Consider the following 115,343-nt stretch of genomic DNA (forward strand, 5'->3'; position numbering starts at 1 on the left):
CCGCTCTTCCGGGTGGTTCAGCAAGGCGAGCACGCCCAACGTGATCATCATGGACGTCGAGTTGTGAATGCCCTGGGCGTTCGACAGCATCAGGGGCGCCATCTTGAACCAGTCGACCTCGCCACGCTCGTCGAGTTCTTCCTGGATCATGCGGCTCATCAGGTCGTCGCCGAGGTTTTTCGCCTTTTCCTTCAGGACGTCCTCTGCGTGCTGGTTCAGGCGCGCGGCTGATGCCTTCTCCTCTTCCTCGGTGGAGGTCTGCATCAGCAGATGCCAGACGTTGTCCCGCATCTTCCGCATCTCGGCCATGGGGATGCCGAGGAATATCTCCTGCAGCCGCCAGGCGATCGGGTACGCCAGCTCCATCACCAGGTCGACGGGCTTGTCCTGCCGGCCCAGCATCGCGTCGACCTTCTCTTCCACGGCAACCCGCAGGCGCGGCAGCAGCCGGGCGAGCCCTGCCGGGGAGAATTCCTGGATGACCGGCTTCTTCAGCTCCAGGTGTTCTGGGCCATCCAGATTGATCATGAATGGTGCGCAGTACTTCAACTTGTTCAACGACTTCGGCGTCATCTTCGGAAAGTCGTCGCTCATCTTGTCCGAGCTGAACCGCGGGTCGGAGAGTACGAATCGCGCGTACTCGGGCCTCACCACCATCCACGCCAACTTGCCGGTGGGCAGGGTCACCCGGCCGATGCCTCGTTTCCGCAGCGTTTCGTACTCGGCCGGGAGCACGCCAGGCAGCTTTCGGCGAATGGGGTGGGTCGGAAGTTTGGTCATTCTGACACCTCTGCAGCCCAGTGGTAGAAGCGAGTGGCCAACGAGTTGCCTTCTGGGTCATACGGCGGAATGACCCGCGTCAGGTCGTCGACGAGCTGGAGGAAGCGGGGATCGCCTTCTGTCCACACAGCGCTGATCACCTTGATGGCATCGGGTTCCGCGAAGTCCTGGATGTGCAGGTAGATGCCACGCCACAGATAGATCTGACGGCGCAGCGTCCCCATGTTCTGCGGAATGTCGGTCGCATCCGATTCCGAGAAGAGCCGCGACACCTCCGGGATGTGCTCCTGCCGCTGGGTGTTCACGATCACCGCGCTGTACGTCTGCTCCAGGTTCTCCAGTTGCTCGGCCGGCCACACGTAGAAGCGCTCGGCGGTCGGCTGGTCGACCGGGCCGTCCCAGTCCTCCGTCGCGGTGTGGTCGCCGAAGTAGGTCGACAGGCGGTCGTTCAGCCGTGTGCACCGGGGATCGGTGGTTGTCATCCGGTACGCCTCGGCTGCGTCCGCGACGTCCCAGTCCTGCATGTGCACGTAGAGGTCGCCGTAGTGGAAGACCTGCCTGCGGCGCAGCTGGGGAAGTTCGGATGCAACCTCGCCGTCGAACTCCCGAAGGATCTTGGTGACGTCGGTGGCGTGATCACTGTCGAACGTGCCGACAGTGACGATGCTCGGCATATACCTCTCCTCACGGTTGGCGGGTTGGAACCGGTGCCGCGTCACGGACCCTTGCGGGCTCGTTTCGAGGTCGTGCCAAGCCTGTGCCGTTGCCTTCGACGCCGAATCGACGCCGGATCAACTCGAAGGGTCCTCGAAGCGTGGTCGAACGCCGACGGACATCGTCAGGCGCGACGGTTCCAGACCTACGACGCTTGTGAGGTGGCTTGTTGTGTCGAGCACGCAGCAGCATGTCGACCACGGCGTGACCATCGACGCCGACTACCAGATGGTGTTCGAGCTGGTCGCGGATGTCGCGCGGTGGCCGCAGTTCCATCTGTCCGCCGTGCACGCGGAAATAGTCCACAGCAACGAGAAGGGTGATCTGGTCCAGCACTGGTCGCTGGTCAGTGACTCCGCCGTCCGCACATGGCGGACCGTGCGCCGTACCGACCGGACGGGACGCCGCATCACGTTCACGTACGTGGAGGCCGATCCGCCCGCCACAGAGATACGCGGCGAGTGGGTGTTCACTGAGTTGGCGCAGGACCGTACCCGGGTCGAGCTGCGCCACCATGTCAGCGCGCCAGCCGGCGCCGATCTCGGCCCCCTGCTGGACAGGATCAACCAGGAGGGCAAGGAGCACCTCGACACGCTGCGTGACACGGCGCAGCGGCGTGCCGAACTGGACGAGCTCGTCCTGTCCTTCACCGACCCGCTGTTCATCGCCGGTTCCATCGAGGATGCCTACGACTACCTCTACCGTGCGGACCTGTGGCCCGAGCGCATTCCTCACGTGGTCGGGCTCGCCATGACCGAGGACGTGCAGAACGTCCAGTTCTTCGACATGGACACCAAAGGTCCGGACGGCGGCACGCACACCGTCCGTTCCGTGCGGATCTGCCTGCCGCCCAACCTGATCGTGTACAAGCAGATCTCGTTGCCCGCGATGCTGGACGCGCACACCGGCCACTGGCGGTTCACCGAGACGCGGGAAGGCGTCATCGGCGAAGCCCGGCACACCAGCACGATCAAGCCCTCGGCACTGTCACTGCTCGGCAGCGGGACGACGATCGGTGAGGCGCGCCGGTTCCTGCGGCGTCTGCTGAGCGGCAACAGCATGAGCAACCTGAGCCTTGCCAAGGCATTCGCGGAGGAGCGCGCCGGGTTCTGAGCCGGGCACGCCGTGTTCATCGGACAGACAATCGTTGATCCAGGAGGGCCAATGGCCGAGAAGACGACCGCCAGAGGCGGGGGAGTGTGGGCAGCGGCCGATCTGTTGACCCCGCTGGCGATCCGGGTGGCGGCGACGTTGCGGTTGGCCGACCACATCGTCGCGGGCACCCGGACGACGGAGGCGCTCGCTGAGGCTGTGCGGGCCGACCCGGACGTGCTGGGGCGACTGCTGGACCACTTGGTCTCCGCCGGAGTGCTGTCGAGTACGGGGACCGCTGCCTACGACCTGACGGACATGGGCCGGTACCTGTGTGACGGCGAGCCCGAGGGAATGCGGTCGGTGCTCGACATCGAGGGTGCGATCGGCCACGCCGAGTTGAGTCTTGTCCAGCTGCTGCACACGGTCCGCACCGGTGAGCCCGCGTTCCAGCAGCAGTACGGTCTGGCGTTCTGGGAAGACCTGTCGGCCAACGACGAGCGTGCCGAGTCGTTCGACGCGCAGATGGGAGCACGGCTGGCGGTGCACGCGCCCGCCGTGGCCGCGGGATATCCGTGGGGAAGGCTTCGTCATCTCGTTGATGTCGGCGGTGGCGACGGCAGCATGTTGATCACCATCCTGCAGGCCCATCCCGACCTGCGGGGGACAGTCGTCGACCTGCCTGGACCCGCGCGTCGTGCCGGCAAGGCCATCGCGGCCGCCGGTTTCGAGCATCGTGCCGATGCCGTGCCAGGCAGCTTCTTCGACGAGCTTCCCGCCGGAGCGGACGGCTATTTGCTGTCGAGCATCCTGCACAACTGGAACGACGAGGCGGCCGCCCGCATCATGCGACGTTGCGCCGAGGCGGCGTCGACGACGGGAAGCGTATTCGTCGTTGACTATTTCAACGACCAGAGGCAGACGGAAGGCGACCTTCGCATGCTCTGCTACTTCGGGGGAAGGCAGCACACCCCCGAGCAGCTGGGCGAACTGGCCGGATCCGTCGGCCTCGAGATCGTGTCCATCGTGCCTGCCGGTCGTATGTCCATCGTGGAACTGCAAGCGTCTCGCTGACTACGGATGCTCAGTGAACGCGAGCCGGTGCCGGTGCGGCTATTCAGCGGTGCGCGGCCTGTTTTCCTCAGTGGCCGTCGAGTACCGGGCTTCGATTCCCTCAAGGATGATGGCCAGTCCGGTGTCGAACTGTTCGTCGGCCTCGGCGATCTCTGCCGCCTCGGTCATCCTGCTCAGATAAGGGAACTCGCCGGTCGCGAGCAGGGTCACCAGATACGGCTTCATGCGCATCCGCCAGCTGTGACGATCGACGCCGGACTGGTTCACGTTCGTCCGCTCGGTCAGCTCGGCCTGGACGGCACCGCTGACCCAGGAGTAGATCAGGTTCATCACGTCGATCGAGTCGTCGATGTCGAGACCGCAGCCGCCGAGCACGGCGAGATCGCGTTCCATGCTGCGCAAGTAGCTGGGGCCGATGATCGGGCGGGTGGAGAGGAGCGGAGCCAGCCAGGGATGGCGCAGAAAGTTCTGGCGTCTGCGGTGCGCCAGGACGATCAAGTCCGCGCGGAGGTCACCGGTCGGCTCCTGCGGCTCGAAGACGGTCGCCTCATCGATCATCACCGCCCACAGGTCTTCCTTGGTGGGCAGGTATCGGTAGAGGGTCATCGCGCCCGCGCCGAGGTTCCTGGCGATGTTTCGTACCGAGGCGGCTTCCAGCCCCTCGGCGTCCGCGATCTTGATCGCCACCGTGGCGATCTCTCTGCGACTGTGCGTCGGCACCGGGCCGCGCGTGGGCTTCTCCGGTCGCATCCAGATGATGGGTTTGGGGTCCGACACGGCGACCAGCATACGCGTGCAAATCATCTGCGTACACCGCACCCGGTGCACTTGCCTACACCGCACGCGGTTCCCTATCGTGGAACCGCGTACACTGCACCCAGTCGGGAGAGGGCCGTGGAAAAATCGATCGTGTATACGAAAGACCTGCGAAAGCAGTACGGGGACGTCGAAGCGCTGACCGGCTTGGATCTGGCCATTCCGCCGGGGCTGGTCTACGGCCTGCTCGGCCCCAACGGTGCGGGTAAGAGCACCACCCTGCGCATCCTGAGCACGCTGACCCGGCCCACCAGTGGACAGGCCGTCGTCGCCGGGTTCGACGTGGCCCGGGAGTCGGGGGAAGTCCGCAAGGCGATCGGGCTGGCCGGTCAGGACGCCACTCTCGACGACAAACTGACGGCCAGGGAGAACCTGCGGATCTTCGGCCGCCTGTCGCGCCTCGGTGCGCGTGGGTCCCGGCGGCGCGCGGAGGAACTCCTTGAACGGTTCGACCTCGCCCACGCCGGCAATCGGCTGGTCGGCACCTATTCCGGCGGCATGCGCCGTCGGCTCGACCTGATCGCCAGCCTGTTGCGTGCTCCCGCGGTGCTCTTTCTCGACGAGCCCACGACGGGGCTCGACGTCCGCAGCCGGATGGAGATCTGGGACACCGTCCGTGAACTGGTCAGCGACGGCACGACGGTTCTGCTCACCAGTCAGTATCTGGAGGAGGTGGACCAACTCGCCTCCGCCGTCGGTGTGATCGACCACGGACATCTCATCGCCGAAGGCAGCCCGGCCCAGCTCAAGTCTCAGATCGGCAGCCACATCGACGTCGTGGTGGAATCCACGGACCATGTGGAGAAGGCCATGTCGGTCCTCGAAAGGATCACCGGCCGGCGACCGGAGGCGGACGGACTGCACATCGTCGCCGCCGCGGTGGATGCGGTGCCGACCCTGCCGCAGATCGTGCGTGAACTCGACGCGTCCGGTGCCGTGATCCGTGACGTCGGGATTCGTGAGCCGAGCCTCGACGACGTCTTCCTGTCTCTGACCGGCAAGACGGCTGAGTCGGCGAAGCCGGCCGACGTGCAGGAGGTGGCGGCATGAACGTCCTCATCGACGGCTGGACCCTGACCCAGCGAAACCTCCTACGGCTGCGTCACGAACCCGGAACCCTGCTCACCATCCTGCTGATGCCGACGGTGTTCGTGGTGCTTTTCGGATATGTGTTCGGCAGTGCGATCGGCATTGACGGCTCCTCGAACTACCGCGAGTACATGATGCCGGGGATGTTCGTGCTGGGCAGCGGCACCGCGCTGTCCTCGGCGATGGTGGACGTCTCGATGGACAATGCGCGTGGGGTGATGGACCGCCTCCGCTCCATGCCGACCAACCGCGTGTCCGTGCCGCTCGGCCAGAGCAGTGCGGAGGGAGTCATCGGAGCGTACGGCCTGGTCGTCATGATGCTGTGCGGTCTCGTCGTCGGCTGGCGGGCACACAACGGCGTCTGGCAGACCTTGGCCGCCATCGGCCTGCTTCTGCTCTTCCGATACACGCTGGCCTGGGTGGGGACCTACCTCGGATTGGCGATCCCTTCGGCGTCCACCGCGGCTGCCCTGGCGCCGTTGACGCTGCCGCTCACCATGGTGTCCAACGCGTTTGTGCCCACCGACGGGATGCCGAGCTGGCTGCAGGTGATCTGCGAGTGGAACCCGCTCAGCGCGTTGGCGACGGCGGCCCGGGAGTTGTTCGGCAATCCCGGTGTCCCTGGGCCGGACGCCGCATGGCCGCTCGCGCATCCGGTGGCCGCGAGCCTGCTGTGGGCCGGGCTGCTGTTGGTGATCTTCGTACCGCTCTCGGCGCGCAAGTTCGCCCGAGCGGGACTGTAACTCCTTCGACGGCTGCTCTTCACGCGAACCTGCCCTCGGAGCTGGGGTGACCGGACTTGTCGAAGGTCCGGCCACCCCGGCCTCCGCAGGGGGCGCCCGTCCCCGGTCAGGCCGGCGGACAGGTCACCAAGCTCACTACTGAGAACAACGCTGAATCACGTTCAAGAATGAATGACATGAATGGGGAGTCATGCGCGTAGTGATTGTCGGCGGCGGCACCGTCGGGCTGTGCACCGCGGTTTTCCTTGCCCGCCAAGGGGTGTCGGTTCACGTTCTGGAGCGCCGGGCCAAGGTCAACGACCATCCGAGGGCGTTCGGCCTCAGCGACCGGTCGGCGGAGATCCTGCGCGAGGCCGGCATTGAGGTGGAGACGGCGAGCTTTGGCCGTGGCCTGATGACCGGACCGAGCCTGGGCGAGCTGACCGCCGTCACCTCCAAGTTCGAGCGACCGGAGATCGGCTCGGCGAAACTGGGCAGTTGCCCGCAGGACCGGATCGACCGTGCCGCCGTGGCCCTGCTGCGCGACATGGGAAGCCGGGTCGACTTCGACAGTGAGGTGGTCGCTGTCGGGGACGACAGCGTCACCACCAAGGACGGCCGGGTCGTCACGGGGGACTATCTGATCGGCGCCGACGGAATCCGCAGCAGGACCCGGGAGTTGCTCGGCATCGGCGTGACCGGCCCGGGGCCGTTGGGCGACTCACACATGCTCAACGTCCTGTTCCGCGCCGAACTGCCGGCCCCGCCGCTCTCCATGACCTTCCTGCGCAACGAGCGGGCGTCCGGAATCCTGTACCGGGTCGACGAAGCCGGCCGCTGGATCTTCCACATCCACAACGGCGATCCGAACACGCCCGCCGAGCAAATCCAGCAGCGGATCAGGGACGCGACCGGCGTCACAGAGGCCCAGCCGCAGATCATCAGCCAGATACCGTGGGCGCCGATTGCACATGTGGCCGACGCGTTCAGGCGGGGCAGGTTCTTCCTTGTCGGCGACGCGGCACACGCGTTGCCGCCGGTCGGCGGTTTCGGACTCAACACGGGTATCGCTGACGGTCACAACCTGGCGTGGAAACTGGCCGCCGGGGGCGAGGCCCTGCTCGACACCTATGAAGCCGAGCGCCGTCCGGTCGCGTTGTTCACCATGGAACAGAGCGTGATCCGCGCGCAGAACCACGACCTGCACTGGAACAACGATCCGAGTCTGGCCGCCGACCGGGCCGCCGTCGGCATGACGGGTGTCATGATCCCCGTCGTCGGCTACCGGTACGACTCAGCCGCGGTGATCGATCCGGAACCACTGTCGGACATGGAGAATCTCGTACTCGACGGCGCCCCGGGCAGCCGCCTGCCGCACCGGTGGCTTCCGGACGGACGGTCCACCGTCGACCTTGTGAGCGGCTTCACGCTGCTCACCGGGACCGCGGCCGGCCACTGGCTGGATGCCGCACGGGCACTGGGCATCACGGCTCGTGCGGTCGAAGGCTGGGCCGAGGCCGCCAACATCAAGGAGGACGGCGCTGTGCTGATCCGTCCCGACGGCTTTGTCGGCTGGCGTACGGCGACCACGCGAGCGGCCGACTCCAGCGAGCAGCAGCTGCGGGACGCTCTTGACCGGATCCTGTGCCGGAAGAGCCCGGACGCTGTCACGCAGGAGGCCTGACACCGGATCCCCGACACGGTCATGCGGCCGACATCGGCTATGCCGGTGTCGGCCGCATGCTGTTCGGCGGTCCTGTTGATCCGAAGACTCGATCAGTTCCGTTCGAGGACGTACCGGACGCGTGGGCCGCCGAAGTAGCCGCGGATGACGTGATCCGGCACGACCTGCCGGATCGCCCGCTGCTCGGCCTCCCGAGAGCTGAAGCAGAGTCCGTCCGTTTAACCGACCACGAGTTCCTCTCGAACCGATGCGGCGAAGCTTGGCGTACTACGTCGCCTTCCAGGCTGTCCGCGAATGAACGCCGCCATAACGCACCTTCGGCACAGCACGGTGGGCCGAATCACCTCGGTTACCAACTGAGTACCAAAGCAGAGGAGGCGGACGATGGATTTCGGCGCGGATCCCTATCCCAAGTACGCGTGGCTGCGCGAGCAAGAGCCCGTCGTGCAGGTCATGGAAGGCCAGGGCCTTTACGGATTGCTGGTGACCCGCTACGAGGACGTACGGATGTTGCTGTCCGATACCCGGATGAGCAAGGACCCGCGCAACGCGCCGCTCGACTGGCAGGAGGCGGGCAAGGGGCGGCCGCTGGAGGACCGGACCGGGCTCGGGACACACCTGCTCACCACGGACGGGCTCGAACACACGCGGCTGCGCCGGCTGGTCTCGACCGCCTTCACCGCCCGCCGTGTCGAGAGTCTGCGCGGCCAGGTACAGCAGATCACGGACGGGCTTCTCGACGAGATCGTGCCGAGAGGACGCGTCGACCTGGTCACCGAGTTCGCGTTCCCGCTGGCGATCACGGTGATCTGTGAGCTGCTGGGAGTTCCCTCGGCGGACCAGGAGATGTTCCGCCGGTGGACGAAGGACTTCCGCCGGTGGACGAACAAGACCGGCTCCGACCAGGCCGAGAGCGAGAACGCGCGGCCGGTCGGACTGCGTGACCTCCTCGGATACCTCACCGAACTGGTCGACAAGCGCCGAGAGGTGCCGGCCGACGGGCTGGTCGACGCGTTGATCGCGGCCAGGGACGACGACGACCGGCTGAACGAGACCGAGTTGCTGTCGATGATGTCCCTTCTGCTGATCGGAGGCTTCGAAACGACCGTGAATCTGATCGGGAACGGCACGCTCGCCTTGCTGCGCCATCCCGACCAACTCGCGCTGCTGCGCGAGCAACCGCACCTGGTGGAACCGGCCCTGGAGGAGATGCTCCGCTACGACGGGTCGTTCGAGACGGCGACGTGGCGGTTCCCGCTGGAGCCCATAGAGATCGCGGGTACCCGCATCGAGAAGGGCCACCCGGTGCTCCTGTCACTGGCCTCGGCCGACCGGGATCAGGCGAAGTTCAAGGAACCGGACCGTTTCGACGTCATGCGTTCCGACAACGGGCACGTGGCATTCGGACGTGGTGCGCACTTCTGCCTCGGCGCTCCGCTGGCCAGGCTGGAGGGCCGGATCGCCTTCGACGGGCTGCTGCGCAGGCTGCCCGGCCTCACATTGGCCGTACCGCCCGAGGAACTGCGCTGGCAGCGAAGCCTTACGATCCGCGGGCTGGAATCGCTGCCCGTCACATTCGATGCCTGACCTCCGCTAGCAGGAATGAGATTCCCATGCCACATGCTGAATCGAGCGCGCGAACGGTGAGCACGCGATGAATCGACGGGTCGCCATCACCGGCATTGGCGTGCGTGCCCCAGGTGGTGGAAACGCCAAGGAGTTTTGGGAGCTGATTTCGTCCGGCACCGCGGCCATTCGCACCATCTCGCTGTTCGCCCCGTCCGGGTTCCGCTCGCGGGTCGCGGGCGAGTGCGACTTCGATCCGGTGGCGGAGGGCTTCACCGCGCAGGAGATCCGGCGGATGGACCGGAGCGCACAGCTCGCCGTCGCCGCGACCAGGGAAGCGGTCGCGGACGCCGACCTCGACATCGACACGGTCGACCCGCATCGCACCGGGACCAGCGTCGGCAGCGCCATCGGCGGCACGATGAGCCTGGACCGGGAATACAACGTGCTCTCCGACGGCGGCCGCAAGTGGCTTCTCGACCACGAATACGCGATGCCGCATCTGTCCAAGTATCTCGTCCCGACGTCGATCGCCGCCGATGTGGCCTGGGAGGTCGGTGCGGAAGGTCCCGTGGCGCTGGTGTCCACGGGCTGCACCGCGGGCATCGAATCGGTGTCCCATGCGGCGCGGCTGATTCGCGAAGGCTCCGCCGACGTGATGCTGGCCGGCGGCACGGACGCGCCCATCTCACCGGTCTGCGTCGCCTCCTTCGACGCGATCAAGGCGACGACCCCTCGCAACGACGACCCGCACACCGCGTCCCGTCCGTTCGACCGCACCCGGAACGGGTTCGTGCTTGCCGAAGGCAGCGCGATGCTGGTGCTGGAGGAGTGGAACCACGCCAGGGCCCGTGGCGCGCACATCTACGCGGAGATCGGCGGCTGGGACGTGCGCGCGAACGCGTTCCACATGACCGGTCTCCGCACCGAGGGCACCGAAATGGCCAAGGCCATTGAGGTGGCGCTGCGGATGGCCGGGCGCACTCCCGAGCAGGTGGACTACGTGAACGCGCACGGCTCCAGCACGGTACAGAACGACAGGCACGAGACGGACGCGTTCAAGCGCAGCCTTGGCGATCACGCGTTCCGGACGCCGGTGAGTTCCATCAAGTCCATGATCGGCCACTCATTGGGCGCGATCGGCTCTATCGAGATCGCGGCATGCGCGATGGCCATGGAAGCCGGGCTGATTCCGCCGACGGCCAACCTGCACGAGCCCGACCCGGAGCTGGGGCTCGACTATGTCCCGCTGGAAGCGCGGCCGGCGGATCTGCGCACGGTGCTCAAAGTGGGCAGTGGGTTCGGTGGTTTCCAGAGCGCCATGGTGCTGACCAGGGGGGATTCCGATGAGTGACACCATCCCGGCGCCGACGCGCCCTCGCGCGGTGATCACCGGCCTCGGAGTGGTCGCTCCGAACGGGTTCGACGCCGATACGTACTGGGACGCAGTTCTGCACGGGCGCAGTGGGATCGAACGGATCACTCGATTCGAACCGGATCAGTACCCGGCCAAGCTGGCGGGCGAGGTGGCCGGCTACGACGTCCGCGAGCACGTCCCCGGCCGGCTGGTGCCGCAGACCGATCAGGCCACCCGGCTGGCGCTGATCGCGACGGACGCCGCGGTCAGCGACTCCGGCCTCGAACTGGCCGCTGTCCCGGACGATCAGGTCGGTATCGTCACCGGCATCTCCGCGGGCGGGCTCGAGTACAGCCAGCGCGAGTTGGAGAAACTGTGGAGCCTCGGCGGCGACCACGTCAGCGCCTATCTCTCGTTCTCCTGGTTCTACGCGGTGAACACGGGGCAGATCTCGATCCGGCATGGACTGCACGGTCCCGGCGGGGTCTTGACCGGACTGACGAGCGGGATGGACTCCATCGCCCAGGCCCGCCGACACGTGGCCGACGGTCTGCCGGTGGTGGTGTGCGGCGCGACGGACAGCACGTTGTGTCCGCTCGGGTGGGTGATCGAGCTGACCACCGGCCGGATGAGCTCGGTGACCGACCCGGAGCGGGCCTACCTGCCCTTCGACGCTGCCGCGTCCGGCCATCTGCCTGGTGAGGGTGGCGCCATCCTCATCGTCGAGGAGGCCGGGTACGCACGCGCTCGAGGGGTTCAGCCGTACGGCGAGATCGCCGGGTACGCCTCCACCTTCGACCCGCGGCCCGGTTCGGCTCGGGAGCCCGGGCTGCGCCGGGCCATCGAGTCAGCGCTCGCGGACGCCGGTGTGACGCCCGCCGAGGTCGACGTGGTGTTCGCGGACGCGGCCGGCGTCGCCGAACTCGACCGCGCCGAAGCCGCTGCCGTGACCGCCGTGTTCGGTCCACGGGCGGTTCCGGTGACAGCGCCGAAGACGATGACCGGCCGACTGTATTCCGGTGGCCCGGCGCTCGATGTGGCCACCGCGTCGTTGAGCATGCGGCACGGCGTCATACCGCCCATGATCAATGTGGCCGAACCGGTCGGGTCCGATCAGCTCGACCTGGTACTCGGCCGGCCGAGGGAGACGACCGTCTCCACGGCTTTGGTACTGGCCCGCGGCGACGGCATCAACTCCGCGATGGTGCTCACGGCGGCGTAGCCGACGTCGGTACCGCGACCGACGCGTCATCATCCGGGCACGACACCGTAGGGGCAGCCATCAGCGATGGCTGCCCCTACGGCGTCGGGCCGGAGGAGTCCACCCGGGCACGACGTGCAGACGTCTGCTCCCGAGCGCCTGGTTCATGGCTTGGCGATGATCTCCAGGATGCCGGCAGTCCAGGTGAAGCCGGCGCCGACGCCGGACAGCAGGCAGGTCTGACCGGGCTCGAGGGCGCCCTCGGAGACGAGGTGGGCCAGCCCGGCGAACTGGTCGCCCGCGCCGAGATGCCCGACCTGTCGCCCCCAGGACCAGGTGGATCGCTGCGGGTCGATGCCGAACGGGTCGAAGTACTGGGCCCGCATCCGGGTCCGGCCCAGGTTCGGCAGCACATACCAGTCGATGTCGCTGAACTTCACGTCCGCTTGGACGCAGGCCCGATCGAACGCCTCCCGTTGACCCGCCTGGATGCGGTTGAGCAAGGCCTCCACCCCGAGCTCGCGCACCAGGGCGTCGCTGTTCAGGTCGACCGGCGATCCGGAGGCCATTGGCGCGTCGCTGAACCGCTCACCCCGGCTACCGCGCTCCAGTCCGGAGTCGGACACCGAGACAAGGCCGCGGATCCTGGCGAATCCGGTGCGGGTGGACAACACCACGGCGGTGCCGCCATCGCCGAAGGGGGAACTGGGGTCGCTACGCCACCGATCGAAGCCGGGTGGGCAGAATCTGTCGGCCGTGGTGACCAACGCGGTCGGCCGATCGTTGGCAATCAGGTAGCTTGCCGCAAGCTCCAAAGCAAACATGCCCCCGTTGGACATCTGGCGGACCTCGATGGCCGGACATGAGCCACCGCCGGAGAACTGTTGGATGTACGACGCCGGTGGCCATACGTCGTGACCTTGGTGGTACGTGCAGGCGTGCAGCAGCAGGTGGAGGTCCTCCGGCTCGGACTTGGCGCGTTCGAGGGCGGCCCGTGCGGCCAGCACAGCCATCTCCGGTGCCGACTTGTCCGCCGAGACGCATACCGACTCGATGCCGGTGTTCCAGACCCGCGCCCGTTCGGCAAGGCCGGCTCGTTCCGCCTCGTCAAGTGTCATGCGCTCGGGCAGCCACGAACTCGCGGCGGCTATGTAGAGTTCATCGCTCATTGGCGTCCTCCCACGGATTGAATCAGGTACCCGCATTGGTCAGGTTCGTCTTGTACGGCGGAGGCTCGTTCGAGGCCCAGGCGAGGCCTTGCCGAATTGCTGCCCACCGACGGTCTTCGTCGAAATCGGCTCGCCCGGGAAGATCATTTTCGTCCTTGCTGGAATGATCGCGTGTCGCCGTCGATCGGAACTCGATCGGGTGTCGAAGCGTCCCCGCAATCTTGGTTCCGACGTCACGAGACGAAGGGGGCAACAATGGCGACGTTCACTCAGGCGGAGCTGGTGGACTACGTACGCCGGGCGGCGGGCGAGGACGACGGGGGCGGCCTGGACGGCGACATCGCCGAGATCACGTTTGTCGATCTGGGCTATGACTCGGTCGCGATGGTGGAGGTGACGCTCTTGGTCGAGCGAGAGCTCGGGATAAGCCTGCCGGAGGAGAAGACGGGCAAGGACGCGACGCCGAAGGAGTTCGTGGATCTGGTCAACGAGTTGCTGCCCGCGTCGAAGTAGCTGCGGACCCCGGTGCGTGGACGACTCAATGAGGGGATGTCATGTACAGCGCAGAACACGAGCAACGCTTCGACAACGACGCGCCGGCGGCAACCGAGCAACTGGGCCTGCTCTCCGAGATCCTCAACCGGGAGACGTTCAGCATCCTGGGCGAGGATGTACGTGTCGGTCACGGCTGGCGCTGCTGGGACGTGGGCGCCGGGGAGGGCTCCGTGTCCCGCTGGCTGGCCGCCAGAGTGGGAACGTCCGGACGTGTGGTGGCCAGCGACCTCAAGCCGCAGCACGTGCCCAGCCATCCACGCATCGAGGCGATCCGTCATGACCTCACCAGTGACCCGTGGCCGGAGCCGGAGTTCGATCTGATCCACGCCCGGTTGCTGTTGATGCATCTGGCAGACAAGGAGGCCATCGCGGTGAAGCTGGCCGCGCGCCTGCGGCCGGGCGGTACGCTGGTGCTCACCGACTGGTACTCCGGTCACGCCGACGAGGGCCTGATCAAGTCCCCGGTTGACGACTACACCGCGCGAATCTTCCAGGAATACCACGACGGCGTGCTGAAACTCGCCGGGCAGACCGGTATGGACTTCGGCTGGGCGGCGCGTACGCCGGACGTGCTCTCCGCCGCCAGCTATCAGGATCTCACGGTGCGGGACTATCAGGCACCGGGAGAAGGCGGAACGCCGACCGCGCGGCTTGCTCGGCTGCACAGCTACATGCTGGAGCCCTTCCTGCTGAGCCAGACCAATTTGACCGCCGCCGATCTTGACGTGATCCGCCAGACGCTTTTGGACCCGAAATTCGAGATGGTGACAAACCACACGCGCACAACCGTCGTCAGGGTGCCGAAGTGAGGATGGGTGAGAGGAGGCAGGTCACGTCGGGAAAGGAGGTGCGCAAGGGGCCTGGCTGAAACTGGCCGCCATGGCGGTTGCCGCTGCGGCTGACCGAGACGCCACAGCAGGTCAGACTGGAGCAAAGGCCATCGTGCACCTCGGGGTTGAACTTCACCGTCCTCCCCGAGCGTTGCACGGTGGCCCCTGTCTGTTCCGGGGCTGCACATCGGATCAGTGGAAGCACATGCAGGGCTACCCACAGGCTTGCCGACCTTCTCTCCCTTTGCGCTAGGAATCAGTCAACGACTTGACGTGTTCTTGCCGGGAAGCGGGGCACGGGTTACGGTGTGCCACGCGCCGGTAAACATGGGGGAGTTATGAAGGCTGCTGCGGCACGGGTCCTGACGGAAAGGCGACGCACCAACTTCGCGGTCGATAATGTCATGCTGGCACCGGAGCTCTGCAGCCAACTGGAACCCCGAAGACGTGCCGTGCGCAGTACCCCCAGGATTCCGGTGCCGTCGTGGAAATTACCGTTCCGCTCGGGGGCATGCCATGCCGCGTGACCGCGACGGCCGCATTCGGATCGTGCTTGTCAACGACCATACGCTGCTGCGCGAGGCGGTGTGCGAGGCGCTCGACGCGGAACCGGACATGGCCGTGGTCGGCGACGTCGCCAGCGGCGCGGCTGGCGTCCTGCACTGCAAGATCGAACAACCCGACGTCGTGCTGCTCGACGTGAACATTCCGGGCGAGTCGGCGACCGAAACGGTGCAGGCCATCCGCGCCGCATCGCCGAACGCCAGGATCCTGATCCTCGGCATGCTCGACGAGCCGGCGCTGGTAAGCCAGTTGCTTGACTGCGGCGTTCGTGGCTACCTGACAAAGTCGGTGAACCGGACCGACCTGGTGTCCAGTGTCCGCGCGGTGTGCGCCGACGACCTCCGCATCGTCCTTCACGTATCCGCCGAGGCGCTGACCTATATCGCCTCGGCGGCGAACTACCCGGACATGCTCACCAAGCGCGAGCTGGAGATTCTTACCCTGGTGGGCAAGGCTATGAGTAACCGGCAGATATCGCGGCGGCTGACGATCGCCGAGGGCACGGTGAAGCGCCATCTGGGAACCATCTTCACGAAGTTGGGCGCTCATTCCCGGCTCGATGCGGTCAACAAAGCGACATCCATAGGGATCATCACCCGCGTCGAGTAGGACCTTTCAAGAGTTCCCCGCCGGATGGCGAAACCGTTATGTCGGCGTGCTCCTTTGAGGCTTACTCGTAGCGCATTCGCGGCGTATTCGTGGCTGGCAAGAGCAGTGCACCACTTGGCGCTTCACCGGGTTGTTGCCGCCGTCTGGAGCTGATCTAATCCTTGGCCGGAGAGCCTTCGTTCCCTGTTTCCAGAGGGCCGTCAATCCGAAAAAGGCCGTAGGGCACGTGAATTCGTTCTCGCCCGACGTCCGGCAGGTAGTCGACACTGAATCCGGTTACTGGGTGGAACCATCAAAGAGAGGTTCGCAGACTGTGACAAGCTTAAAGGGCAAGACCGCGCTGGTGACCGGCGGTCGGACGGGTATCGGCTTCGGTATAGCCACCGCGTTGGTCGAGCGAGGCGCGAACGTCGTGATCACCTCGCGCCGTGAGGACAAGCTGCGTGAGGCAGCCGCCGAACTCGGTGATGAACGGGCTGTCGGCGTCGCGGGCGAGGCAAACGATCCCGAGCATCAGCGGATCGCGGTGGCGACCGCCGTCGAACGGTTCGGATCGCTCGATCTGCTGGTGAACAACGTCGGCGGTACGGAGAGGAACGCCCGCCGGCTGGTCGAGACCGATGTGGCGGCCTACCGGAACACCATCGAGATGAACCTGGTGACCGCGCTGACCTGGGTGCAGGCGGCCTGGCGCGGCTGGCTCGGCGAGCACGGCGGCGCCATTGTCAACATATCCTCCATCGCCAGTAAGCTCGCCGTCCCCGACGGCACCTCCTACGGGACGGCCAAGGCGGCGCTGAACCACTTCACCAAGCAGATGGCGAACGAGCTCGCGCCCGGGGTCCGGGTGAACGCCGTCGCGTCCGGCACGGTACTCACCGATTTCACCAGGGTGACCGTCGAGGGCAGGGAAGAGAAGGTGGTCGGCTCCGTCCCGCTGAAGCGACTCGGTACACCCGCTGATGTCGGCGCGGCTGTGGCCTTCCTGCTCTCGGACGACGCGGCCTGGATCACCGGCCACACCCTTGTCGTCGACGGCGGCAGGCTGCTCCACAACAGGTAACAGGGCAGCGCGATCGAGGATCGCCTCCCGGCGATCCTCGATCCGTCACCATGGCCTCCCCGCAGAGCGGGGAACTACCAAGTGGCCTGCTCCGAACGGAGCTTCTCCGGCACCTCCCGGTCCGACCAGGAGTCGCGTCCGGCCAGAACCTCCTGGTGCAGCTTCTGCAGCATCTCCGACGGTTCGAGCCCGAGTTCGGTCGACAGCGTCTTGCGTAAGTGCTGGTAGGCGACCAGTGCTTCGTTTCGTCGGCCGCTGGAGGCCAGCGCCTTGATCAGCTGTGCGTGATACCACTCGTTGAGCGGGTCGGCCAGCAGCGTGGCCTTCAGCTCGCCGACGAGTTCCCGGTGCTGGCCCAGCATCGCGTCTGCCTGGATGCGCAGTTCGACGGCATGCGCCCGCTGCTCCGTGAGATGGACGACGTGCGCTTGGATCGACGGGCCGGCCGTCACGTCGGCGAGCGCCGGTCCCGACCAGAGGTCGAGCGCCTGCCGCAGCAGCCGCCCCGCCGCGGCCGGATCACTGGCGGCCAGCGCGGTGCGCCCCTGCTTGGTCAGCCGGAGAAACGCTTTCAGGTCGAGCTGGTCCGGGTCCACCCGGAGCATGTAGCCGGTGCCGCATGTGGCGAGCACCTGTTCGACCGTGTGCTCCGGCACCCACGGCTCGAACTGACGCCGCAGCTGGTAGATGTACGTCTGCGCGGTGGGGACGGCGCTCTTCGGCGGCTTGTCGCCCCACAGTTCGTCAATGATCGCGTCGAGCATGACGATGTTGTTCGCGCGCAGGAGCAGCTGTGCCAGCACACGCCGCGCCATCGGCGCGGTCGGCGTGCAGTCGCCCAGATCGTTGGTGACGGTTAGGCGGCCGAGTACCTGGAATCGCAACACTGACGAATGCCTCCACATGATTGATCGTAGGGACGGGCCTCGATCCAGACTCTGCCGGTTGCTTTACTCGGCAAGCAATGCTTCGGGGCGAAGGTCGCACACCGGTGATCGTGTCGGGGCGCGTCGACTACAACCTTCGTCGCATTCCCGTGGACGAGAGGTTTGCATGCGGCGGTACCGGCCGAGCCCGCATTCCCCGAGAGCAGAGTGAGAATCCGCTGTCATGACAGAGAACTTCGTGAAAACGAGTGGTCAGGACGTCGTCGCGGTGGTCGGTCTGTCGTGCCGCCTTCCAGGCGCGAGCTCCTCCGAGGCGTACTGGGACCTGCTTGCCGCCGGCGGTGAGGCCGTCGGCGAGGTTCCTGCCGACCGCGCCGTACACGTCGGCGCGCGGGTGGGCAGGGCCGGACTGATCGATGGGGTCACGGACTTCGACGCGGCCTTCTTCGGGGTGTCGCCACGCGAAGCCGCGGCGATGGATCCCCGGCAGCGACTGATGCTGGAACTGGCGTGGGAAGCCCTCGAGCATGCGGGAATCGACCCGTCGGTGGTGCGTGGCGACCGGGCGGGCGTCTTCCTCGGGGCGATGGGGGACGACTATGCCGGGCTGGTGCGCGACCAGGGCGTGGGAGCGATCGACGGCTTCACCCTGTCCGCGGTCCAGCGCGGCATTCTCGCGAACCGGATCTCGTACTTTCTAGGACTGTCCGGCCCGAGTGTGGTCATGGATTCGGCGCAGTCCTCGGCTTTGGTCGCCGTCCACCAGGCGTACGAGAGCGTCCGCCGCGGGGAGTCGGCGTGGGCGCTGGCGGGTGGCGTGAACCTGATCCTTTCGCCGGAGTCGACGATGACCGCGAGCGAGTTCGGTGCGCTGTCGCCGGACGGCCGGTGCTACACCTTCGACGCGCGCGCCAACGGCTACGTGCGCGGCGAGGGCGCCGGCATGGTGGTGCTCATGCGACTGGCGGACGCCCTCGCGTACGGCCACGAGGTGGTGTGCGTGATCCGCGGCGGCGCGGTGAACAACGACGGCGGCGGCGAGCAGCTGACCACGCCGAGCCGGTCGGGGCAGGAGGAGATGCTGCGGGCGGCCCTCTCCGCGGCCGGGCTGAACCCCACCGAGGTGGGATATGTGGAGCTGCACGGCACCGGCACACCGGTGGGGGACCGAGTGGAGTCGGCGGCGCTGGCCGCAGTCTTCGCCGACCGGGACCGGCCGCTGGTGGTGGGTTCGGCGAAGACCAACGTGGGGCATCTGGAGGGCGCGGCGGGGATCGCCGGCTTCCTCAAAGCGGCGCTGTCGGTCCAGCATGGGCAGGTGCCGGCGAGCCTGAACTTCACCGCTCCTCCGGACGACATCCCGCTCACCGAGCTGGGCATCGAGGTCGCTGCCGAGTTGCGTGAGTGGCCGGGCGAGGGACCGCGGGTGGCCGGCGTGTCGTCGTTCGGGATGGGCGGGACGAACTGCCATCTCCTGCTCGCGCAGGCACCGGATGCCTCGTCGGCCGAGGAGCGCCGCCCCGCGAAGGCGGGCACGATCCCGTGGCTGGTGTCCGGCGGCACCGTGCAGGCCTTGCACGCCCAGGCCGAGCGGCTGGCCGGTCATGTCGCCGCACAGGACGATCCGGACCCCCTCGACATCGGGTTCTCGCTGGCGACCAGCCGCGCCGCGCTCGCGCACCGGGCCGTCGTGATCGGCACCGATGCGGCCGAGTTGAGCGACGGCCTGACCGCGCTGGCAGCGAACGAGCCGGCGCCGAATGTCGTGTCCGGTGTGGTCTCCGAGGGCGGCACGGCCTTCATGTTCACCGGACAGGGCGCGCAACGAACCGGCATGGGACGGGATCTGTACGCGCGGTTCCCGGTGTTCGCCGAGTCCTTCGACGCGGTGTGCGCGCAACTGGATCCGTTGCTGGGCAGAGGGCTGCGGGAGATCGTGTGGTCCGACGCGGACCTGCTGGGCCAGACCCAGTACACGCAGGCGGCGCTGTTCGCACTGGGGACGGCGTTGTTCAGGCTGGGGGAGTCGTTCGGAGTACGTCCGACGCACCTGATCGGCCATTCGATCGGTGAGGTCACCGCCGCGCACGTCGCGGGGGTGCTCTCGCTGTCCGACGCCTGCACGCTCGTCGCGGCACGCGGACGGTTGATGCAGACGGCGCCGTCCGGTGGGGCGATGGTGGCCATCAACGTCGGTGAGGGTGACGTGCGGGAGCTGCTGCCCGAGTCAGGGGTGAGCATCGCCGCCGTCAACGGGCCCCACTCGGTGGTGATCTCCGGCGACAGCGACCTGGTACTCGCGATGGCTGAATCCTTCCGCGCCAAGGGAGTGAAGACCAAGCAGCTGAACGTCAGCCACGCATTCCACTCCCACCATCTCGACGGAATCCTGGGCGAGTTCGCCGACACCATCCGCGGGCTGACCTTCCACGCCCCCCAGATCCCCGTCATCTCGAACCTCACCGGGCGCCCCGCCACCACGGACGAGCTGACCGACCCGGGCTACTGGGCACGCCAGATCCGCGGCACCGTCCGCTTCGCCGACGGCATCCGCACCCTGCACGACGCGGGCGTCTCCCGATGCCTCGAGCTCGGTCCCGACCCCGTACTCGCCGGCATGGCCCGGGAGACTCTCGCCGGGCAGGCACCGGCGGCGGTGTCCATGATGCGCACCGGGCAGGCGGAAGTCCTTACGCTGCTCAGGGCGCTCGGCACCCTGCATGCCACGGGGGCAGCAGTGGACTGGACGCCGCTGCTGAGCGGCGGCCGCAGGGTCGTGCTGCCCACCTACGCCTTTCAGCGCCGCCGGCACTGGATCGGCGAAGCGCGCGAGGGCGCACCCGCCGCGGAGCCGGCACCCGTCCGCGACCGTGAGGGCCTGCTCGGTCTGGTGCGCACGCACCTCGCTGCTGTCCTGGCGTACGACGCGGTCGACATGACGCCGCTGACGTCGTTCAAGGACCTCGGGCTGACGTCGCTCACCGCGGTCGAGCTGTGCGCCGGGCTCTCCACGGAGCTGGGACTGGTCCTGGCCGGATCGCTGGTGTTCGACCATCCCACCCCTGACCGGTTCGCGGCGTACCTGTATGCGCAGCTCACAGGGCACAGCGGTGCGGATGACGCGGTGAGTGTCCCGGCAGCCGGCGACAGCAGCGCCGATGATCTGATCGCCGTCGTCGGGATGGGGTGCCGGTTTCCCGGTGGCGCATCGTCGCCGGACGATCTGTGGGAGCTGGTGCGGTCGGGCCGGGACGCTGTGTCCGGGCTGCCGCGAGACCGTGACTGGGACTTGGACAACCTGTTCGACCCGGACCCGGAGACCTCTGGGCGTACCTACGTTCGGCATGGCGGTTTCCTCGACGACATCGCCGGTTTTGACGCCGGGTTCTTCGGGGTTTCGCCGCGCGAGGCGCTGGCGATGGATCCGCAGCAGCGGTTGCTGCTGGAGACCGCGTGGGAGACGTTGGAGGACGCCGGGATCGAGCCCGGTTCGCTGCGCGGCAGCGACACGGGCGTGTTCATCGGTGCCATGGCGGGCGACTACGGCCCGCGGCTCGACACTCCGCACGGCGGGGTCGACGGATACGTGCTCACTGGAAACACCGGCAGTGTCACGTCCGGCCGGTTGGCGTATTTCCTCGGTCTGGAGGGGCCGGCGGTGACGGTGGACACGGCGTGTTCGTCGTCGCTGGTCGCGATGCACCAGGCCGCTCAGGCGGTGCGGAGCGGTGAGTGCACTCTGGCGGTGGCCGGTGGCGTGAGCGTGATGTCCTCACCGGGAATGCTGGTGGAGTTCTCCCGGCAGCGTGGGCTGTCCGCTGACGGGCGGTGCAAGGCGTTCGCGGAGTCGGCTGATGGCACTGGTTGGGGTGAGGGTGCGGGGCTGGTGGTGCTGGAGCGGCTGTCTGACGCGCGTGCCCGTGGGCATCGGGTGTTGGCGTTGTTGCGGGGGTCGGCGGTGAATCAGGACGGGGCTTCGAACGGGTTGACCGCGCCGAACGGTCCGTCGCAGCAGCGGGTGATTCGCCGGGCGTTGGCGGATGCGGGGCTTGGTGCGGCGGATGTGGACGTGGTCGAGGCGCATGGGACGGGTACGAAGCTCGGGGATCCGATCGAGGCGCAGGCATTGCTGGCCACATATGGAAAGGAACACTCCGAGGATCGGCCGTTGTGGCTGGGTTCGTTGAAGTCGAATATCGGTCACACCATGGCGGCGGCTGGGGTCGGTGGTGTGATTAAGATGGTGGAGGCGTTACGTCGTGGTGTGCTGCCTCCTACGTTGCATGTGGATGAGCCGACGTCGCATGTGGACTGGGGCGCCGGCGGGGTTCGGCTGTTGACGGAGTTGCGTGAGTGGCCTTCGGCGGGGCGGCCGCGGCGTGCGGGGGTGTCGTCGTTCGGGATCAGTGGCACCAACGCCCATGTGATCTTGGAGCAGGCGCCACAGACGGAGGAAGTGCTGCAGACGGACCAGGCCTGGGTTCCGGAGCCGCCCGCGGAGCCGTCGGCGAAGGGGCCGGTGGGGTGGGTGTTGTCAGCGCGGAGTGGGGAGGCGTTGCGGGCGTATGCGGGGCGGATCGCTGCGGCTGCTGGTTCTGGGCTGTCGGTGGTGGATGTCGCGGCGACGTTGGCTGGGCGTTCTGCGTTCGAGCATCGTGGTGTGGTGGTCGGCGCCACCCGTGAGCAGTTGCTGGCGGGGTTGAAGTCCCTCACGGAGGGGACTCCCTCGGATGGTGTGGTGTCGGGGGTTGCTGGGGTCGGTAAGTCGGTGTTGGTGTTTCCGGGGCAGGGTTCGCAGTGGGATGCGATGGCCCGTGAGTTGTATGTGACGGCTCCGGTGTTCAGGGCGCGTCTGGAGGAATGCGCGCACGCTCTGTCCGCGTATGTGGATTGGGACCTGTTGGAGGTCTTGCTGAGCGATGACGGTGCTGGGTTGTTGTCGCGGGTGGATGTGGTGCAACCGGCGTTGTTCGCGGTGATGGTGTCGCTGGCGGCGTTGTGGCGGTCGTATGGGCTTGAGCCGGATGCGGTGGTGGGGCATTCGCAGGGGGAGATCGCTGCGGCGTGTGTGGCGGGTGCGTTGTCGCTGGAGGACGCGGCGCGTGTGGTGGCGTTGCGCAGTCAGGCGATTCGGGCGCTGGCGGGGCGGGGTGGCATGGTGTCCGTCGCGCTGCCGGTCGACCAGGTGCGGTCCCGTTTGATGCGGTGGGACGGTGATATCGGGATCGCCGCGATCAACGGCCCGGCTTCCACCGTTGTTTCCGGCGGTGCGCAGGCGCTCGATGAGTTGCAGGCCGAGTTTGAGGCCGACAACGTGCGCACCTGGCGCATCCCCGTCGATTACGCCTCCCATTCCCCGCACGTGGACGAGATTCGTGATCAGGTGCTGGACCTGCTGGCGCCGATCCGGCCTCAGCCCAGTGATGTTCACTTCTATTCCACTGTGACCGGGCAGCGGGTCGACACCACCGGGCTCGACGCGGAGTACTGGTTCCGTAATCTTCGCAGCACTGTCGAGTTCGAGGCGGCGACCCGGCTGCTTCTGGAGGACGGCTATGACGTGTTCATCGAGTCCAGTCCTCATCCGGTTCTGGCTCCGGGTGTTCAGGAGACCATCGACAGTACCGACACTGCCGCCAGCAGTATCGGGACGTTGCGTCGCCACAACGGTGACCTGACCAGCTTCCTGCGCTCCGCCGGCGATGCTTTCACCGCTGGCGCCACCACCCACTGCACCCCTGCAGAGCAGAGCGACGGCCGTCATGTCACCCTGCCCACCTATCCCTTCCAGCGAGCGCACTACTGGCTCAAGCCCGACACCGGCCGACGCGACATCGGCGCTGTCGGACTGACGGCGGCCGGTCATCCGCTGCTCGGTGCGGTCACCGAGGGTGCGGCCAGTCTGGTTTTCACGGGGCGGATCTCTCTGGCCACGCATCCGTGGCTGGCCGACCATCAGGTGGCCGGCACCATCGTGCTGCCCGGTGCTGCCTTCGTGGAGCTGGCGGTGCATGCCGCGGACCGGGTCGGCTGTGGCAGCATCCGTGAGCTGAGCGTGCAGACTCCGCTCGTCCTGCCCGAACACGGTGCCGTTCGTCTCCGGGTCGAGGTGGGTGAGCCCGCCGCCGGTGACGGCGCGCGCGGGATTCGTATCGACGCGCGACCGGACGCGGGCACCGGTGCTTCCTGGACGTGTCATGCCACGGGTGTCCTGGATGTCGAGGCGCCGTTCCCGGACTGGGACCTGACGTCCTGGCCCCCGGCCGGCGCGCAGCCCGTCGAGATCTCCTACGACACGCTCGCCGCCTACGGATACGACTACGGCGAGACCTTCCAAGGGCTGCACCAGATGTGGCGCCACAACGACCACATCTACGCCGAGATCACCCTCCCCACCGACCCGGACGCCTACAACATCCACCCCGCCCTGCTCGACGCCACACTCCACGCGGCGCTGGTGGGTCAGGTCCTGCCGAACGACGGCCGGGTGCGACTGCCGTACGCCTGGGAAGGTGTGACGCTGCACGCTTCCGACGCCTCCGCGCTGCGGGTGTCGGTGACGACCGTGGGGGACAACGCGCTACGGTTGCGTGCGGCGGACGGTGCCGGCATGCCGGTGGCCGAGGTGACGTCGTTGGTCATGCTCCCGGCCGACGTGGCCAACCTCGGCTCCGCGGCCGTGAACTGGGACTCCCCGCTGCGTCTGGAATGGATCCCCGCGCCGTCGGCGGACACGGCACCGCCCAGCGAGCTCACGCTGCTCGGCGACGACCCGTTCGGCCTGCGCTCGTCGACGGCAGGCGGCGTCGACTGGCAAGAGTTCACCGAACTGTCCGCGATACCCGGCGACTCGCCGGACGTGGTCGTGTGCATCGAACGCGACGATACGACAGACGTCCCGGGAGCCGCCCGCACGGTGCTGTACGGCGCGCTCGATCTGGTCCAGGCGTGGGTGTCCGACGATCGGTTCACCGACGCACGGCTGGTCGTGGTGACCCGGCGCGCGGTGACAACCGGATACGGCGAACCCGTACCGGACCTTTCCACCGCGCCCGTCTGGGGGCTGCTCCGCTCCGCGCAGAACGAGAATCCCGGCCGACTGGTCCTGGTCGATGTGGACGACGACGACCGTTCGCTCGCCGCGTTGCCGTCCGCGCTGGCCGGTGACGCCACCCAGTTCGCGCTGCGTGACGGACATGCCGTGGTGCCGAGACTGGTCAGGGCCGGTTCCAAGCACCGACGACGGGAACCGGAGGGTACGCCGAGGCGGCCGGACGCCGAGGGCCAGAGCGGGCCGGAGTCGCCGTCACAGTGGGACACCGACGGCACCGTGCTGATCACCGGCGGTACCGGCACACTCGGCAAGCTGTTCGCCCGGCATCTGGCCACGAAGCACGGGGTGCGGAACCTGTTGCTGGTCTCCCGGCGCGGGCCGGACACTCCTGGAGCCGCCGACCTGGTCGCCGAGCTGTCCGGGCTCGGCGTCGAGGTGACCGTCGCCGCGTGCGATGTTGCCGACCGGGCCGCGCTCTCCGCCCTGCTTGCGGACATCCCGGAGGACCACCCGCTCACCGGCGTGGTTCACGCCGCAGGGACCCTCGACGACGGGCTGATCTCCGGGATGACGCCGGAACAGGTAGACGCCGTGCTGACGCCGAAGCTGGACGCGGCGTGGAATCTGCACGACCTGACCCAGGACGTCGGGCTGTCGGCGTTCGTGCTGTTCTCCTCGATCATGGGCACGATCGGCAACGCGGGCCAGGGCAACTACGCCGCCGCGAACGTGTTCCTCGACGCGCTTGCCCAGTACCGCCATGCCACCGGACTGCCCGCGACCTCGCTCGCATGGGGGTTCTGGAGTGAGCGCAGCGACCTGACCCGCGACCTGGACGACGCGGACCTCGCTCGCATGGCACGCACCGGACTGAAACCGCTCCCTTCGGACGAAGGCGTCGCGCTGTTCGACGCGGCGTTGGCCGGCGGTGAGGTCGCCGCGACACTGGCCTCGCTCGACCTCGACCGGCTGCGCGCGCAGGCCACGCAGGCAAGCCTGCCGGAGGTGCTGCGTGGGCTGGTCCGGGCGCGGCGCGCGGCGACCGCTGTGACGGCGACCGGCTCGACGCTCGCCGACCGGCTGGCCGGCCGCCCGGCCGAGGACGTCGACCGCGAGCTGCTCGACCTGGTGTGCTCCCACACCGCCACCGTGCTGGGCCATGTCGGCGCCGGCTCCGTACAGCCGTCCGTCGCGTTCCGAGAACTCGGTCTCGACTCGCTGGCCGCGGTGGAGCTCCGTAAGCGGCTCAACGAAGTCACCGGACAGCGGCTGTCGGCCACCGTGGTCTTCGACCACCCGACCCCGTCCGCACTGGCTGCTTTCCTGCGCGAGGAGTTCCTGGGCGCGAGCGCCCAGGTCGTCACTCCGGCGGCCGTGGCCGCCTCGGCAGGGGACGACGAGCCGATCGCTGTCGTCGGCATGGGTTGCCGGTATCCCGGTGGTGTTCATTCGCCGACGGGTTTGTGGGACCTCGTGCGGTCGGGGCGGGATGTCGTCGGCGGACTGCCGCGAGACCGTGGCTGGGACCTGGAGAACCTCTTCGACTCCGACCCAGGACGGACAGGCAAGAGCTACGTCGACAAGGGCTACTTCCTCGACGACGCGGGGGAGTTCGACGCCGGGTTCTTCGGGATCTCGCCGCGCGAGGCGCTCGCGATGCATCCGCAGCAGCGGTTGCTGCTGGAGACCATGTGGGAGACGTTGGAGGACGCCGGCATCGAGCCCGGTTCGCTGCGCGGCAGCGACACGGGCGTTTTCATCGGTGCGATGTCCCAGGACTACGGGCCACCGATGCACGAGGGTTCGGCGGAGGCCGACGGGCTGCTGCTCACCGGTACCAGTGGGAGCGTCACGTCCGGCCGGCTGGCGTATTTCCTCGGTCTGGAGGGGCCGGCGGTGACGGTGGACACGGCGTGTTCGTCGTCGCTGGTCGCGATGCACCAGGCCGCTCAGGCGGTGCGGAGCGGTGAATGCTCTCTGGCGGTGGCCGGTGGCGTGAGCGTGATGTCCTTACCCGGGGTGTTGGTGGAGTTCTCCCGGCAGCGTGGGCTGTCCGCTGACGGGCGGTGCAAGGCGTTCGCGGAGTCGGCTGATGGCACTGGTTGGGGTGAGGGTGCGGGGCTGGTGGTGCTGGAGCGGCTGTCTGACGCGCGTGCCCGTGGGCATCGGGTGTTGGCGTTGTTGCGGGGGTCGGCGGTGAATCAGGACGGGGCTTCGAACGGTCTGACGGCGCCGAACGGTCCGTCGCAGCAGCGGGTGATCCGTCGGGCGTTGGCGGATGCGGGGCTTGGTGCGGCGGATGTGGATGTGGTGGAGGCGCATGGGACGGGGACCAGGCTCGGGGATCCGATCGAGGCGCAGGCGTTGCTGGCCACGTACGGGAGGGAGCGTTCGGGGGGTCGGCCGTTGTGGCTGGGTTCGTTGAAGTCGAACATTGGTCACACCATGGCGGCGGCGGGGGTGGGTGGTGTGATCAAGATGGTGGAGGCGTTACGTCGTGGTGTGCTGCCTCCTACGTTGCATGTGGATGAGCCGACGTCGCATGTGGACTGGGGCGCCGGCGGGGTTCGGCTGTTGACGGAGTTGCGTGAGTGGCCTTCGGCGGGGCGGCCGCGGCGTGCGGGGGTGTCGTCGTTCGGGATCAGTGGCACCAACGCCCATGTGATCTTGGAGCAGGCGCCACAGACGGACCAGGACCCGCAGACGGAACAGCCGCCGCAGACGGACCAGGCGCTGGGGACGGAACAGCCGCCGCAGACGGACCAGGCCTCCGTTCCGGAGCCGCTTGCGGATGATGCGGTGGAGGGTCCTGTCGGTTGGATGTTGTCGGCGCGGTCGGAGGAGGCGTTGCGGGCGTATGCGGGGTGGATCGCTGCGGCTGCTGGTTCTGGGCTGTCGGTGGTGGATGTCGCGGCGACGTTGGCTGGGCGTTCTGCGTTCGAGCATCGTGGTGTGGTGGTCGGCGCCACCCGTGAGCAGTTGCTGGCGGGGTTGAAGTCCCTCACGGAGGGGACTCCCTCGGATGGTGTGGTGTCGGGGGTTGCTGGGGTCGGTAAGTCGGTGTTGGTGTTTCCGGGGCAGGGTTCGCAGTGGGATGCGATGGCCCGTGAGTTGTATGTGACGGCTCCGGTGTTCAGGGCGCGTCTGGAGGAATGCGCGCACGCTCTGTCCGCGTATGTGGATTGGGACCTGTTGGAGGTCTTGCTGAGCGATGACGGTGCTGGGTTGTTGTCGCGGGTGGATGTGGTGCAACCGGCGTTGTTCGCGGTGATGGTGTCGCTGGCGGCGTTGTGGCGGTCGTATGGGCTTGAGCCGGATGCGGTGGTGGGGCATTCGCAGGGGGAGATCGCTGCGGCGTGTGTGGCGGGTGCGTTGTCGCTGGAGGACGCGGCGCGTGTGGTGGCGTTGCGCAGTCAGGCGATTCGGGCGCTGGCGGGGCGGGGTGGCATGGTGTCCGTCGCGCTGCCGGTCGACCAGGTGCGGTCCCGTTTGATGCGGTGGGACGGTGATATCGGGATCGCCGCGATCAACGGCCCGGCTTCCACCGTTGTTTCCGGCGGTGCGCAGGCGCTCGATGAGTTGCAGGCCGAGTTTGAGGCCGACAACGTGCGCACCTGGCGCATCCCCGTCGATTACGCCTCCCATTCCCCGCACGTGGACGAGATTCGTGATCAGGTGCTGGACCTGCTGGCGCCGATCCGGCCTCAGCCCAGTGATGTTCACTTCTATTCCACTGTGACCGGGCAGCGGGTCGACACCACCGGGCTCGACGCGGAGTACTGGTTCCGTAATCTTCGCAGCACTGTCGAGTTCGAGGCGGCGACCCGGCTGCTTCTGGAGGACGGCTATGACGTGTTCATCGAGTCCAGTCCTCATCCGGTTCTGGCTCCGGGTGTTCAGGAGACCATCGACAGTACCGACACTGCCGCCAGCAGTATCGGGACGTTGCGTCGCCACAACGGTGACCTGACCAGCTTCCTGCGCTCCGCCGGCGATGCTTTCACCGCTGGCGCCACCACCCACTGCACCCCTGCAGAGCAGAGCGACGGCCGTCATGTCACCCTGCCCACCTATCCCTTCCAGCGAGCGCACTACTGGCTCAAGCCCGACACCGGCCGACGCGACATCGGCGCTGTCGGACTGACGGCGGCCGGTCATCCGCTGCTCGGTGCGGTCACCGAGGGTGCGGCCAGTCTGGTTTTCACGGGGCGGATCTCTCTGGCCACGCATCCGTGGCTGGCCGACCATCAGGTGGCCGGCACCATCGTGCTGCCCGGTGCTGCCTTCGTGGAGCTGGCGGTGCATGCCGCGGACCGGGTCGGCTGTGGCAGCATCCGTGAGCTGAGCGTGCAGACTCCGCTCGTCCTGCCCGAACACGGTGCCGTTCGTCTCCGGGTCGAGGTGGGTGAGCCCGCCGCCGGTGACGGCGCGCGCGGGATTCGTATCGACGCGCGACCGGACGCGGGCACCGGTGCTTCCTGGACGTGTCATGCCACGGGTGTCCTGGATGTCGAGGCGCCGTTCCCGGACTGGGACCTGACGTCCTGGCCCCCGGCCGGCGCGCAGCCCGTCGAGATCTCCTACGACACGCTCGCCGCCTACGGATACGACTACGGCGAGACCTTCCAAGGGCTGCACCAGATGTGGCGCCACAACGACCACATCTACGCCGAGATCACCCTCCCCACCGACCCGGACGCCTACAACATCCACCCCGCCCTGCTCGACGCCACACTCCACGCCGTATGCACCGAGGGCCCTCGGCTGGCGACGTCGTGGCGGGGAGTCTGCGTGCACGCGGTCGGCGCGTCCGCCCTGCGGGTGCGGATCGGCCCGAGCCGTACCGGCTCGGTGTCGATGCTGCTGGCGGACGCCGTGGGTGATCCGGTCGCCGAGCTCGGAGTCGGCACCACCCCCATCGATCCGAGGGAGCTGCAGGCTGTCAGAGTCGCGCAACTCGACGCGCTGTACCGGGAGACGTGGGTCGACTACGTCGCGAAGTCGTTGCCCCGGAAGGGGAACTGGGCAGTCGTGGGCGCGGATCCGCTCCGCGCCGAGGCGGGATTGACGGCTGCGGGCGTGGACGCCCAGGCGTACCCGGGACTCGACGCCCTGGCCGAAGCCGGCGGGCGTGTGCCGGACTACCTGGTGCTCACCGTGCCGGCGGGCGCCGGCGTCGCCGCCACCGCTCGGGAGGCACTGCGTCAGCTGGACGTCCTGCGGGCGGCCGAAGCGCTCGCCGCAGTGACCGTGGTGTTCCTGACCACCTCCGCGGTGCCGGCATTCGACCGAGCCGGCGCCGACCTCGCCGGCGCCGCGGTGTGGGGGCTGATCCGGTCCGCGCAGGCGGAGAACCCGGGACGGTTCGTACTCGCCGACGTGGACGCCGACGAAGCGTCGTGGCGTGCGCTGCCGAGGGCCGTCATCTCTGGCGAGTCACAGATAGCTCTGCGCGAGGGCCAGGTCAGGGTGCCGCGGCTCGCACAGGGCAAGTCGGCGGGCGGCACGGAGCAGTTCGCCGGAGACAAGGGCACAACGCTGATCACCGGCGGGGCCACGCCCATGGGCGAACGACTGGCGCGGCACCTGGTCGCCGTGCAGGGAGTGCGGCACCTGATGCTCACCGGCGCCGAGGCCCCCGTGCTGACCGAGGAGCTCGCCGCGCTGGGCGCCACCGTCACCACCGCGGCGTGTGATCCAAGGGACCGCACAGCGCTCCGCGAGCTGATCAGTCGTCTGCCCGCGGAGCATCCGCTGACCATGGTCGTACACATACCGCAGGCGCTGCCGAGCGACGAGACAGCTTCTCTGACACCGGATTCGCTCGCTGAGGTGTTGCGCGCGACGGTCGGTGCCGCGGAGATTCTCGACCAGGAGGCCGGGGCCGCCACCCTCGTCCTGTTCTCGTCGTTGGCTGGGACGGTGGGCGGCAACGGAACCGCCGCCGCAGCGGCGGCCGCACTTGACGCGCTCGCCCGAAGGCGCTGGGCGAGCGGCGCCCCCGCGGTGTCGCTGGCCTGGGGGCCCTGGGCTCTGGGCGACGCACCGTCCCGTACCGGGATCGCAGGAGTGGGCGTGCTCGGGGTGCGGGAGGCCGTCGCCCTGTTCGATACCGCCTGTCGCGCAAGCGAGCCCGTGTTGATTCCGGCCAGGCTGGATCTGGCCGAGCTGGCCAGGCAGGCCAGAACCGGGAAGGCACTGTCGCCGACGTTCAGGTCGCTGGTCAGGACCACTGGCAAACGCACGGCGGGCGGAGGCGTGGTCTCGGCGACGTCGCTTCGGCAACGGCTCGCGTCGATGGCGGAAGCCGACCGGCACCAAGCGCTGTCCGACCTGATCTCCACGCAGATTTCGGCGGTACTCGGGCTCGGGTCGGCTGATGTGGTGCAGCTGAACCAGATCTTCCGCGAGCTCGGGTTCGACTCGCTGTCCATTCTGACCCTGCGAAACCGTCTGAACTCGGCGACCGGCCTGCGTCTGGACACCTCGCTGATGTTCCACCAGTCGACACCGGACGACCTGATCCAGCACCTCAAGCAGGCACTGCTCGAGAAGTGATGCGGCAGAGGAGACGAGGAGACGAGGATGCACCCACCGCTTACGCAGTCCAAGCGCGTCGTTGACCCGACGGGACGTGGTTATCTGCTGCTCGAGTCGCATTCGGCCGGATGCTTTCGCAGCGTCGAGCTGATGCGGGCCGAGGTGTCGGCCCCTGAGAAGCCACCGGCGCGGCGGCCGACGGTGCTGGTGATCGGGTCGAGCGCCGGCTATGGCCTGGCGAGCACGATCGCCGGGCTGGTGCGGTACGGCATCGACGGCGTGGGCATCGGCTTCGAACGACCGGCCGGGCATCGCAGTGCGACTGCCGGGTGGTACCGCACCATCGCCACCGACGCGATCGCCCAGGAGCTCGGGTCGGACTTCTCGTTCCTCAACGCCGACGCGTTCGCCGACACCACCAAGACCGAGACGCTGGATCTGCTGGCCAAGCGGTTCGGTGGCGTGGACCACCTGATCTACAGCGTGGCGGCGCCCCGGCGCACCGATCCACGGAGCGGCAGCACCTACCAGTCGGTGCTCAAGCCGCTCGGCACGCCGTACAGCACCCGGAACCTGGAGTTCGCCGACGACGGTGCCGCGTACTTGCGCGAGGTCACTGTTGGCCCGGCGAACGAAGCCGAGACCGCCGCGACAGTGCGTGTCATGGGCGGCGAGGACTGGTCCCGCTGGGTCACCGCGCTGGCGGAGCGAGGGCTGCTGCGCGAAGGGTTTCGCACGGTCGCCCTCACCTATATCGGCTCGCCGCTGACCTCGGCCATCTACCGCGAGGGCACGATCGGCGCGGCCAAGGCCGATCTGGAGTCCACCGCGGGCGCCCTGACCGAGCAGCTGGCCGCAGTGGGCGGCCGCGCCTACACCTCGGTGAACGGAGCTGCGATCACTCAGGCGTTGACCGCCATCCCGGGCATCCCGCTGTATGTCAGTCTGCTCCGCAGCGTCCTGGGCGACCGTTTCCCGTCCCCCGTCGAGCAGTCGCTCCAGCTGTGGAACCAGCTCACCGCACACCGGCCCGACGTGGACGAGTCAGGCCGCATCCGCCTCGATCGCTGGGAGCTGTCCGAGCCGGTCCAGGCCGCCGTGGCCGAACGCTGGCAGTCGATCACCTCCGAGACCCTCACCGAGCTGGCCGACATTTCGTGGTTCCGTGCCCAGTTCCGTTCCCTGTACGGCTTCGGCGTTCCCGGCGTCGACTACGCCACCCCGGTCGAGACCGACCTGTCCTGGCCGAACCCGTCGCCTCCTTGAACTCGCCGTTGAGGGCGTGACCGTCTCCCTCAACAACTGACGTCATCACTCGACCCGGCGCGGTGGGCGATCCTCCTCTCCCGCGCCGGCACCATCTATGGGCGGCTCGTACGAGATCCAGCGTGGCATCATCGCCGGTCGCGTGCTCGGCCTGCCGAAGGGAGCCTGAATCATGACCGATTCCCCCAAGAAGTACGGCCAGTGGCTGGCCGGCGCCTGGCGCGAGCCCGAGCAGGGTCATTACCAGGTCACCAACCCGGCCACCGAGGAAGCCGTCGGCTACGCCCCCGAGGGCCACGCCGCCGAGGTCTGGTCCGCCGCTGAGGCCGCCAGGGACGCCTTCGACGACTGGTCCCGCACCGAGCCGCGCGAGCGCGCCGTCATCCTGGAGCGCATCGGATCCTTGATCTCCGAACGGGCCGACGAACTGGTGCCCTTGGTGCAGGCCGAGACCGGCGCGACCAGGCGGGTGGCGAAGTCCACGGTGCTCGCCGCAGCCGACCGCTTCCGCCGCTGCGCGCGCGGCGCGCTGGAGCCCGACGCCGTACCCTTCGCGCCGCACCCCGTCACCGCGAGCCCGCTCGCACCCGGCGGGCTCATCGGCGCGACGGCCGTGCGCCGTCCCGTCGGCGTCGTCGCATGCATCACCTCCTATACCTTCTCCATCGCCAACCTCGCGGGCAAGGTCGCCCCGGCGCTCGCCATGGGCAACACCGTGATTGCCAAGCCCGCAGCGCAGGACCCACTCAGCTGTCTGGAGCTGGGCCCGATCATGAAGGAGGCCGGTCTGCCGGACGGTGTCTACAACGTGGTCGCGGGATCAGGACCCATCACGGGCGAGGCGCTGGTCGCCCATTACGACACCGACATGGTCAGCTTCACCGGCTCCACCGCCGAGGGAAAGAGGATCGCCGAAGCCGCGGGCGGGCAGATGAAGCGCACCCTCATGGAGTTCGGCGGCAAGGGCGCGGCCATCCTTCTGGAGGACGCCGACGACAACACCTTCAAGTCGGCGGTCATGGCGGTCAGCTCGGCCTTCGCCGTCCACAGCGGTCAGATCCGCACGGCGCCGACCCTGATGCTCGTACACCGATCGCTGTACGAGAAGGCCGTCGCCGCACTCACACGGTACGCACGGGACGCGACAGTCGGTGACCCCGCGGATGACTCCACCATGGTCGGCCCGGTCATCTCCGCCGCCCAGCGCGACCGGGTCGAGGCGTACGTCGAAGGCGCCAGGCAGGAGGGCGCCCGGGTCACCGTCGGCGGCGAACGTCCGGAGCTCAAGCCCGGGTTCTACGTCACCCCCACTGTCCTCGCCGATGTCACCCAGGACATGACCGTCGCACAGGAGGAGGTCTTCGGTCCGGTGGTCGTCGTGATCCCCTTCGACGAGGAGGACGAGGCGGTACGGATCGCCACCGGCACCCCGTACGGCCCCTACGACTACGTCTTCTCGGGCGACACCGCCCGCGCCTGGCACCTCGCGGCCCGGCTGCGCGGCGGCAACGTCGGCATCAACACCGCACAGCGCCACCCCGCAACGCCCTTCGGCAACTCCTCCGGGCTGCACGCGTACAGCGAACTCCAGTCGGTCGTCTGGCCGTCCTGAGCCGAGAGGTGACGAACCCGTGCGAGGCGTCATCTTCGACGGCGAGCAGCCGCACATCGTGGACGACCTGGAAGCCGCGCCCCGGGCCCAGGCGAGGTCCTCGTCGGCAACCGGGCGGCCGGACTCCGGCACAGTGACCTGCCAGTGATCGACGGCACCATCCTGTTCCCGCCGCCGGTCGCCCTCGGCCACAAGGGCGACCGGCGGCGGCGAGCCGTGACCCGTGTCGAGCCCGGCGACCACGTGGCCTCTCCACCATCGCCAACTGCGGCAGCCGCGCCGAGTGCCACCGCGGCCGTCCACCATGTGCCGCGGCTCCTTCGGCAATCCGGAGCAGCCCTTCAGCTGCGGCGGCGAAAAGCTCTGGAAGTTCGCCGCCAACTCCGCCTTCGCCGAACGCACGCGGTCAAGGCCCGCCGGGCGATGCCCGGCGCAGGAAGAGCGAGGAGCATGTGAGAGAAGAGCGTGAGGTGCGTTGGCATGCTGCCATGGAGGAAGCGAAGGAGCATGCCGTCCGGGAGCAGTTCGAGGTCCACTTCGCCGCTCCAGCAGATGATGCTGCATCCCATCCGGTGTGGCCTCACCGGCCCACTCTGCGATCGTCCATCAGTTCTTCCGCGGCAGGTCCGCCAGCAGCCCTCGGACGAACTTCCCCACCCGACGGCGGGGTTCGGCATGCGCGAAGCGTCCGGCTACGCGTCGCATCAGCCCTGCGAAGTCATCCCGTCCGTCCCAAGGCCCGGGTCTACGCTGTGACCCCATCGGCCACCGTCTGATCCTCAGTCTTCACACATCGATGATCACCGGTGGCCCCATCTGTCCCCGACGCCACCCCAGACCTCCCCCGCCCCGCCCATGGCTACGATATCGCCAGCACCGGCCTGACCAATTGACGTGTGCAGGGACAACTGGCCGCCACCGGGGATTAAAAATGGCCGTTGAGAACCATCCCGGCGGTGGTCATCACAGCGATCTGGCACGAGGGTCTGCTCCTGCTGGCCTCGGCCCGACTCACGAGGTACCGCTCTTCATCTCGATCGTGGTGGGCACTCTGACGGTTATCCCTGGCCGCGCGACTGTCTGGCGGGGCTCCCTCCATCCGATGCTTGAGGTGTCGCCGCGGCGGCGTCCTTCGTGCGCAGGCCCGGGATCAGCACCGCCGCCACCGCCAGGTGAATTAGGGCCAGCGCGGCCCGGGTGGCGCCGTCCATGCCGTCGCCGGTCAACGGTAGGAAGGAGATGGCCAGTACAGCGACGGCCACCCCGGTCCAGACGGCGCGGGCGCGCCGCACCCAGAACCGCTCCAGGGCGGCCAATAGCCCCCAGCCGGCGAGGGCCGCCAGCAGCGCGACCAACACCACCGGCACCGCGCCGATATCGAGCGGCTGCTCGTCGGCGATGATCCGCAGCCGGTGCCCCAACACCGGGTCTGCGACCAGCCACACCAGGACAGGCGCCAGGACCGCGAGGCCCGTAACCGCCAAGCGTCGTCTGCGCGCGCTCACTTGGCACCGCCCAAGAGTGCGCCGTGCAAGAAGACCTCCACGAGCTCCTGCGTGGTCAGCTCCGGTTCGTCCTCCATATACGGCTGGGTGAAGAGCAGTCCGAAAAAGAGGGCCGCGATCTGCTCCGGCGGCTGGCGCAGCGCGGCCTTGTCGGGCTCCAGCAGATCCGCTAGGGCCGCGCGGATGCGGGTCGTCGACTCGTCCTGGCCCGCGCCGCGCACCGTGCCGGGGTGCTTGCCACTGCGGTGCCCGGAGGCGTGCAGAGAGCCGGCGATCTCGCCCATTCGGGACAGGTGCGCCTGCAGCGATTGGGCCGCCTCTGCGAGCCGGTCGGGCAGCGGCTGGGATACCTCGATCGCACCGAGTTCGCGGACCGCGTGCTCGGGGGAAAGAGCCTCCGCCAGGCAGGCTTGCAGCAACTCGTCCTTGTCGGCGAAGACCCGGAAGATCGTGCCCTCGCCGATGCCCGCGGCGCGGGCGACCTTCGCGGTGGTCACCGCGGCGCCGTACTCGGCGATCAGCGGGATCGCGGTCTGGATGATCATCGCGCGCCGCTGCTCTGGCGACATGCCTGGGGCGCGGCGGCGGGTGGTCTGGTTCTGCCCGGGGGCTGTCATGACCGCGAGAGTACGGAGTGAGGGCTCACCCTGTCAATGAGTGAGCCCTCACTCCGTTAGCCCTTTCCCGTACTCGGCTACTTGCCGGTGACAGCCCACCAAGATCGGCGGACGTTGCTGGCGGTCGGCCGGGACGTACCGCTGCTCGGTAAACTGTTCACGCGTCGGCGGCCGGCCTGCTGGGCATGCTGGCTGAGGCCCCCGACGACGCAGGGGTCATGGCTTTCCGCACGCGTGCGTAGGCGATGCTCGAGGTGCTGCTGGCGGCGTTGCCGGACGGCGAGGGCCGGTGCGCTGACGTGGGCGGTGCGGACTTCGTAGGATGAGCTGGCTTTTAGTTTGCCTGCGGGGTGCTTGTCGGGAAGCAATAAAGTCCTGGGAATTGTCATCCGGTCCCTGCGGAAGCCGGTTCGGTGGCCGCTCGGTGGCCGGACGCCTTTGGACAGTGCAGCACGTGGAATCACGGCCCAACCGGCTGCGTGTGCTCTGATCAGGCACAACGTCATCCGGCAGCACGACGCGTCACCCGGCGGCATGATTGCTCACGGTCTCGTAATGCGTAGGTCTCGCTATCTGGCCTCAGTACCGACTGCACTCAAGCCCTGAGACGGCCCCGAGAGCACCGGGTTGGTCCTGAAGTCAGCCCATGCGCACCACACAGGGCGGCGCGCCTCGGGGATAATCCGGGGACTTTTCGGGGACTTTCAAGCCTGTCCCAGGGACTTTTCGGGGACTTTCTGCCGCGTAAGCAGGGAAGGCCCTGACAGCGCTGAAAGACAGAAACGCGCTGGTCAGGGCCTTCGGCCTCAGCACTCGATGATGTTCACCGCGAGCCCGCCCCGCGCCGTCTCCTTGTACTTCACGCTCATGTCCGCGCCCGTCTCCTTCATGGTCTTGATGACCTTGTCCAGGGAGACCTTGTGGCTGCCGTCGCCGCGCAGCGCCATCTTCGCCGCGGTGACGGCCTTGACCGCGGCCATGCCGTTGCGCTCGATGCACGGGATCTGGACGAGACCGCCGACCGGGTCGCAGGTCAGGCCGAGGTTGTGCTCCATGCCGATCTCGGCGGCGTTCTCGACCTGCTCGGGGGTGCCGCCGAGGACCTCGGCGAGGGCGCCCGCGGCCATCGAGCAGGCGGAGCCGACCTCGCCCTGGCAGCCGACCTCGGCGCCGGAGATGGAGGCGTTCTCCTTGAAGAGCATGCCGATGGCTCCGGCGGCGAGGAGGAAGCGGACCACGCTGTCCTCCTTCTCCGCCTCGGTGGCGCCGCCGGCCGCGAAGTTCATGTAGTAGTGCAGCACGGCCGGGATGATGCCCGCGGCGCCGTTGGTGGGGGCGGTGACGACCCGGCCGCCCGCCGCGTTCTCCTCGTTGACCGCCATCGCGTAGAGGGTGATCCACTCCATCGCGTGGGTCTGCGGGTCGCCCTCGGCGCGCAGCTGACGGGCGGTGTTCGCGGCGCGACGGCGGACCTTGAGGCCGCCGGGCAGGATGCCCTCGCGGGACATGCCGCGCGAGACGCAGGCCTGCATGACGCGCCAGATGTCCAGCAGACCTGAGCGGATCTCGTCCTCGGTGCGCCAGGCGCGCTCGTTCTCGAGCATCAGCGAGGAGATCGACAGTCCGGTGTCCTGCGCGAGCCGCAGCAGTTCGTCGCCGGTGCGGAAGGGGTGCTTGAGGACGGTGTCGTCGAGAACGATCCGGTCCTCGCCGACCGCGTCCTCGTCCACGACGAAGCCGCCGCCGACGGAGTAGTACGTCTTCTCCAGGAGAGGGGCGCCCTCGTGGTCGTACGCGAAGATCGTCATGCCGTTGGCGTGGTACGGGAGGGCCTTGCGGCGGTGCAGGACCAGCTGCTCGTCGGCGTCGAAGTCGATCTCGTGCATGCCGAGCAGATTGATCCGGCCGGTGGTACGGATGCGTTCCACCCGGTCGTCGGCGGACTCCACGTCGACCGTACGGGGCGACTCGCCCTCCAGGCCGAGCAGGACCGCCTTGGGGGTGCCGTGGCCGTGACCGGTCGCACCGAGGGAGCCGTACAGCTCCGCGCGTATGGAGACGGTGTGGGCGATCAGGCCCTCGTTCTTGAGCCGGCGCGCGAACATGCGGGCGGCGCGCATCGGGCCGACCGTATGGGAGCTGGACGGGCCGATGCCGATCGAGAACAGGTCGAAGACCGAGATGGCCACGGGTGACTCCTCATAAGGGTTGGTAGACGTCGTTGTCTGCCGGGTGGTGCGGTACGGACCGGTCGGCCCGAAGAACAGCGGGGCAAGGGATGGGGCACCGCGCTCACTGCCCAGTGTGCGTGGTGCCCCGCCCGAAAGATGACGAAGTGTGTCCCGTATTACTCCGGGGACGACCCTCGTTCCGGACTACTACAGGCCGGGGTACAGCGGGAACTTCTCGGCCAGCGCGACGACACGGGCCTTCAGGGCGTCCGCGTCGTAGGACGGCTTGAGGGCCGACGCGATGACGTCCGCGACCTCGGTGAAGTCCTCGGCCTGGAAACCGCGGGTGGCCAGGGCCGGCGTACCGATCCGCAGACCCGAGGTGACCATCGGCGGTCGCGGGTCGTTCGGGATGGCGTTCCGGTTGACCGTGATGCCCAGCTCGTGCAGCCGGTCCTCGGCCTGCTGGCCGTCCAGCTCGGAGTTGCGCAGGTCGACGAGGACCAGGTGGACGTCCGTACCGCCGGACAGTACGGAGACACCGACCTCGGTGACGTCCGGCTGGACCAGGCGCTCGGCGAGGATGCGGGCGCCGTCCAGGGTGCGCTGCTGGCGCTCCTTGAACTCCTCGCTCGCCGCGATCTTGAACGAGACCGCCTTGGCCGCGATCACGTGCTCCAGCGGACCACCCTGCTGGCCCGGGAAGACCGCCGAGTTGATCTTCTTGGCCAGCTCCTGGGTCGACAGGATGACGCCACCGCGCGGACCGCCGAGGGTCTTGTGCGTGGTGGTCGTGACGACATGGGCGTGCGGCACCGGGTTGGGGTGCAGACCCGCGGCCACCAGGCCCGCGAAGTGCGCCATGTCGACCATCAGGTACGCGCCGACCTCGTCCGCGATGCGGCGGAAGGCGGCGAAGTCCAGCTGACGGGGGTACGCGGACCAGCCGGCGACGATCAGCTTCGGCTTGGACTCCTTGGCCAGGCGCTCGACCTCGGCCATGTCCACGACGCCGGTCTCGTCGACGTGGTACGGGACCACGTTGTAGAGCTTGCCGGAGAAGTTGATCTTCATGCCGTGGGTCAGGTGACCGCCGTGGGCGAGGTTCAGGCCCATGATCGTGTCGCCGGGCTTCAGCAGCGCGAACATCGTGGCGGCGTTGGCCTGCGCACCGGAGTGCGGCTGGACGTTCGCGGCCTCGGCGCCGAACAGCGCCTTGATGCGGTCGATGGCGATCTGCTCGACGACGTCGACGTGCTCGCAGCCACCGTAGTAGCGGCGGCCGGGGTAGCCCTCCGCGTACTTGTTGGTGAGGACGGAGCCCTGGGCCTCCATGACCGCGACCGGAGCGAAGTTCTCCGAGGCGATCATTTCGAGGGTGGACTGCTGACGGTGGAGCTCGGCGTCGACCGCGGCGGCGACGTCCGGGTCCAGCTCGTGGAGGGAGGAGTTGAGAAGCGACATCAGGTGGTCCCTTGGGTCTCAGTTGCCGGAGAACTCGGTGTACTCGTCGGCGGAGAGCAGGTCCTTCGGCTCCTCCGCGACGCGTACCTTGAACAGCCAGCCGCCTTCGAACGGAGCGGAGTTCACCAGCGACGGGTCGTCCACGACGTCCTGGTTCGCGGCGGTGATCTCACCGGTCACCGGCGAGTACAGGTCGCTCACCGACTTGGTCGACTCCAGCTCGCCGCAGGTCTCGCCCGCGGTCACCGTGTCACCGACCTCGGGGAGCTGGGCGTAGACGACATCGCCGAGCGCGTTGGCGGCGAATTCGGTGATACCGATCGTGGCCACACCGTCCTCGACGGCCGACAGCCACTCGTGTTCCTTGCTGTACCGCAGCTGCTGGGGGTTGCTCATGACCTGAATTCTCCTGTACGCGAGGGAGTGCTGATGAACGGTGGTCTTACGGTGTGAGACGGGACTACGTCACTTCCGAGGTGCGCGGACGTCACTTCTGACGCTTGTAGAACGGCAGCGCCACGACCTCGTACGGCTCGTGGCTGCCCCGGATGTCCACTCCGACGCCCGCGGTGCCGGGCGTGGCGTGCGTGACGTCCACGTACGCCATGGCGATCGGCTTGCCCAGGGTGGGCGACGGGGCGCCCGAGGTGACCTCGCCGACGACCTCGCCCCCGGCGACCACGGAAAAACCGGCGCGCGGTACGCGGCGGCCCTCGGCGATCAGGCCGACCAGCTTGCGGGGCGGGGCGGCCTCGGCGCGCTCGGCGGCGGCCCGGAGGGCTTCGCGGCCGACGAAGTCGCCGTCCTTCTCGAACTTCACGACCCGGCCGAGACCGGCGTCGAACGGGGTCAGCCCGGTGGTCAGCTCGTGCCCGTAGAGCGGCATGCCCGCCTCCAGGCGCAGCGTGTCGCGGCAGGACAGCCCGCACGGGATCAGGCCGCGGGAGGCGCCCGCCTCGGTGAGGGCCTTCCACAGCTGCTCGGCGTGCTCGGGGGCGACGAACAGCTCGAAGCCGTCCTCGCCGGTGTAGCCGGTACGGGCGATCAGCGCGGGGACACCGGCGACGGTGCCGGGCAGGCCGGCGTAGTACTTCAGGCCGTCCAGGTCGGCGTCGGTGACGGCGGCCAGGATGGCGGGGGACTCGGGGCCCTGGATGGCGAGCAGCGCGTACGCGTCGCGGTCGTCGCGCACCTCGGTGTCGAAACCGCCGGCCCGCGCGGTCAGCGCGTCCAGCACGATCTGGGCGTTGCCGGCGTTGGCGACCACCAGATATTCGGGGGCCTCGGTCTCGCCCAGCCGGTAGACGATCAGGTCGTCCAGGATGCCGCCGTCCTCGGCGCAGATCATCGTGTAGCGGGCGCGGCCCGCGGCGACGGTGGCGATGTTGCCGACCAGCGCGAAGTTCAGGAAGGCCGCGGCCTCGGGGCCGGTGACGGTGATCTCGCCCATGTGCGACAGGTCGAAGAGACCGGCCCTGGTGCGGACCGCGTTGTGCTCGTCACGCTCGCTGCCGTACCGCAGGGGCATGTCCCAGCCCGCGAAGTCGGTCATGGTCGCGCCCAGCGAACGGTGCAGGGCATCGAGGGCGGTGAGACGGGGGGCGGTGCTCATGGATGTGGCTCCCAGGGCATGACGACAGGACGATCCCTCCCCATCTGTCATCGGAACCTGAGAGGTTCGCCGAGAGCCCCATGAGGGGTTCGGCTTGCACCTTGGGTGGAGCCGCGGAGCGGCCCGCTTTTCAGATCTGCCTCATCCACGCGGTACGGGGCCTGAGAGATTCAAGGGAGGAACTTGCTCCTTCGGCGCCCGGCACATGCAGTGACCGGAACTCTCCCGCGCGGATTCAAGCGGCCTTTATGCAGTTGGCCCGGTCATCATTGCACGCGTCGCGCCGGAGCGGATCCCCGGTACCTCGCGGGAATCAACGGCGTGGACGGTTGTGCCGCATTACCTTTTCTTTACACTTCAGGGGCATGCGTGGGGTGACCCGACAGGGGAGGGGCGATGACGTTGCAGCGGTACGCGACGACCGCGGGGGTCGCGCACGGAGCGATGTCCGCACAGCCAGGGGCGGCACCGGTCACGGAAGCGTGCGGTCCGCACGCGCCCGTCGTGCGGGACCTGCGGGAGCGGGGCGGGCGCGGCCCGCGCAGCCTGCACTTCGCGGCGGGCGACGTGGTGGTGGTGTCCGGGCTGCCCGGCAGCGGCAAATCCACGCTCATCCGGCGGACGGTGACGACGGCCCACGCCATCGACTCCCAGGACACCCGGGACCGCTGGGCGGAACTCGTGCCCGGGTTATTGCCGTACGCCCTGTACCGGCCCCTCGTCCGCGCCGCCCACTACTGGGGGCTGTGGCGGGTGCTGCGCTCCGGGGAGTCCGTCGTCGTCCACGACTGCGGAACCCAGGCGTGGGTACGTGGCTGGCTGGCCCGTGCCGCGCGGCGCCGGGGCCGCGTCCTGCACCTCGTCCTGCTCGACGTGGCACCGCAGACGGCGAGGGACGGCCAGCGCGAACGCGGCCGCGGCGTCTCCGGATACGCCTTCGCCCGGCACCGCAGGGCGGTGGGGAGGCTGTTGCGGGGCACCGAGGCCGGCCTGCTGCCGCCCGGGTGCGCCTCGGCGGTGCTGCTGGACCGGGAGGCGGCCGGGCTGCTGGCCCGGATCGCGTTCGCGGACATACGGGGCCCGGGAGCCGGACGTTAACCTTCTGCCGGAAGGCTCGGGGAAGAAGGGGAAGCAGTGGACATTCCGGCACAGGGCCAGTCCCATCCGCAGAGCGGATGGCCCGCCAATGAGCTCGAAGAGGTGCTGATGGCCTCGGTGGGCAGCCCGGAGGCGGGCGGACGGCTCGTCGAGGTGCTCGGGCGCAGCCAGGTCTGGGTGCCGTTGCCGGGCGGCGGCGGACCCGACTCCGCCGACCTGGACCTGCCGACGCTGGAGATCGAGGGTGCCGCGTACGTCCCCGTATTCAGCTCCGAACAACAGTTCCTCAGCTGTGTCGGCACCGCCATGTCCTTCGCCGTCGCGCCCGCCCGCGATTTCGCCCGCGGACTGCCCCCGCAGCTCGGCATCGCGGTGAACCCGGGCGGTGCCGTCGGGATGCCGTTGCCGCCGCCCGCCGTGGCCGAGCTCTGCCGCGCCGGACGCAGCCTGCTGGACGGACCGGCCGGCGGCGGCCGGGTCCGGCTCTACGAGCCGGACTGGAAGGAGGAGCCCGTCGACTTCCTCGCCGCGGCGGCCGGTGAATTCGAGGAGAGCGGTGTCGTGCTCACCGCGCGCCGGACACTGGCCAGCATCGAGGGGGGCGAGCCCGTCCTCTTCATAGGCGTGGAGTTCTCCACCTGGGAGGGCGCCGGGCGCAATGCCCCCATGGACGCCCTCGGCCGTGCGCTCGGCCGCGTCGAGGTGCCCTGGCCGGTCAATCTGGTCCTGCTCGATGTGGCGCAGGACCCGGTCGGGGACTGGATGCGGGAGAAGGTCCGGCCGTTCTACCGGCGCGAGACCCAGTAGCGCGCCTACGGCTGCGGAGCCGATTGCCGCGTCGGCCCATGGCGTCAAGTCGGTGTCAGGACCGGCGCATAAGCTGGTTTGATGGCTGGTGCCACGGCATCATGCCGCACCCGTGTGCCCCGGGAGCGGCGGGCCGACACAGTGGCACAGAGGATCGAAGAGGGGGGCGGACCAGGTGAGTGCGTCAGGCACCGCGGCGGCCGGGCAGGTCGAGCACATGCTGCGCCAAGTGACGCCCGGGCGCTACGACGCGTACGAGGCACTGTTGCAGGCCCTCGCGAACGACCGGGTCTGGATGCTCCTCTGGCACGGTCAGGCGGGCTCGCCCGACGCCCAGTACGGGAACATGGAGGTCGACGGCCTCGGCTACGCCCCCTGTGTGACCTCCGCCCAGGAGCTCTCCGTCAGCGGCTGGAACCGGGCCCACGAGCTCGTCACCGGCCGCGACATCGCCCGCGCCCTCTTCCCCGACCGCTGGGGCATCTGGCTCAACCCGCACGCCCCGGGCGGCGGCGTCGGCATCCCCTGGCTGGACCTGCGCCGGATCGCCACCGGCCTCGACCGGATGCCCGCGGGCCCGCTCCGGCTCACCGAGCCGGCCATCGAGATCCCGCAGTTCTACGCCCTGCTCACGCAGAACGCCCACCACACCCCCGCGATCCGCTCGCTGCGCCGCGCCTGGGTGCAGCCCGCGCTCGGGGTCCCGTATCTCGCCATCGGCCTCGATCTCTACGACACGGGCCAGTCCTCGGTCGATACCGTGCGCGCGATGATGCAGCAGTCGATCGGCGCGGTCCCGGACGGGCTGCCCGTCTCCACGGTCGCGATGTCCGACGAGTACGACCCGGTCGCGATGTGGCTGCGCGCCAACACCCGCCCGCTCTACGACCGCGAGGCGCACGCCCCGGCGGCCGACTATGGCTACCCGCCGCCGCAGGGCGCGTACTGAGCCTGCCGGCAGTCCTGTACGTACCGGGGCACCCCGGCGCACCCGGAACGGCAGGTGTAGGTGCCGGGCGCGCCGGGAATGCATGCGTATGGTCCCGGATGGCTGGAACGTAACGTACGCATACGGCACCAACTCCCCGAATCCCGGCTCGCGTTCCCGGCCCTTCCGTACGTCCTCGTCCCGCGTGTGCCTCGCGGACCGTCCGCGAGGTTTCCCGCCCCCCATGTCCGAGATCTCCGTGCTGGGGATGTCTGATGATGAAAGCGGCGTGAATCTACGCGCGTGCCCCCCTTACGCCTCAACTGACCTGTGTTCGACGGGCGTTCACATCCGTCCGGATAACGGAACACTCCTGACCGCATCACGGTTAGGCATCCATTCGCCTGACGGTATGGCTACCGCGCGCAACAGCAATGAAGACTCCCGCAGCAAGGGCGTCCTGCCGCCTCTGTGTACGACTGACTGATCCGTGCCGCCACAGCGGCCAGTTCGGCCCGGCCACCGCCGGTTGAGAGGGGTCCTTGCCACGATGACGGCACCACTGCATGAGCCGACCACGGAAGCGGACCCGATCGCGACCGGTGGTCCCGCAGCCGACTCCGGGGTGAAGAAGGTCGAGGGACGGTCTCTCAAGCAGATCGCCTGGAACCGACTGAAGCAGGACAAGGTCGCGCTGACGGGTGGCATCGTTGTCCTCGTCCTGATCGTGGTGGCGATCTTCGCGCCCTTCATCGTGGGGCTGTTGGGGCACCCGCCGAACGAATTCCACCAGGACAAGCTCGACCCGCTGACCAATCTCCCCACCGGTTCCCTCGGTGGTGTGAGCGGCGACTTCCTCTTCGGCGTCGAGCCCAACAAGGGGCGCGACGTCTTCAGCCGGATCGTCTACGGCGCCCGGATCTCGCTGCTCGTGGCGTTCCTCGCGGCCTTGGTCGCGGTGGCGCTCGGCACGCTCTTCGGGATCATCGCCGGTTACTTCGGCGGCTGGGTCGACGCGGTGATCAGCCGGGTCATGGACGTGCTGCTGTCGTTCCCGCAGCTCCTGTTCATCATCTCCCTCGTCTCCGTCCTCCCCGACGATCTGCTCGGCCTCACCGGCAGCGGGGTGCGCATCGCCGTACTCGTGGCCGTCATCGGCTTCTTCGGCTGGCCGTACGTGGGACGCATCGTCCGGGGCCAGACGCTCTCGCTGCGCGAGCGCGAGTACGTGGAGGCGGCGCGCAGCCTCGGCGGCGGGCGCGGGTACATCCTCTTCCGCGAGCTGCTGCCGAACCTGGTGGCGCCGATCACCGTCTACGCGACGCTCATGATCCCCACCAACATCCTCACCGAAGCGGCCCTCAGCTTCCTCGGCGCCGGCGTCCGGCCGCCCACGGCCTCCTGGGGCGGCATGCTGCGGGATGCCCTGGAGACGTACGAGCACGACCCGATGTTCATGGTCTTCCCCGGCGTGACGATCTTCATCACCGTACTGGCCTTCAACCTCTTCGGGGACGGGCTGCGCGACGCCCTGGACCCCAAGGGGACCCGATAGCCCACGACTTGCCCCTGCTGCACTGTCAGGTGGCTCTTCCCATGGTTCTCCGGCAAGCAATGGCCTGGGACCGCGATCTCGGAGGTTACGAGAAAATGTCCACAGTTACCTCGAAACGACGGCTCACCGCTGGTGCGGCCCTCGTGGTCGCGGCGCTGATGACCACCACGGCGTGCGGCGGCGGCGGCGGCGACGACGGCGGCAGCGGCAGCGACAGCAAGGCGAAGGGCGCCGGCTTCAACGCGGCGTTCAACAAGGTCGCCAACGCGTCCACCAAAACGGGTGGAACCCTGAAGATGGTCGGCAAGCAGGACCTCGACTCCGCCGACCCCCAGCGTGCCTACTACGGCATGGCCTGGGACTTCATGCGCTTCTACACCCGCCAGCTGGTCACGTACGACACCAAGCCGGGCGCCGCCTCCACCAAGCTGGTCGGCGACCTCGCCACCGGCCCCGGTGAGATCACGGACGGCGGCAAGACGTACACGTACAAGCTGCGGTCCGGCCTCACCTGGGAGGACGGCTCCAAGCTGACCTCCAAGGACGTCAAGTACGGCATCGAGCGCATCTGGGCGACGGACACCATCACCGGTGGCCCGCAGTACCTGATGCAGACGCTGGACCCCAAGCACGAGTACAAGGGCCCGTACAAGGACACGTCCGCGGACAAGCTCGGTCTGAAGGCGATCGAGACGCCCGACGACAACACCATCGTCTTCAAGCTGCCCAAGCCCAACGGTGACTTCGAGCAGTTCCTCGCCATGCCGTCCGGCTCGCCCGTGAAGGCGTCGGAGGACACCAAGGCGAAGTACACCCAGCGGCCGTTCTCCGCGGGCCCGTACAAGTTCGAGACGTACAAGCCGGGCAAGAGCATCGTGCTCGTCCGCAACGACAAGTGGCAGAAGTCCTCGGACCCGCTGCGTCCCGCGCTGCCGGACAAGATCACCGTGACGATCTCCGCCAACCTGGAGGAGAACGACAAGAAGCTGATGGAGGGCGACTACGACGTCGACCTCAACGGCACCGGCATGACCCAGTCCGGCCGTGTCACCGCTGTCCAGGACCACAAGGACAGCGTCGACAACATGCAGACGTCCTTCGTCCGCTACGTCGCACTCGTCCACACGGCGAAGCCGCTGGACGACGTCCACTGCCGCAAGGCCGTCTTCTACGCCACGGACTTCGCGGCCCTGCAGCAGACCCGCGGTGGCGAGATCGCCGGTGGCGCGATCGCCAACAGCACCCTGCCGGCCTCCATCAAGGGCCACAGCGACTACGACCCGTACGGTGTCCTCGCCCGCAAGGGCAAGCCGGACGCCGCCAAGGCCAAGGAAGAGCTGAAGGCATGCGGTAAGCCCACCGGCTTCACCACCAAGCTCAGCGCCCGCAACAACAACCCGGGCGAGGTCGACGTCGCCGAGGCGCTCCAGGAGCAGCTCGGCAAGGTCGGCATCAAGATCGAGGTCGACCCGATCGACGGCGCCGAGGCCTCCAGCATCACCGGTTCGCCGTCCGTCGTGAAGAAGCGCGGCTACGGCATGACGATGAGCGGCTGGGGCCCGGACTTCCCGTCCGGCCAGGGCTTCGGCCAGCCGCTGTGGGACAGCCGGTTCCTCTCCGAGACCGGTAACTACAACGAGTCGCAGCTCAAGGACCCGCAGATCGACAAGCTCTTCGACGACGCGATCGCGGAGACCGACCCGGTCAAGGCCGGCGAGATCTACAAGAGCCTCGACAAGCGGATCCTGGACCAGGCCGACTGGATGCCCTTCATCTACGAGAAGAACATCACCTGGCGCGGTAAGCGACTGACGAACGCCTACATGTCCGACGCCTACAACGGCCGTTACGACTACGTCTCGCTCGGCGTCGTCAAGTAATCGCTGTAGTCAACAGCATGTGCAGTCAACCCGGTTGACTGCTCCACCGCCGCCGAAACCCGCCAGTCCGAAGGGCAGGTGATGGCCCGGGGCGGTGGCCGGGAGCCCCCACGAGGGGTTCCCGGCCACCGGCGGGCCGCGCACAGTGCTTGCTTATCTCATCCGGCGCCTGTTCGCCGTAGTCATCATGGTGCTCGTCGTACTGCTCGCGACCTTCACCATCTTCTTCATGCTGCCCAAGTGGGCGGGTCAGGACGTCGCAGTCCTCTTCGCCGGCAAGGCTTCCGGTGCCGAGCAGCTCCAGGGCATCCGGATAAAACTGGGTCTCGACGACCCTCTCCTCGTCCAGTTCTGGGACTTCGTCAAGGGCATCCCGATGGGGCGTGACTACGCGAACGGTGACGACATCACCCACTGCGCCGCACCCTGCTTCGGCTACTCCTTCCGCACGGAGGTACCGGTCTGGACCACCCTCAAGGACGCCCTGCCCGTCACCGGTGCGCTTGCCGCCGGTGCCTGCGTCCTGTGGCTCATCGGCGGCGTCGCCACCGGGGTCGTGTCCGCGCTCAGGCGCGGCACCATCTGGGACCGTGCCGCGATGACCACCGCCCTCGGCGGTGTCTCCCTGCCGATCTTCTTCACCGGCATGGTCGCGATGGGCGTCTTCGTGCACAACCTCGGCTGGGTGCACATCGCCGACAACCTCTCCACGGACGACGGCATCGGCACCTGGTTCCAGACCTTGATCCTGCCGTGGATCGTGCTCGCCTTCCTGAACGCCGCGATGTACGCCCGCCTCACCCGAGCCACCATGCTCGACGTGCTCGGTGAGGACTACATCCGCACCGCGCGTGCCAAGGGCCTGGGCGAGGGGACCGTCATCACCCGGCACGCCCTGCGCTCCGCGATGACGCCGATCCTCACCGTCTTCGGCCTCGACATCGGTGTGCTCCTCGGTGGCGCCGTCCTCACCGAGTCCACGTTCAACCTGCCGGGGCTCGGGCTCGCGGCGGTCCAGGCCATCAGCAACAAGGACCTGCCTGTGATCCTCGGCGTCACACTGTTCGCGGCTCTCGCGATCGCCGTCGCCAACCTCGTCGTCGACATTCTGTACGCCGTCATCGACCCGCGAGTGAGGCTGGGATGACCGAACTGCACAAGAGCGGTGCCGCGCTGGGCGAACCCGCCCCGGCGGGCTCGCCCGCTCCCTCCGCCTTCCTCGAAGTGCGCGACCTCAAGGTGCACTTCCCGACCGACGACGGTCTGGTCAAGTCCGTCGACGGGCTCAGTTTCACGTTGGAGAAGGGCAAGACCCTCGGTATCGTCGGGGAGTCCGGCTCCGGCAAGTCCGTCACGTCGCTGGCCATCATGGGTCTGCACACCGCGGGCCAGTACGGAAAGCGCAAGGCACAGCTCTCCGGCGAGATCTGGCTGGACGGCAAGGAACTGCTGTCCGCGGACCCCGACGAGGTGCGCAAGCTGCGCGGCCGCGACATGGCCATGATCTTCCAGGACCCGCTGTCCGCGCTGCACCCGTACTACACGATCGGCAAGCAGATCGTGGAGGCGTACCGCGTCCATCACGCCGTCGACAAGAAGACCGCCCGCAAGCGGGCGATCGAGATGCTCGACCGGGTCGGCATCCCGCAGCCCGACAAGCGCGTCGACAGCTACCCGCACGAGTTCTCCGGCGGGATGCGCCAGCGCGCGATGATCGCCATGTCGCTGGTCAACAACCCCGAGCTGCTGATCGCCGACGAGCCGACGACCGCGCTGGACGTCACCGTCCAGGCGCAGATCCTCGACCTGGTCCGGGACCTGCAGAAGGAGTTCGGCTCCGCGGTCATCGTCATCACCCACGACCTGGGCGTCGTGGCCGAGCTCGCCGACGACATCCTGGTGATGTACGGCGGCCGCTGCATCGAGCGCGGACCGGCCGAGCAGGTGTTCTACGAGCCCCGGCACCCCTACACCTGGGGACTGCTGGGCTCGATGCCGCGCCTCGACCGCGACCAGACCGACCGGCTCATCCCGGTCAAGGGTTCCCCGCCGTCGCTCATCAACATCCCGTCGGGCTGCGCCTTCAACCCGCGCTGCCCGTACGCGGACGTGCCCAAGGACGACGTGACCCGCACCGTACGGCCCGAGCTGCAGGAGGTCGGCAGCCGGCACTGGGCGGCCTGCCACATGTCGCAGGAGCAGCGGGAGCGTATCTGGACCGAAGAGATTGCGCCCAAGCTGTGAGCGAGGACAAGGCCGTGACGAGCGAGGACAAGGGCGTGGACGTTCCGGCGCAGAGGTCTGCCGGGGGCGGCGGGACGGTCAAGGACGCAGCTTCCCGCGAGGTGCTGCTCAAGGTGACCGGGCTGCAGAAGCACTTCCCCCTCAAGAAGGGGCTGCTGCAGCGCAGCGCCGGTGCCGTGAAGGCCGTCGACGGGATCGACTTCGAGGTGCACTCGGGTGAGACCCTGGGCGTCGTCGGGGAGTCCGGCTGCGGAAAGTCGACGATGGGCCGGCTGATCACCCGGCTGCTCGAACCCACCGCGGGGAAGATCGAGTTCGAGGGGAAGGACATCACGCACCTCGGCGTCGGCGCCATGCGCCCGATGCGCCGCGACATGCAGATGATCTTCCAGGACCCGTTCTCCTCGCTGAACCCCCGGCACACGATCGGCACGATCGTGTCGGCCCCCTTCAAGCTGCAGGGCGTCACGCCCGAGGGCGGCGTCAAGAAGGAGGTGCAGCGGCTGCTGGAGGTCGTGGGTCTCAACCCCGAGCACTACAACCGCTATCCGCACGAGTTCTCCGGCGGCCAGCGCCAGCGCATCGGGATCGCCCGCGCGCTCGCGCTCAACCCCAGGCTGGTCGTGGCGGACGAGCCGGTGTCGGCGCTGGACGTCTCCATCCAGGCGCAGGTGGTGAACCTGCTCGACGACCTCCAGGCCGAGCTGGGCCTGACGTACGTGATCATCGCCCATGACCTCTCGGTCGTCCGGCACGTCTCGGACCGGATCGCGGTGATGTACCTCGGCAAGATCGTGGAGCTGGCCGACCGCGAGTCGCTCTACAAGGCGCCGATGCACCCGTACACCAAGGCGCTGCTTTCGGCGGTGCCGATCCCGGACCCGAAGCGTCGCTCGGCCAAGAGCGAGCGCATCCTGCTGAAGGGCGACGTGCCGTCGCCGATCTCGCCGCCCAGCGGCTGCCGCTTCCACACCCGGTGCTGGAAGGCGACGCAGGTCTGCAAGACGCAGGAGCCGCCGCTGGTCGCGCTGAAGACCGGGCACCAGGTGGCCTGCCACCACCCGGAGAACGCGCCGGACCAGGTGCCCGGCGAGACGGTGACGGCGGCCGCGCGCGAGGCGATCGAGGTCGTCGAGGTGGGGAAGCCGGAGGCCGACACCGTACGGGAGCCGGAGGCCGACGTCGTACGGGAGCCGGAGGCCGAGGAGAACGCGCCGGACGAGAACGCGGCCGAGGAGAGCGGGGCCCAGAGCAACGCGGCCGACAAGAACGCGGCCGGCGACGGCGCCGCATCGCCCGGAACGCCGGAGGACAGCCCGAAGGAGTAGTACCGGCACAATTGCCCGGTGCTCAACGAACTGTTCACGTCCTCCGTCCAGCATGCGCTCGACATCGCCGGAATCTTCGTCTTCGCGATCTCCGGCGCACTGCTAGCCGTACGCAAGAACTTCGATGTCTTCGGCATCGCGGTACTCGCCGAGGTGACCGCGCTGGGCGGGGGGCTGTTCCGTGACATCATCATCGGGGCGGTCCCGCCTGCGGCCTTCACGGACCTCGGCTACTTCACCACCCCGCTCTTGGCCGCCGTCCTGGTGTTCTTCCTGCACCCGCAGGTCGAACGGATCCAGGTGGGCGTCAACGTCTTCGACGCGGCCGGCCTCGGGCTGTTCTGCGTCACGGGCACGGTCAAGGCGTACGGCTACGGCCTCGGACTCACCGCGTCGGCGGCCCTGGGCCTGGCCACCGCGGTCGGCGGCGGTGTGCTGCGTGACGTCCTGGCCAACGAGGTGCCCTCGCTGCTGCGCTGGGACCGCGACCTGTACGCGGTGCCCGCGGTCGTCGGCGCCACGGTGATCGTGCTGTGCATCCGCTTCGACGTGCTCAACGCGTTCACCAGCGGTGCCGCGGTGATCACGGCCTTCGCGCTGCGACTGCTCTCGATGCGCTACCACTGGCGGGCCCCGCGCGCCTACAACCGGCGGTCGGCGACGGCCGAAGAGGGGGCCGAGGCCTCCTGACACGTCCCGCGCCTGACGAGTCGCGCGGCCGACGAGACCTGCGCCTGACGAGTCCTGCGCCCGACAAGCCCCGCGCCTGACGCCGAATGCCAGCATCTTTCGGCCATTAAAAAGCTACCGCTCAGTAATACAATCGGTGTACGGTGCGTGGCATGGCACAGGCAGCAGAGCAGGTGGCGCGGACCGCGCAGGCAACCATCGGGGACAGCGAGTTCGACCGCGACACCGCCGTCACCCTTCGCGAAGAAGGCGTCTACGACGCGGAGCTCTCCGCCGGATGGACGATCATCCGCGCGGTCAACGGCGGCTATCTGCTGGCCATGCTCGGCCGTGCGCTCGGCGAGGCCCTGCCGCATCCGGACCCCTTCTCGGTCTCCGCGCACTACCTCACCGCGTCCGTCCCGGGCCCCGCGGTGATCCGCACCCAGACGGTCCGCACCGGCCGCACCCTCTCCACCGGCCAGGCATCCCTCTTCCAGTACGCGGAGGACGGCACCGAGGTGGAGCGCATCCGGGTCCTCGCCACCTACGGCGATCTGGACGCGCTGTCCGACGAGGTACGCACATCGGCGAAGCCGCCGGCCATCCCGCCGCCGGCGCACTGCCTCGGCCCGAGCGACGGCCCGGCCCCGATCCCCGGCAGCTCCGCCATCACCGAGCGGCTGGACATCAAGCTCGACCCGTCGACGATCGGCTGGGCCGTCGGCGCCCCCTCCGGCAAGGGTGAGATGCGCGGCTGGTTCGGTCTCGCGGACGGCCGCGACGCCGACCCGCTCTCGCTGCTGCTCGCCGTCGACGCGCTGCCGCCCACCTCGTTCGAGCTGGGCCTCAAGGGCTGGACGCCGACCATCGAACTCACCACCCACATCCGCTGCCGCCCCGCCCCCGGCCCCCTGCGCGTCTCCATCACCACCCGCAACCTCGCGGGCGGCTTCCTGGAGGAGGACGCGGACGTCTGGGACAGCGCGGACCGACTGGTGGCCCAGTCCCGCCAACTGGCCAGGGCGCCGCGCGCATAGCCGCACGGGGGAGCGAGGCGCGGTGCCCGGCCCGGTACGGCTACCGGGTCGCGATCCGCCCGGCACACACCCCGTCCCCGGGCGCCGGGCGGCGATCCGCCCGGCATACACACCCCGCCCCCGGGCTCGTAGAATCGAGCCCACCATGGCTTACCTCGACCACGCCGCGACCACGCCGATGCTTCCGGAGGCGATCGCGGCGATGACCGCCCAGCTCGCCGTCACCGGTAACGCGTCCTCACTGCACGCCGCCGGGCGCCGGGCCCGCCGTACCGTCGAGGAGTCGAGAGAGACCCTCGCCGACGCCCTCGGCGCACGCCCGAGCGAGGTGGTCTTCACCTCCGGGGGCACCGAGGCGGACAACCTCGCGGTGAAGGGCCTGTACTGGGCCCGCCGCGACGCCGACCCCCACCGCACCCGGGTGCTGGCCAGTCCGGTCGAGCACCACGCGGTGCTGGACGCCGTCGACTGGCTCGCCGAACACGAGGGCGCGAACGTCGAATACCTCCCCGTCGATCGGCACGGACGCGTCCACCCGGACGTCCTGCGCGAGGCGATCCTCCGTAACCCCGATGATGTCGCGCTGATCACCGTGATGTGGGCCAACAACGAGATCGGCACGATCATGCCGGTACGTGAACTGGCCGCCGTGGCCCGCGAGTTCGACGTGCCGATGCATGCGGACGCGGTGCAGGCCTTCGGGCAGCTGGAAGTCGACTTCGCCCGGTCCGGGCTGGCCGCGATGACGGTCAGCGCGCACAAGATCGGCGGACCGTTCGGCGTCGGCGCGCTGCTGCTCGGCCGTGAGTACACCCCCGTACCCGTGCTCCACGGCGGCGGCCAGGAGCGGCACGTCCGCTCGGGCACCCTCGACGTGCCCGCCATCGCCGCCTTCGCCGTCGCGGGACGGCTGGCCTCCGACGGGCGCGAGGAGTTCGCCCGCGAGATCGGCGCACTCCGCGACGACCTCGTCGCGGCGGTGCTGGCGGCCGCGCCGGATGCCGTCCTCGGCGGTGACCCGGCCCCGGGCGGCCGGCTCCCCGCCAACGCCCACTTCACCTTCCCCGGCTGCGAGGGCGACTCCCTGCTCCTGCTGCTCGACGCCCAGGGCATCGAATGCTCCACGGGCTCCGCCTGCACCGCCGGGATCGCCCAGCCCAGCCACGTCCTCCTGGCCACCGGCACCGACCCGGACCTGGCCCGCGGCACCCTGCGTTTCTCGCTCGGCCACACGTCCACCAAGCAGGACATCGACGAGGTGGCCCGCGCGATCGGACCGGCGGTACAGCGGGCACGGACAGCGGGACTCAGCTAAGGCCTCTCGGCCCCGTCCAGTCACCGGCCCCGTCCAGTCACCGGCCCCGTCCTGTGATCGGCCCTGTCCGGGATCGGGCGGGGCCGCGTGGTCACCGGTGGGGCCAAGCGGTCACCGCGTGGTCGCCGCCCGGACCAGCTTCAGATACCGGTCCCAGTCCCAGTGCTTCCCCGGATCGGTGTGGTCCGTGCCCGGCACTTCCACATGCCCGACGATGTGCTCGCGGTCGACCGGCATCCCGTACCGCCCGCATATCGCCGCCGTCAGCCGCGCCGAAGCCCCGTACATCGCCGCCGTGAAGTCCTGCGGGCGGTCCACGAACCCCTCGTGCTCGATGCCGACACTGCGCTCGTTGTACGACCTGTTCCCCGCGTGGAACGCCACATCCAGCTCACGGATCATCTGCGTCACATGGCCGTCCTTGCGCACCACATAGTGCGCCGCCGCCCCGTGCCCCGGGTTCTGGAAGACCTTCACCGCGCTTTGGTAGCTGCCCTGGGTGACATGGATGACGACCCGGTCGATCGGATAGTCGGCGGGACGGTCGGCCCGCCGCCAGTTCGCTGCGGACGCCGATATCCACTCGGCCCGTGCGAAGTCCACCTCGCCCGGCGTGCGGGGCTTGTCCACCCCGGGCAATCGCCACCAGGCGCGCTCCAGCTTCTCCCGCGCCAGCGCGGCCGCGCCCACCGCCGTGACGGCAGTGCCGATCAGCAGCCCGCGCCGGCTGATGCCGTGCCCGGACTTCGCCCCCGCGGAGCCCTTGGCGCCAGCCGTCCCCTTGGTCCCCATGTGGTCCACAACGCATATCCGTGAGCGTTCGGTTCCCGGCGCCCCGTACTCTGGTGGAGCTATGACTGAGACTTCCCAGCGTCCCCTCCGCGTTCTCGCCGCCATGTCGGGCGGTGTCGACTCCGCCGTCGCCGCGGCCCGCGCCGCCGAGGCGGGGCACGACGTGACCGGTGTGCACCTCGCCCTGTCCGCGAACCCGCAGTCCTTCCGTACCGGAGCGCGCGGCTGTTGCACGATCGAGGACTCCCGCGACGCGCGCCGCGCCGCGGACGTCATCGGCATCCCGTTCTACGTGTGGGACCTGGCGGAACGCTTCCGCGAGGATGTCGTGGACGACTTCATCGCCGAGTACGAGGCCGGGCGCACCCCCAACCCGTGCCTGCGCTGCAACGAGAAGATCAAGTTCGCCGCGCTGCTCGACAAGGCCCTCGCGCTCGGCTTCGACGCCGTGTGCACCGGCCACTACGCCACCGTCGTACTGCGGGAGGACGGCAGCCGCGAGCTGCACCGCGCCTCCGACATGGCCAAGGACCAGTCGTACGTCCTCGGCGTCCTGGACGACAAGCAGCTCGCCCACGCGATGTTCCCGCTCGGCGACACCCTCACCACCAAGGACGAGATCCGCGCCGAGGCCGAGCGCCGGGGCCTCGCCGTCGCCAAGAAGCCCGACAGCCATGACATCTGCTTCATCGCCGACGGCGACACCCAGGGCTTCCTGGCGAGCCGGCTCGGCACGGCCGAGGGTGACATCGTCGACGAGTCGGGTACGAAGGTCGGCACCCACGAGGGCGCCTTCGGCTTCACCATCGGCCAGCGCAAGGGCCTGCGCATCGGCCACCCCGCCCCCGACGGCAAGCCGCGCTACGTCCTGGACATCTCCCCGGTGAACAACACAGTGACGGTCGGCCCGGTCGAGTCCCTGGACGTCACCGCCCTCACCGCCATCAGGCCCCGCTGGTGCGGCACCGCCCCGTCCGGTCCCGGCACGTACACCGCCCAGCTCCGCGCCCACGGCGGCGAGACGGAAGTGACGGCCGAACTGGTCGACGGAACGCTGAACGTCACCTTCACCGAGCCGGTACGCGGCGTGGCCCCCGGCCAGGCGGTCGTCCTGTACGACGGCTCCCGAGTGGTCGGCTCGGCGACGATCGCGAGGACGGTACGGCGGGAGACCGCGGCGGCGTCCGGCTGAGATCGGCCCGGTTGCCTGGCTTCGGCTGAACGCCGGGGCCGACACTGCCAGGACGGCCGTCACAGGCCGCTGGCTCGAACGGCAGGCCCCAGGGCCGGTCCCGGCGGATCTCATCGGCGCCCTCGCGCCGCAGTGCCGTCACCAGCTTCCGGAACTGGCGCGCGCTCAGCCCGCTGAACGGGGCTACCCAGGTCGGCTCCGACGCCGTGATCAGACCAGCCACCGCAAGATCATTCCATTGCGGCAGGGCGTCAGGTCGACTCTTGCGCGACCGCCTTGCGTACGTGCTCAAGCCGCAGCCGGTTCTCCTCCAGCCACCCGGACACCACGTCCACGGGCACCTGCACCGCGATCTGCGTCGAGGGCGAGTCGTGCACGGTCACCTCCATCGGATCCTCGGGAACCACCGCCAGCCACGCACCCCGACCGCCGGGAGGCCACTCGGCCCCCTCCTGGGCCTCAAGGGCATCGAGGCAACGACCCCATTCATCCAGATCACTGTCTGAAACGTGCAGTCGAACGCTGCCGTTGACGAAGCCGCTCTCCAGCACGATCTCGGCCGCGTAGTACCTCTCTTCCCCCATCACCATCGGGGCATCGCATGCGACCCTGACGGTCACGCCCTGCACGCGATCAGCGAGCCGGAAGAGTTCCAGGGCCTGTGCATCGTCAATCATGGCTACCTTGTGGACGAGTGAGTGGGCAGGATGCTCTGATCCTCTCGCACCCCGATTCACAACGATGGTGACCACGCAAGACTGCAACAACAAGGGCCTCCCAGTCGCGCTGGCTTCAACAACCGTGAAATCAACGCAAGTCGGTGGACCCATGCCGGAGGCCTCCGCGTTGCCTGCACAGAAGGACGAGGCTGCGGTCAGCTTGTGTGACTTCGAGCGATAGGTGGCCAGGGGCGCTCGGATCCGCCCTGGTCAGCCCTCCGTGACGATTCGTAGTTGGCCACTGTGTCGACCGATAGTTGGCCATCGGGGATCCGAACTGCATGGCCGAGTCTGATTCGGGAGACCGACGTGCTTCGGCCCCCGTGCTGCTGTGCAGCGCGGGGGCCGAAGGGGTGCCGTCCTCGCTCCGACTCAGGTCACTGGATTTCGGTGGCTCTGGTCACCATGCGTTGATGACCGGCGCGTCGGGTTCGTGCTGCCGCCAGGCCTCGTTGAGGCGCGCGAGCCGGTCCGCGGCGGCGATGCCGCGCAGGGACGCGACCTTGCCGTCGCTGACTTCGAACGCCACGGCGCCCACGACCCGATCGTCGACCACGGCGAGGACGGCCGGGGAGCCGTTGACCAGCGCGATATGCATCGCGGGCGAGCCGCCGGCCAGCCGCCGCTTCGCCGGCGTGGGCTTGAAGCCGGCCCGCACGTAGGAGGCGACCCGCTCGCGCGTCTTGTACCGCAACAGCCGCTTGGCCAGTCCGGCGCCGTCCGAGACCGCCGTCACGTCGTCGGTGAGCAGCGCCACCAGCCGTTCGGTGCGCCCCGACGTGGCGGCGGCGAGGAACTCCTCGACGACCCGGCGCGCGGACGCGGGGTCGGCCTCGCCGCCGCGGCGGCGCTCGGCGGCGACCCGGATCCGGGCCCGGTGGACATGCTGCTGGCTCGCGGGCTCGGTGATGTCGAGGATCCCGGCAATCTCGGCGTGGCTGTACGAGAAGGCCTCACGCAGGACGTAGACGGCCCGCTCGACCGGCGAGAGGCGCTCCAAGAGGGTCAGTACGGCCAAGGACACCGATTCGCGCTGCTCGAAGGTGTCGGCCGGGCCGAGCATCGGGTCGCCCTCGAGGAGCGGCTCGGGCAGCCAGGCACCGGCCGCTCGCTCGTGGCGCGCCTGCGCCGAGCGGAGCCGGTCGAGGCAGAGGTTGGTGACGACCTTGGTCAGCCACGCTTCCGGCACCTCGACCCGTTCTCGGTCTGCGGCCTGCCAGCGCAGGAACGTGTCCTGCACGGCGTCCTCGGCGTCGGCGGCCGAGCCGAGCAGACGGTACGCGAGCGAGGCCAGCCGGCCCCGGCTGGCCTCGAACCGATCGATGGCTGCGCTGTCCATTCGGAACAGCCTATGCGGCGCCCCTCACACCGGCCTGGTCAGGCGCGGTGGCCAGGCGACGCTTGCGCTTCGGCATGCCGAAGGTCGGGTGGGCGATGCCCCACCCGGCCCCCTTGAGCACGCCCGACTTGAGCCGCGCGGCGGTCCGGCCGCCCAGGTACCAGGACTTCGACCGGACGTCACCGTCCACCATCTGGAAGATCGCGTCCCGCCGCCCGAGGCTGATGTGGTTGCCGTGGTACTTCAGCCCGGTGGTCGGGACCTCGCTGCCCGTCAGGCGCGCGATGATCGCGGCGGTCGCCTGCATGTTGGTGAAGCCGGCCGAGGCGCAGGACATCGGCAGCGGCCGGCCGTTCTCGCCGATCGCGTAGACGCAGTCACCGGCCGCGTAGACGTCCGGGTGCGAGACCGAGCGCATGGTGCGGTCGACGACGATCTGGCCGGTCTCGGCGACCTCCAGGCCGCTGGCGGCCGCGATGGGGTGCACGGCGAACCCGGCCGACCACACCGTCACGTCGGCCGGGATGGACGTACCGTCGGCGGCGATCGCCTGTGTCGGCTCGACGGCTTCGATGCCGGTGTGCTCGTGGACGGTGATGCCGAGCCGGTCGAAGGCAAGGCGCAGGTGACGGCGGGCCTTCGGGGAGAGCCAGGCGCCCAGCTCGCCGCGGGCGGCGAGCGCGACCGAGAGGTCGGGCCGGGACTCGGCGAACTCGGTGGCGGTCTCGATGCCGGTCAGCCCCTCACCGACGACCAGCACGGTGCCGCCCTCGCCCAGGCCGGCCAGGCGCTCGCGCAGACGCAGCGCCGAGGACCGGCCGGTCACATCGAAGGCGTACTCGGCCACGCCGGGGACGCCATGGTGGGCTACGGAGCTGCCGAGCGCGTAGAGAAGCGTGTCGTACGCGAGCTCGCCGTCGCCGTCGCCGTCCTCGCCGGTCACGGCGACGGTCCTGCGCTCGGGGTCGACGCCGGTGACGCGCGCCAGGCGCAGCCGCACCCCGGTGCCCGCGAATACGTCGGCGAGCTTGCGGAACGCGAGGTCCTGGCCGATCGCGAGCTGGTGGAGCCGCATCCGCTCAACGAAGTCGGGCACGGCGTTGACGACGGTGATCTCGGTGTCGGCGGGGGAGAGTCGGCGGGCCAGGTTTCCGGCGGCGAAGGCCCCGGCGTATCCGGCGCCGAGTACGACGATGCGGTGCTTCATGGCGTTGCTCCTGTCTCGTTCGCGTGCCCTTTGGACGAGACGGCGCCCCGATTGCTGACAGGAGCCGGGTGTGACGTAGGTCACCGAGCTAAGGCGAGCGGCTGAGCCTCCGGCAGACGCTTGGGCCTGTCTTGGGCAGTCGAAACGGGGCGATGGCCAACTATCGGTCGGCGTCACAGCTTGGTGTTTAACCTCGCCGGGTCAGGCGACCCGGCGAGGTTAAACACCAAACTAAGTTGATCAGCATGAACACGCAGGGGCGGAGCTATCGCTACGTGGGGCCTGCCGACTTGAAGGCGCTGGTCCAGCCGGGAGGCGAGGGCCGGAGCATGCACTCGTCGGCGGACTTCAACGAGTGGGCCTCGAAGCGGGCGATAGAGGAGCTCGCCGAGCCGTTCACCTTCGTCGTCGATGCCGCCGGGGTCTTGCGGCTGGCGCCGCGCCGGAGTGAGCACGTGGCGTGTGCCGGTGGAGGAGCGGTACTGAGTGCCGGTGAAGTGAGCTTCCGCGAGGAGTCGGGGCGGTGGGCGGTCGACGAGGTCAGCAACCAGTCGACCGGGTATTGCCCGGACGCCAGTTCGTGGCCGGCCGTCGCGGACGCTCTGGACCGCGCTGGGATCGTTCGTCCACTGGGCTTCACCCACGAGGTGGTGTTCCGGCGCTGTCCGTCGTGCCAGCAGCTGAACATCGTTCGAGAGGAGGACTTCGTATGTGTCTTCTGCGATGAGGCCCTGCCGCTGGAGTGGAACGTGGACGGCGCGGGCGCCAAGTGATCGGCGGTTCCCGCCGGGAACGCCCCGCAAGGAGGCGAGAACTGCCCAGCCTCGGTGGGACTGTCGTCCGGAGCCCCATAGATCTGTACGTACTCGGCCTGCAAACGCCGGATCGATCGAGGCGCAGATTGCGAAGCTGCGCGCGGTGCAGCAGGGAGCCGTCGAGGATCTGCTCAGTAGTGAGGAGAAGGCTTTGGCCCGATGACTGGTTTCCAGGTCAGCCGATTTCGCTGTGGCCGGTCTTCACGCCCAGGACAAGTGCACGCAGCGCACCCCGGCTTGTCACCAGAACGGCATCCGGGCTCTCGCTCTCGCGCAGCGCAACGCCGTCGGCTCCCGACGCAGCGACCTCGACGCAGTTGTTGCCGCCGCCTGCGCAGAACGATGAGCGCTGCCAGTCACGTTCGGGCATATCTTGACCTCTCACAGCTCGCGGGCAATGGACCGGATGAGCCCTCGTGACTCTTCAGGAGGGAGCGCGGAGCGTTCCATCAGGTCCAGAAGGGAACGATAGTTCCCCAGCGGCGTCGGGGCATCAATGAATTGGCCGCCGAACGATGTGTCGAGCTGGACCGTGTCAAGCTGTGGGACGGAGCCCTCGGCGTAGAGGACCGACTGCCCGGCGCCGTGGAAGGGGCCCGCACTGAACGGGATGACCAGCAGAGTGACGTGATCCAGCTCGGATGCGTCCGCGAGATAGTGGAGCTGTCGGCGAGAGACATCCCGACCGCCGAACTCCAGCCGCAGTGCTGCCTCATGGATGATGCCGAGGTATGGGGTCAGGTTCTCTCCGGTGATGACGGCCTGGCGACCCATGCGGTGGGCTACCCGGAGTTCCACCTCCAGCCGGGGCAGCTGCGGCACTGCGAAGTCGAAGATCGCCCGCGCGTGCTCCTCGATTTGAAAGAGGCCTGGCAAGTGGACGGTTTGTGCCGTGCGGATGCGCGTAGCGAAGTGCTCGATCTCGGAGACGTCGAGATGCCCGTCGGGGAGTTTGCCTCGGTACTCGTCCCACCAGTGCCGCGCCCGTCGACCGCCTGCCATCGAGGCGAGTGCATCGATCAGCGCTGAGTCCGGGCACCCGTAATGGCAGGCGATCTGGCGGACGCGTTCCTCGCTGAGCCCGGTGCGGCCGGCCTCGACGTTGGAGATCATCGTGCGGTCCGCGCCGAGCATTGCGGCCGCCTCCAGGATCGAGATGCCAGCCTGCTCGCGCATGCGCCGGACTTCAACGGCCAGGCGACGCTGGCGGCCTGTGGGTGCATTTCGTGGAGCCATGGGTCCTCTCTCGTGCGTGCACAGTCTTGCAGGGGCCTGTGAAGCGGTCCAGCGAGTCAAATAACGACTCACTCATTCGTGGAAAAGTGCTCACACGTGAGTCGCAGTGCCTTAGTTTGTGACCTGCGCCGCCGACGTGACCGTGTGTTAAGGAAGTGCACCGATCCACCCCGCCCACCCGGGAAGGCGGGCCCCGGATCGGCATTGCCACCGCCACCACGGCAGCAACCGCCCGTGGCGCACGTCCACTTGTCACCACTCGCACGCACCCAGGAGGTGCCCGTGAGGGCTGAATCCACCCCCTGCACCCCGTACGCCCACCACCCCGCCCCCATCCCGTTCGCTGAACCCTGGCAGTACGAGCTCGCCTTCCCCTGCGACCCGCGCAGCCCCCGCATCGCCCGTACGACCCTCCGCGCCATCCTCGGTGCCCACGAACTGACCGAACTCAGTTATCGCGCCGAGCTGTTGACGTCCGAGCTGACCACCAATTCCGTGCAGCACACCAAAGGGCCTGCCGCCGTCCGGCTTCAGTGGCGGCACCCCGTGCTCCGGATCAGCGTCTGGGACATGAGCCCGGACCTGCCCAAGCCGTACGCCCCGCCCGCCGACCCCCACGCCGAAGCCGGGCGTGGCATGGCCATCCTCGAACTCGTCGCCGACCGCTGGGGCGGGTGTGCCATAGGGGAGGGGGCGTACGGGCCGGGCGGCAAGACCGTCTGGTTCGAGCTCGGGCTCGGAGCCTGAGCGCGGCGACGGCGATGCCCCGCTCGGCCACGTCCGCCCCCTGTACGGGCGTGGCCGAGCGGGGCGGACCGTGGGTTCAGGAGGCCTGGCGTACGTACACGTCCCTGGCGAAGAAATCCGCCAGGACTGGGGTCATCGCCTGGGGCGCCGGATCGCGCGTCTGGCCCGTCAGGGTGTGGCGGCGGGCGCGCGGGAGAGCCTCCGCCAGGGCGCGGGGCGCGAGCCGGGCCGGGGTGGGGCTGAGGCCGCCGCAGACCACCAGCGTGCGCGCTGTGACAGACGCGAACCGCTCGGCCGGGATTGCGCCGTTGCCGAGAATCGCATCGTCGTACCCGAGCGTGTGCGCCATCGACACCAGGCCGCGCCACAGCGGTGCGCGCCGCATCCGGGCGATCATGTCGGCCGGTACACCCGTCACGGACAAGAACAACGAGCGGTGACTGACGATCAGTCGGAGATGGTCTCGGTGTCGTAGAAGCAGAAGTGGTCCTTGATCGCGGCGACTTCGGGCTTGGGTTCCGGATACGCCCAGACGAGATCGGCCGCGTCCGGCAGAGACCAGTAGGAGGCATCGCCCTTGAATGGGCAGTGGGTGTGGGTGTCCGAAACCGTCAGGAGTTCTGTACGGACGTCCTCGGGCGGCAGGTAGTAGCGGACCGGACAGCCCGTCTCGCGCAGGACGAGCGGGCGCCGGCTCTCGGCGAGCACGCGCCCGTCGCGCACCACACGTACATGCTCGGTGCCGGGTTCGACGGTGATGATGTGTCCTCGTGTGGAAGTCATGTCTGGTTCAGCAGCGTCGCGGGCCGGTTTCTTCCCCGGGCGGACGGCCGGATTTCCACCCGCCTGCCCGGGAGTGTCAGAGGTGGCCTTTACGGTGTCCGCATGAACATCTGCGTTTTCCTCTCCGCCGCCGACCTCGACGACCGCTACACCCAGCCCGCCCGCGAATTCGCCGAAATGCTCGGCCGGGGCGGACACACACTGGTCTGGGGAGGGTCGGAGAGCGGGCTGATGAAGGTCGTCGCCGACGGGGTGCAGGAAGCGGGCGGACGGCTGGTCGGGGTGTCGGTCGACTTCCTGGCCGCGAAGGCGCGTACCAATGCGGACGAGATGGTGATCGCGCGCGATCTCGCCGAGCGCAAGGCGCTGCTCCTGGAGAAGGCCGACGCGGTCGTGATCATGGTGGGGGGCACCGGGACGCTCGACGAGGCGACCGAGATCCTGGAGCTGAAGAAGCACGGCAAGCACGACAAGCCGGTGGTCCTGCTCAACACGGCGGGCTTCTACGACGGGCTGCGCCAGCAGTTCCAGCGCATGGAGGATGAGGGCTTCTTGCCCCTCCCGCTGACCGACCTGGTGTTCTTCGCGAAGGACGGCGTGGGCGCCCTGGCCTACCTGGAGGAGGGTTCCGGCTTGCGGTGAAGCGGCGGCGGGGAGTGAGGGGAGTGCGGGCGTGAGGGTAGCTTGATCGGGCGGGATGTGAGTCGGCCGGGCGAGATCGGACGGGGCCCGATCTGGCCGGATGCGATCGGGTGGGATGCGATCATGGGGGCATGCCCACTCATGTCATCACCGGCGCCGGTTCCGGCATCGGTGCAGCCGTCACCCGTCGTCTCCTGGAGCGCGGTGACGAGACCGTGCTGCTGGCTCGCGACGCCGGCCGAGCGAAGGAGCTGGCCGCGCTCCACCCCGGCGCTCGCACGCTCGTCGGTGACCTCTCCAACCCGGACCGGCTCTCCTGGGCGCTCGCCCAGCAGGCGATGCCGGAGCGGGTCGACTCGCTGCTGCACATCGCGGGCGTCGTCGAGCTCGGCAAGGTCGGTGACCTCACGCCCAAGGCGTGGCACTTCCAGCTCAACGCCAACCTGGTCGCGCCCGCCGAGCTGACCCGGCTCTTCCTGCCGCAACTGCGGGTCGCCCAGGGCCATGTGCTCTTCGTCAACTCGGGCGCCGGCCTCTCCGCGAGCGCCGAGTGGAGCGCGTACGCCGCGAGCAAGCACGGCCTGAAGGCGCTTGCCGACGCGCTGCGCCAGGAGGAGCACGGGAATGGGGTTCGTGTGACCTCCGTCTATCCGGGGCGCACCGCCAGTCCCATGCAGGCCAAGGTCCACCAGCAGGAGGGCAAGGAGTGCGACGCCTCCCGCTGGATCGACCCGGAGTCGGTGGCCACCACGATCGTGATGGCCATCGACCTGCCGCGCGACGCCGAGGTCAACGACCTCACGGTGCGACCCGGGCGCTGAGCAGCCCCGGCCCCCGACCGCCGCCGGTGGACGGGGCCGGGCACGGCCGTAGGCTTCCCGTGTGAGCGAGAAGAGCAAGTTCAGGGTTCGCCCGGCCACCGGAATCGGTTCCATGCCCGGGTCAGACGCACGGGAGGCGGCGAAGACCGTCACCGGTTCCTTCGGGGACGGCCAGGGCCTGCCGTACCTGGCCGAACTGCCGGCCCGCGGGCCCGGTGCGGACATGATCGGGCGGACCATCGGGCTGCTCGTCGACCTGTACGGCCATGTCGAGCCCAGCGGCTGGCGGATCAGCGACCGGCCCGGACGGGACACCCGCCGGGCCAGGTCCTGGCTCGGCGAGGACCTCGACGCGCTGGAGGAGTTCACCCAGGGGTACGAAGGGCCGCTCAAGGTCCAGGCGGTCGGTCCCTGGACGCTGGCCGCCGCGCTGGAACGGCGGGGCGGCGAGGCCGCGCTCGGCGACCCGGGGGCCTGCCGCGACCTGGCGGGCTCACTGGCGGAGGGGCTCCGCGCCCACCTCGCGGAGGTACGGCGCAGGATGCCCGGCGCCGAAGTGATCCTCCAACTCGACGAACCGTCGCTGACCGGCGTACTGCACGGCCGGATCCGGACGGCCAGCGGCTACCGCACCTACCGGGCCGTCGATCGCCAGGTCGTCGAGGGCACCCTGCGCGATGTGCTGGCGGCAGGCGGCGACGGCGCGACGGTCGTTCACACCTGTGCGCCCGAGGTGCCGTTCGCGCTGCTGCGCCGGGCCGGGGCCGACGGAATCTCGTTCGACTTCTCGTTGCTCACCGAGCGTGAGGAGGAGGCGATCGGGGAAGCGGTCGAGGGCGGCACGCAGCTCTTCCTCGGGGTGGTGCCGGGCACCGACCCGGCCTCGGGTGATTTGTCAGACCCGGGCGGTAGCGTCATGGGTGTCAGGACGCTGTGGCGCAGGCTGGGGCTGAATCCGGGGACTCTGACGGAGTCCGTGGTGATCACCCCGTCGTGCGGGCTCGCGGGTGCCTCGCCCGCGTATGCGCGCGCCGCGCTCGCCCACTGCGCCCGGGCCGCGAGATCGCTCGCAGACAACCCTGAGTAACGGGGCAACGGGTAACGGGAGGACGAGACGATGGCCGGCGAACAGCAGATGTCAGTGCCCGCACAGGCTCGGGAGCAGCACGCACTCCTTGCCGAGCAGATCGAGGAGCACCGCTTCCGGTACTACGTGAACGACCAGCCGGTCGTGAGCGATGCCGAGTTCGACCGGCTGATGCGCGCGCTGGAGGCCCTGGAGGAGACGTATCCGCAGCTGCGCACGCCGGATTCGCCGACACAGAAGGTCGCGGGGCCGTACCAGACGGAATTCACCTCCGTCGAGCACCGCGAGCGGATGCTCTCGCTGGACAATGCCTTCGACGACCTGGAGTTGGCGGCCTGGGGCGAGCGGATCGCCAAGGACGTCGGCACCACCGACTACCACTTCCTGTGCGAGCTGAAGGTCGACGGACTCGCGGTCAACCTCACCTATGAGTACGGGCGGCTGACCCGGGCCGCGACCCGCGGCGACGGCCGCACCGGCGAGGACATCACCCCCAATGTCCGTACGATCGCCGAGATCCCGCACCGGCTGAGGGGTGAGCGGATTCCGGCGCTGGTCGAGATCCGCGGCGAGGTCTTCTTCCCGATGGAAGCCTTCGAGGAGCTCAACGCCCGGCTCGTCGAGGCCGACGACAAACCGTTCGCCAACCCGCGCAACGCGGCGGCGGGTTCACTGCGCCAGAAGGACCCGAAGGTCACCGCCACCCGCCCGCTGCACATGGTGGTGCACGGCATCGGCGCCCGTGAGGGCTTCGACATCGACTGCCTCTCGCACGCCTATGAGCTGCTGCACGCATGGGGTCTGCCCACCGCCAAGCACAACAAGGTGGTGGACTCCCTCGACGGGGTAAGGGAGTTCATCGCGTACTTCGGCGAGAACCGGCACTCCGTGGAGCACGAGATCGACGGCGTCGTCGTCAAGCTCGACGAGATCCCGCTCCAGGGCCGGCTCGGCTCCACCTCGCGCGCCCCGCGCTGGGCGATCGCCTGGAAGTACCCGCCGGAGGAGGTCAACACCAAGCTGGTGAACATCCGGGTCGGCGTCGGACGCACCGGCCGGGTCACCCCGTACGCCCAGGTCGAGCCGGTCGAGGTGGCGGGCTCCGAGGTCGAGTTCGCCACCCTGCACAACCAGAACGTGGTGAAGGCGAAGGGCGTCCTCATCGGGGACACGGTGGTGCTCCGCAAGGCGGGCGACGTGATCCCGGAGATCCTCGGCCCGGTCGTCGATCTGCGCGACGGTACCGAGCGGGCGTTCGTGATGCCGACGCACTGCCCCGAGTGCGGTACGGAACTGAAGCCCATGAAGGAGGCCGACGTCGATGTCCGCTGTCCCAACGCGCGTTCCTGCCCCGCGCAGTTGAGGGAGCGACTCGCCTACCTCGCGGGCCGCAAATGCCTCGACATCGACCACTTCGGCTATGTCGCGGCCGCGGCCCTGACCAAGCCGCTGGAGCCCGCCGAGCCGCCGTTGCGCGACGAGGGCGATCTCTTCGGGCTGACCGTCGAGCAGCTGCTGCCGATCCGGGCGTATGTCCTGGACCCGGACAGCGGACTGCCCAAGCGCGATCCGAAGACCGGTGAGGAGAAGACGGCCTGGGTCTTCGCCAACCAGCAGGGCGAGCCGAAGAAGAACGCCCTCGCCATGCTCGACGCGGTCGCCGCGGCCAAGGAGGCCCCGCTCGCCCGGATCCTGACCGGGCTCTCGATCCGTCACGTGGGCCCGATCGCGGCCCAGGAACTGGCCCGTCAGTTCCGCTCCATCGACCGGATCGACGAGGCGACCGAACAGGAGCTGGCCGAGGCCGACGGGGTCGGTCCCATCATCGCCGCGTCGGTGAAGCAATGGTTCGCCGAGGACTGGCACCGGGAGATCCTGCGTAAGTGGCGGGAGGCCGGGGTCCGGATGGAGGACCAGGGAGCGGGGGAAGAAGTCGGGCCGCGCCCGCTCGAAGGACTCACCGTCGTCGTCACCGGCACGCTGTCCGGCCACACCAGGGATGGCGCGAAAGAGGCGCTGCAGAGCCGGGGGGCCAAGGTGACGGGTTCCGTCTCGAAGAAGACCTCCTTCGTGGTCGTGGGCGACAACCCGGGCTCGAAGTACGACAAGGCGATGCAGCTGAAGGTGCCCGTGCTGGACGAGGACGGCTTCACCGTGCTGCTCGAACAGGGTCCGGACGCCGCACGCGAGGCGGCCGTCCCCGTCGGGGAACCGGCGGAATAGGACAGATCTGCTCCGGAATGGACAGACCCCTTTCGAAGAACGGGCGGAACGGGCAGAAAGGGATAGCTCAACAGGTGGAACAGGACAGAATATTGACCGGGATTCGATGGGACGGGACCGGTCGATGGATGGGCGACGAGTGACCGGTGAACGGGGAGGCGCAGAAAGGGTGTAGGGGGACGGACAGGGTCAAGAGGTGTTGCCGAGAGGTCGAATTCACCCGATCGGCGCATACCAGATGCTGACGGCCGGTCGGTTCGCATTCGGGCAAGAGCTGTAGAGCGCTGCCCGTAGAGGCCCTCTGCGGCCTACTGTTGAGATGTGCACCTGCCGTGCCGGCCACGGGGTGGGAAACGGGTCGTGGTGGCATGGAGCCGAACCATCGGGTGACATCGGCACCGCCGGCTGTGAGAGGGACGGAATGAAACCGACCGAGAGCGCCGCACCGGTGTCGCGGCTGCAAGGTTTCGTCGGCCTCACGCCCGGAGTGGGTGCCGTCGTCGTGGTGATCGCCGTTGTTCAGCTCGCGATCGGTTTCTACCGGACCGTGAGCGAAGGACACGCACTCTTCCCCGACGGCAGGGCCGGCTGGTCCCTCGCCATCCTCACCGGCATCGTCGTCGGCCATCTCGTCGCCCTCGGACGCGACCGGTGGTGGGGCGGCACCGGTTCCGGGGCCGCCCTGACCCTTGCCGTGCTGCTGCTCTACGGCTGGGTCCCCGCGGGCCTGGTCAGTCTGGTCGTCGTCGTCCTCGTCGGCACCGCCCGCAGACATCGCTGGCGGCAGGGGCTGCTGCACGGCGCAGTGGACATCCTGGGGATAGGAGCGGCGGCCCTGGTGCTCGCCGCGTTCGGTGACGTGCAGACCGTCGAATCGCCCTGGCAGCCACTCGACTGGGGCATCGGCGCCGTGCCCGAAGTCCTGCTGGCCGCCTCCACCTATCTTCTGGTCACCCGGGTCCTGCTGTGGTACGCACGGGCACCCCAGGGCGGCGGCGTGCCGACCGTCGCCCGCACCGCCCTGCTGCGCCAGGGTCTCGTCGCGGTCGCCCTGCTCGGTATCGCACCGCTGATCTGCGTCGTCGCGACGACCATGCCCGTACTCCTGCCGCTCTTCGCGGTCCCGTTGATCGCGCTGGACTCCACCCTCTGGATCGCCAGTGCGCGGGCCGAGGAGCAGCTGCGCGATCCGCTGACCGGACTGCCCAACCGGCAGTGGCTGCTGGAACGCATCTGGACGGCCCTGGAGGACGCCGAGTCCATCGGAGCCAGATCCGCTCTCGTCCTGATCGACCTCGACCGGTTCCGTGCGGTCAATGACACTCTCGGTCATCTGGCGGGGGACAGGCTGCTCCTGCAGATAGCGGAACGTCTCAGGCTGGCGCTCCCCCGAGGAGCGGAGGCCGCGCGGCTCGGCGGTGACGAATTCGCCGTGCTCCTGCCGACCGCGGACTCCACCACCAGCGCCCAGCGGGTCGCCCGCCATCTGGTCGCCGAGCTGTCCTCCCCGCTGGATCTGGACGGTCTGACCCTGGTCCTGGAGGCGAGCGCCGGAGTCGCCGTCTACCCGGACCACGCGCTGGACGCGGAAGGGCTGCTCAGGCGCGCGGACGTGGCGATGTACCAGGCCAAGCGCGACCGTACGGGCGTGGAGGTGTACGAGTCGAAGCGCGACAGCAATACCCCGGACCGGCTCGGGCTCCTCGGAGATCTGCGGCGCGCGCTGGACGCCGGCGAGGTGGAGCTCCACTACCAGCCGAAGGTCCGCTTCGACGGCCAGGTGGCCGGCCTCGAAGCGCTGGTGCGCTGGGTGCATCCGGAGCGCGGACGGGTCCCCCCGGACGAGTTCATCGCCATCGCCGAGTCGTCCGGTCTGATGCCGCACCTCACGGAGTACGTCCTGGAGACGGCGCTGGCCCAGGTCGCCCGGTGGCGGGCACAGGGCCTGTTCGTCCCGGTCGCGGTCAACGTCTCCCCGCGCGACGTCCACACCCCCGGATTCGCGGGCGGCGTCGCGGCCCGGCTCGCCCGGCACGGCGTCCCGGCCGGCGCCCTGCAGCTGGAGATAACGGAACACGTGCTGCTGGAGGACCCGCAGCGCGCCGCCGACACCCTCGCCGGGCTCACCGGGCACGGCGTGAAGATGTCCCTCGACGACTTCGGCACGGGGTACTCCTCACTGGTCCACCTGCGCCGGCTGCCGGTCAGCGAGCTGAAGATCGACCGTTCGTTCGTGGCCCGGCTGGCCGTCGACAACGAGGACGCGGAGATCGTCCGCTGCACCATCGACCTGGCCCACTCCCTCGGACTGCTGGTCGTCGCGGAGGGCGTCGAGGACGACGAGACCTGGGAGCGGCTGCGGGATCTGCGCTGCGACGCGGTGCAGGGCTGGCTGGTCGCCGCGGCGATGCCGCCGCAGGAGACGACGGCCTGGCTGCGGGCGCGCGGTGAGCACGGGTGGCGGCGGCCCGCGGAACTGGCCGCGGCGGCCGCCGCCGCGGCCGGTGCGGCCTCCGGTGCGACCGGGGCCGCGGAGCTGGAGCACCGGCCGACGGGCCGCCCGGTGAAGCCGGGCCCGGCGACGGCCTGAGCGACCGGGTGGGGCGGGGCCGATATCAGGGTGTTCGCCCGGGTGGCGGGAGGGGGCGCGGGCGACACCATAGGATTGGGCCAAAACCACACACCAACCCCTGAGGATCGCTGCATGCCTGGCATCACGCGCGAGGAGGTCGCCCACCTCGCCCGGCTGGCGCGTCTGGAGCTGAAGGGCGAAGAGCTCGATCACTTCGCCGGTCAGCTCGACGACATCATCGGCGCGGTCGCCCGCGTCTCCGAGGTCGCCGACCAAGACGTACCGCCGACCTCCCACCCGCTGCCGCTGACGAACGTCATGCGCGCGGACGAGGTCCGTCCGTCGCTCACCCCCGAGCAGGCGCTCTCCGGCGCCCCGGCCCAGGAGCAGCAGCGTTTCAAGGTGCCGCAGATCCTGGGGGAGGACTAAACAGCCATGACGGACAACAGCACCATCATCAAGCTCACCGCGGCCGAGATCGCCGCGAAGATCGCGTCGGGCGAGCTCACGGCCGTCCAGGTCACCGAGGCCCACCTGGCCCGGATCGACGCGGTCGACGAGAAGGTCCACGCCTTCCTGCACATCGACCGTGAGGGCGCGCTCGCGCAGGCCCGCGCCGTCGACGCGAAGAAGGCGGCCGGCGAGAAGCTGGGCCCGCTGGCCGGTGTCCCGCTCGCGCTGAAGGACATCTTCACCACCGAGGGCATGCCGACCACCGTCGGCTCCAAGATCCTCGAAGGCTGGATCCCGCCGTACGACGCGACCCTCACCAAGAAGCTGAAGGCCGCCGACATCGTCATCCTCGGCAAGACCAACATGGATGAGTTCGCCATGGGGTCCTCCACCGAGAACAGCGCCTACGGCCCGACCGGCAACCCGTGGGACCTCACCCGCATCCCCGGCGGCTCCGGCGGCGGCTCCTCGGCCGCGCTCGCGTCGTACGAGGCCCCGCTCGCCATCGGCACGGACACCGGCGGTTCCATCCGCCAGCCCGCCGCCGTGACCGGCACCGTCGGCGTCAAGCCCACCTACGGCGGCGTCTCCCGCTACGGCATGGTGGCGTTCTCCAGCTCCCTGGACCAGGGCGGGCCCTGCGCCCGCACCGTCCTGGACGCGGCCCTGCTGCACGAGGCGATCGCCGGGTACGACCCGATGGACTCGACGTCCATCGACGCCCCGGTCCCGCCGGTCGTCGAGGCCGCCCGCAACGGCAGCGTCGACGGGATGCGCGTCGGCGTCGTCAAGCAGTTCGCCGGTGAGGGATACCAGGCCGGGGTCGTCCAGCGCTTCAACGAGTCGGTCGAGCTGCTGAAGTCGCTCGGTGCCACGATCGTCGAGCTGGACTGCCCGTCCTTCGACCTGGCCCTGTCGGCGTACTACCTGATCGCGCCGTCCGAGTGCTCCTCCAACCTGGCCCGCTTCGACGCCATGCGGTACGGCCTGCGCGTCGGCGACGACGGCACGAGGTCGGCCGAGGACGTCACCGCGCTCACCCGCGAGGCGGGCTTCGGCGACGAGGTCAAGCGCCGCGTCATCCTCGGTACGTACGCCCTCAGCTCCGGCTACTACGACGCGTACTACGGTTCGGCGCAGAAGGTCCGCACCCTCATCACCCAGGACTTCGAGAAGGCCTTCGAGCAGGTGGACGTCATCGTCTCCCCGACGACGCCTACCACCGCCTTCCCGATCGGCGAGCGTGCCGACGACCCGATGGCGATGTACCTCGCGGATCTGTGCACCATTCCGACCAACCTCGCCGGCAACTCCGCCATGTCGCTGCCTTGCGGCCTGGCCCCCGAGGACGGTCTGCCGGTCGGGCTGCAGATCATCGCCCCCGCCATGAAGGACGACCGTCTCTACAAGGTCGGAGCCGCCGTCGAGGCCGCCTTCGTGGAAAAGTGGGGACACCCGCTGCTGGAGGAGGCTCCGTCACTGTGAGCGCACTGACCAAGGCCAAGGGCTTCAAGAAGTCCAAGGCCGGTACGTACCTGTCCATCGGCACCACCGCCTTCGGAGCGCTGGGCGTCATCAAGCAGGCCAAGAAGGCACGCTGTGAACACGACACGCTCCAACTGATCGACGCCGTTGTCTCCGCCGCCGCCATCGCCACCGGTCTCGCCCTGCTGCTGCGCGAACTCAAGCGCCTCGGCGATGACGACGTACTGCTGGGCTGAGAGGGAAGTTTCACCGTGACTGTCACCGACCTGGTGTCGTACGAGGACGCGCTCGCGTCCTACGACCCCGTCATGGGCCTGGAGGTCCATGTCGAGCTCGGCACCAAGACCAAGATGTTCTGCGGCTGCTCGACCGAGCTCAAGCAGGACGCCAACTCCCAGACCTGCCCGGTCTGTCTCGGCCTGCCCGGCGCGCTGCCGGTCGTCAACGAGATCGGCGTCGAGTCCGCCATCAAGATCGGTCTCGCGCTGAACTGCGAGATCGCCGAGTGGTGCCGCTTCGCCCGGAAGAACTACTTCTATCCGGACATGCCGAAGAACTTCCAGACCTCCCAGTACGACGAGCCGATCGCCTACAACGGCTATCTGGACGTCCAGCTGGAGGACGGGGAGATCTTCCGGGTGCAGATCGAGCGCGCCCACATGGAGGAGGACACCGGCAAGTCGACCCATGTCGGCGGCGCCACCGGCCGTATCCAGGGCGCGTCCCACTCCCTGCTCGACTACAACCGGGCCGGTATCCCGCTCATCGAGATCGTCACCAAGCCGATCGAGGGAGCGGGCGCACGCGCCCCCGAGGTGGCCAAGGCGTACGTCGCCGAACTCCGCGAGCTCATCAAGGCGCTCGGTGTTTCGGAGGCCCGGATGGAGATGGGCCAGATGCGCTGCGACGTCAACCTGTCGCTGCGCCCCAACGGCACCGAGACGTTCGGTACGCGCTCCGAGACGAAGAACGTGAACTCGCTGCGTTCCGTCGAGCGCGCCGCCCGCTTCGAGATCCAGCGCCACGCCGCGGTGCTGAGCTCGGGCGGCACGATCGTGCAGGAGACCCGGCACTTCCACGAGGAGGACGGCTCGACCACGGCCGGCCGTATCAAGGACAACGCCGAGGACTACCGCTACTTCCCCGAGCCCGACCTGGTGCCGGTCGCCCCGGCCCGCGAATGGGTCGAGGAGCTCCGGGGCGGCCTTCCCGAGCTGCCGCGGCTGCGCCGCAAGCGGCTGAAGGAGGAGTGGGGTGTCTCCGAGCACGACATGCAGTCCATCCTCAACGCGGGCGCGGTCGATCTGATCGTCGCCACGACCGACGCGGGCGCCCCCTCGGACCAGGCCCGCAAGTGGTGGATGGGCGAGCTGGCCCGTAACGCCAACGAGACCGGCCGCGCCCTCGACGAGCTGCCGATCACCCCGGCGCAGGTCGCCAGGGTGGCCGAGCTCGTCGCCTCGGGCGACCTCAACGACAAGCTGGCACGCCAGGTCATCGAGGGCGTCCTCGCGGGCGAGGGCGACCCGGACACCGTCGTCGAGAAGCGGGGCCTGAAGGTCGTCTCCGACGAGGGCGCGCTGTCCACGGCCGTGGACGAGGCCATCGCCGCCAACGCGGCCGTCGCGGACAAGATCCGCGGCGGCAAGATCGCGGCGGCGGGCGCGCTCGTCGGCGCGGTCATGAAGGCCACCCGCGGCCAGGCGGACGCGGCCCGGGTCCGCGAGCTGATCCTGGAGAAGCTCGGCGTCGAGGGCTGACCCGGCCCCGTACACCGGGCTGTTGACGCACGTCTCCGAGGGGGCGGTGCACCCCATCGTGGGGTGCACCGCCCCCTCGCCTGTCCGTAGAGCCGAAGTCCGCCGAACACCATCACTGCCGAGATCGGCTCCGTCGTGCTCCTGCTCGGGTTGCTGACCGTACCGGCGACGCCGGCCGTGTCGACGGTGGCGCTGTGGGGATCGCTCCGGGTGATCGGGGTGTGACCCGCTACGGGGCGGCGGTTGGACTTTCCCGGCCGACCTGTTGGACGTTCACCACGGAGCCGTACGAAATCCTTCCCGAGGTCACCTCGCTTGCATAGCTTCCCGGCTGTACGACCGGACTCGGGAGGCTCACTTGACCACGGACATTTCACGGCGAAGGCTCTTCGCGCTCGGCGGCGGTTCGCTCGGTGCCGTAGCGGCGGGGTCGCTGCTGCCGCCGTCGCTGCAGGCCGCGATCGCCGCGCAGCCGGCGCCCTCGGCGGGGTCCGGCGGCGGTGACGGGCTCGAAGACATCAAGCACGTGGTGATCCTGATGCAGGAGAATCGTTCCTTCGATCACTACTTCGGCACACTCCGGGGAGTGCGCGGCTTCGGTGACCGCAACGCCGTCGAGCTGCCCTCCGGCAAGCCGGTCTTCGAGCAGCCCGCCCTGCTCGGCAGCTCCGTACTGCCGTTCCCGGTGCGGGACGCCGCCGAGACGCAGAAGAAGGACCTCCAGTACATCGGCGCGCTCGACCACTCCTGGAGCGGCGGCGGCAAGGCGTGGGCCGGCGGGTGGATGAACGGCTGGGTGACCGCGAAGACGGCCGCCACCATGGCGTACTACGACCGCCGGGACATCCCGCTGCACTACGAACTGGCCGACACCTTCACGGTCTGCGACGCCTACCACTCCTCCATCCACACCTCCACCAGCCCCAACCGCAACCACCTGTGGAGCGGGAAGACGGGCAACGAGGCGAACGGCAAGCGGGCTGTCGGAAACGACGCGTACAACGAGGGCACGCACCCGGGGTACGACTGGGGCACGTACGCGGAGCGGCTGGAGAAGGCCGGCCGCAGCTGGCGTACGTACACCGAGTGGGAGAACTTCACCGACAACCAGATCGAGTTCTTCGCCACCTTCAAGGCGATCGCCCGCAAGGCACTGGCGAAGACCGGCGGCCATACGTACATGGAGTCGTTCTACTCGGCGGTGCGGGACGCGGACGCCACCGAGCGGGAGCGGCTGTTCGGCCTGCTCGAAGAGGGTGTCGCCACCCTGGACAAGACCGAACGCGGTCTCTTCGAGCGCGCGCTGCGCCGGGTAAAGACCGGAACGCTGGCCGATGAGTTCGCCAAGGACGTGGCGGCGGGCACACTGCCCGAGGTCTCCTACCTGGTGCCCTCGGCCGTCGACTCCGAGCACCCGAGCGTGTCCTCGCCGATCCACAGCGCGACGATCGTCTACAAGGTCCTGGACGCGCTGGGCAAGCACCCCGACGTGTGGCGGCACACCGCCGTCCTCATCAATTACGACGAGAACGACGGCTTCTTCGACCACGTGCCGCCGCCCGTCGCGCCGCCCGAGGTGACCGAGGAGCAGTGGGAGGGCAAGCCCACCGGTCTCGGGATGCGGGTGCCGCTGCTCGTCGTGTCGCCGTGGACCGTGGGCGGCTACGTCTGCTCCGAGGTCTTCGACCACACCTCCGTGATCCGCTTCCTGGAGCGCTGGACCGGCGTGGCCGAGCCGAATATCAGCGACTGGCGGCGCACCGTAACCGGCGATCTGACCTCGGCCTTCGACTTCACGCGCGCGCGGCGCCGGCCCGACGTGGAGCAGCCCGGCAGCATCCCGCCTTTCAGCGGACGCTGGGCGCCGAAGCCGCCGCTCGTGCAGCACATGCCCGTACAGGAGCCCGGGGCCCGGCCGGCCCGCGCGCTGCCGTACCAGCCGGACGCGCAGGCGAAGCTGGTGGACGGGGCGGTACAGGTGGCCCTCAGCAATACGGGGCGTTCGTCGGCGCACTTCGCGCTGTATCCGTACGCGGGCGAGTTCCCCGTGCCGCAGCACCGGGATGTAAGGGGCACGGCGCGATGGACGGTGCCCCTTACCGGTACGGCGTACCGGTTCACGGTCACGGGGCCCAACGGCTTCCGGCGCGAGTTCGCCGGACCCGCGCAGGGCGGCGCCTCGGCCGGGGCCGAGGTCGCCTCACGGATCGACGCGCGTGAGCGGGATCTGCATCTCACGCTCCGCAACACGGGACGCACGACGCTCACCTTCACCGTGCGGCCGCTCGGATACGTCGACGAGGCGGATCTGCGGGACTGGACCCGGACGGTCAAGGTCAAGCCGGGACGGAGCCGTACGGTCGTGCACTCGGCGGCCGACGCGCACGGCTGGTACGACCTGGCCGTCACCGTCGACGGGGACGACGTCTTCCGGCGTCGGCTGATGGGGCACATCGAGAACGGCCGGGCGAGCGTCTCCGGCTGATCCGGGTCCGGGCGGCGGGGCGCCGTACGTCGTGGTGGGGCACGGCGTTCGGTTCCCGCCGGGACCATTTGTGAGTATGGCCACGAAAGGGGCAAACGATCACCATTGGCTGCCAGAGTGGCAGTTCTCAGGTCATGCGCTCTTTACGGGTAATTCATGTGTTGTCCCGCTAAAGAGCCACGAACCGGCAGGGAGCACGTTCGTTGGCTGCAATTGCCCGCTGGTGCATCAAGCACCGTCTCATCGCCGTACTCATCTGGCTGCTGGCCCTCGGGGGCACGGCCACCGCGGCGGGATTCGCGGGCTCCGCGTACTCCAACAACTACGACGTGCCAGGCACCGAGGCCGGCCGGGCCGCCGACCTCCTCAAGAGCGGTTTCACGAACCTGGGCGGTGACACCGACACCATCGTCTGGCACACCAGCGACTCCACCGTGCGGGCCTCCGACGTCCGTCAGACGATGACCAGCACCCTGCACGCGGTCGAGGAGCTGCCCGGTGTCGGCGCCGTCACCGGGCCGTACGGGGAGCCCGGCGCCGGACAGATCAGCGAGGACGGCCACACCGCCTACGCCACGGTCACCTTCAACCAGCTGACCGAGGACATCCCGGTGCAGCAGGTCCAGGCCGTCGTCGACACCGCGAAGGCGGCCGCCGGCCCCCACCTCCAGGTGGAACTGGGCGGCTCGGCCATAGCCGTCACCGAAGCGCCGTCCGTCCACTTCAGCGAAGCCATCGGGGTTGTCGTCGCCGCGGTCGTCCTCTTCCTCGCTTTCGGCTCGCTCGCCGCCAGCATGCTGCCCATCGCCACTGCCCTCGTCTCCGTCGGCACGGCCTACGCGGGCATCATGCTGCTCGGCCACGCGATGACCGTCGCCGACTTCGCCCCCATGCTGGGCATGCTGATAGGGCTCGGCGTCGGCATCGACTACGCACTGTTCATCGTCACCCGGCACCGCAGCGGACTACGCAGAGGCATGACGGTCACCGAGGCGGCACAGAACGCCGTCGTGACGACCGGGCGGTCCGTCGTCTTCGCCGGAGCCACCGTCTGTATCGCGCTGCTCGGCATGCTGATCCTGCGGCTCGGATTCCTCAACGGCGTGGCGATCGCCGCCTCGCTCACCGTCGTGCTGACCGTGGCCGCGTCCGTGACCCTGCTGCCCGCCCTGCTGTCCTTCATCGGCATGCGGGCGCTGAGCCGGCGCGAGCGCAGAAGACTTGCCGAGCACGGCCCGCAGCCCGAACGGCCCACCGGATTCGCCGCCCGCTGGTCCGCCTTCGTCGAACGCCACCCCAAGCTGCTCGGCGCATTCGCCACCGTGGTGATGCTGGTGCTCGCGCTGCCCACGTTCTCCCTGCATCTGGGCACCTCCGACCAGGGCAACAATCCCTCCACGTCGACCACCCGGCAGGCGTACGACCTGCTGGCCGACGGATTCGGGCCCGGCGTCAACGGCCCGTTGACGATCGCCGCGCAGATAGACGGCGCCGGCGACCGGCTCGCGATGGACGGCCTGCCGGCCACCCTGCGGGCCACCCACGGCGTGGCCTCGGCCGGCCCGGTCACGTACAGCAGCGACGGCGGTACGGCCTTCGTCACCGTCATACCGAAGTCGGCGCCGCAGTCGCAGGAGACCAGCAAGCTCGTCGAGCATCTGCGTACGGACGTCCTCCCGAAGGCCGAGGCGAACACTTCGCTCCAGGCCCATGTGGGCGGGGTGACGGCCGGTTACGACGACTTCGCCCAGGTCATCATCGGCAAGCTCCCGCTCTTCATCGGCGTCGTCATAGCGCTCGGCTGCCTGCTCCTGCTGCTGGCGTTCCGGTCGATCGGCATTCCGCTGAAGGCCGCCGTGATGAACGTGGCCGCCGTTGCCTCGTCGTTCGGAGTCGTCGTCGCGGTCTTCCAGTGGGGATGGGGGAGCGAACTGCTGGGGCTGGGCAGCTCCGGGCCCATCGAACCGTTCCTGCCGGTGATCATGGTGTCCGTGCTCTTCGGGCTCTCCATGGACTACCAGGTGTTCCTGGTGGGGCGGATGTACGAGGAGTGGCTGGAGACCGGGGACAACAGACGGGCGGTGCGGGTCGGCCTCGCCGAGACGAGCCGTGTGATCAACTCCGCGGCCGTGATCATGATTTCGGTCTTCCTCGCGTTCGTCCTCAGCGGGGACCGGGTCATCGCGATGTTCGGCATCGCGCTGGCCGCGGCCGTGGCCCTCGACGCGTTCGTCCTCCGTACGCTGCTGGTGCCCGCCCTCATGCACATGCTGGGCGGCGCGAACTGGTGGCTGCCGGGCTGGCTGGACCGGCGGCTGCCACGGATCAGCATCGACGCTCCCGAATGCGACGCGCCCCATGCGAAGATCCCGCAGGCAGCACAACCGGTGGAGCCGGTGGAAGGCGCGCAGACACTGCGCGCGGCGGAAGTGGTTCGAGAAGGAGCATGATGTTCGCGATATCCCTGGGCGACGACGGCGCGGAACTGCGTCCGCTGGAGATCTGGCAGGCGGCGGAATTCCTCGCCCACATGGACCGGGCCCGCGAGCTCGTCGACCCCTGGATCCCGTTCGCCTCCTTCGCCACCGACCTGGAGTCGGCGCGCGCCCTGCTCCAGCGGTACGCGGAGAAGCAGGCGGCGGACACGGGACGCCTCTACGGCATCTGGCTGGAGGGCACGCTCGTCGGCGGCGTCCTGTTCCGGATCTTCGATGCGGAGTCGGGGAACTGCGAGGTCGGCTGCTGGCTGGAACCGGCGGCGCAGGGCCGCGGACTGATCACCCGGGCGGCGGAGAAGCTGATCGACTGGGCGGTCCACGAGCGCGGCATGCACCGCGTGGAGTGGGACGCCTCCGCCGCGAACACCCGCAGCGTCGCCGTGGCCAAGAGGCTCGGCATGACGCGCGACGGGGTGCTGCGCCAGAACTACCTGTACCGCGGTGAGCGGCACGACTCGGAGATCTGGTCCGTGCTGGCCCCGGAGTGGCGGGCGCGGAAGCCCTGATGAGGGCGGAGCGGGGGATGGGCCGGAAACGGCTGTGGGCACGGGCCGGGACCGGGCGTTAAGAGGGTTCTCATCTGCTCCGCCTAGCGTGCGGAGCATGAACCCCAGGACCCCCACAAAACCCACCACCCCCACCGACCCCGCAGCTCCGGCTGACAGCGAGGGAACGGGCTCCGCCCCGGACGCCGACGTCAACGACACTGAAGTGAGGGACGGCGGCTTGAAGGACGGTGGCTTGAAGGACACCGAAGTGAAGGACGGCGGATTCACGGCCTCCGAATCCGAGGCCTCCGGGTCCGAGGCCTCCGGGTCCGAGGCCTCCGGGTCCGAGGCCTCCGGGTCCGAGGCCTCCGGGTCCGAGGCCTCCGAGCCCGAGACCCCCGACGTCGACGACGTCGACGACCTCGACTTCGAGGACTCCGGCAAGAAGCCGTTCGGTCTCGGTTCGGCCGCCGCGGCCGTGGCTGCCGCCGCTCTCGGCGTCGTCGCGCTCACCGGGTCCTGGACCGGCAAGGTCGCCGCCGAGCGCGAGACCCTGATCGGTCAGATCAATACCTCGTCCGGTAGTACCGCGGCCCAGCAGATCTCCGAGATCTACGGCGACGCCTGGCACGCCACGGCACTGGTCAACGGCCTCTTCGCGCTGCTCGCCCTGCTGGTCGGCATCTTCGCCCTGGTCCGCCCGGCCTTCGGCGCGCCCTCCCCGAATCCGCAGCCCGGCTGGGTGCGGGCCGTCGCGGCCGCCGGCATCGCGCTCGGCGTCCTCGGCGTGGTGATCTCCGCAGCCATGTACTTCGACCTCATCGTGCCCCTGCCGACCGCGGTCGCCACCCAGTGAGTACGCACCGCCCCCGGACAGAACACCTAGGACATCCGCCGGTGCGGCACCGACCCGTATGCGACGGTGTCCGCGCCCGGCTAAGGCTCCTCACGCCGCGAAGATGCGGAACTCGCCCGATGTGACGGCACCCCCTGGGAGACGACAGTGGGGGTACGGCAGCAGCACTGCCGCCCCCCGGCCCCAACGGGCCGTCGTCCTCCGGGAGAAGCACATGTACACGCTCGAACTCCACAAGATGAACGCGACCGAACTGCGCCGCCGGGCCGACCGGGATCGGCTCGTCCAGGAGATCCTTCGCGCCCGCCGGGCCGCCCGTGATTCCGGGCGGGCCGCCCGTCGTGATTCCGGGAGCAAGGAGGCCGAGGGGCCGGCGAGTACGGACCGGAACCGGTTCGTCCACGCCGCCCAGTAGCCACATGACGCGACTGAGCGATACCGACGACCGGATTACGGGGCCCGCGGTGTCGGACCCGTGTGCGATGCTCGGCGACGTGGAGACCAGGTCCGTCAGCCCCGTATTCGTCGGCCGCGCAGGTGAATTCGCCTCGCTGGTCGATGCGCTCACCCGCGCCACGGGCGAAGGCACCGGCCGGGCCGACGGCCCCGGCGGCGAGCCGCAGGCGCTGATCATCGGCGGCGAGGCGGGCGTCGGGAAGACCCGGCTGGTCGAGGAGTTCCTCACGGCGGCGGTGCGCCGCGAGGCCGTCGTCGCCGTCGGCGGCTGCGTCGAGATCGGTGCCGACGGGCTGCCCTACGCCCCGTTCTCCGTCGCCCTGCGCGCCCTGCGCCGCACCCTGCCCGACGAGATGGCCGCCGCCTGCGCCGGGCAGGAGGGCGAGCTGGCCCGGCTGCTCCCCGAGCTCGGCGAGGCCCACCGGGACGCCACCGACGAGCACAGCACCGCCCGCCTCTTCGAACTCACCGCGAGACTCCTGGAACGCATCTCCGCACAGCGCACGGTCGTCCTCGTCCTGGAGGACCTGCACTGGGCCGACGCCTCCACCCGCCATCTCCTCGCCTACCTCTTCCGCACCGTGCGCAGCGGCCGCCTCGTCGTGATCGGCACCTACCGTTCCGACGACCTCCACCGCCGCCACCCCCTGCGCCCCCTCCTCGCCGAGCTGGACCGGCTCCGTACCGTCCGCCGGATCGAACTCGCCCGCTTCAACCGCGCCGAGGTCCGCCGCCAGCTCACCGGCATCCTCGCCGCCACCCCCGAGGCCGCCCTCGTGGACGAGATCTTCGAACGGTCCGACGGCAACGCCTTCTTCGTCGAGGAACTCGCCTGCAGCCTGGAGAGCGGCGACCACTCCCGGCTCTCCGACTCGCTGCGCGACCTCCTGCTCGTCCGTGTCGAAGCGCTCCCGGAGAACGCCCAGAAGATCGCCCGGATCGTCGCCGAGGGCGGTTCCGCCGTCGAGTACGAGCTGCTGGCCGCGGTCGCCCGGCTCACCGAGGACGACCTCATCGAGGCACTGCGGGCGGCCGTCGGCGCCAACCTGCTGCTCACCGCCCCGGAGGGCAACGGCTACCGCTTTCGGCACTCCCTGGTCCGCGAGGCCGTCAGCGACGATCTGCTCTCCGGCGAGCGCTCCCGGCTCAACCGGCGCTACGCGGAAGCCCTGGAGGCCGACCCCACCCTCGTCCGCGCCGGGGAACGCGCCACCCGGCTCGCCAGCTACTGGTACGGCGCACACGACGCCGCCAAGGCCCTGCCCGCCGTACTGAAGGCCTCGGTCGAGGCCCGCCGCCGCTACGCGTTCTCCGAACAACTCCGCCTGCTGGAAAGGGCGATGGAGCTGTGGGACGACGCCCCCGAAGGCGTGCGCGACACCCTGCGCCCCATCGACTACGCCGAGAGCTACCCCATCTGCAGACGCGACCCCGACGCCACCCCGCTGCGCTATCTCGACCTCATGGCCGAGGCCACCGTCGCCGCCCGGTTCGGCGGCGACCGCGAACGGGCCCTGGCCATCGCCAAGAAGGCCATGCGCGTCCTGGAGGGCGAGGACGACCCACTGCGCGCCGCCTGGTTCTGGGTCCAGCGCTCCCGGCTCATGCAGGACCTCACCCGGGGCGACGGATGGCAGGAACTGGCCAACGCCCAGGAACTCGTCCGCGGACTGCCCCCGTCCGTCGTCCACGCCGACGTTCTGATGAGCGTGGCGGGATGGGGCGCCCTGCACCGCCCCGGCGCCGAGACGCTGCTCGCCGTCGACCGGGCCGTGGAGTACGCCCGGCTCGTCGACGACGAGTACACCGAACTGCACGCCCGGCTCACCCGCGGCTGGCTCACTGCCGACGCCGGGAGCGTCGACGAAGGCATCGCCGAGATGTACGCCGTCCGCGACCGTGCCGATGAGCTGCACCTGGTCGGCATCATGAGCAGGGCCGGCATCAACCTCCCCTCCACCCTCGAAGCCATGGGCCGTTCGCTGGAGGCGGTGGCCGCCGCGGACCACGGCATCGAGATCAGCCGCAGCCACGGCATCGCCGACATGGAGGCATGGGTCCGCTGCAACCAGGCGGCCTCGCTCTTCTCCCTCGGTCACTGGGACGAGTGCCGGGCGACGGTCGACGCGGCGGCCCGCGCCGCCCAGTCCAGCAAGGCGCAAGGACTCGTCGCCTCACGCCGTACCGAACTGGCCCTCGCGCAAGGCGACCTGGCCGAGGCCGAGACCCAACTCGCCCTGACCCGACGCTGTTTCGGCACCCGGGACCCGCAGCCCCAGCACCTCATCCCCTCCGTACGGCATGCCATGGCCCTCGCCGCGCAACAGGGCAGACTCGCCGAGGCGCGGGCCGCGTTCGAGGCCCAGTCGGAACAGGGCTTCCCACCCGGCACCCAGCGGCACGCCCTGCCGCTGCTCCATGCCGCCGCCGCTGCCGAGGCCGACGCCCGGGGCCTGCCCGCCGCCGACGCCGGCCGGCCGGCGATCCTCGCCGCTGTCCGGACCCACCTGAAGCGGCTGCCGATGCTCGTCCCGCTCTGGGCCGCCTACGGTCTCCTGGTCGATGCCGAACTGGCCCGGGCCGAAGGCCTCGACACCCCCGACCACTGGTCCCGCGCCGCCACCGCCTTCGCCCCGCTCCACCGCCCGTACGAACTGGCGCAGATCCGCCACCGCTGGGCCGAGGCACTCCTCATCGCCTCCGGCGACCGGCCCGCGGCCACCACCCTGCTGCGTGACGCCCACCGCACCGCCGGGCAGCTCGGCGCGCGCCCGTTGGCCGAGACCATCGAGCTGCTGGCCGGCCGCGCCCGCATCACCCTCGCCGCCCCGGACCGGACCCCGGCCCATGGCACCGCTCACGGGATACCGGACGCCGTCACCGTCCCCGCCCAGGCGGCCACCGCCGACGAGGCGGCGGACCGGGAGCAGACCGAGGACCACCTGCGCGAGGCGGCCGCGGCGGCGGTGGAGTCCTTCGGGCTGACGCGACGCGAACAGGACGTGCACCGACTGGTCGCCGCCGGTCACACCAACCGCCGGATCGCCGAGCAGCTCTACATCTCACCCAAGACCGCGAGCGTGCACGTCTCCAACATCCTCGCCAAGCTCGGCGTCTCCAGCCGTGGCGAGGCGGCCGCCCTGGCCCACCGGCTCCGCCTCTACCCCGCCACCGCCACCGTCACCCGGAACACCTCCTGACGGGGCGGGGCCGCAGGCCCCGGCCGCCCCGGGAGCCATTCAAGGCCACCGGGCCCGGTCAGGCCCGCGGCCCGCTCTCCGGAGCCCCCTCGGGTCCGGCGTCCGGTCCGGCCTGCGGACCGTCCGGAACATCCGGCCCGGGAGCCCCTTCGCGGCCGTCGGCACCGGCACCGTCGGCATGGGCCTCGGCACCGTCGTCGCTGTCGGCACCGTCGGCGTCACCGGGCGACCTGACGATCACCTTCCCGGAGGCCAGGTCTATCGGCCCGCGCCCCGGGTCGCCGACGCCGAGGTCCACCCGGGTCAGCTCCAGCCGCTTCTGCTCCTCGGCGGCATGCTTGCGGCTCGGTGCGAAGAGTTCCTCGAAGAAGTTGAACACCGCACGCACGCCCTTTCACCTGCTGTAGCCGCTACCGCACCGCCAGCACCAGGATCCTGTCGTCTCCCGGCTTCGGGGTGCCACGGGTGTCCGTATTGCTCGTGACGAGCCAGAGCTTGTTGCCGCCCGCGGTGAGCACGGTGCGCAGACGGCCGTACGTCCCCTTCAGGAACGCTTGCGGGGCCGCCGCCAGTTCCCCGTCGCCCCTGCCGGACAGCGGAATCCGCCAGAGCCGCTCACCACGCAGGGCCGCCATCCAGATCGAACCCTCGGCGAAGGCGATGCCGCTCGGGGACGCCTCGGACGGCTTCCACTGTGCCACGGGGTCGATGAAACCCTTCTTCCCGGCCTTGCCCTCGACCACCGGCCAGCCGTAATTCCCACCTGGCACGATCCGGTTCAGCTCGTCCCAGGTGTCCTGCCCGAATTCGGACGCCCACAGCTGCTTCCGGTCGTCCCAGGCCAGTCCCTGCACATTGCGGTGCCCGTACGAATACACCACGGAGTCGGCCGCCGGATTGCCGTGCAGCGGCTGACCGTCCGGGGTCATCCGCAGGATCTTGCCGCCCAGGGACTTCTTGTCCTGCGCGAGCCGGTCGTCCCCGGTGTCCCCGGTGCCCGCGTACAGCATGTGGTCCGGGCCGAACGCGATCCGCCCGCCGTTGTGGTTCGAGCCCTTCGGGATGCCCCGCAGAATCGTGTCCGGAGCGCCCAGCAGTCGGCCGGGCGTCGTGCCGTGCTCGTCGTACTGCATGCGCGCGATGCGGTTGTCGGACGCCGTCGTGAAATACGCGTACACCAGATGGTCCGAACCGTACGTGGGGGAGACCGCGATGCCCAGGAGTCCGCCCTCGCCACCGGGCGACACCCCGGGCACGGCGCCCAGCAGGGTCTTCTTGCCGCTCTTCCCGTCGATCCGGGTGATCGTTCCCTTGTCGCGCGAGGACACCAGCAGATCGCCGCCGGGCAGCTCGGCCAGTCCCCACGGCGAGTCGAGGCCCTCGGTGAGCGTGGAGACCACCTTCACCGAGCCCTTCGCCGGCGGCGGGGTGACCGACGGGGACGGGGAGGCCGACGGGCCCGAGACGGCGGGGGCGGGCCGGGACGGCGGGTCGCCGGCGCCCGACGCGCTGCCGGAACCGTCCCCGGAGGAACAGCCCGCGGTCAGCAGCAGGCCCGCGGCCAGCGCGGCCACCGACCCGCGTCGCACGCCCGCGCGCCGACGCCGCCCCCGAAACCCCCCACGCCCCGCAGGGCCTCGTACAGATCCGAACCCAACACCGCGCACAGCATCGATCCCTTCGACGGCCACCTGACCACTGTCTCTTACACCGCCGCGCCGCCCAGGGTTTCCCGTACCCGCCGATTCCCCCGATCGCTGATCCCGGGGACGGGACAGTCGACCGTGTGGGTGTCAGTCCCACGACCCCCGCGCGGCGGGCAGCCGGGCGATCTCCAGCAGATCCTGCGCGGTCAGCGTCAGCCCGGCCGCTCCCGCGTTCTCCACCGCCCACCGTTCCCGCTTGGTCCCCGGCACCGGCACCACATGCGGCCCCTGCCGCAGCACCCAGGCCAGCGCCACCTGCGCCGCGGTCGCCCCGTGCCGCTCGCCGATCCGCCGCAATCCGACCACCACCGGCTGGTTCGCCGCCATCATCTCGGCCGTGAACCGCGGATGCCTGGCCCGCAGATCCTCCGGCTCGAAGCCCTGTCCCGGGGTCAGCGTGCCCGTCAGATAGCCGTTTCCCAGAGGCATCGCCGCCAGCAGCCCCACACCCCGCGCCGAGCACCACGGAAGCAGCGACTCCAGCGCCTCCGGTGACCAGACCGAGAGCTCGGCCTGCACCGCGCTCACCGGGAAGACCTGCTGCACCCGGTCCAGCTGACGGATCGTTTCGTCATACTTTCGGGCCCCCGGTCTGCGCGAGGCCCGCGCCCCGACCGCACAGAGCCCGAGCGCCCGCACCTTTCCCGCGGTCACCAACTCCGCCATCGCGCCCCAGGTCTCCTCGACCGGTACTTCGGGATCGGCCCGGTGCAGCTGGTACAGATCGATCACATCGGTCTGCAGCCGGCGCAGCGAGGCGTCACAGGCCCGCCGCACATAGCCGGGGCGGCCATTGGCCACGATGTGCTGATCGCCCACCAGCAGCCCGCACTTGGTGGAGACGAAGGCATCGGACCTGCGGCCCTTCAGTGCCCGGCCCACCAGCAGCTCATTGGTGAAGGGGCCGTACATGTCGGCCGTGTCGAGCAGTTGGACGCCCGCGTCGAGCGCGGCGTGCACCGCACGCAACGCACGGTCACCGCGCTGCTGCGACGCGCTGTACGCCCAGCTCATCGGCATGCAGCCGAGACCGACGGCCCCCACGGCGAGCGCCGCCGCACCGAGACTCCTGCGCTCCAACTCCCCCAACCCTTCCGCCCCGCCACGGGACCGCAACGCACCCCAAAGTAACCTCTGCCGATCACCCTCCCTCGCGCAGCCTCCCGGCGATTAGCCTCCTGACCATGACTTCGACGAAGACTCCCGACGTATGGCTGCCGTTTCCCGCCGACGAGATCGACGGGCTCCCCGAAGGCCTCGCCTACCGCTTCTGGGACGGCGGACCGGAGTACCCCGCCGACCCGGCCGATTGCGCCTTCTACGTCGTGCCCTACATGAAGGGTCCGGAAGTCTCCGTCCGTCCGCTCGCCGGGATGACACAGGTCCAGGTCGTGCAGACGCTCACCGCGGGCATCGACCATGTCGAGCCGGGCCTCGGCCTGTTGCCGGACGGAGTGCGGCTGTGCAACGCCAAGGGGGTCCACGAGGCGTCGACGGCGGAGCTCGCCCTCGCCCTGATCCTCGCCTCCCTGCGCGGCTTCCCCGGGTTCGTCCACGGGCAGGACAAGGAGGAGTGGCGGTCCGGTTTCTACCCCGCGCTCGCCGACAAATCCGTACTGATCGTGGGATACGGCTCGATCGGCGCCGCCATCGAGGACCGGGTCTCGCCCTTCGAGTGCGCGCGGGTGGCGCGCGTCGCGCGCTCTGCGCGGACAACCGCACGCGGCCCCGTGCACACACTCGACGACCTGCCCGCACTCCTGTCCGAGGCCGACGTCGTCGTGCTGTCCACCCCGCTGAACCCGTCCACACAAGGGCTGGTGGGCGCGGAGTTCCTTGCCGCGATGCCGGACGGAGCGCTGCTCGTGAACGTCGCACGGGGCGGCGTCGTCGACACCAAGTCACTGCTGCTCGAACTCGAGTCCGGCCGGCTGCGCGCCGCTCTCGATGTCACCGACCCGGAACCGCTGCCCGCCGGCCATCCTCTCTGGCATGCTCCGAACGTCCTGATCACCCCTCATGTGGGCGGCAGCACCTCGGCGTTCCTGCCACGTGCCAAGCGTCTGGTGGCCGGGCAGCTGAGCCGGTTCGCCGCGGGGGAACCGGTACGGAACGTCGTACGCACCACCGGCTGACCACGCTGTGGGTCCGCCCGACTGCGCACCGTACCGACAACAGGCGTGGTGGTTACGGAGAGTAGATGAACTATGTCCCTCTGTGACTGGTCTGGTGTATCGTCCCGAAAGGGGCGCTGCGCCGAGGAAGGGACGGCGCCGGAAAGGACGCAACACGCGAGGGGGGACGGGCGATGCACGGCCGATGGGCGAACGATCCGACACCGCAGGGCAGCCGACGGCGGCTCGGGGCCGCTCGGGCTTTCCCGCTCCCCGCCCGCGGCACGGGCGTCGCGGCGCGTGGCGCGTGTGACCGCATGGCGGACGGACTCCTTCGCACCGGGCGTACGCGTACGGACCCGACCGCAGGGCGGGCGTCGTGGGCGCCGGGCATCGCGGTGGGAGCCCCGGCGGGGCGACCGGTGCGTGCGCACCCGTCGCCGGGTGTGCCACGGTGAGCGCGCCGGCCGGCGCCCTCGGAGCGCTCCTCTCCCGGCGGGCGGCCCTCGGCGGCGCCTCCTCGCTGGTATCGCAGGTCCTGCTCGGCCTCGTCTGCGGGGGCTACGCGGTCGGGGCCGCCCTCGGCTGGGGTTCGAGGGAACTCGCGCTGTTCATGGGGGATTTCGGCCTCAGTGCCGCCGCGCTGGCAGCAGCCGTCTCCTGCTTCCTCTACGGGCGGGCCGGCGGTGACCGGTGCCGGCCCGCCTGGCTGCTGTTCTCGCTCTCCTCGCTCATGGCCGCCGGGGGCAACGCCGTTTGGGGGTGGTACGAGGTCCTGCTCGGGCTCCAGGTGCCCAGCCTCTCACTCGCCGACGCCTTCTACCTCTGCTTCGCACCGCCCGCCATCGTCGGACTGCTCGTCCTCGCCAAACGCCCCGTCACCCGGGCCGGCTGGGTCTGTCTCGCACTGGACTCCTGGCTGATCGGCGGATCGCTCCTCACACTCTCCTGGAGCCTCGCCCTCGCCCACACCGCGCACCTCGCGGACGCGCAGGGGGCGAGCGTGGCGCGCACCGCCCTCTCGCTGGCCTATCCGCTGCTCGACATCGTGCTGGTCTCCATGGTGCTGGCCCTGCACTTCCGACGGTCCAACATCAACCGCTCCTCGGTGAACACCGCCATCGCCGCCCTGGCCCTGACGGTCCTGTCCGACGCCCTGTTCACCTCACCGCTGCTGCGCCAGACCTACCACTCCGGCCAGTTGCTGGACGCGGGCTGGTTCGCCGGATCGCTGCTCCTCGCGTACGCCCCCTGGGGCGCGGCCAACGCGCGGGAGCACGCCTTCCCGCCACGGGACGCGCCGCGGCCGACCAGCCGCCCCATCGCCGGATCGCTGGCCGCGCTGACGCCCTATCTCGCCGCCGCCGTCTGCACCCTCGGAATTCTCCACAACGTCATCGAGGGCCGCCGCGTGGACCGCGTCGTGGTCTTCACCGGCTGCACGGTGGTGCTCGCCCTGGTCGTCCGGCAGGGCATCATGCTCGTCGACAACATCGCCCTCACCCAGGAACTGGCGCAGAAGGAGAACCACTTCCGCTCCCTGGTGCAAGGCTCCAGCGACGTCATCATGATCGCCGCCCCCACCGGCGTCCTGCGCTACGTCAGCCCCGCCGCCGCGGGGGTGTACGGGCGCGACGCCGAAGACCTCGTCGGCGCCGAGCTCTCCTCGATCATCCACCCCGACGACCTGGGCCAGGTCGTCCACGAGGTGCGCCGGTTCCTCGCCGCCTCTCCGGCCGAAGAACCCACCACCCGGATCGAGTGCCGGTTCAGATCCGGTACGGGCGACTGGCTCAATGTCGAATCCACCGTCAACCGCCACCAGGGCGGCCTGATCCTCAACAGTCGCGACGTGACCGAACGGGTGCGCCTGCAGGCCCAGTTGCAGCACAACGCCGAGCACGACCCGCTCACCGACCTGCCCAACCGCGCCTTGTTCACCGAGCGGGTGCGCCAGGCCCTCGGCGGCCGCCGTTCCGGCGACCCGGGCACCGCCGTGCTCTTCATCGACCTCGACGGCTTCAAGGCGGTCAACGACCGCCTCGGCCACCAGGCGGGCGACGAGCTCCTCGTCCAGGCCGCCCGCCGCCTCCACGAATCCGTACGGGCCGGCGACACCGCCGCCCGCCTCGGCGGTGACGAATTCGCCGCCATCATCCTCGGCGACGGCACCCGCGACCAGTCCGCCCGGGAGTGCCAGGTCCACGAGATCGCCGACCGGCTGCGCCTCACGCTCTCCCAGCCGTACCGCATCGGCGCCGGTGAGGTCAGGGTCGCCGCGTCCATCGGAGTCGCGTTCGCCGAGCCCGGCATCACTCCCAGCGACCTCATGCGCAACGCGGACCTCGCCATGTATCGCGCCAAGGCCGGCGGCAAGGACCGCGTCGAGCTGTACGCCCCGCAGATGCAGGCCGAAGTCGTACGCCGATCCGAGCTCGCGGCCCGGCTGCGCACCGCACTGCGCGACGGCGAGTTCGCCCTGCTCCACCAGCCCGTCGTACATCTCGCCAGCGGCAGTGTCGCCGCCGTCGCCGCCCAGGCCCGCTGGCGCTCCGCCCAGGGCATCCTGTTCACCCCGGCCGAATTCCTCCGCGTCGCCGATGACAGCGACCGCACCGCCGAGCTCGGCCGCTGGCTCCTCGAAGAGGCCGTCGAGCAGGCCGCCGACCGGGCCAGGGCCGGTCACCCCGTCTCCGTCGCCGTGCGGCTCTCCGCCCGCAGGCTCCTCGACCAGGCCATGCCGTTCAGTTCCGTCGAGGCGCTGCTCACCCGCCACAGCCTGCCCTCGGGCGCCCTCATGATCGAGGTCGCCGACAGTGACCCCCGCATCTCCTTCGACGACCTCGAACAGCGTCTCGTCGCCCTGCGCCGACTCGGCGTCCGCATCGCGCTCGACGGCTTCGGCAGCGGCTACGCCGCGATCAATGCCCTGCGCCGGCTCCCCATCGACGTACTGAAACTGGACCGCGGTCTCGTCGAGGGCGTCGTGGAATCCGCCCGGCTGAACAAGATCACCAGCGGCCTCCTGCGCATCGCCTGCGACCTCGGCATGCAGTCCGTGGCCGACGGGGTCGACGTACCGGAGCAGGTCCTTGCGCTGCGCGCCATGGGCTGTACGCACGGCCAGGGAATGGCCTTCTCCGGGCCGCTCGACGAGTACCGGCTGCGCCGCGCCCTGGCCCGCGGTGAGTTCCCGGTGCCCGGCAGCACCGCCGCCCAGCCGGTCCTGACGGGCGGCTCCGTCCCCCTCCTGAGTAGCTCACATGCTGAGACTCCCGTCCCACCCACTTGACACCCCGCGTGCGTCGGAGAGAGGGTCATTGCCATGCGCACCCGAATTCTCGTACTTGGAAAGCGCGTCGGCTGAGCGGAGTCCCTCGTGGAGACTCCGCAGACCACACCGACGCGCTCCCCTCGCTTGCCTCACGGCACGAGGGGTTTTTTATTGCACCGGCACCAGGCAAAACGTCGCAAAGTACCCGCAAGATACTCGCAAAAACCCTCAGCTTCGAGAAGAGAATGCCGATGACCGAGCAGGCCACCGGGGCCCACCATCCCCAGCCGCGGGCCCGTAACGGCGGATCGTCCGCCGCCACCGTTGAGCACGTCACGGGTGCGCAGTCCCTCATCCGGTCTCTCGAGGAGGTGGGGGCCGACACGGTATTCGGCATTCCCGGCGGCGCCATCCTTCCGGCGTACGACCCGATGATGGACTCCACCCGGGTCCGTCATGTACTGGTCCGGCACGAGCAGGGCGCGGGACACGCCGCCACCGGTTACGCGCAGGCCACCGGCAAGGTCGGCGTCTGCATGGCCACCTCGGGTCCCGGAGCCACCAACCTGGTCACGCCGATCGCCGACGCCCACATGGACTCCGTCCCGCTGGTCGCGATCACCGGCCAGGTCGCCTCCAAGGCGATCGGGACGGACGCCTTCCAGGAAGCCGACATCTGCGGCATCACCATGCCGGTCACCAAGCACAACTTCCTGGTCACCAGGGCCGAGGACATCCCGCACACGATCGCCGAGGCCTTCCACATCGCCTCCTCCGGCCGTCCGGGACCCGTCCTCGTCGACATCGCCAAGGACGCCCTCCAGGCGCGGACCACGTTCAGCTGGCCGCCCGTCCTGGACCTGCCCGGCTACCGCCCGGTCACCAAGCCGCACGCCAAGCAGATCCGCGAGGCCGCCAGGCTCATCACCCAGGCCAAGCGCCCGGTGCTGTACGTCGGCGGCGGCGTCATCAAGGCGGGGGCCACCGCCGAACTGAAGGTCCTCGCAGAGCTCACCGGAGCGCCCGTCACCACCACACTGATGGCGCTCGGCGCATTCCCCGACAGCCATCCGCTGCACGTCGGAATGCCGGGCATGCACGGTGCGGTCACCGCCGTCACCGCGCTGCAGAAGGCCGACCTGATCGTCGCCCTCGGAGCCCGTTTCGACGACCGCGTCACCGGCAAGCTGGACAGCTTCGCCCCGTACGCCAAGATCGTCCACGCCGACATCGACCCGGCCGAGATCGGCAAGAACCGCGAGGCCGACGTGCCGATCGTGGGCGACGCCCGCGAGGTCCTGGCCGACCTGGTCCAGGCCGTCCAGGCCGAGCACACCGAAGGCCACGTGGGTGACTACGAAGCCTGGTGGAAGGACCTCAACCGCTGGCGCGAGACGTACCCGCTCGGCTACGAGCTGCCCGAGGACGGCAGCCTCTCGCCGCAGCAGGTCATCCAGCGCATCGGCGAGCTCGCCCCCGAGGGCACGATCTTCGCGGCGGGCGTCGGCCAGCACCAGATGTGGGCCTCGCACTTCATCCAGTACGAGCAGCCCGCCACCTGGCTGAACTCCGGCGGCGCCGGAACGATGGGCTACGCGGTCCCGGCCGCGATGGGCGCCAAGGCCGGCAAGCCGGACCGTACGGTCTGGGCGATCGACGGCGACGGCTGCTTCCAGATGACCAACCAGGAACTCACCACCTGCGCGCTCAACAACATCCCGATCAAGGTCGCCATCATCAACAACGGCGCGCTCGGAATGGTCCGCCAGTGGCAGACCCTGTTCTACAACCAGCGGTACTCCAACACCGTGCTGCACTCCGGTGCCGACACCGAGGGCGTCCCGGCGAAGGGCACCCGCGTCCCCGACTTCGTCAAGCTGTCCGAGGCCATGGGCTGCTACGCGATCCGCTGCGAGGACCCGGCCGATCTGGACAGGGTCATCGAAGAGGCCAACTCCATCAACGACCGCCCCGTCGTGATCGACTTCATCGTCCACGAGGACGCCATGGTGTGGCCGATGGTCGCCGCCGGCACCTCCAACGACGAGGTCATGGCCGCCCGCGGAGTCCGCCCCGACTTCGGCGACAACGAAGACGACTGAGAGACAGAGAGAGACCGACTCCATGTCCACCAAGCACACGCTCTCCGTCCTGGTCGAGAACAAGCCCGGTGTCCTCGCCCGGATCACCGCCCTGTTCTCCCGCCGCGGCTTCAACATCGACTCGCTCGCGGTCGGCACCACCGAACACCCCGACATCTCGCGCATCACCATCGTCGTCAATGTCGAGGACCTGCCTCTCGAGCAGGTGACCAAGCAGCTCAACAAGCTGGTGAACGTCCTGAAGATCGTCGAACTCGAGCCGTCCGCTGCGATCCAGCGCGAGCTCGTCCTGGTGAAGGTCCGCGCCGACAGCGAGACCCGTTCCCAGATCGTCGAGATCGTCCAGCTGTTCCGCGCCAAGACCGTGGACGTCTCCCCGGAGGCCGTCACGATCGAGGCGACCGGAGGCTCCGACAAGCTGGAGGCCATGCTCAAGATGCTGGAGCAGTACGGCATCAAGGAGCTGGTCCAGTCCGGCACGATCGCCATAGGGCGTGGCGCCCGCTCGATCACCGACCGTTCGCTGCGCGCCCTGGACCGTACGGCCTAGCCGCTCCCCCCTCGCCGCTCGTATGGCGAGACTCGAAAACGTATCTGACGCACCCCGCCGTACGGTGGGACGCAACACCTGCACACCAAGGAGAGACCCAGTGGCCGAGCTGTTCTACGACGACGATGCCGACCTGTCCATCATCCAGGGCCGCAAGGTCGCGGTCATCGGCTACGGCAGCCAGGGCCACGCCCACGCGCTGTCGCTGCGTGACTCGGGTGTCGACGTCCGTGTCGGTCTGCACGAGGGCTCCAAGTCCAAGGCGAAGGCCGAGGAGCAGGGCCTGCGCGTGGTGACGCCGTCCGAGGCCGCCGCCGAGGCCGACGTCATCATGATCCTGGTCCCGGACCCGATCCAGGCCCAGGTCTACGAGGAGTCCATCAAGGACAACCTCAAGGACGGCGACGCGCTGTTCTTCGGCCACGGCCTGAACATCCGCTTCGACTTCATCAAGCCGCCGGCGGGCGTCGACGTCTGCATGGTCGCCCCCAAGGGCCCGGGCCACCTGGTCCGCCGTCAGTACGAGGAGGGTCGCGGCGTTCCGTGCATCGTGGCCGTCGAGCAGGACGCCTCGGGCAACGGCCTGGCGCTCGCCCTGTCGTACGCCAAGGGCATCGGCGGCACCCGCGCCGGCGTCATCAAGACGACCTTCACCGAGGAGACCGAGACCGACCTGTTCGGTGAGCAGGCCGTCCTCTGCGGTGGCACCGCCGCCCTGGTCAAGGCCGGTTTCGAGACCCTGACCGAGGCCGGCTACCAGCCGGAGATCGCGTACTTCGAGTGCCTGCACGAGCTGAAGCTCATCGTGGACCTCATGTACGAGGGTGGCCTGGAGAAGATGCGCTGGTCCATCTCGGAGACCGCCGAGTGGGGCGACTACGTCACCGGCCCGCGGATCATCACGGACGCCACCAAGGCCGAGATGAAGAAGGTCCTCGCGGAGATCCAGGACGGCACCTTCGCCAAGAACTGGATGGCCGAGTACCACAACGGTCTGCCCAAGTACAACGAGTACAAGAAGGCGGACAGCGACCACCTCCTGGAGACCACCGGCCGTGAGCTGCGCAAGCTCATGAGCTGGGTCAACGACGAGGACGCGTAACACCGACGCCCCCGGGGGCGGGTCATCCGACCCGCCCCCGGGGGGGCGTATCCGCTTCACCGCTGGAAGAGGCGGCGTCGTACGTGTGTACAAGTCGTCCATCCTCGTGTGGGTGATCCTTCCATCGGGGCACAGTACGCGTCCTGGCGCATGACTACACTTCTCCACACATACACGCGTCAGGCCCACAGTGTCGTGCGTCTTCCACGCGGCAAGCCCCTCCACCGCCTGCGGCCGTCGGGACGGCCGTCCGCACTGGACCTGTGAGGACTCACGTGAGCTCGAAACCTGTCGTACTCATCGCTGAAGAGCTGTCGCCTGCCACGGTTGACGCCCTGGGCCCGGATTTCGACATCCGGCACTGCAACGGCGCGGACCGCTCCCAGCTCCTCCCCGCGATCGCCGATGTCGACGCCATCCTGGTGCGCTCCGCCACCAAGGTCGACGCCGAGGCCATCGCCGCCGCGAAGAAGCTGAAGGTCGTCGCCCGCGCGGGCGTCGGTCTGGACAATGTCGACGTCTCCGCCGCCACCAAGGCCGGCGTGATGGTCGTCAACGCGCCGACCTCCAACATCGTCACCGCCGCCGAACTGGCCTGCGGTCTGCTGGTCGCCACCGCGCGCAACATCCCGCAAGCCAACACCGCCCTGAAGAACGGCGAGTGGAAGCGCTCCAAGTACACCGGCGTCGAGCTGAGCGAGAAGATCCTCGGCGTCGTCGGCCTCGGCCGCATCGGCGTCCTGGTCGCGCAGCGCATGTCGGCCTTCGGCATGAAGATCGTCGCGTACGACCCCTATGTACAGCCCGCGCGCGCCGCCCAGATGGGCGTCAAGCTCCTGTCGCTGGACGAGCTGCTCCGGGTCGCCGACTTCATCACCGTGCACCTGCCCAAGACCCCCGAGACGCTCGGCCTGATCGGCGACGAGGCGCTGCACAAGGTGAAGCCCTCGGTGCGCATCGTCAACGCCGCGCGCGGCGGCATCGTCGACGAGGAGGCGCTCGCCTCCGCCCTCAAGGAGGGCCGGGTCGCCGGTGCCGGTCTCGACGTGTACACGAAGGAGCCCTGCACGAACTCCCCGCTGTTCGAGTTCGACCAGGTCGTCTGCACCCCGCACCTCGGCGCCTCCACCGACGAGGCCCAGGAGAAGGCCGGTATCGCGGTCGCCAAGTCCGTGCGCCTCGCGCTCGCCGGTGAGCTCGTGCCGGACGCGGTCAACGTCCAGGGCGGCGTGATCGCCGAGGACGTGCGCCCGGGCCTGCCGCTCGCCGAGAAGCTCGGCCGGATCTTCACCGCGCTCGCGGGCGAGGTCGCGGTCCGGCTCGACGTCGAGGTGTACGGCGAGATCACCCAGCACGATGTCAAGGTGCTCGAACTCTCCGCGCTCAAGGGTGTCTTCGAGGACGTCGTCGACGAGACCGTGTCGTACGTGAACGCCCCGCTCTTCGCGCAGGAGCGCGGTGTCGAGGTCCGCCTCACCACCAGCTCCGAGTCGCCGGACCACCGCAACATGGTCACCGTCCGCGGCACGCTCTCGGGCGGCGAGGAGGTGGCGGTCTCCGGCACACTGGCCGGACCCAAGCACCTCCAGAAGATCGTCGCCGTCGGCGAGTACGACGTGGACCTGGCGCTGGCCGACCACATGGTGGTGCTGCGCTACGAGGACCGCCCCGGTGTCGTCGGCACGGTCGGCCGGATCCTTGGCGAGGCCGGTCTGAACATCGCGGGCATGCAGGTCTCGCGGACGGGCGCGGGCGGCGAGGCGCTGGTCGTGCTCACCGTCGACGACGACGTCCCGGCGTCGGTGCTCGCCGAGATCTCCTCGGAGATCGGGGCCGCGTCGGCCCGTACGGTGAACCTGACCGACTGACAAAGGCCCGAGGACTCCGCGTACCCGGCATCTAGACGTTCGTTTTACACGAACGTCTGCATGCCGGGTACGCTGCTTTCATGGGACATCGTGAGGATCTGCTCGAAGGTGCCAAGCGCTGCCTGCTGGAGAAGGGGTACGCCCGGACGACGGCGCGCGACATCGTGGCCGCCTCCGGGACGAACCTCGCCTCCATCGGCTACCACTACGGCTCCAAGGAAGCCCTGCTCAACCTCGCCTTCCTCAAGGTGACCGAGGAGTGGGGCGATGCGCTCACCGAGCAGCCGGACGAGGCGGTGGGCGGCGACGCCGACGGCGCGCCCCGGGCGCCGCTGGACCAGTTCCGCGACACCTGGGAACGGGTGATCGACAGTTATGAGCAGACCCGGTCCGTCTGGCAGCTCCAGATGGAGGTCGTCTCCCGGATCGACCAGGACCCGGAGTTGCAGAAGGCCCTCGCGGGCCCGCAGCGCGAGGGTCGTGACGGGCTCGCCGAGAACATGCTCGGCATCGATCCGGAGGCGGACCCGGAGAAGGCGCGGGTGGCCGGGCTGTTCTGCCAGGCCCTGCTCGCGGGCGTGATGGTGCAGTGGCTGATGGACAGCGAATCCGCACCGTCCGCACAGGACCTGACGGACGGTCTGAAGGCGGTGCTGGAGGGACGGGCGGGCCAGTAGAGCCGGGTCGCGCGATGGGGCGGCGGTCGCGGGTGTCGCGGAAGCGGACGCCGTGACCCGGCCTCGGTGACGGTACCTCATGGGGCTTGCACGGGGCCGAAGTTGGGCCCTGAGACCCATGACGCGCGCGGGGGCCCGACCCTAGGGTGAGTGACTGTCATGGCACTCACTGACGCCGGGGGGCGGCTCGCGTATGTCTGTTATGGGCGGCATACCGGTTCCTGAAGGCCCGGCGCGGGGGAGTGCGGGGCGGCGGGAGCTCCCGCGCCCGCTCAACACGGTGCGAGTGCTGCTCCTCGTGCTGTTCGGCGCGACCGTCCTGGGCGCGCTCGGCCTCTTCGGTTCGGCGCTCGCGGTGGACGCGCTGGGCGCCGAAGTCATCGGCATCCTGCTGTACGCCGCCGCGCCGGGCATCCTCGGCCTGCTGCTGGCGCGACACGTACGGACCGGCGGCAAGCGGGTCTGGTGGGGACTGGTCGCCGTCCAGGTGTGGCTGGTCCTCGGCGGTGTGGCCAACATCGGGGACGGGTCGGCACACGGCTTCCCCCAACTGCTGCTGCCGGTCCTGATCCTGGTCTTCCTCACCCGGCAGCAGAGCCGGGCGTGGTTCCTGCTGCCGCCGGGGGAACGGGGCGAGCGGCCGAAGTTCTCGCTTCCGCACATGATCACCTGGCGCCGGGACCGGGGGCAGACGGCCCTGGAGTACCTGGGCCTGGTGCTCATCGTGGTCGCGCTGATCGCGGCCATGGCACTGAGCGGCGTCGGCGGCCGGATCACCGCGGAGCTCCAGTCGGCGATCTGCTCGCTGAGCGGCTACTCGTGCCCCGCCTCCGGCGACGGCACGGGCCGGGTCGAGGCGGGCGGCGGCCAGGGCGGCGGCGCCACGGGCGGCGAAGCCGCCGGGGGAAGCACCGCGGGCGCGGACGGCGGCACGACGGTCACCGGCGGTACCGGCTCGACGGGCGGTACGAACGGCGGTACGAACGGCAGCAGCGGTGGCGGCGACGCGAGCGACGGGGGCACGGCCGGGGGCTCCTCCGGCGGTACGAGCGTGAGCGGCGGCACCGGGGGGCCCGACGACGGCCGTCCGGGCAGCGGGGTCGACACCTACCCCGAGAACGGCGAGGAACCCGAGGCCGACTACGACGTACCCGCGTCCGACAAGGACGACAACGGGAACGACCAGGGCGGCGGCGACAGGGCAGGGAAGGAGGACTGCGGCGGCTGGGGCTTCTTCGGCTGCGCCTGGGACCGCACGGCCCAGGTCGTCAAGGGGCTCGCGGTCGACGGGGTCTGGGGCGACGTCACCGGGATCATCGACCTGTTCAAGCCCGAGACGTGGTCCGGCATCGCGGACTACGGCAAGCAACTCGGCAACCAGTGGATGCAGGACTCCAAGGATGCCGGCGACAAGTGGGGCAACGGCGACTACCTCGGTGCGATCCGGGACTGGGGCAAGGCGTCGGTCAACACCGTCGTGAAGATCGGCGACGACGTCTTCGTCGGCGACGACGTCCGTGACCGCTGGAACAACGGAGAGAAGACCCGGGCCGTCACCGACGTGGTCTGGAACATCGGCTCCTTCTTCATCCCCGGCTACGACGTGGCGAAGGTCGTCGGCAAGGTCGGCGGACTCGGCAAGCTGGGCAAGGTCGCCGAGAAGGTGGCGGAGGCCGCCGAAGACGCGGGGGCCGCGGCCCGCCGCGCCCGCAAGGCCGCCGAACTCGGAGACCTCGACGGAGTCCGCAAGGCGGCCAAGGAGGCCGACGACGCCGCGGACGCCGCGGAGGACGCGGCGCGCCGGACCGGCTGCGTCATCGCTTCGGGGCCGCCCCTGGTGCGTTACGGCGGCAGAACCACGGGCGTCGGCGGCTCCGGCACCGGAGTGCTGGCCTCCGGTCCCGCCGGCCGGGTCGTCCTCGCGGACGGCGGGTGCGACGAGGCGGCCAAGGCCAAGGCTGCTCAGGCGCGCGCCCAGGAACGGGCGGCGCACCTGGAGCAGAAACGCCTGGAGGAGCCGGAGCGCGCCCGCAAGGCCGAACTGGAGAAGAAGAAGTACCCGGAGCCGAAGCGCAACGACACCTCCGACCCCCGCAACTACAACCCGCCGTCCTGGGGCAAGGACCTCAAGGACCACAAGCTCGGCGACGCGGACCTGGGCGACGGCTACTGGGCCGGCCGCGACCGCAACCCCGCACCCAACTGGAAGAACGAGTCCTGGCTGCGGTACCAGGAGCAGATCACCGGCACCAACCGGGGCCAGGAGTACGTCGTACCGCACCCCAGGGAGGGCAAGCCGGCCGTGGAGTACGACGGCTGGGATTCGAGCAGGCAGACCTTCCTGGAGGCCAAGAACGGCTACCGCAGCTATCTCTCCCAGACCGAACAGGGCGCGCTCACCAAGTCCGGCAAGGACAAGTTCATCGCCGAGGCGCAGGCCCAGGTGGAGGCGGCCGGCGGCCGGGCGGTGGAGTGGCACTTCTCCGACCCGGACGTGGCCAAGGCCGCCCGCCAGGCGTTCCGCGACGAGCAGCTGCCGATCAAGGTCGTCTACAGCAAGCCGAAGCCGAACGACAGCACCAGGAAACCGGGTGCCTTCGACGAGTAGCCTGCACGCAGCGGCGCCCGGCGGTGCCGGGGCACGCGAGCCCGGCGTGATCCGGACGAGAGGCCAAGGGGCCTGTCCGACCCCGATCGGCCGGGCAGGCCGCAGGCGCCACGCCCGACGGACGAAGCTCGACGGAGGAAAGTGCATGCGACGTGTAGTGCGGGGCTTCTGGGGCCCCCGTCCGGAGCCGGCCGAAGCGCTCGCCGGACGCTGGAAGCGGACGCTGGACGGGCTCACGGAACTGCTCCCCGAAGCGGCGTCGGCGAACGGCGCGGCCGGCTCCGGACCCTGGCGGCACGTCCACGGCTCCGGACCCGGGGACGCATTGCCGGCGGACGAGGGGGCGTTGCTCGGCGCCCTGCGCGTGATGCAGGCGGCCGAGGGCTGGTCCGACCTCACGGGCACCGCGCTGCGGCTGGCCCGCACGGGGGCGCCCGGCTGGCAGGCGGAGATCAGCGGACTGGGCGGGGGCGCCCCGGAGTTCCTGCTCCAGTCGTTCGTGGTGACGCTCCACGCGCCGGACGGGGCCGAGGTTCCGGAGGCCGAACTCCTCGCCGTCCTCGCCCGGGAGTGGGAGCCGGACTTCGGTGACGTGAGCGACGACGACGTGCTCGACGCGCTGGAGGACGACGCCGGGTTCTCCATCGGCGATCCCGTCGTGGGCCGGGTCGGATACCTCTCCCCGGGCCGGGCGGCCCTCGTTCCGGACAGCCTGAAGGCGGCCCGCGAGGAACTGCCCGGCGGCGGCGTGCTCCTGCACATCGCGGGCCCCGGCGCGAGCGCGGAGGTGGTGACGGCCTACGAGCGGCTCCGCGAGGCCGGGGCGCTCGATCCCCTGCCCCGCCCGATGGACCGGGCCGTCCTGTGACCTCCCGCGCCGGGGAGACCTTCGCCGTGGCCCGCGCGCTGGCGGACATCGAGGAGCTGCTGGCCGGCCCCGTACCGGCGACCGGGCCCGCCGCGACCGAGGGGGATCCGGAGACGGGGGAGTGGACCGCGACCGGCGGCGAGGGCTTCCGCGTCGCCCCGCTCTGGGAGGGCGACCCGCTGACCGGGGTGTACGCCCCCGAGTGGAACGACGCCGAGGACGCGGCCGAGGCCCATCTCGCCGCTCTCGTCGGGGAACTGGACCGCCGATGGGGCCCGCACCGTGCGGTGCCGCTGCACGTGCCGCTGCTGCGCCGGCAGGAGGGCGCCCCCGTCGAGCCCCTGTTCGACGCGCTGTTCGATGAGGATCTCTACGGTGATCTGTCCGTCTGGGGCCCGGTCGGCGGCACGGACCGCTGGGTGGGCGTGAGCGTGGGGCACAGCGACGGCGACGCGCCGCTGGTGCTGGCGGCCCTGGTCAGCACCCGGCCGGTCACCGCCCCGGACGAGCGCTGAAGGCCGCCCCGACGGCGTCGACGCGCAGTCAGAGGCGGGCGCCCTTGAGCGCCATGTGCAGCAGCAGCCGGTCCTCGCCGTCGTTGAGATCGAGGCCGGTGAGCTGCTGGACCCGGGAGAGCCGGTAGTAGAGCGTCTGGCGGTGGATGCCGAGCGCCGCGGCCGTCCGGGACGCCTGGCCCGCACAGTCGAGGAACACCTCGGCGGTGCGGGCCAGATCCTTGTGCGGCGGGGTGAGCAGGGCGCGCACCGCCGCGTCCGCGGCCGCCTCGGCGGGGAGTGCGGTCAGCAGCCGGTACGGGCCGATCGCCGACCACTCGGCGACTGGGCCGAAACGGGCCTCGGCCGCCGCGGCGCGGGCCGCGGCCGACGCCTGGTGCCAGGCCGCCGCCAGCTCCGCCAGACCCCGGCGGGGCAACGCGACCCCGGCCGTGGAGCCCCGGCCCGCCGCGGCACGCAGCCGGTCCGCAGCGGTCAGCGCAGGGTCGAGGACATCCGTGGAGCGCAGCCGGACCAGCGCCGCGAGCGAGGCGGCCCTACCGGCCCCCGGGGCCGGTACCGAGGTCAGCGCCGCGGTCGAGGGCACCGTACGGACCGACGGCGGATCGTCGGTCCACGGGGTCACGCACACCAGCGTGTGCAGCCCTTCCGCGTCCCGGCCCAGGGCCTCGCGCAGCGCGGCCACCGCCATGTCGCGCTGCCAGCCCCGCGCGGCGGTGAGGACCGCGCCGAACTCCCGGGACAGGTCCGCGCCGGCCCGCGCCTCGTCGGAGAGCAGCCCCCCGATCCGGGCCGCCACCTCCATCGCCGCGTTCAGTTGCTCGCCGGTCGGCCCGGGGTCCGCGTCGAGCAGCCACACGTAACCGAGCACGACACCCCGGTGGCGTACGGGCAGACAGATCCGGCCCCGGAACACCCCGGCCTCCGGGGCGGCCGGAATGCGGACCGGGCCGGTGGCGCGGGCGATGCCGAAGCCCTCGAACCAGGCGCGGACCGCGGGGGTGGAGCGCCTGGTCAGGATCGAGCGGGTGCGGACCGGGTCCATCGCCATGTCGTCGTCGCTGTCGTGGGCGCCGAAGGCGACCAGGCCGAAATCCCGGTTCTCCAGCGTCGCGGGGGCGCCGAGCAGCCCGGAGATCTCGTCGACCAGCTCCTGGTAATCGCCCTTCACCCGGCCATTCTCGCACCGCTTCAGACATATGTCTGAGAACCCGGGAACGGATGCGTGACAGCTGTCGATGGCCCACGATCGGAGGGATCCTTAGATTTCACGGTGGTTCTCCGTGCTGTACCGCTTTGTTCCCCCTCGCCGGTACGGCCTTCGTTCGTACTTTCCGTGGAGGTGCCCCGTGCTGGGTCCCGTGATTCTCGCCGCGTCCCGCAGCGACAGGATGCGCCGTTTCGTCTCGGCGGCACCTGGCACCAAGCAGGTCGTCGACCGCTTCATCGCCGGTGAGACCGTCGACCAGGTCGTCCCGGTCATCGAGGACGCCGCCGACAAGGGCCTCGAAGTCACCCTCGACGTGGTGGGCGAGGACATCACCACCCCCGAGCAGGCCGCCGCCGCCCGCGACGCCTACCTCGAACTGGTCGACCGCCTCAAGGACCTCGGCCTGGGCACCAAGGCCGAGATGTCCATCAAGCTCTCCATGTTCGGCCAGTCGCTGGACATCGAAGGGGGCGAGCCGGAAGGGCTCTCGGCCAAGGGCAGTGGCGGGTGGCGGGCGGGACACGAGCTGGCCCTCGCCAATGTCCGCCCGGTCGTCGAGGCCGCCGCCGCGATCGGCACCACGGTCACGCTGGACGCCGAGGACCACACCACCCTCGACTCGATGTTCGCCATCCACGAGGAGCTGCGGAAGGACTTCCCGCAGACCGGCTGTGTGATCCAGGCGTACCTGTTCCGCACCGAGGACGACGCCCGCCGCCTGGCCGCCGCCGGCAGCCGCGTCCGCATCGTGAAGGGCGCGTACAAGGAGCCCGCCTCCGTCGCGTACCAGGACAAGGCCGAGATCGACAAGGCGTACGTCCGTATCCTGAAGACGCTGATGGAGGGCGAGGGCTACCCGATGATCGGGTCGCACGACCCGCGCCTGATCGCCATCGCCCAGGAACTGGCCCGCAAGGCGGGGCGCAAGCTGGACGAGTACGAGTTCCAGATGCTGTACGGCATCCGCAGCGACGAGCACATCCGGCTCGCGGCCGAGGGCCACCGGATGCGCGTCTACACCGCGTACGGCACGGACTGGTACGGCTACTTCATGCGCCGTCTCGCGGAGAAGCCGGCGAACCTGCTGTTCTTCGGCCGCTCCATCCTCACCAAGGGCTGAGCCCCCCTCCACCTCTCTACCCAAGGAGCAACGGAAACCATGGACGCTGTCACCCAGGTCCCCGCGCCGGTCAACGAGCCGGTCCACTCCTACGCCCCGGGCTCCCCGGAGCGCGCCCGCCTGGAGGCGAAGCTCAAGGAGCTCAGCCAGAACCCGATCGACCTTCCGATGACCATCGGCGGCGAGAAGCGGATGGGCGGCGGCGAGCGCTTCGACGTCGTACAGCCGCACAACCACAAGGCCGTCATCGGTACGTTCGCGCACGCAACTCAGCAGGACGCGCAGGACGCGATCGACGCCGCGCTCGCCGCCGCCCCGGCCTGGCGCGCGATGTCCTTCGACGACCGTGCCGCGATCATCCTGCGCGCCGCCGAGCTGCTGTCCGGCCCGTGGCGCGAGACGCTGGCCGCCTCGACGATGCTCGGCCAGTCGAAGACCGCCCAGCAGGCCGAGATCGACACCCCCTGTGAGCTCGTCGACTTCTGGCGCTTCAACGTGCACTACGCGCGCCAGATCCTGGCCGAGCAGCCCCCGGCCAACTCGCCGGGCGTGTGGAACCGCATGGACCACCGTCCGCTGGAGGGCTTCGTCTACGCGATCACGCCGTTCAACTTCACGGCCATCGCGGGCAACCTGCCCACCGCCCCCGCCCTCATGGGCAACGTCGTGGTGTGGAAGCCGTCCCCGACGCAGACCCACTCCGCCGTGCTGCTCATGCAGCTCCTGGAAGAGGCCGGTCTGCCCAAGGGCGTCATCAACCTGGTGACGGGCCACGGCATCCCCGTCTCCGAGGTGGCCCTGAACCACCGCGACCTGGCCGGTATCCACTTCACCGGCTCGACCCCCACCTTCCAGCACCTGTGGAAGACGGTCGGCAACAACATCGCCAACTACCGCGCCTACCCGCGGCTCGTCGGCGAGACCGGCGGCAAGGACTTCGTCGTCGCCCACCCGTCGGCCGACCACGCCATCCTGAAGACCGCGCTGACCCGTGGCTCCTTCGAGTTCCAGGGCCAGAAGTGCTCGGCGTCCTCCCGCGCGTACATCCCGGCCTCCATCTGGAACTCCGGTTTCAAGGAGAAGTTCGCGGCCGAGGTCGACTCCATCACCATGGGTGACGTCACCGACCTGTCGAACTTCATCGGTGCCGTCATCGACGAGCGCTCGTTCGCCAAGAACAAGGCCGCGATCGACCGCGCCAAGTCGGACCCGTCCTGCACGATCATCGCGGGCGGCACGTACGACGACTCGGTGGGCTACTTCGTCCGCCCGACCGTCATCGAGTGCACCGACCCGGCCAACGAGGTCTTCACGACCGAGTACTTCGGCCCGATCCTCGCCGTGCACGTCTACGAGGACGACGCGTACGACGCGATGCTGGAGCAGATGGAGTCGGCCTCCGACTACGCGCTGACCGGTTCCGTCATCGCGGGCGACCGCGCCGCGGCCGCGTACACGATGGAGAAGCTGCGGTACGCCGCGGGCAACTTCTACATCAACGACAAGTCGACCGGTGCCGTCGTCGGCCAGCAGCCCTTCGGCGGTGGCCGTGCCTCGGGTACGAACGACAAGGCGGGCGCTCCGCAGAACCTCCAGCGCTGGACCCTGACCCGGGCCATCAAGGAGACGCTGGTCCCGCCGACCGAGTACACCTACCCCCACCAGGGCTGACCCCCTCCGGGGCGCCGCACACCCCCCGGCGCCCCACCACGAATTCCGCCTCCCGCCCGGTTCCCCCGCCGGCCGGGAGGCGGTTTCCATTTACAACCTCGCCCACGATTGTCAGCGGCGTCGCGGTGTCCGGGACCTCCGCCTCCGGCGTTGTCGTCAGTCGCCGACGCTCCGCGTCGACTCCCTCCTCCGCCTTGGATTCGAAGGCCCCGGACACCGCTCCTCTCCCCCTGCCCGGCGGTTCCCGCAGACGTACCCCCGGACTGCGGCGGGAAGAGGTCGCCCAGCTCACCGGCGCTTCCGTGGACCACTACACGCGCCTGGAGCAGAGCCGCGGTTCGCGCCCCTCGCGCCAGATGCTGTCCGCGCCGGCAAGGGCGCTGCGGCTGGGCTGAGCGAGGACGAACGCGACCACCTCTTCCACCTGGCGGGGGAGGAACCGCGGCGCGGCCGGCTCGGACCCACGCAGCACGTGCGTCCCGGGCTGCTGATGGTCCTCGACCGGCTGCACGACGCGCCCGCCCAGGTCTTCAGCGACCGGGGGGAGGTGCTCGCGCAGAACGCCATGGCCGTTGCGCTGGTCGGTGAGGCGGGGCCGGGCCACAACATCGTCCGGGCCTGGTTCACCGACCCGGCCGGGCGCACGCTGTTCCCGCCCGAGGACCACGAGACGCACTCCCGCAGCGAGGCGTACGAGCGGCTGCGGGTGGTGGGGGCGCAGGATTTCGGGCAGCGCGTGTGACGGCCGACCGCGCCGACGGACCCGGCCGGCCCTGTCACCACCTCTGAGCAGGCACGATCGCTCGCCGGCCCGGGCTCGGGACCGGGAACCGGGGGTGGGCAGTCGTAAACCTCCGTCTCAGATAGTAGGAAGTCCGAGTAATTGTGGAGACAGACCGGCCGAGCTGTCCTAACTTTGTAGAAGCCGAACGTCTCGCTAGATCCAGCGACTGGCGGTCGTGAGTGCGCGCCCCCGTGCAGGCAACCCCTGCGGCGCCCGCTCCCCGCCCCTTCAGGCACCTCGAAATCCCGATCTCGAAATCACTTTCACGGTTTTTCGATCTCGAAATCCTCGCGATCTCAAGGAGTCGATCCACCATGGCCGAGACGACTGTCCGCCGCGTCCGTCACACCCACCGCCCGACCGAGTCGGAGCGCCGCAATGCCGCCGCCGCCCTGCAGCGGGCCCTCGACCGCAGGGACAACGGCGGCTCCACGGGCCACTGAGGCCGGCCGCTGAGGCCGGCCACTGAGACCGGTCACCCAGGCCGGCTGCCCGGTCGGTGATCAGCCGCGGCTGATCACGAAGTGGTCGATGCGCTCGCCCGACTCGGCGAGTGCGGTGACCTTCATCCGGGCATGCCGTCCGGGTTCCACCTCCACCGCCAGGAACGAGAGGCCGGTGTAACGGACCCGGGACCACTCCACGGTCCCGGTCGCCCTTCCGCCGGTCCTGACCACGTGGTACGTGTCCACGCTGTCCCGGTCCTCGACGTGTCCCTCGTACGTGTCCGGCGCCGGGAGTCACCATGTGTCCGCATGGTGGACGTGGCGTGTCATGGGGTGGGACGCGCAGTAAGGTGCGGGCATGTCTCGCAGCATCAATCTCGCAGTGATCCCCGGTGACGGTATCGGCCAGGAGGTCGTGGCCCAGGGCCTCAAGGTCCTCAACGCTGTTCTCCCGCAGGATGTGAAGCTGGAGACCAAGGAGTACGACCTCGGCGCCCGGCGCTGGCACCGTACCGGTGAAACCCTCCCGGACGAGGAGCTGGCGGCCCTCAAGGGTCACGACGCCATCCTGCTCGGCGCGATCGGCGACCCCTCCGTGCCGTCCGGCGTCCTGGAGCGCGGGCTCCTGCTGAAGCTGCGGTTCGCCTTCGACCACTTCATCAACCTGCGGCCGTCGAAGCTGTTCCCGAACACCGCGACGCCGCTGGCCGGCCGCCCGGACATCGACTTCGTCGTCGTCCGCGAGGGAACCGAGGGCCCGTACACCGGCAACGGCGGTTCGCTGCGCACCGGCACGCCGGCCGAGGTCGCCACCGAGGTCAGCGTCAACACCGCCTACGGTGTCGAGCGCGTCGTCCGTGACGCCTTCGAGCGGGCCAACGCCCGCCCCCGCAAGAAGCTGACGCTCGTTCACAAGAACAACGTCCTCGTGTACGCGGGCCACCTGTGGAAGAACACCTTCGACAAGGTCGCGACCGAGTACCCCGAGGTCACCACCGACTATCTGCACGTCGACGCCGCGACGATCTTCTTCGTCACCCAGCCGGAGCGCTTCGACGTCATCGTCACCGACAACCTCTTCGGTGACATCCTCACCGATCTCGCCGCTGCCGTGACCGGCGGCATCGGCCTGGCCGCGTCCGGCAACATCAACCCGACGGGCAACTTCCCGTCGATGTTCGAGCCGGTCCACGGCTCTGCCCCCGACATCGCGGGACAGGGCAAGGCCGACCCGACCGCCACGATCCTCTCCGTCGCCCTCCTGCTGCGCCACCTCGGCTACGAGGCCCAGGCCGCGCGCATCGAGGACGCCGTCTCCGCCGACCTCGCGGAGCGCGACGGAGTGACGACCCGTACGACCGACCAGATCGGCGACGCGCTCGCGGTACGTGTAGCGAGCTGACCCGACGACTCCAACTTTTGAAGCCGCCGGGTCGCAACCGCACCCGGCGGCTTCTCCTATTCGGTCCCGGGTGCGACCATCGACCACTGGACCGCATTCGCGTCATTTCGTGCAGGGCCAACCCGGAGCGATAATCGAACGGGGCCGTCGCTCGCGGTGAAGCTCGGACGTCCTAGCACCTGTCTGACAGGAGCGACGTGAGCGCGGTCCAACACACACAACCGGTGAAGGACACGCACACATGACGACGCCCACGATCGAGCTCAAGCCCTCCTCGAACCCGCTGTCCGACGCGGAGCGCGAGGCGATCCTGGTCAAGCCCGGGTTCGGCCGCTACTTCACCGATCACATGGTGACGATCCGGTGGACCGAGGGCCGCGGCTGGCACGACGGCCAGCTCGTCCCCTACGGCCCGCTCTCCCTCGACCCCGCGACCACCGTCCTGCACTACGCGCAGGAGATCTTCGAGGGCCTCAAGGCCTACCGCCAGCCCGACGGCAGCGTCGCCACGTTCCGCCCCGAGGCGAACGCCAAGCGCTTCCAGGCCTCGGCGCACCGGCTGGCCATGCCGGAACTGCCCGTCGAGACGTTCATCGAGGCGTGCGACGCGCTGGTCCAGCAGGACAAGGCATGGGTTCCGGCGCACGGCGGCGAGGAGTCGCTCTACCTGCGTCCGTTCATGGTCGCCACCGAGGTCGGCCTCGGCGTGAAGCCCGCCAACGAGTACCTCTTCATCGTCATCGCCTCGCCCGCCGGTGCCTACTTCCCCGGTGGCGTCAAGCCGGTCTCCATCTGGCTGTCCGAGAACCGCGTCCGCGCCGTCCCCGGCGGCATGGGCGACGCCAAGACCGGCGGCAACTACGCCGCCTCCCTCCTCGCCCAGGCCGAGGCCGCCGAGCAGGGCTGCGACCAGGTCGCCTACCTCGACGCGGTCGAGCACAAGTGGGTCGAGGAGCTCGGCGGGATGAACCTGTACTTCGTGTACGGGAACAAGATCATCACCCCGGCCCTGACCGGCTCCCTGCTCGCCGGTGTCACCCGTGACTCGCTGCTCAAGGTCGCCCGCGACCTCGGCTACGAGTCCGAGGAGGACCGCGTCTCCATCGACCAGTGGCGCGCCGACACCGAGAACGGCAGCCTCACCGAGGTCTTCGCCTGCGGCACCGCCGCCGTCATCACCCCCATCGGCATCGTGAAGTCCGCGGGCGGCGAGTGGACCCAGAGCGACGGCGCGCCCGGCGAGGTCACGGGGAAGCTGCGTGAGCGCCTGCTGGACATCCAGCGCGGCGTCGCCGAGGACACCCACGGCTGGATGCACCAGCTGGGCTAGTCAGCCCCTGTACGGCCCAGGCCCCCGTCCCGACCGCGCGCAGCGACTGGGACGGGGGCGCGGTGCGTTCCGCTACCGGCTGCGCGTCGGAGCGCCCCGGTTCTTTGCGCCGGGCGGAGAGGAGACTCGAACGGGCGAGCAGCGGTCCTTCGTAGACCGTGATGGAGACCGCCGCGAGGCCGACCGCCGCGCCCAGGACACCGTGGCGCTGATGTTCCAGCCCGCCGATCAGCGTCCCGATGACGATCGAGGTCACCGAGGGCCACAGCCCGAGCCCGAAGGACGGCGGTAGCCGGCCGAAGACGATGACGCCCAGGCAGAGATTGGCGCTGAGAAGGACCGACACGAGGTCGCGCGGCCCACCGGTGCGCTCCTCGTCCGGGATGGTGTCGACTCCGCGTTGTTCCATCGCATGAGGCCGCCCCTGACGCTCGATTATTTGAGTGCCGCTCAATCTGGCGTAGAAAGGAAGGCCGTCAACACGTTCCAGTCATGGGAAGTTCTGATTAGAGTGGTGTTCTAATCTGGAGGTATGGTGACGTGCAACTGACCCCGACCGAGCGTGACCGGCTGCTGCTCTTCGGAGCTGCCGAACTGGCGCGGGCGCGCCGGGCGCGCGGGCTGAAGCTCAACGTGCCCGAAGCGACCGCGCTCATTGCGGACACCGTGTGCGAAGCGGCGCGCGACGGACGGCGTCTCGCGGAGGCCATCGAGGCCGCGCGCAGTGTGCTGGGACCCGGCGACGTCCTGCCCGGTGTGGCGGATGTGGTCACCGAGGTCCATGTGGAGGCCGTCTTCGACGATGGATCCCGGCTGGCCGTCGTGTCCGAGCCCATCGGCCACGGCGCCGGAGTCCGGCTGGGGGACAGCGCGCCCGGCGCCGTACTGCCCGCACCGGCGCACGCCGAGCCCGAACCCGCTCTGCGGCTGGCCGTGCGCAACACCGCGACCGTCCCGGTCAGCGTCACCTCGCATTTCCACTTCTTCGAGGCCAACCCGCGACTCCACTTCGACCGGGCCGCGGCATACGGCATGCGGCTGTGCGTTCCCGCCGGGTCGTCGGTCCGTTTCGACCCGGGCGGTGAGGCCGAGGTCGGCCTGTTGCCGATCGGCGGTGCTCGCATCGCGATCGGTTTCGCGGGCCTGGTCGACGGCCCGCTGGACGCGCCCGGCGCGAAGGACGAGGCCCTGCGACGTGCGGCGGCCTGTGGCTATCTGGGAGCGGAGGACGCCTGATGGACCCCTACGAATACGCATCGGTCCACGGACCGCGCGCCGGGGACCGGATCGTCCTCGGCGACTCCGGCCTGGTGGTGCGCGTCGAGTCGGACGCGCAGCAGCACGGCGACGAGTTCCTGGCCGGATTCGGAAAGACCGCGCGCGACGGGCTGCACCTCAAGGCCGCGGCCGTACGCGACACCTGTGACCTCGTCATCAGCAATGTGCTGGTCATCGACGCGGTCCAGGGCATCCGGAAGGTCTCCATCGGCATCCGCGAAGGTCGGATCTGCTCGATCGGACGGGCCGGGAACCCGGACACGCTCGACGGCGTGGACGTCGTCGTCGGTACGGGCACCTCGATCGTCTCCGGCGAAGGCATGATCGCGACGGCCGGCGCCGTCGACACCCATGTCCATCTGCTCTCGCCGCGCATCATGGAGGCCTCGCTCGCCGCCGGCGTCACCACCGTCATCGGCCAGGAGTTCGGCCCGGTGTGGGGTGTCGGGGTCAATTCGCCGTGGGCGCTGCGCCACTCCTTCAACGCCTTCGACGCCTGGCCGGTCAACATCGGCTTCCTGGCGCGCGGTTCCTCCTCCGACGCCGCGCCCCTGGTGGAGGCGCTCGCCGAGGGAGGCGCGTCCGGCTTCAAGGTGCACGAGGACATGGGCGCGCACACCCGCGCACTCGACACTGCCCTGCGGGTCGCCGAGGAGCACGACGTACAGGTCGCCCTGCACAGTGACGGGCTGAACGAATGCCTGTCCGTCGAGGACACCCTGCGTGTCCTGGACGGCCGGACGATCCACGCCTTCCACATCGAGGGCTGCGGCGGCGGACACGTACCGAACGTGCTCAAGATGGCGGGCGTCCCGAACGTCATCGGCTCCTCCACCAACCCGACCCTGCCGTTCGGCCGGGACGCGGTGGCCGAGCACTACGGGATGATCGTCTCCGTACACGACCTCAAGACCGACCTGCCCGGTGACGCCGCCATGGCACGGGACCGGATCAGGGCCGGGACGATGGGTGCGGAGGACGTGCTGCACGACCTCGGCGCGATCGGTATCACCTCGTCCGACGCACAGGGGATGGGGCGCGCGGGCGAGACCGTACGCCGTACCTTCGCCATGGCCGGGAAGATGAAGGCCGAGCTGGGCCCGATGGAGGGCGACGGCCCGCACGACGACAACGCCCGGGTGCTGCGCTACGTGGCGAAGCTGACGATCAACCCGGCCATCGCGCATGGTCTGGCGCACGAGATCGGCTCGATCGAGGTGGGCAAGCTCGCCGACATCGTGCTGTGGAAGCCGCAGTTCTTCGGGGCCAAGCCGCAACTCGTGCTCAAGTCGGGCTTCCCGGCGTGGGGCGTGACGGGCGACCCCAACGCCGCGACCGACACCTGTGAACCGCTTGTCCTGGGACCGCTGTTCGGGGGGCACGGCGCGACCCCCGCGGACATCTCGGTCGCCTTCGTGGCGAAGGCGGCGACCGAGCTGGGCTCCGACCTGATACCGACGCGACGCCGCCGGGTGGCCGTACGCGGTACTCGTGGGATCGGGCCGGCGGACCTGCGCCTCAACTCCCGTATCGGCGAGGTGGCAGTGGACGGGCACAGCGGCCTGGTCACGCTGGACGGTGCCCCGATGCGCTCCGAGCCCGCCGACTCGATTTCTCTCAACCGCCTCTACTTCCTGTAAAAAACACAGCCTTTAGGAGTCCGACGACATGACGTTCCGTATGCCGCCCGAGTGGGCCCCGCACGAGCGCACCTGGATGGCCTGGCCGGGCCCCAACGTCACCTTCTCCGGCGACGACCTCGCCGAGTCCCGCCAGGCATGGGCCGCGGTGGCCCGGGCCGTACGCCGCTTCGAGCCGGTCACCATGGTCGTCGGGCCCGGCCAGGCGGAGGACGCCCGTGGCCTCCTCGGCCCGGACATCGAGCTGGTCGAGCGCGAGCTGGACGACGCCTGGATGCGTGACATCGGCCCGACCTTCGTCACCGACGGCACCCGGCTGGCCGCCGTGGACTGGGTGTTCAACGGCTGGGGCGCACAGGACTGGGCCACCTGGGATCACGACGCGAAGATCGCTCGCCATGTCGCGGACCTCGCCGGGGTCCCCGTGCACAGCTCACCCCTCGTCAACGAGGGCGGCGGCATTCACGTCGACGGTGAAGGCACCGTCCTGCTCACCGAGACCGTGCAGCTCGGCCCCGAGCGCAACCCGGACTGGACCAAGGAGCGGGTCGAGGCCGAGATCCACGCCAAGCTCGGCACCACGAAGGCGATCTGGCTGCGGCGCGGCCTCACGGGCGACTACCCGCCGCACGGCTTCGGCACCCTCGGTCATGTCGACATCGTCGCCGCCTTCGCCGGACCCGGTGTGGTCGTCGTCCACACCCAGCCGGACCCGTCCCACCCGGACCACGAGCTCTGCAAGGAGAACGTGCGGATGCTCAGGGCCCGGACGGACGCGCAGGGTCGCCCCTTGGAGGTCATCGAGGTCCCGGCCCCGACCGTCGTGCAGGACGAGGAGGGTCAGTGGGTCGACTACTCGTACATCAACCACTACGTCTGCAACGGCGGCGTGGTGCTGTGCGCCTTCGACGATCCCCGTGACGAGAACGCCGCGGGCATCTTCCGTCGCCTCTACCCCGGCCGCGCGGTCACGCTGGTCGACGCCCGCACGATCTTCGCGGGCGGGGGCGGTATCCACTGCATCACTCAGCAGCAGCCTGCTGTAGGCGGCTGAGCGGCGGATCCGGTAGAACGTACAGGTGAACGAGATGCTCTGCGCGGCGGCCGCAGCATGACCCCGCCCTCCGCCCGGCGGCGCAATACGGCGCCGCCCCGTGAGTCCCTGCTCGCCGCCGCCATGGCCACCATCGCCGAGCGCGGGCTCGACGGGCTGACCATGGCGGGGCTCGGGCGCGAGGTCGGGATGAGCAGCGGGCACCTTCTGTACTACTTCCGGACCAAGGACGAGCTCCTGCTGCAGACCCTGGAGTGGAGCGAGGGGCGCCTCGGCGCCGAGCGCAGCGCCCTGCTCTCCCAGCAGGCTCCCGCCGCCGAGCGGCTCGACCACTATGTGGATCTGTACGTCCCCGAAGGACCGCGCGACCCCCATTGGGCGCTCTGGCTGGAGGTCTGGAACCGCTCGCAGAACGCCGACGCCGACGCCCGCGGTCGGCAGGCCGCCATTGAGGGGGCCTGGCACCGGGACTTGGTGGCGCTGCTCGCCGAGGGCGTTTCGCGGGGGGAATTCCGCGCCGTGGACCCCGACCGGTTCGCCACCCGATTGCGCGCCCTGCTCGACGGCTTCAGCGTCCATGTCGCCGTCGGTATACCGGGTACCGGCCGTGAGCAAGTCCTCTCCCACGTAAGGGAGTTCCTTCAGGGCTCGCTGCTTCCCTGAACGCAACGCACGTAAGTACCCGTGATCGTTGCCCGCCCGGCTCTTGTTGCGCTCCCGGCTGTTCGGGCACGGTGACGGACCATGGGACGAGAGCAGTGGAAGAAAATCTGGGTCGGCTCCGCCGGCAACATGGTCGAGTGGTTCGACTGGTTCGTGTACGCGACCTTCGCGGTCTACTTCGCGGACTCGTTCTTTCCCGCGGGCAATGAGACCGCCAACCTCATGAACACCATGGGGATCTTCGCCGTCGGTTTCTTCATGAGGCCCGTCGGCGGCTGGCTGCTCGGCCGGATCGGTGACCGCAGGGGCCGTAAGGCCGCACTCACCCTCACCGTCACCCTCATGTCGGCCTCCGCGATCCTCATCGCCGTCGCGCCGACGTACGACGTCGCGGGCTACGGCGGTGTCGCCGTCCTGCTGGTGGCCCGGCTCCTCCAGGGTCTCTCCGTCGGCGGCGAGTACGCCGCCAGCGCCACGTACCTGACCGAGGCCTCCGCACCCCACCGGCGCGGCTTCGCCTCCAGCTTCCAGTACGTGTCCATGACCGCCGGACAACTCGTCGGCCTCGGCCTCCAGATCGTCCTCCAGCGCAATATGTCCGATGCCGCGCTGCACAGCTGGGGCTGGCGCATCCCGTTCATCGTCGGCGCGCTCGGCGCCGCGATCGTCTTCTACCTGCGCCGCTCGATGCTGGAGACCGAGGTCTACGCGGAGTCCGGCGCCGCCGAGCAGGAGGACCGCGGCACCCTGAAGGCGCTGTGGCAGCACAGACGCGAGGCGTTCCTCGTGATGGCGCTGACCATGGGCGGGACCGTCGCGTACTACACGTACACGACCTACCTCACCAAGTTCCTCTCCAAGAGCGCCGGCATGGAGAAGTCCACCGCCTCGCTCGTCAGCTTCTGCGCCCTGTTCGTCTTCATGTGCATCCAGCCGCTGGCCGGAATGCTCTCCGACCGGATCGGCCGCCGCCCGCTGCTGATCACCTTCGCCGTCGGCTCCACGTTCCTGACCGTGCCGATCATGAC

General features: G+C 69.5%; 87 protein-coding genes, 6 pseudogenes and 1 riboswitch (2 of these 94 running past the window's edge). Of the genes and pseudogenes, 66 read left to right on the plus strand and 27 right to left on the minus strand.

The window, feature by feature from the left end; all coding sequences use genetic code 11:
* Positions 1–780, minus strand: the 5' portion of a protein-coding gene (locus OG936_RS24945; RefSeq protein ID WP_406497579.1) for a cytochrome P450. It extends 426 nt beyond the left edge of the window; only the first 780 of its 1,206 coding nucleotides appear in the window; the start codon lies at positions 778–780; its stop codon lies off the left edge, out of view.
* Entirely contained in the window at positions 777–1,454 is a 678-nt protein-coding gene (locus OG936_RS24950) for a TcmI family type II polyketide cyclase (RefSeq protein ID WP_406497581.1), read from the minus strand. The genes OG936_RS24945 and OG936_RS24950 overlap by 4 nt, the downstream gene beginning before the upstream one ends.
* Positions 1,455–1,665: 211 nt before the next feature.
* Between OG936_RS24950 and OG936_RS24955 the strand changes: the two genes are divergently transcribed.
* Both OG936_RS24955 and OG936_RS24960 read left to right on the plus strand, forming a co-directional pair.
* Entirely contained in the window at positions 1,666–2,607 is a 942-nt protein-coding gene (locus OG936_RS24955) for an aromatase/cyclase (RefSeq protein WP_406497583.1), read from the plus strand.
* A 51-nt stretch (positions 2,608–2,658) separates the two neighbouring features.
* On the plus strand, positions 2,659–3,660 hold the full coding sequence (locus OG936_RS24960) for a methyltransferase (protein WP_406497585.1): 1,002 nt from the start codon (positions 2,659–2,661) through the stop codon (positions 3,658–3,660).
* A 39-nt stretch (positions 3,661–3,699) separates the two neighbouring features.
* On the opposite strand, the gene OG936_RS24965 is transcribed toward OG936_RS24960, so the two are convergent.
* Positions 3,700–4,437, minus strand: a complete 738-nt coding sequence (locus OG936_RS24965; protein ID WP_406497587.1) for a TetR/AcrR family transcriptional regulator — start codon at positions 4,435–4,437, stop codon at positions 3,700–3,702.
* A 132-nt stretch (positions 4,438–4,569) separates the two neighbouring features.
* Here OG936_RS24965 and OG936_RS24970 point away from each other — a divergent pair, with 132 nt between their 5' ends.
* From OG936_RS24970 to OG936_RS24995, 6 genes are all read left to right on the plus strand, one after another.
* Entirely contained in the window at positions 4,570–5,526 is a 957-nt protein-coding gene (locus OG936_RS24970) for an ATP-binding cassette domain-containing protein (protein WP_406497589.1), read from the plus strand.
* Positions 5,523–6,308 carry an ABC transporter permease gene (locus OG936_RS24975; protein WP_406497591.1) on the plus strand — a complete coding sequence of 262 codons (786 nt, stop codon included), beginning with the start codon at positions 5,523–5,525 and terminating at the stop codon, positions 6,306–6,308. Before OG936_RS24970 ends, OG936_RS24975 begins: the two co-directional genes overlap by 4 nt.
* Positions 6,309–6,498: 190 nt before the next feature.
* Positions 6,499–7,971 (plus strand): FAD-dependent oxidoreductase, encoded by a 1,473-nt coding sequence (locus OG936_RS24980; RefSeq protein ID WP_406497592.1) that lies wholly within the window; start codon positions 6,499–6,501, stop codon positions 7,969–7,971.
* Between the two features lie 384 nt (positions 7,972–8,355).
* Positions 8,356–9,558, plus strand: a complete 1,203-nt coding sequence (locus OG936_RS24985; protein WP_406497594.1) for a cytochrome P450 — start codon at positions 8,356–8,358, stop codon at positions 9,556–9,558.
* 67 nt (positions 9,559–9,625) lie between these two features.
* Positions 9,626–10,891 (plus strand): beta-ketoacyl-[acyl-carrier-protein] synthase family protein, encoded by a 1,266-nt coding sequence (locus OG936_RS24990; RefSeq protein WP_406497596.1) that lies wholly within the window; start codon positions 9,626–9,628, stop codon positions 10,889–10,891.
* Positions 10,884–12,116 carry a ketosynthase chain-length factor gene (locus OG936_RS24995; RefSeq protein ID WP_406497598.1) on the plus strand — a complete coding sequence of 411 codons (1,233 nt, stop codon included), beginning with the start codon at positions 10,884–10,886 and terminating at the stop codon, positions 12,114–12,116. The genes OG936_RS24990 and OG936_RS24995 overlap by 8 nt, the downstream gene beginning before the upstream one ends.
* A 143-nt stretch (positions 12,117–12,259) precedes the next feature.
* Here OG936_RS24995 and OG936_RS25000 read toward each other — a convergent pair whose 3' ends face one another.
* Positions 12,260–13,264: a ketoacyl-ACP synthase III family protein gene (locus OG936_RS25000; protein ID WP_406497599.1), complete on the minus strand. Its 1,005-nt coding sequence runs from the start codon at positions 13,262–13,264 to the stop codon at positions 12,260–12,262.
* A gap of 255 nt (positions 13,265–13,519) precedes the next feature.
* On the opposite strand from OG936_RS25000, the gene OG936_RS25005 reads away from it, so the two are divergent.
* The 4 genes from OG936_RS25005 to OG936_RS25020 all read left to right on the plus strand — a co-directional run bounded on the left by OG936_RS25005 (position 13,520) and on the right by OG936_RS25020 (position 16,885).
* Positions 13,520–13,777 carry a phosphopantetheine-binding protein gene (locus OG936_RS25005; RefSeq protein ID WP_406497601.1) on the plus strand — a complete coding sequence of 86 codons (258 nt, stop codon included), beginning with the start codon at positions 13,520–13,522 and terminating at the stop codon, positions 13,775–13,777.
* Between the two features lie 41 nt (positions 13,778–13,818).
* Entirely contained in the window at positions 13,819–14,628 is an 810-nt protein-coding gene (locus tag OG936_RS25010) for a class I SAM-dependent methyltransferase (RefSeq protein WP_406497603.1), read from the plus strand.
* Between the two features lie 537 nt (positions 14,629–15,165).
* Positions 15,166–15,822 carry a response regulator gene (locus OG936_RS25015; protein WP_406497605.1) on the plus strand — a complete coding sequence of 219 codons (657 nt, stop codon included), beginning with the start codon at positions 15,166–15,168 and terminating at the stop codon, positions 15,820–15,822.
* 313 nt (positions 15,823–16,135) lie between these two features.
* Positions 16,136–16,885: an SDR family oxidoreductase gene (locus OG936_RS25020; protein ID WP_406497606.1), complete on the plus strand. Its 750-nt coding sequence runs from the start codon at positions 16,136–16,138 to the stop codon at positions 16,883–16,885.
* A gap of 74 nt (positions 16,886–16,959) precedes the next feature.
* On the opposite strand, the gene OG936_RS25025 is transcribed toward OG936_RS25020, so the two are convergent.
* Positions 16,960–17,772 carry a BTAD domain-containing putative transcriptional regulator gene (locus tag OG936_RS25025; RefSeq protein ID WP_406497607.1) on the minus strand — a complete coding sequence of 271 codons (813 nt, stop codon included), beginning with the start codon at positions 17,770–17,772 and terminating at the stop codon, positions 16,960–16,962.
* A 223-nt stretch (positions 17,773–17,995) separates the two neighbouring features.
* Here OG936_RS25025 and OG936_RS25030 point away from each other — a divergent pair, with 223 nt between their 5' ends.
* The 4 genes and pseudogenes from OG936_RS25030 to OG936_RS25045 form a co-directional block, all read left to right on the plus strand.
* Complete coding sequence (locus tag OG936_RS25030) at positions 17,996–31,384, plus strand: SDR family NAD(P)-dependent oxidoreductase (RefSeq protein WP_406497608.1); 13,389 nt, start codon at positions 17,996–17,998, stop codon at positions 31,382–31,384.
* Between the two features lie 27 nt (positions 31,385–31,411).
* Positions 31,412–32,632 (plus strand): trans-2-enoyl-CoA reductase family protein, encoded by a 1,221-nt coding sequence (locus tag OG936_RS25035; protein ID WP_406497610.1) that lies wholly within the window; start codon positions 31,412–31,414, stop codon positions 32,630–32,632.
* 172 nt (positions 32,633–32,804) lie between these two features.
* The gene (locus OG936_RS25040; RefSeq protein ID WP_406497612.1) at positions 32,805–34,244 is read left to right on the plus strand and encodes an aldehyde dehydrogenase family protein; all 1,440 of its coding nucleotides are present in this window, start codon (positions 32,805–32,807) and stop codon (positions 34,242–34,244) included.
* Between the two features lie 19 nt (positions 34,245–34,263).
* A pseudogene (locus tag OG936_RS25045) lies at positions 34,264–34,647 on the plus strand (alcohol dehydrogenase catalytic domain-containing protein); the annotation flags it as partial.
* Between the two features lie 137 nt (positions 34,648–34,784).
* Here the strand turns inward: OG936_RS25045 and OG936_RS25050 are convergent.
* The 7 genes and pseudogenes from OG936_RS25050 to gcvT all read right to left on the minus strand — a co-directional run.
* Positions 34,785–34,949: pseudogene (locus OG936_RS25050) on the minus strand (IS701 family transposase); the annotation flags it as partial.
* 353 nt (positions 34,950–35,302) lie between these two features.
* Complete coding sequence (locus OG936_RS25055; RefSeq protein ID WP_406497614.1) at positions 35,303–35,749, minus strand: DUF6069 family protein; 447 nt, start codon at positions 35,747–35,749, stop codon at positions 35,303–35,305.
* On the minus strand, positions 35,746–36,294 hold the full coding sequence (locus OG936_RS25060) for a TetR/AcrR family transcriptional regulator (protein ID WP_406500597.1): 549 nt from the start codon (positions 36,292–36,294) through the stop codon (positions 35,746–35,748). The genes OG936_RS25055 and OG936_RS25060 overlap by 4 nt, the downstream gene beginning before the upstream one ends.
* A gap of 878 nt (positions 36,295–37,172) precedes the next feature.
* A complete protein-coding gene (locus OG936_RS25065; protein WP_406497616.1) occupies positions 37,173–38,555 on the minus strand; it encodes an L-serine ammonia-lyase in 1,383 nt (460 codons plus the stop codon).
* A gap of 189 nt (positions 38,556–38,744) precedes the next feature.
* Positions 38,745–40,001, minus strand: a complete 1,257-nt coding sequence (gene glyA / locus OG936_RS25070) for a serine hydroxymethyltransferase (protein ID WP_406497617.1) — start codon at positions 39,999–40,001, stop codon at positions 38,745–38,747.
* Positions 40,002–40,019: 18 nt separating this feature from the next.
* The gene (gene gcvH / locus OG936_RS25075; RefSeq protein ID WP_383751141.1) at positions 40,020–40,397 is read right to left on the minus strand and encodes a glycine cleavage system protein GcvH; all 378 of its coding nucleotides are present in this window, start codon (positions 40,395–40,397) and stop codon (positions 40,020–40,022) included.
* Positions 40,398–40,488: 91 nt separating this feature from the next.
* On the minus strand, positions 40,489–41,613 hold the full coding sequence (gcvT, locus tag OG936_RS25080; RefSeq protein WP_406497619.1) for a glycine cleavage system aminomethyltransferase GcvT: 1,125 nt from the start codon (positions 41,611–41,613) through the stop codon (positions 40,489–40,491).
* A 140-nt stretch (positions 41,614–41,753) separates the two neighbouring features.
* Positions 41,754–41,851, minus strand: a riboswitch (glycine riboswitch).
* Positions 41,852–42,009: 158 nt separating this feature from the next.
* Between gcvT and OG936_RS25085 the strand changes: the two genes are divergently transcribed.
* The 11 genes from OG936_RS25085 (at position 42,010) to OG936_RS25135 (ending at position 54,477) form a co-directional block, all read left to right on the plus strand.
* Complete coding sequence (locus OG936_RS25085; protein ID WP_406497621.1) at positions 42,010–42,711, plus strand: AAA family ATPase; 702 nt, start codon at positions 42,010–42,012, stop codon at positions 42,709–42,711.
* A gap of 36 nt (positions 42,712–42,747) precedes the next feature.
* Complete coding sequence (locus OG936_RS25090) at positions 42,748–43,518, plus strand: enhanced serine sensitivity protein SseB (RefSeq protein WP_383751147.1); 771 nt, start codon at positions 42,748–42,750, stop codon at positions 43,516–43,518.
* A 175-nt stretch (positions 43,519–43,693) separates the two neighbouring features.
* Entirely contained in the window at positions 43,694–44,467 is a 774-nt protein-coding gene (locus tag OG936_RS25095; RefSeq protein ID WP_406497623.1) for an enhanced serine sensitivity protein SseB C-terminal domain-containing protein, read from the plus strand.
* A gap of 529 nt (positions 44,468–44,996) precedes the next feature.
* Positions 44,997–46,001, plus strand: a complete 1,005-nt coding sequence (locus OG936_RS25100; protein ID WP_406497624.1) for an ABC transporter permease — start codon at positions 44,997–44,999, stop codon at positions 45,999–46,001.
* 95 nt (positions 46,002–46,096) lie between these two features.
* A complete protein-coding gene (locus OG936_RS25105; RefSeq protein WP_406497626.1) occupies positions 46,097–47,881 on the plus strand; it encodes an ABC transporter substrate-binding protein in 1,785 nt (594 codons plus the stop codon).
* Between the two features lie 145 nt (positions 47,882–48,026).
* Complete coding sequence (locus tag OG936_RS25110) at positions 48,027–49,028, plus strand: ABC transporter permease (RefSeq protein WP_406500598.1); 1,002 nt, start codon at positions 48,027–48,029, stop codon at positions 49,026–49,028.
* Positions 49,025–50,125, plus strand: a complete 1,101-nt coding sequence (locus OG936_RS25115) for an ABC transporter ATP-binding protein (protein ID WP_406497628.1) — start codon at positions 49,025–49,027, stop codon at positions 50,123–50,125. The genes OG936_RS25110 and OG936_RS25115 overlap by 4 nt, the downstream gene beginning before the upstream one ends.
* A 35-nt stretch (positions 50,126–50,160) precedes the next feature.
* Positions 50,161–51,453, plus strand: a complete 1,293-nt coding sequence (locus OG936_RS25120) for a dipeptide ABC transporter ATP-binding protein (protein ID WP_406500600.1) — start codon at positions 50,161–50,163, stop codon at positions 51,451–51,453.
* 18 nt (positions 51,454–51,471) lie between these two features.
* Entirely contained in the window at positions 51,472–52,143 is a 672-nt protein-coding gene (locus OG936_RS25125; RefSeq protein ID WP_406497630.1) for a trimeric intracellular cation channel family protein, read from the plus strand.
* A gap of 152 nt (positions 52,144–52,295) precedes the next feature.
* Positions 52,296–53,162, plus strand: a complete 867-nt coding sequence (locus tag OG936_RS25130) for a thioesterase family protein (protein ID WP_406497632.1) — start codon at positions 52,296–52,298, stop codon at positions 53,160–53,162.
* Between the two features lie 145 nt (positions 53,163–53,307).
* Complete coding sequence (locus OG936_RS25135; RefSeq protein ID WP_406497634.1) at positions 53,308–54,477, plus strand: cysteine desulfurase family protein; 1,170 nt, start codon at positions 53,308–53,310, stop codon at positions 54,475–54,477.
* A 111-nt stretch (positions 54,478–54,588) separates the two neighbouring features.
* On the opposite strand, the gene OG936_RS25140 is transcribed toward OG936_RS25135, so the two are convergent.
* The gene (locus OG936_RS25140) at positions 54,589–55,269 is read right to left on the minus strand and encodes an N-acetylmuramoyl-L-alanine amidase (RefSeq protein ID WP_406500602.1); all 681 of its coding nucleotides are present in this window, start codon (positions 55,267–55,269) and stop codon (positions 54,589–54,591) included.
* Positions 55,270–55,330: 61 nt separating this feature from the next.
* Between OG936_RS25140 and mnmA the strand changes: the two genes are divergently transcribed.
* Entirely contained in the window at positions 55,331–56,461 is a 1,131-nt protein-coding gene (mnmA, locus tag OG936_RS25145) for a tRNA 2-thiouridine(34) synthase MnmA (RefSeq protein WP_406497635.1), read from the plus strand.
* Between the two features lie 73 nt (positions 56,462–56,534).
* On the opposite strand, the pseudogene OG936_RS25150 reads toward mnmA, so the two are convergent.
* The 4 genes and pseudogenes from OG936_RS25150 to OG936_RS25165 form a co-directional block, all read right to left on the minus strand.
* Positions 56,535–56,684 (minus strand): annotated as a pseudogene (locus tag OG936_RS25150) (IS5/IS1182 family transposase); the annotation flags it as partial.
* Between the two features lie 28 nt (positions 56,685–56,712).
* Positions 56,713–57,138, minus strand: coding sequence for a DUF5959 family protein (locus OG936_RS25155; RefSeq protein ID WP_406497637.1), 426 nt, complete (start codon positions 57,136–57,138; stop codon positions 56,713–56,715).
* A 442-nt stretch (positions 57,139–57,580) separates the two neighbouring features.
* Positions 57,581–58,519 carry a sigma-70 family RNA polymerase sigma factor gene (locus OG936_RS25160; protein WP_406497639.1) on the minus strand — a complete coding sequence of 313 codons (939 nt, stop codon included), beginning with the start codon at positions 58,517–58,519 and terminating at the stop codon, positions 57,581–57,583.
* 10 nt (positions 58,520–58,529) lie between these two features.
* The gene (locus OG936_RS25165; protein ID WP_406497641.1) at positions 58,530–59,726 is read right to left on the minus strand and encodes an NAD(P)/FAD-dependent oxidoreductase; all 1,197 of its coding nucleotides are present in this window, start codon (positions 59,724–59,726) and stop codon (positions 58,530–58,532) included.
* A 245-nt stretch (positions 59,727–59,971) separates the two neighbouring features.
* On the opposite strand from OG936_RS25165, the gene OG936_RS25170 reads away from it, so the two are divergent.
* Complete coding sequence (locus tag OG936_RS25170) at positions 59,972–60,499, plus strand: hypothetical protein (RefSeq protein ID WP_406497643.1); 528 nt, start codon at positions 59,972–59,974, stop codon at positions 60,497–60,499.
* A 217-nt stretch (positions 60,500–60,716) separates the two neighbouring features.
* Here the strand turns inward: OG936_RS25170 and OG936_RS25175 are convergent, their stop codons facing one another.
* Both OG936_RS25175 and OG936_RS25180 read right to left on the minus strand, forming a co-directional pair.
* On the minus strand, positions 60,717–60,911 hold the full coding sequence (locus OG936_RS25175; RefSeq protein WP_266905347.1) for a DUF397 domain-containing protein: 195 nt from the start codon (positions 60,909–60,911) through the stop codon (positions 60,717–60,719).
* An 11-nt stretch (positions 60,912–60,922) separates the two neighbouring features.
* Positions 60,923–61,717 (minus strand): helix-turn-helix domain-containing protein, encoded by a 795-nt coding sequence (locus OG936_RS25180; protein WP_406497644.1) that lies wholly within the window; start codon positions 61,715–61,717, stop codon positions 60,923–60,925.
* A gap of 342 nt (positions 61,718–62,059) precedes the next feature.
* Here OG936_RS25180 and OG936_RS25185 point away from each other — a divergent pair, with 342 nt between their 5' ends.
* Positions 62,060–62,524: an ATP-binding protein gene (locus tag OG936_RS25185; RefSeq protein WP_406497646.1), complete on the plus strand. Its 465-nt coding sequence runs from the start codon at positions 62,060–62,062 to the stop codon at positions 62,522–62,524.
* 76 nt (positions 62,525–62,600) lie between these two features.
* On the opposite strand, the pseudogene OG936_RS25190 reads toward OG936_RS25185, so the two are convergent.
* A pseudogene (locus OG936_RS25190) lies at positions 62,601–62,954 on the minus strand (alpha/beta hydrolase); the annotation flags it as partial.
* A gap of 17 nt (positions 62,955–62,971) precedes the next feature.
* Positions 62,972–63,307 (minus strand): DUF427 domain-containing protein, encoded by a 336-nt coding sequence (locus tag OG936_RS25195; protein WP_406497648.1) that lies wholly within the window; start codon positions 63,305–63,307, stop codon positions 62,972–62,974.
* A 102-nt stretch (positions 63,308–63,409) separates the two neighbouring features.
* On the opposite strand from OG936_RS25195, the gene OG936_RS25200 reads away from it, so the two are divergent.
* The 15 genes from OG936_RS25200 to OG936_RS25270 all read left to right on the plus strand — a co-directional run bounded on the left by OG936_RS25200 (position 63,410) and on the right by OG936_RS25270 (position 84,333).
* Positions 63,410–63,949, plus strand: a complete 540-nt coding sequence (locus OG936_RS25200) for a TIGR00730 family Rossman fold protein (protein ID WP_406497650.1) — start codon at positions 63,410–63,412, stop codon at positions 63,947–63,949.
* Between the two features lie 131 nt (positions 63,950–64,080).
* Positions 64,081–64,770, plus strand: a complete 690-nt coding sequence (locus OG936_RS25205) for an SDR family oxidoreductase (RefSeq protein WP_406497652.1) — start codon at positions 64,081–64,083, stop codon at positions 64,768–64,770.
* A 61-nt stretch (positions 64,771–64,831) separates the two neighbouring features.
* Entirely contained in the window at positions 64,832–65,857 is a 1,026-nt protein-coding gene (locus OG936_RS25210; RefSeq protein WP_406497653.1) for a methionine synthase, read from the plus strand.
* A gap of 30 nt (positions 65,858–65,887) precedes the next feature.
* A complete protein-coding gene (ligA, locus tag OG936_RS25215; RefSeq protein WP_406497655.1) occupies positions 65,888–68,080 on the plus strand; it encodes an NAD-dependent DNA ligase LigA in 2,193 nt (730 codons plus the stop codon).
* Positions 68,081–68,501: 421 nt separating this feature from the next.
* On the plus strand, positions 68,502–70,670 hold the full coding sequence (locus tag OG936_RS25220) for a putative bifunctional diguanylate cyclase/phosphodiesterase (protein WP_406497657.1): 2,169 nt from the start codon (positions 68,502–68,504) through the stop codon (positions 70,668–70,670).
* Positions 70,671–70,784: 114 nt separating this feature from the next.
* On the plus strand, positions 70,785–71,081 hold the full coding sequence (gatC, locus tag OG936_RS25225) for an Asp-tRNA(Asn)/Glu-tRNA(Gln) amidotransferase subunit GatC (RefSeq protein ID WP_015036350.1): 297 nt from the start codon (positions 70,785–70,787) through the stop codon (positions 71,079–71,081).
* Between the two features lie 6 nt (positions 71,082–71,087).
* Positions 71,088–72,590 (plus strand): Asp-tRNA(Asn)/Glu-tRNA(Gln) amidotransferase subunit GatA, encoded by a 1,503-nt coding sequence (gatA, locus tag OG936_RS25230; protein WP_406497659.1) that lies wholly within the window; start codon positions 71,088–71,090, stop codon positions 72,588–72,590.
* Positions 72,587–72,826 (plus strand): hypothetical protein, encoded by a 240-nt coding sequence (locus OG936_RS25235; protein ID WP_266748761.1) that lies wholly within the window; start codon positions 72,587–72,589, stop codon positions 72,824–72,826. Before gatA ends, OG936_RS25235 begins: the two co-directional genes overlap by 4 nt.
* Positions 72,827–72,841: 15 nt before the next feature.
* Positions 72,842–74,350: an Asp-tRNA(Asn)/Glu-tRNA(Gln) amidotransferase subunit GatB gene (gene gatB, locus OG936_RS25240; RefSeq protein ID WP_406497661.1), complete on the plus strand. Its 1,509-nt coding sequence runs from the start codon at positions 72,842–72,844 to the stop codon at positions 74,348–74,350.
* Positions 74,351–74,708: 358 nt separating this feature from the next.
* On the plus strand, positions 74,709–76,835 hold the full coding sequence (locus tag OG936_RS25245; RefSeq protein WP_406497663.1) for a phosphocholine-specific phospholipase C: 2,127 nt from the start codon (positions 74,709–74,711) through the stop codon (positions 76,833–76,835).
* 203 nt (positions 76,836–77,038) lie between these two features.
* The gene (locus tag OG936_RS25250) at positions 77,039–79,285 is read left to right on the plus strand and encodes an MMPL family transporter (RefSeq protein ID WP_406497665.1); all 2,247 of its coding nucleotides are present in this window, start codon (positions 77,039–77,041) and stop codon (positions 79,283–79,285) included.
* Positions 79,285–79,839, plus strand: a complete 555-nt coding sequence (locus OG936_RS25255) for a GNAT family N-acetyltransferase (RefSeq protein WP_406500603.1) — start codon at positions 79,285–79,287, stop codon at positions 79,837–79,839. Before OG936_RS25250 ends, OG936_RS25255 begins: the two co-directional genes overlap by 1 nt.
* 97 nt (positions 79,840–79,936) lie before the next feature.
* Positions 79,937–80,677: a hypothetical protein gene (locus tag OG936_RS25260; RefSeq protein ID WP_406497666.1), complete on the plus strand. Its 741-nt coding sequence runs from the start codon at positions 79,937–79,939 to the stop codon at positions 80,675–80,677.
* A gap of 214 nt (positions 80,678–80,891) precedes the next feature.
* Complete coding sequence (locus OG936_RS25265) at positions 80,892–81,092, plus strand: hypothetical protein (RefSeq protein WP_406497668.1); 201 nt, start codon at positions 80,892–80,894, stop codon at positions 81,090–81,092.
* 67 nt (positions 81,093–81,159) lie between these two features.
* Complete coding sequence (locus tag OG936_RS25270) at positions 81,160–84,333, plus strand: AAA family ATPase (protein WP_406500604.1); 3,174 nt, start codon at positions 81,160–81,162, stop codon at positions 84,331–84,333.
* A 58-nt stretch (positions 84,334–84,391) separates the two neighbouring features.
* Here the strand turns inward: OG936_RS25270 and OG936_RS25275 are convergent, their stop codons facing one another.
* The 3 genes from OG936_RS25275 to OG936_RS25285 form a co-directional block, all read right to left on the minus strand.
* Complete coding sequence (locus OG936_RS25275) at positions 84,392–84,721, minus strand: DUF6191 domain-containing protein (RefSeq protein ID WP_406497670.1); 330 nt, start codon at positions 84,719–84,721, stop codon at positions 84,392–84,394.
* Between the two features lie 22 nt (positions 84,722–84,743).
* Positions 84,744–85,907 carry a PQQ-dependent sugar dehydrogenase gene (locus OG936_RS25280; RefSeq protein WP_406500605.1) on the minus strand — a complete coding sequence of 388 codons (1,164 nt, stop codon included), beginning with the start codon at positions 85,905–85,907 and terminating at the stop codon, positions 84,744–84,746.
* Between the two features lie 219 nt (positions 85,908–86,126).
* A complete protein-coding gene (locus OG936_RS25285) occupies positions 86,127–87,083 on the minus strand; it encodes an aldo/keto reductase (RefSeq protein ID WP_406500606.1) in 957 nt (318 codons plus the stop codon).
* A 140-nt stretch (positions 87,084–87,223) separates the two neighbouring features.
* Here OG936_RS25285 and OG936_RS25290 point away from each other — a divergent pair, with 140 nt between their 5' ends.
* The 10 genes from OG936_RS25290 to OG936_RS25335 all read left to right on the plus strand — a co-directional run bounded on the left by OG936_RS25290 (position 87,224) and on the right by OG936_RS25335 (position 101,717).
* Positions 87,224–88,174 carry a 2-hydroxyacid dehydrogenase gene (locus tag OG936_RS25290; protein ID WP_406497672.1) on the plus strand — a complete coding sequence of 317 codons (951 nt, stop codon included), beginning with the start codon at positions 87,224–87,226 and terminating at the stop codon, positions 88,172–88,174.
* 433 nt (positions 88,175–88,607) lie between these two features.
* The gene (locus OG936_RS25295; RefSeq protein ID WP_406497673.1) at positions 88,608–91,445 is read left to right on the plus strand and encodes a putative bifunctional diguanylate cyclase/phosphodiesterase; all 2,838 of its coding nucleotides are present in this window, start codon (positions 88,608–88,610) and stop codon (positions 91,443–91,445) included.
* Positions 91,446–91,672: 227 nt separating this feature from the next.
* A complete protein-coding gene (locus OG936_RS25300) occupies positions 91,673–93,529 on the plus strand; it encodes an acetolactate synthase large subunit (protein ID WP_383751227.1) in 1,857 nt (618 codons plus the stop codon).
* Positions 93,530–93,551: 22 nt separating this feature from the next.
* Positions 93,552–94,079, plus strand: a complete 528-nt coding sequence (gene ilvN, locus OG936_RS25305; protein ID WP_383751230.1) for an acetolactate synthase small subunit — start codon at positions 93,552–93,554, stop codon at positions 94,077–94,079.
* Positions 94,080–94,179: 100 nt separating this feature from the next.
* Positions 94,180–95,181: a ketol-acid reductoisomerase gene (gene ilvC, locus OG936_RS25310; RefSeq protein ID WP_361447182.1), complete on the plus strand. Its 1,002-nt coding sequence runs from the start codon at positions 94,180–94,182 to the stop codon at positions 95,179–95,181.
* 275 nt (positions 95,182–95,456) lie between these two features.
* Positions 95,457–97,049 (plus strand): phosphoglycerate dehydrogenase, encoded by a 1,593-nt coding sequence (gene serA / locus OG936_RS25315; protein ID WP_406497676.1) that lies wholly within the window; start codon positions 95,457–95,459, stop codon positions 97,047–97,049.
* Positions 97,050–97,129: 80 nt separating this feature from the next.
* Positions 97,130–97,726: a TetR/AcrR family transcriptional regulator gene (locus OG936_RS25320; RefSeq protein WP_406497678.1), complete on the plus strand. Its 597-nt coding sequence runs from the start codon at positions 97,130–97,132 to the stop codon at positions 97,724–97,726.
* 193 nt (positions 97,727–97,919) lie between these two features.
* Entirely contained in the window at positions 97,920–100,334 is a 2,415-nt protein-coding gene (locus tag OG936_RS25325; protein WP_406497680.1) for a Tox-REase-5 domain-containing protein, read from the plus strand.
* Positions 100,335–100,479: 145 nt separating this feature from the next.
* Positions 100,480–101,202, plus strand: coding sequence for a hypothetical protein (locus OG936_RS25330; protein WP_406497682.1), 723 nt, complete (start codon positions 100,480–100,482; stop codon positions 101,200–101,202).
* A complete protein-coding gene (locus tag OG936_RS25335; RefSeq protein WP_406497684.1) occupies positions 101,199–101,717 on the plus strand; it encodes a hypothetical protein in 519 nt (172 codons plus the stop codon). The genes OG936_RS25330 and OG936_RS25335 overlap by 4 nt, the downstream gene beginning before the upstream one ends.
* A 28-nt stretch (positions 101,718–101,745) precedes the next feature.
* Here OG936_RS25335 and OG936_RS25340 read toward each other — a convergent pair whose 3' ends face one another.
* Positions 101,746–102,888 carry a PucR family transcriptional regulator gene (locus OG936_RS25340; RefSeq protein WP_406497686.1) on the minus strand — a complete coding sequence of 381 codons (1,143 nt, stop codon included), beginning with the start codon at positions 102,886–102,888 and terminating at the stop codon, positions 101,746–101,748.
* Positions 102,889–103,066: 178 nt separating this feature from the next.
* Here OG936_RS25340 and OG936_RS25345 point away from each other — a divergent pair, with 178 nt between their 5' ends.
* The 4 genes and pseudogenes from OG936_RS25345 to OG936_RS25360 all read left to right on the plus strand — a co-directional run bounded on the left by OG936_RS25345 (position 103,067) and on the right by OG936_RS25360 (position 106,945).
* Entirely contained in the window at positions 103,067–104,047 is a 981-nt protein-coding gene (locus tag OG936_RS25345) for a proline dehydrogenase family protein (RefSeq protein WP_406497688.1), read from the plus strand.
* A 39-nt stretch (positions 104,048–104,086) separates the two neighbouring features.
* Complete coding sequence (gene pruA / locus OG936_RS25350; RefSeq protein WP_266748789.1) at positions 104,087–105,718, plus strand: L-glutamate gamma-semialdehyde dehydrogenase; 1,632 nt, start codon at positions 104,087–104,089, stop codon at positions 105,716–105,718.
* Positions 105,719–105,912: 194 nt separating this feature from the next.
* Positions 105,913–106,436 (plus strand): annotated as a pseudogene (locus tag OG936_RS25355) (helix-turn-helix domain-containing protein); the annotation flags it as partial.
* Between the two features lie 380 nt (positions 106,437–106,816).
* Positions 106,817–106,945 (plus strand): hypothetical protein, encoded by a 129-nt coding sequence (locus OG936_RS25360; RefSeq protein ID WP_266748797.1) that lies wholly within the window; start codon positions 106,817–106,819, stop codon positions 106,943–106,945.
* A gap of 60 nt (positions 106,946–107,005) precedes the next feature.
* On the opposite strand, the pseudogene OG936_RS25365 reads toward OG936_RS25360, so the two are convergent.
* A pseudogene (locus OG936_RS25365) lies at positions 107,006–107,239 on the minus strand (phosphoesterase); the annotation flags it as partial.
* Between the two features lie 67 nt (positions 107,240–107,306).
* On the opposite strand from OG936_RS25365, the gene OG936_RS25370 reads away from it, so the two are divergent.
* Together OG936_RS25370 and OG936_RS25375 are read left to right on the plus strand one after the other, a co-directional pair.
* Positions 107,307–108,350 (plus strand): 3-isopropylmalate dehydrogenase, encoded by a 1,044-nt coding sequence (locus OG936_RS25370; RefSeq protein WP_406497690.1) that lies wholly within the window; start codon positions 107,307–107,309, stop codon positions 108,348–108,350.
* A 241-nt stretch (positions 108,351–108,591) separates the two neighbouring features.
* Positions 108,592–109,680, plus strand: a complete 1,089-nt coding sequence (locus OG936_RS25375) for a branched-chain amino acid aminotransferase (protein WP_406497691.1) — start codon at positions 108,592–108,594, stop codon at positions 109,678–109,680.
* On the opposite strand, the gene OG936_RS25380 is transcribed toward OG936_RS25375, so the two are convergent.
* Positions 109,595–110,089 carry a cytosine permease gene (locus tag OG936_RS25380; RefSeq protein WP_406497692.1) on the minus strand — a complete coding sequence of 165 codons (495 nt, stop codon included), beginning with the start codon at positions 110,087–110,089 and terminating at the stop codon, positions 109,595–109,597. The two genes, OG936_RS25375 and OG936_RS25380, sit on opposite strands and share 86 nt — an antisense overlap.
* Before the next feature lie 131 nt (positions 110,090–110,220).
* On the opposite strand from OG936_RS25380, the gene ureA reads away from it, so the two are divergent.
* From ureA to OG936_RS25405, 5 genes are all read left to right on the plus strand, one after another.
* Positions 110,221–110,916 carry an urease subunit gamma gene (ureA, locus tag OG936_RS25385; RefSeq protein WP_406497694.1) on the plus strand — a complete coding sequence of 232 codons (696 nt, stop codon included), beginning with the start codon at positions 110,221–110,223 and terminating at the stop codon, positions 110,914–110,916.
* Positions 110,916–112,598 carry an urease subunit alpha gene (locus OG936_RS25390; protein WP_406497696.1) on the plus strand — a complete coding sequence of 561 codons (1,683 nt, stop codon included), beginning with the start codon at positions 110,916–110,918 and terminating at the stop codon, positions 112,596–112,598. Before ureA ends, OG936_RS25390 begins: the two co-directional genes overlap by 1 nt.
* Positions 112,599–112,626: 28 nt before the next feature.
* On the plus strand, positions 112,627–113,652 hold the full coding sequence (locus OG936_RS25395; protein ID WP_406497698.1) for an agmatine/peptidylarginine deiminase: 1,026 nt from the start codon (positions 112,627–112,629) through the stop codon (positions 113,650–113,652).
* Between the two features lie 57 nt (positions 113,653–113,709).
* Positions 113,710–114,315 carry a TetR/AcrR family transcriptional regulator gene (locus OG936_RS25400; protein ID WP_406497699.1) on the plus strand — a complete coding sequence of 202 codons (606 nt, stop codon included), beginning with the start codon at positions 113,710–113,712 and terminating at the stop codon, positions 114,313–114,315.
* A gap of 81 nt (positions 114,316–114,396) precedes the next feature.
* A protein-coding gene (locus OG936_RS25405) for an MFS transporter (RefSeq protein ID WP_406497701.1) crosses the window boundary here: on the plus strand, positions 114,397–115,343 show its 5' portion. Its footprint extends 388 nt past the window's final position; only the first 947 of its 1,335 coding nucleotides appear in the window; it begins with the start codon at positions 114,397–114,399; its stop codon lies beyond the right edge, outside the window.

The sequence above is a fragment of the Streptomyces sp. NBC_00846 genome (genome assembly GCF_045207325.1).
Taxonomy (GTDB): domain Bacteria; phylum Actinomycetota; class Actinomycetes; order Streptomycetales; family Streptomycetaceae; genus Streptomyces.

Coding starts and splice junctions, on each gene's coding strand:
- OG936_RS24950 (WP_406497581.1), bottom strand. CDS start 1,454: ATGCCGAGCATCGTCACTGTCGGCACGTTCGACAGTGATCACGCCACC.
- OG936_RS24960 (WP_406497585.1), top strand. CDS start 2,659: ATGGCCGAGAAGACGACCGCCAGAGGCGGGGGAGTGTGGGCAGCGGCC.
- OG936_RS24975 (WP_406497591.1), top strand. CDS start 5,523: ATGAACGTCCTCATCGACGGCTGGACCCTGACCCAGCGAAACCTCCTA.
- OG936_RS24980 (WP_406497592.1), top strand. CDS start 6,499: ATGCGCGTAGTGATTGTCGGCGGCGGCACCGTCGGGCTGTGCACCGCG.
- OG936_RS24985 (WP_406497594.1), top strand. CDS start 8,356: ATGGATTTCGGCGCGGATCCCTATCCCAAGTACGCGTGGCTGCGCGAG.
- OG936_RS24990 (WP_406497596.1), top strand. CDS start 9,626: ATGAATCGACGGGTCGCCATCACCGGCATTGGCGTGCGTGCCCCAGGT.
- OG936_RS24995 (WP_406497598.1), top strand. CDS start 10,884: ATGAGTGACACCATCCCGGCGCCGACGCGCCCTCGCGCGGTGATCACC.
- OG936_RS25000 (WP_406497599.1), bottom strand. CDS start 13,264: ATGAGCGATGAACTCTACATAGCCGCCGCGAGTTCGTGGCTGCCCGAG.
- OG936_RS25005 (WP_406497601.1), top strand. CDS start 13,520: ATGGCGACGTTCACTCAGGCGGAGCTGGTGGACTACGTACGCCGGGCG.
- OG936_RS25010 (WP_406497603.1), top strand. CDS start 13,819: ATGTACAGCGCAGAACACGAGCAACGCTTCGACAACGACGCGCCGGCG.
- OG936_RS25015 (WP_406497605.1), top strand. CDS start 15,166: ATGCCGCGTGACCGCGACGGCCGCATTCGGATCGTGCTTGTCAACGAC.
- OG936_RS25030 (WP_406497608.1), top strand. CDS start 17,996: ATGACAGAGAACTTCGTGAAAACGAGTGGTCAGGACGTCGTCGCGGTG.
- OG936_RS25035 (WP_406497610.1), top strand. CDS start 31,412: ATGCACCCACCGCTTACGCAGTCCAAGCGCGTCGTTGACCCGACGGGA.
- OG936_RS25040 (WP_406497612.1), top strand. CDS start 32,805: ATGACCGATTCCCCCAAGAAGTACGGCCAGTGGCTGGCCGGCGCCTGG.
- OG936_RS25060 (WP_406500597.1), bottom strand. CDS start 36,294: ATGATCATCCAGACCGCGATCCCGCTGATCGCCGAGTACGGCGCCGCG.
- glyA (WP_406497617.1), bottom strand. CDS start 40,001: ATGTCGCTTCTCAACTCCTCCCTCCACGAGCTGGACCCGGACGTCGCC.
- gcvH (WP_383751141.1), bottom strand. CDS start 40,397: ATGAGCAACCCCCAGCAGCTGCGGTACAGCAAGGAACACGAGTGGCTG.
- gcvT (WP_406497619.1), bottom strand. CDS start 41,613: ATGAGCACCGCCCCCCGTCTCACCGCCCTCGATGCCCTGCACCGTTCG.
- OG936_RS25085 (WP_406497621.1), top strand. CDS start 42,010: ATGACGTTGCAGCGGTACGCGACGACCGCGGGGGTCGCGCACGGAGCG.
- OG936_RS25100 (WP_406497624.1), top strand. CDS start 44,997: ATGACGGCACCACTGCATGAGCCGACCACGGAAGCGGACCCGATCGCG.
- OG936_RS25105 (WP_406497626.1), top strand. CDS start 46,097: ATGTCCACAGTTACCTCGAAACGACGGCTCACCGCTGGTGCGGCCCTC.
- OG936_RS25115 (WP_406497628.1), top strand. CDS start 49,025: ATGACCGAACTGCACAAGAGCGGTGCCGCGCTGGGCGAACCCGCCCCG.
- OG936_RS25130 (WP_406497632.1), top strand. CDS start 52,296: ATGGCACAGGCAGCAGAGCAGGTGGCGCGGACCGCGCAGGCAACCATC.
- OG936_RS25135 (WP_406497634.1), top strand. CDS start 53,308: ATGGCTTACCTCGACCACGCCGCGACCACGCCGATGCTTCCGGAGGCG.
- OG936_RS25140 (WP_406500602.1), bottom strand. CDS start 55,269: ATGGGGACCAAGGGGACGGCTGGCGCCAAGGGCTCCGCGGGGGCGAAG.
- mnmA (WP_406497635.1), top strand. CDS start 55,331: ATGACTGAGACTTCCCAGCGTCCCCTCCGCGTTCTCGCCGCCATGTCG.
- OG936_RS25155 (WP_406497637.1), bottom strand. CDS start 57,138: ATGATTGACGATGCACAGGCCCTGGAACTCTTCCGGCTCGCTGATCGC.
- OG936_RS25160 (WP_406497639.1), bottom strand. CDS start 58,519: ATGGACAGCGCAGCCATCGATCGGTTCGAGGCCAGCCGGGGCCGGCTG.
- OG936_RS25165 (WP_406497641.1), bottom strand. CDS start 59,726: ATGAAGCACCGCATCGTCGTACTCGGCGCCGGATACGCCGGGGCCTTC.
- OG936_RS25170 (WP_406497643.1), top strand. CDS start 59,972: ATGAACACGCAGGGGCGGAGCTATCGCTACGTGGGGCCTGCCGACTTG.
- OG936_RS25175 (WP_266905347.1), bottom strand. CDS start 60,911: ATGCCCGAACGTGACTGGCAGCGCTCATCGTTCTGCGCAGGCGGCGGC.
- OG936_RS25180 (WP_406497644.1), bottom strand. CDS start 61,717: ATGCGCGAGCAGGCTGGCATCTCGATCCTGGAGGCGGCCGCAATGCTC.
- OG936_RS25195 (WP_406497648.1), bottom strand. CDS start 63,307: ATGACTTCCACACGAGGACACATCATCACCGTCGAACCCGGCACCGAG.
- OG936_RS25200 (WP_406497650.1), top strand. CDS start 63,410: ATGAACATCTGCGTTTTCCTCTCCGCCGCCGACCTCGACGACCGCTAC.
- OG936_RS25205 (WP_406497652.1), top strand. CDS start 64,081: ATGCCCACTCATGTCATCACCGGCGCCGGTTCCGGCATCGGTGCAGCC.
- ligA (WP_406497655.1), top strand. CDS start 65,888: ATGGCCGGCGAACAGCAGATGTCAGTGCCCGCACAGGCTCGGGAGCAG.
- OG936_RS25220 (WP_406497657.1), top strand. CDS start 68,502: ATGAAACCGACCGAGAGCGCCGCACCGGTGTCGCGGCTGCAAGGTTTC.
- gatC (WP_015036350.1), top strand. CDS start 70,785: ATGCCTGGCATCACGCGCGAGGAGGTCGCCCACCTCGCCCGGCTGGCG.
- gatA (WP_406497659.1), top strand. CDS start 71,088: ATGACGGACAACAGCACCATCATCAAGCTCACCGCGGCCGAGATCGCC.
- OG936_RS25255 (WP_406500603.1), top strand. CDS start 79,285: ATGTTCGCGATATCCCTGGGCGACGACGGCGCGGAACTGCGTCCGCTG.
- OG936_RS25260 (WP_406497666.1), top strand. CDS start 79,937: ATGAACCCCAGGACCCCCACAAAACCCACCACCCCCACCGACCCCGCA.
- OG936_RS25265 (WP_406497668.1), top strand. CDS start 80,892: ATGTACACGCTCGAACTCCACAAGATGAACGCGACCGAACTGCGCCGC.
- OG936_RS25270 (WP_406500604.1), top strand. CDS start 81,160: ATGCTCGGCGACGTGGAGACCAGGTCCGTCAGCCCCGTATTCGTCGGC.
- OG936_RS25290 (WP_406497672.1), top strand. CDS start 87,224: ATGACTTCGACGAAGACTCCCGACGTATGGCTGCCGTTTCCCGCCGAC.
- OG936_RS25300 (WP_383751227.1), top strand. CDS start 91,673: ATGCCGATGACCGAGCAGGCCACCGGGGCCCACCATCCCCAGCCGCGG.
- ilvN (WP_383751230.1), top strand. CDS start 93,552: ATGTCCACCAAGCACACGCTCTCCGTCCTGGTCGAGAACAAGCCCGGT.
- OG936_RS25320 (WP_406497678.1), top strand. CDS start 97,130: ATGGGACATCGTGAGGATCTGCTCGAAGGTGCCAAGCGCTGCCTGCTG.
- OG936_RS25325 (WP_406497680.1), top strand. CDS start 97,920: ATGTCTGTTATGGGCGGCATACCGGTTCCTGAAGGCCCGGCGCGGGGG.
- OG936_RS25330 (WP_406497682.1), top strand. CDS start 100,480: ATGCGACGTGTAGTGCGGGGCTTCTGGGGCCCCCGTCCGGAGCCGGCC.
- pruA (WP_266748789.1), top strand. CDS start 104,087: ATGGACGCTGTCACCCAGGTCCCCGCGCCGGTCAACGAGCCGGTCCAC.
- OG936_RS25360 (WP_266748797.1), top strand. CDS start 106,817: ATGGCCGAGACGACTGTCCGCCGCGTCCGTCACACCCACCGCCCGACC.
- OG936_RS25370 (WP_406497690.1), top strand. CDS start 107,307: ATGTCTCGCAGCATCAATCTCGCAGTGATCCCCGGTGACGGTATCGGC.
- OG936_RS25375 (WP_406497691.1), top strand. CDS start 108,592: ATGACGACGCCCACGATCGAGCTCAAGCCCTCCTCGAACCCGCTGTCC.
- OG936_RS25380 (WP_406497692.1), bottom strand. CDS start 110,089: ATGGAACAACGCGGAGTCGACACCATCCCGGACGAGGAGCGCACCGGT.
- OG936_RS25390 (WP_406497696.1), top strand. CDS start 110,916: ATGGACCCCTACGAATACGCATCGGTCCACGGACCGCGCGCCGGGGAC.
- OG936_RS25395 (WP_406497698.1), top strand. CDS start 112,627: ATGACGTTCCGTATGCCGCCCGAGTGGGCCCCGCACGAGCGCACCTGG.
- OG936_RS25400 (WP_406497699.1), top strand. CDS start 113,710: ATGACCCCGCCCTCCGCCCGGCGGCGCAATACGGCGCCGCCCCGTGAG.